This window comes from Ruania suaedae, assembly GCF_021049265.1.
Classification (GTDB): domain Bacteria; phylum Actinomycetota; class Actinomycetes; order Actinomycetales; family Beutenbergiaceae; genus Ruania; species Ruania suaedae.
Window position 1 is genome coordinate 2441061 of the sequence record NZ_CP088018.1, and the last position, 114550, is coordinate 2555610.

General features: G+C 71.4%; 101 protein-coding genes and 1 tRNA gene (2 of these 102 only partly in view). 36 read left to right on the plus strand and 66 right to left on the minus strand.

Features of this window, described 5'->3' with window-relative positions:
* Positions 1-996 carry the 3' portion of an ROK family transcriptional regulator gene (locus LQF12_RS11250; RefSeq protein ID WP_231053027.1) on the plus strand. 168 nt of this gene lie to the left of the window's left edge, so only the last 996 of its 1164 coding nucleotides appear in the window; its start codon lies off the left edge, out of view; the stop codon is at positions 994-996.
* 3 nt (positions 997-999) lie between these two features.
* Here the strand turns inward: LQF12_RS11250 and LQF12_RS11255 are convergent, their stop codons facing one another.
* The 4 genes from LQF12_RS11255 to ligA are packed head-to-tail and all read right to left on the minus strand — an operon-like array spanning position 1000 to position 5039.
* Positions 1000-1227: a hypothetical protein gene (locus LQF12_RS11255; RefSeq protein ID WP_231053028.1), complete on the minus strand. Its 228-nt coding sequence runs from the start codon at positions 1225-1227 to the stop codon at positions 1000-1002.
* Complete coding sequence (locus LQF12_RS11260; RefSeq protein ID WP_231053029.1) at positions 1224-2204, minus strand: S1 family peptidase; 981 nt, start codon at positions 2202-2204, stop codon at positions 1224-1226. The genes LQF12_RS11255 and LQF12_RS11260 overlap by 4 nt, the downstream gene beginning before the upstream one ends.
* A 12-nt stretch (positions 2205-2216) precedes the next feature.
* Complete coding sequence (locus LQF12_RS11265) at positions 2217-2627, minus strand: pilus assembly protein CpaE (RefSeq protein WP_231053030.1); 411 nt, start codon at positions 2625-2627, stop codon at positions 2217-2219.
* Between the two features lie 15 nt (positions 2628-2642).
* Entirely contained in the window at positions 2643-5039 is a 2397-nt protein-coding gene (gene ligA, locus LQF12_RS11270; protein ID WP_231055589.1) for an NAD-dependent DNA ligase LigA, read from the minus strand.
* A gap of 65 nt (positions 5040-5104) precedes the next feature.
* Here ligA and LQF12_RS11275 point away from each other — a divergent pair, with 65 nt between their 5' ends.
* The gene (locus LQF12_RS11275; protein ID WP_231053031.1) at positions 5105-6349 is read left to right on the plus strand and encodes a multidrug effflux MFS transporter; all 1245 of its coding nucleotides are present in this window, start codon (positions 5105-5107) and stop codon (positions 6347-6349) included.
* Positions 6350-6361: 12 nt separating this feature from the next.
* On the opposite strand, the gene LQF12_RS11280 is transcribed toward LQF12_RS11275, so the two are convergent.
* Complete coding sequence (locus LQF12_RS11280; RefSeq protein WP_231053032.1) at positions 6362-6826, minus strand: luciferase domain-containing protein; 465 nt, start codon at positions 6824-6826, stop codon at positions 6362-6364.
* 85 nt (positions 6827-6911) lie between these two features.
* On the opposite strand from LQF12_RS11280, the gene LQF12_RS11285 reads away from it, so the two are divergent.
* Positions 6912-8468: an HNH endonuclease gene (locus LQF12_RS11285; protein WP_231053033.1), complete on the plus strand. Its 1557-nt coding sequence runs from the start codon at positions 6912-6914 to the stop codon at positions 8466-8468.
* Positions 8469-8620: 152 nt separating this feature from the next.
* Here LQF12_RS11285 and mnmA read toward each other — a convergent pair whose 3' ends face one another.
* The 5 genes from mnmA to LQF12_RS11310 are packed head-to-tail and all read right to left on the minus strand — an operon-like array spanning position 8621 to position 13585.
* Complete coding sequence (mnmA, locus tag LQF12_RS11290) at positions 8621-9736, minus strand: tRNA 2-thiouridine(34) synthase MnmA (RefSeq protein WP_231053034.1); 1116 nt, start codon at positions 9734-9736, stop codon at positions 8621-8623.
* Positions 9736-10917: a cysteine desulfurase family protein gene (locus tag LQF12_RS11295; protein WP_231053035.1), complete on the minus strand. Its 1182-nt coding sequence runs from the start codon at positions 10915-10917 to the stop codon at positions 9736-9738. The genes mnmA and LQF12_RS11295 overlap by 1 nt, the downstream gene beginning before the upstream one ends.
* Before the next feature lie 25 nt (positions 10918-10942).
* Entirely contained in the window at positions 10943-11902 is a 960-nt protein-coding gene (locus LQF12_RS11300; protein WP_231053036.1) for a phosphotransferase family protein, read from the minus strand.
* Positions 11880-12839, minus strand: coding sequence for an electron transfer flavoprotein subunit alpha/FixB family protein (locus LQF12_RS11305; protein WP_231053037.1), 960 nt, complete (start codon positions 12837-12839; stop codon positions 11880-11882). Before LQF12_RS11305 ends, LQF12_RS11300 begins: the two co-directional genes overlap by 23 nt.
* Positions 12839-13585, minus strand: a complete 747-nt coding sequence (locus LQF12_RS11310) for an electron transfer flavoprotein subunit beta/FixA family protein (protein WP_354004670.1) — start codon at positions 13583-13585, stop codon at positions 12839-12841. Before LQF12_RS11310 ends, LQF12_RS11305 begins: the two co-directional genes overlap by 1 nt.
* Before the next feature lie 79 nt (positions 13586-13664).
* On the opposite strand from LQF12_RS11310, the gene glgX reads away from it, so the two are divergent.
* Genes glgX through trpS form a run of 3 tightly spaced genes read left to right on the plus strand, consistent with a single transcriptional unit; the run spans position 13665 to position 18561 of the window.
* The gene (glgX, locus tag LQF12_RS11315; protein WP_231053039.1) at positions 13665-15770 is read left to right on the plus strand and encodes a glycogen debranching protein GlgX; all 2106 of its coding nucleotides are present in this window, start codon (positions 13665-13667) and stop codon (positions 15768-15770) included.
* 9 nt (positions 15771-15779) lie between these two features.
* Positions 15780-17414 (plus strand): FAD-binding dehydrogenase, encoded by a 1635-nt coding sequence (locus LQF12_RS11320; RefSeq protein ID WP_231053040.1) that lies wholly within the window; start codon positions 15780-15782, stop codon positions 17412-17414.
* 58 nt (positions 17415-17472) lie between these two features.
* Positions 17473-18561: a tryptophan--tRNA ligase gene (trpS, locus tag LQF12_RS11325; protein WP_231055590.1), complete on the plus strand. Its 1089-nt coding sequence runs from the start codon at positions 17473-17475 to the stop codon at positions 18559-18561.
* Between the two features lie 3 nt (positions 18562-18564).
* Here the strand turns inward: trpS and glgP are convergent, their stop codons facing one another.
* Positions 18565-21159 carry an alpha-glucan family phosphorylase gene (glgP, locus tag LQF12_RS11330; RefSeq protein WP_231053041.1) on the minus strand — a complete coding sequence of 865 codons (2595 nt, stop codon included), beginning with the start codon at positions 21157-21159 and terminating at the stop codon, positions 18565-18567.
* Between the two features lie 64 nt (positions 21160-21223).
* Between glgP and LQF12_RS11335 the strand changes: the two genes are divergently transcribed.
* The 3 genes from LQF12_RS11335 to glgB are packed head-to-tail and all read left to right on the plus strand — an operon-like array spanning position 21224 to position 28484.
* Positions 21224-23251: an alpha-1,4-glucan--maltose-1-phosphate maltosyltransferase gene (locus tag LQF12_RS11335; protein WP_231053042.1), complete on the plus strand. Its 2028-nt coding sequence runs from the start codon at positions 21224-21226 to the stop codon at positions 23249-23251.
* On the plus strand, positions 23248-25008 hold the full coding sequence (gene treS, locus LQF12_RS11340) for a maltose alpha-D-glucosyltransferase (protein WP_231053043.1): 1761 nt from the start codon (positions 23248-23250) through the stop codon (positions 25006-25008). The genes LQF12_RS11335 and treS overlap by 4 nt, the downstream gene beginning before the upstream one ends.
* On the plus strand, positions 25005-28484 hold the full coding sequence (gene glgB / locus LQF12_RS11345; RefSeq protein WP_231053044.1) for a 1,4-alpha-glucan branching protein GlgB: 3480 nt from the start codon (positions 25005-25007) through the stop codon (positions 28482-28484). The genes treS and glgB overlap by 4 nt, the downstream gene beginning before the upstream one ends.
* Before the next feature lie 6 nt (positions 28485-28490).
* Here the strand turns inward: glgB and LQF12_RS11350 are convergent, their stop codons facing one another.
* The 3 genes from LQF12_RS11350 to LQF12_RS11360 are packed head-to-tail and all read right to left on the minus strand — an operon-like array spanning position 28491 to position 31754.
* Complete coding sequence (locus LQF12_RS11350) at positions 28491-29423, minus strand: tetratricopeptide repeat protein (RefSeq protein WP_231053045.1); 933 nt, start codon at positions 29421-29423, stop codon at positions 28491-28493.
* 10 nt (positions 29424-29433) lie between these two features.
* Positions 29434-30468 carry a DUF8094 domain-containing protein gene (locus LQF12_RS11355; protein WP_231053046.1) on the minus strand — a complete coding sequence of 345 codons (1035 nt, stop codon included), beginning with the start codon at positions 30466-30468 and terminating at the stop codon, positions 29434-29436.
* Positions 30468-31754: a hypothetical protein gene (locus LQF12_RS11360; RefSeq protein WP_231053047.1), complete on the minus strand. Its 1287-nt coding sequence runs from the start codon at positions 31752-31754 to the stop codon at positions 30468-30470. The genes LQF12_RS11355 and LQF12_RS11360 overlap by 1 nt, the downstream gene beginning before the upstream one ends.
* A gap of 171 nt (positions 31755-31925) precedes the next feature.
* Between LQF12_RS11360 and LQF12_RS11365 the strand changes: the two genes are divergently transcribed.
* Positions 31926-33248, plus strand: a complete 1323-nt coding sequence (locus LQF12_RS11365; RefSeq protein ID WP_231053048.1) for a coiled-coil domain-containing protein — start codon at positions 31926-31928, stop codon at positions 33246-33248.
* A gap of 6 nt (positions 33249-33254) precedes the next feature.
* On the opposite strand, the gene LQF12_RS11370 is transcribed toward LQF12_RS11365, so the two are convergent.
* Positions 33255-33722 (minus strand): GNAT family N-acetyltransferase, encoded by a 468-nt coding sequence (locus tag LQF12_RS11370; protein WP_231053049.1) that lies wholly within the window; start codon positions 33720-33722, stop codon positions 33255-33257.
* 51 nt (positions 33723-33773) lie between these two features.
* Between LQF12_RS11370 and LQF12_RS11375 the strand changes: the two genes are divergently transcribed.
* Positions 33774-34229 carry a hypothetical protein gene (locus LQF12_RS11375; protein WP_231053050.1) on the plus strand — a complete coding sequence of 152 codons (456 nt, stop codon included), beginning with the start codon at positions 33774-33776 and terminating at the stop codon, positions 34227-34229.
* On the opposite strand, the gene LQF12_RS11380 is transcribed toward LQF12_RS11375, so the two are convergent.
* From LQF12_RS11380 to LQF12_RS11400, 5 genes are all read right to left on the minus strand, one after another.
* Positions 34189-35859: a hypothetical protein gene (locus tag LQF12_RS11380; RefSeq protein ID WP_231053051.1), complete on the minus strand. Its 1671-nt coding sequence runs from the start codon at positions 35857-35859 to the stop codon at positions 34189-34191. The two genes, LQF12_RS11375 and LQF12_RS11380, sit on opposite strands and share 41 nt — an antisense overlap.
* A 4-nt stretch (positions 35860-35863) precedes the next feature.
* On the minus strand, positions 35864-36715 hold the full coding sequence (locus LQF12_RS11385; protein WP_231053052.1) for a carbohydrate ABC transporter permease: 852 nt from the start codon (positions 36713-36715) through the stop codon (positions 35864-35866).
* Positions 36712-37653, minus strand: coding sequence for a carbohydrate ABC transporter permease (locus tag LQF12_RS11390; protein ID WP_231053053.1), 942 nt, complete (start codon positions 37651-37653; stop codon positions 36712-36714). Before LQF12_RS11390 ends, LQF12_RS11385 begins: the two co-directional genes overlap by 4 nt.
* 59 nt (positions 37654-37712) lie before the next feature.
* Entirely contained in the window at positions 37713-38999 is a 1287-nt protein-coding gene (locus LQF12_RS11395) for an ABC transporter substrate-binding protein (protein WP_231053054.1), read from the minus strand.
* Positions 39000-39156: 157 nt separating this feature from the next.
* Entirely contained in the window at positions 39157-39915 is a 759-nt protein-coding gene (locus LQF12_RS11400) for an alpha/beta fold hydrolase (RefSeq protein ID WP_231053055.1), read from the minus strand.
* Between the two features lie 119 nt (positions 39916-40034).
* Here LQF12_RS11400 and LQF12_RS11405 point away from each other — a divergent pair, with 119 nt between their 5' ends.
* Positions 40035-41513 carry a glutamate-cysteine ligase family protein gene (locus LQF12_RS11405; protein WP_231053056.1) on the plus strand — a complete coding sequence of 493 codons (1479 nt, stop codon included), beginning with the start codon at positions 40035-40037 and terminating at the stop codon, positions 41511-41513.
* 19 nt (positions 41514-41532) lie between these two features.
* On the opposite strand, the gene LQF12_RS11410 is transcribed toward LQF12_RS11405, so the two are convergent.
* Positions 41533-41838, minus strand: coding sequence for an Rv1322 family protein (locus LQF12_RS11410; protein ID WP_231053057.1), 306 nt, complete (start codon positions 41836-41838; stop codon positions 41533-41535).
* 100 nt (positions 41839-41938) lie between these two features.
* Between LQF12_RS11410 and LQF12_RS11415 the strand changes: the two genes are divergently transcribed.
* Genes LQF12_RS11415 through LQF12_RS11425 form a run of 3 tightly spaced genes read left to right on the plus strand, consistent with a single transcriptional unit; the run spans position 41939 to position 45098 of the window.
* Positions 41939-43333: an extracellular solute-binding protein gene (locus LQF12_RS11415; protein ID WP_231053058.1), complete on the plus strand. Its 1395-nt coding sequence runs from the start codon at positions 41939-41941 to the stop codon at positions 43331-43333.
* Positions 43330-44241, plus strand: coding sequence for a carbohydrate ABC transporter permease (locus LQF12_RS11420; protein WP_231053059.1), 912 nt, complete (start codon positions 43330-43332; stop codon positions 44239-44241). The genes LQF12_RS11415 and LQF12_RS11420 overlap by 4 nt, the downstream gene beginning before the upstream one ends.
* Positions 44238-45098: a carbohydrate ABC transporter permease gene (locus LQF12_RS11425; RefSeq protein WP_435531184.1), complete on the plus strand. Its 861-nt coding sequence runs from the start codon at positions 44238-44240 to the stop codon at positions 45096-45098. The genes LQF12_RS11420 and LQF12_RS11425 overlap by 4 nt, the downstream gene beginning before the upstream one ends.
* Here LQF12_RS11425 and LQF12_RS11430 read toward each other — a convergent pair.
* Positions 45088-46485 carry a GH1 family beta-glucosidase gene (locus LQF12_RS11430; RefSeq protein WP_231053060.1) on the minus strand — a complete coding sequence of 466 codons (1398 nt, stop codon included), beginning with the start codon at positions 46483-46485 and terminating at the stop codon, positions 45088-45090. The genes LQF12_RS11425 and LQF12_RS11430 overlap by 11 nt on opposite strands.
* Before the next feature lie 5 nt (positions 46486-46490).
* Positions 46491-48761, minus strand: coding sequence for an alpha-xylosidase (gene yicI, locus LQF12_RS11435; RefSeq protein ID WP_231053061.1), 2271 nt, complete (start codon positions 48759-48761; stop codon positions 46491-46493).
* Between the two features lie 148 nt (positions 48762-48909).
* Between yicI and LQF12_RS11440 the strand changes: the two genes are divergently transcribed.
* The 5 genes from LQF12_RS11440 to LQF12_RS11460 all read left to right on the plus strand — a co-directional run bounded on the left by LQF12_RS11440 (position 48910) and on the right by LQF12_RS11460 (position 55300).
* A complete protein-coding gene (locus tag LQF12_RS11440; protein ID WP_231053062.1) occupies positions 48910-49941 on the plus strand; it encodes a LacI family DNA-binding transcriptional regulator in 1032 nt (343 codons plus the stop codon).
* Positions 49942-50110: 169 nt separating this feature from the next.
* On the plus strand, positions 50111-51415 hold the full coding sequence (locus tag LQF12_RS11445) for an extracellular solute-binding protein (RefSeq protein ID WP_231053063.1): 1305 nt from the start codon (positions 50111-50113) through the stop codon (positions 51413-51415).
* 4 nt (positions 51416-51419) lie between these two features.
* Positions 51420-52343 carry a carbohydrate ABC transporter permease gene (locus LQF12_RS11450; protein WP_231053064.1) on the plus strand — a complete coding sequence of 308 codons (924 nt, stop codon included), beginning with the start codon at positions 51420-51422 and terminating at the stop codon, positions 52341-52343.
* Positions 52343-53236, plus strand: a complete 894-nt coding sequence (locus tag LQF12_RS11455) for a carbohydrate ABC transporter permease (protein ID WP_231053065.1) — start codon at positions 52343-52345, stop codon at positions 53234-53236. The genes LQF12_RS11450 and LQF12_RS11455 overlap by 1 nt, the downstream gene beginning before the upstream one ends.
* A gap of 33 nt (positions 53237-53269) precedes the next feature.
* A complete protein-coding gene (locus LQF12_RS11460) occupies positions 53270-55300 on the plus strand; it encodes a beta-galactosidase (RefSeq protein ID WP_231053066.1) in 2031 nt (676 codons plus the stop codon).
* A gap of 11 nt (positions 55301-55311) precedes the next feature.
* Here the strand turns inward: LQF12_RS11460 and LQF12_RS11465 are convergent, their stop codons facing one another.
* The 14 genes from LQF12_RS11465 to LQF12_RS11530 all read right to left on the minus strand — a co-directional run bounded on the left by LQF12_RS11465 (position 55312) and on the right by LQF12_RS11530 (position 67144).
* Positions 55312-56502: an N-acetylglucosamine-6-phosphate deacetylase gene (locus LQF12_RS11465; protein WP_231053067.1), complete on the minus strand. Its 1191-nt coding sequence runs from the start codon at positions 56500-56502 to the stop codon at positions 55312-55314.
* 13 nt (positions 56503-56515) lie between these two features.
* Positions 56516-57208, minus strand: coding sequence for an endonuclease NucS (gene nucS, locus LQF12_RS11470; RefSeq protein ID WP_231053068.1), 693 nt, complete (start codon positions 57206-57208; stop codon positions 56516-56518).
* A 2-nt stretch (positions 57209-57210) separates the two neighbouring features.
* Entirely contained in the window at positions 57211-57624 is a 414-nt protein-coding gene (locus LQF12_RS11475; RefSeq protein WP_231053069.1) for a DUF2550 family protein, read from the minus strand.
* A 7-nt stretch (positions 57625-57631) separates the two neighbouring features.
* Entirely contained in the window at positions 57632-57913 is a 282-nt protein-coding gene (locus LQF12_RS11480; RefSeq protein WP_231053070.1) for a F0F1 ATP synthase subunit epsilon, read from the minus strand.
* Positions 57914-57942: 29 nt separating this feature from the next.
* Complete coding sequence (atpD, locus tag LQF12_RS11485) at positions 57943-59406, minus strand: F0F1 ATP synthase subunit beta (protein WP_231053071.1); 1464 nt, start codon at positions 59404-59406, stop codon at positions 57943-57945.
* A 30-nt stretch (positions 59407-59436) separates the two neighbouring features.
* Positions 59437-60330, minus strand: a complete 894-nt coding sequence (locus LQF12_RS11490) for a F0F1 ATP synthase subunit gamma (RefSeq protein ID WP_231053072.1) — start codon at positions 60328-60330, stop codon at positions 59437-59439.
* A gap of 2 nt (positions 60331-60332) precedes the next feature.
* Positions 60333-61964, minus strand: coding sequence for a F0F1 ATP synthase subunit alpha (gene atpA, locus LQF12_RS11495; protein ID WP_231053073.1), 1632 nt, complete (start codon positions 61962-61964; stop codon positions 60333-60335).
* A 67-nt stretch (positions 61965-62031) separates the two neighbouring features.
* Positions 62032-62847 (minus strand): F0F1 ATP synthase subunit delta, encoded by an 816-nt coding sequence (locus LQF12_RS11500; RefSeq protein ID WP_231053074.1) that lies wholly within the window; start codon positions 62845-62847, stop codon positions 62032-62034.
* Positions 62847-63428: a F0F1 ATP synthase subunit B gene (locus LQF12_RS11505; RefSeq protein WP_231053075.1), complete on the minus strand. Its 582-nt coding sequence runs from the start codon at positions 63426-63428 to the stop codon at positions 62847-62849. The genes LQF12_RS11500 and LQF12_RS11505 overlap by 1 nt, the downstream gene beginning before the upstream one ends.
* Before the next feature lie 32 nt (positions 63429-63460).
* A complete protein-coding gene (gene atpE / locus LQF12_RS11510; protein WP_231053076.1) occupies positions 63461-63664 on the minus strand; it encodes an ATP synthase F0 subunit C in 204 nt (67 codons plus the stop codon).
* Positions 63665-63755: 91 nt separating this feature from the next.
* Positions 63756-64640, minus strand: coding sequence for a F0F1 ATP synthase subunit A (atpB, locus tag LQF12_RS11515; protein WP_231053077.1), 885 nt, complete (start codon positions 64638-64640; stop codon positions 63756-63758).
* A 52-nt stretch (positions 64641-64692) separates the two neighbouring features.
* Positions 64693-65235 carry a Cg1360 family ATP-synthase-associated protein gene (locus tag LQF12_RS11520; RefSeq protein WP_231053078.1) on the minus strand — a complete coding sequence of 181 codons (543 nt, stop codon included), beginning with the start codon at positions 65233-65235 and terminating at the stop codon, positions 64693-64695.
* Positions 65236-65246: 11 nt separating this feature from the next.
* Positions 65247-66368, minus strand: coding sequence for an MraY family glycosyltransferase (locus LQF12_RS11525; RefSeq protein ID WP_231053079.1), 1122 nt, complete (start codon positions 66366-66368; stop codon positions 65247-65249).
* Entirely contained in the window at positions 66365-67144 is a 780-nt protein-coding gene (locus LQF12_RS11530; RefSeq protein ID WP_231053080.1) for an L-threonylcarbamoyladenylate synthase, read from the minus strand. Before LQF12_RS11530 ends, LQF12_RS11525 begins: the two co-directional genes overlap by 4 nt.
* A 55-nt stretch (positions 67145-67199) precedes the next feature.
* Between LQF12_RS11530 and LQF12_RS11535 the strand changes: the two genes are divergently transcribed.
* Complete coding sequence (locus LQF12_RS11535) at positions 67200-67610, plus strand: VanZ family protein (RefSeq protein WP_231053081.1); 411 nt, start codon at positions 67200-67202, stop codon at positions 67608-67610.
* Positions 67611-67619: 9 nt separating this feature from the next.
* Here the strand turns inward: LQF12_RS11535 and prmC are convergent, their stop codons facing one another.
* The 8 genes from prmC to LQF12_RS11575 all read right to left on the minus strand — a co-directional run bounded on the left by prmC (position 67620) and on the right by LQF12_RS11575 (position 77232).
* On the minus strand, positions 67620-68453 hold the full coding sequence (gene prmC, locus LQF12_RS11540) for a peptide chain release factor N(5)-glutamine methyltransferase (RefSeq protein WP_231053082.1): 834 nt from the start codon (positions 68451-68453) through the stop codon (positions 67620-67622).
* Positions 68454-68488: 35 nt separating this feature from the next.
* Positions 68489-69574, minus strand: a complete 1086-nt coding sequence (gene prfA, locus LQF12_RS11545) for a peptide chain release factor 1 (RefSeq protein ID WP_231053083.1) — start codon at positions 69572-69574, stop codon at positions 68489-68491.
* Positions 69575-69618: 44 nt separating this feature from the next.
* Positions 69619-71553, minus strand: a complete 1935-nt coding sequence (rho, locus tag LQF12_RS11550) for a transcription termination factor Rho (protein WP_231053084.1) — start codon at positions 71551-71553, stop codon at positions 69619-69621.
* 197 nt (positions 71554-71750) lie between these two features.
* Positions 71751-72677 (minus strand): homoserine kinase, encoded by a 927-nt coding sequence (gene thrB, locus LQF12_RS11555; RefSeq protein WP_231053085.1) that lies wholly within the window; start codon positions 72675-72677, stop codon positions 71751-71753.
* 1 nt (position 72678) lies between these two features.
* Positions 72679-73740, minus strand: coding sequence for a threonine synthase (gene thrC, locus LQF12_RS11560; RefSeq protein WP_231053086.1), 1062 nt, complete (start codon positions 73738-73740; stop codon positions 72679-72681).
* Positions 73740-75047: a homoserine dehydrogenase gene (locus LQF12_RS11565; RefSeq protein ID WP_231055592.1), complete on the minus strand. Its 1308-nt coding sequence runs from the start codon at positions 75045-75047 to the stop codon at positions 73740-73742. The genes thrC and LQF12_RS11565 overlap by 1 nt, the downstream gene beginning before the upstream one ends.
* Positions 75048-75151: 104 nt before the next feature.
* Positions 75152-76489 (minus strand): diaminopimelate decarboxylase, encoded by a 1338-nt coding sequence (gene lysA, locus LQF12_RS11570; protein ID WP_435531185.1) that lies wholly within the window; start codon positions 76487-76489, stop codon positions 75152-75154.
* Positions 76486-77232 (minus strand): DALR anticodon-binding domain-containing protein, encoded by a 747-nt coding sequence (locus tag LQF12_RS11575; protein ID WP_231053087.1) that lies wholly within the window; start codon positions 77230-77232, stop codon positions 76486-76488. The genes lysA and LQF12_RS11575 overlap by 4 nt, the downstream gene beginning before the upstream one ends.
* 116 nt (positions 77233-77348) lie before the next feature.
* Here LQF12_RS11575 and LQF12_RS11580 point away from each other — a divergent pair.
* Positions 77349-77421 (plus strand) — tRNA-Arg (locus LQF12_RS11580).
* Positions 77422-77589: 168 nt separating this feature from the next.
* Here the strand turns inward: LQF12_RS11580 and LQF12_RS11585 are convergent.
* Complete coding sequence (locus LQF12_RS11585) at positions 77590-78846, minus strand: hypothetical protein (protein WP_231053088.1); 1257 nt, start codon at positions 78844-78846, stop codon at positions 77590-77592.
* A 124-nt stretch (positions 78847-78970) separates the two neighbouring features.
* Between LQF12_RS11585 and LQF12_RS11590 the strand changes: the two genes are divergently transcribed.
* Positions 78971-79885 (plus strand): aldose 1-epimerase family protein, encoded by a 915-nt coding sequence (locus LQF12_RS11590; RefSeq protein WP_354004671.1) that lies wholly within the window; start codon positions 78971-78973, stop codon positions 79883-79885.
* Between the two features lie 14 nt (positions 79886-79899).
* Here the strand turns inward: LQF12_RS11590 and LQF12_RS11595 are convergent, their stop codons facing one another.
* Positions 79900-81072, minus strand: a complete 1173-nt coding sequence (locus tag LQF12_RS11595; RefSeq protein WP_231053090.1) for a M23 family metallopeptidase — start codon at positions 81070-81072, stop codon at positions 79900-79902.
* A gap of 213 nt (positions 81073-81285) precedes the next feature.
* On the opposite strand from LQF12_RS11595, the gene LQF12_RS11600 reads away from it, so the two are divergent.
* The 4 genes from LQF12_RS11600 (at position 81286) to LQF12_RS11615 (ending at position 87782) form a co-directional block, all read left to right on the plus strand.
* Positions 81286-82026, plus strand: a complete 741-nt coding sequence (locus tag LQF12_RS11600; RefSeq protein WP_231053091.1) for a response regulator transcription factor — start codon at positions 81286-81288, stop codon at positions 82024-82026.
* Positions 82027-82036: 10 nt separating this feature from the next.
* Positions 82037-83149 carry a sensor histidine kinase gene (locus tag LQF12_RS11605; protein ID WP_231053092.1) on the plus strand — a complete coding sequence of 371 codons (1113 nt, stop codon included), beginning with the start codon at positions 82037-82039 and terminating at the stop codon, positions 83147-83149.
* Positions 83150-83388: 239 nt separating this feature from the next.
* On the plus strand, positions 83389-87174 hold the full coding sequence (locus tag LQF12_RS11610) for a multifunctional oxoglutarate decarboxylase/oxoglutarate dehydrogenase thiamine pyrophosphate-binding subunit/dihydrolipoyllysine-residue succinyltransferase subunit (protein WP_435531239.1): 3786 nt from the start codon (positions 83389-83391) through the stop codon (positions 87172-87174).
* A complete protein-coding gene (locus LQF12_RS11615) occupies positions 87171-87782 on the plus strand; it encodes a GDSL-type esterase/lipase family protein (protein WP_290370685.1) in 612 nt (203 codons plus the stop codon). Before LQF12_RS11610 ends, LQF12_RS11615 begins: the two co-directional genes overlap by 4 nt.
* Positions 87783-87807: 25 nt before the next feature.
* Here the strand turns inward: LQF12_RS11615 and LQF12_RS11620 are convergent, their stop codons facing one another.
* Positions 87808-87966, minus strand: a complete 159-nt coding sequence (locus LQF12_RS11620; RefSeq protein WP_231053094.1) for a methionine/alanine import family NSS transporter small subunit — start codon at positions 87964-87966, stop codon at positions 87808-87810.
* Complete coding sequence (locus tag LQF12_RS11625) at positions 87963-89483, minus strand: sodium-dependent transporter (RefSeq protein ID WP_231053095.1); 1521 nt, start codon at positions 89481-89483, stop codon at positions 87963-87965. Before LQF12_RS11625 ends, LQF12_RS11620 begins: the two co-directional genes overlap by 4 nt.
* A 152-nt stretch (positions 89484-89635) precedes the next feature.
* Here LQF12_RS11625 and LQF12_RS16540 point away from each other — a divergent pair, with 152 nt between their 5' ends.
* Positions 89636-89710: a 50S ribosomal protein bL37 gene (locus LQF12_RS16540; RefSeq protein ID WP_420853348.1), complete on the plus strand. Its 75-nt coding sequence runs from the start codon at positions 89636-89638 to the stop codon at positions 89708-89710.
* 84 nt (positions 89711-89794) lie between these two features.
* Here the strand turns inward: LQF12_RS16540 and rsrA are convergent, their stop codons facing one another.
* The gene (rsrA, locus tag LQF12_RS11630; RefSeq protein WP_231053096.1) at positions 89795-90058 is read right to left on the minus strand and encodes a mycothiol system anti-sigma-R factor; all 264 of its coding nucleotides are present in this window, start codon (positions 90056-90058) and stop codon (positions 89795-89797) included.
* Complete coding sequence (locus LQF12_RS11635; RefSeq protein ID WP_435531240.1) at positions 90055-90804, minus strand: sigma-70 family RNA polymerase sigma factor; 750 nt, start codon at positions 90802-90804, stop codon at positions 90055-90057. Before LQF12_RS11635 ends, rsrA begins: the two co-directional genes overlap by 4 nt.
* Positions 90805-90922: 118 nt before the next feature.
* Here LQF12_RS11635 and LQF12_RS11640 point away from each other — a divergent pair, with 118 nt between their 5' ends.
* A complete protein-coding gene (locus LQF12_RS11640) occupies positions 90923-91492 on the plus strand; it encodes a DoxX family protein (protein WP_231053098.1) in 570 nt (189 codons plus the stop codon).
* A 28-nt stretch (positions 91493-91520) separates the two neighbouring features.
* Here the strand turns inward: LQF12_RS11640 and LQF12_RS11645 are convergent, their stop codons facing one another.
* Positions 91521-92141 (minus strand): thymidine kinase, encoded by a 621-nt coding sequence (locus tag LQF12_RS11645; protein WP_231053099.1) that lies wholly within the window; start codon positions 92139-92141, stop codon positions 91521-91523.
* 91 nt (positions 92142-92232) lie between these two features.
* Here LQF12_RS11645 and LQF12_RS11650 point away from each other — a divergent pair, with 91 nt between their 5' ends.
* The 3 genes from LQF12_RS11650 (at position 92233) to LQF12_RS11660 (ending at position 95634) form a co-directional block, all read left to right on the plus strand.
* On the plus strand, positions 92233-93579 hold the full coding sequence (locus LQF12_RS11650) for a 3-phosphoshikimate 1-carboxyvinyltransferase (RefSeq protein WP_231053100.1): 1347 nt from the start codon (positions 92233-92235) through the stop codon (positions 93577-93579).
* On the plus strand, positions 93576-94595 hold the full coding sequence (gene rsgA, locus LQF12_RS11655) for a ribosome small subunit-dependent GTPase A (RefSeq protein WP_231053101.1): 1020 nt from the start codon (positions 93576-93578) through the stop codon (positions 94593-94595). The genes LQF12_RS11650 and rsgA overlap by 4 nt, the downstream gene beginning before the upstream one ends.
* A 124-nt stretch (positions 94596-94719) precedes the next feature.
* The gene (locus tag LQF12_RS11660) at positions 94720-95634 is read left to right on the plus strand and encodes a putative endonuclease domain-containing protein (RefSeq protein ID WP_231053102.1); all 915 of its coding nucleotides are present in this window, start codon (positions 94720-94722) and stop codon (positions 95632-95634) included.
* A gap of 88 nt (positions 95635-95722) precedes the next feature.
* Here the strand turns inward: LQF12_RS11660 and LQF12_RS11665 are convergent, their stop codons facing one another.
* The 4 genes from LQF12_RS11665 to LQF12_RS11680 all read right to left on the minus strand — a co-directional run bounded on the left by LQF12_RS11665 (position 95723) and on the right by LQF12_RS11680 (position 100598).
* Positions 95723-96469, minus strand: a complete 747-nt coding sequence (locus LQF12_RS11665; RefSeq protein ID WP_231053103.1) for a succinate dehydrogenase/fumarate reductase iron-sulfur subunit — start codon at positions 96467-96469, stop codon at positions 95723-95725.
* Entirely contained in the window at positions 96466-98418 is a 1953-nt protein-coding gene (locus tag LQF12_RS11670) for a fumarate reductase/succinate dehydrogenase flavoprotein subunit (RefSeq protein ID WP_231053104.1), read from the minus strand. Before LQF12_RS11670 ends, LQF12_RS11665 begins: the two co-directional genes overlap by 4 nt.
* The gene (locus tag LQF12_RS11675; protein WP_231053105.1) at positions 98419-99120 is read right to left on the minus strand and encodes a succinate dehydrogenase cytochrome b subunit; all 702 of its coding nucleotides are present in this window, start codon (positions 99118-99120) and stop codon (positions 98419-98421) included. It lies immediately after the preceding gene.
* A gap of 158 nt (positions 99121-99278) precedes the next feature.
* Positions 99279-100598, minus strand: coding sequence for an outer membrane protein assembly factor BamB family protein (locus LQF12_RS11680; RefSeq protein ID WP_231053106.1), 1320 nt, complete (start codon positions 100596-100598; stop codon positions 99279-99281).
* A gap of 231 nt (positions 100599-100829) precedes the next feature.
* Here LQF12_RS11680 and hisN point away from each other — a divergent pair, with 231 nt between their 5' ends.
* The gene (gene hisN / locus LQF12_RS11685) at positions 100830-101633 is read left to right on the plus strand and encodes a histidinol-phosphatase (RefSeq protein ID WP_231053107.1); all 804 of its coding nucleotides are present in this window, start codon (positions 100830-100832) and stop codon (positions 101631-101633) included.
* Between the two features lie 3 nt (positions 101634-101636).
* Here hisN and LQF12_RS11690 read toward each other — a convergent pair whose 3' ends face one another.
* From LQF12_RS11690 to LQF12_RS11700, 3 genes are read right to left on the minus strand one after another with little or no spacing between them, the layout of a single operon-like run.
* Positions 101637-102083 carry a DUF6912 family protein gene (locus LQF12_RS11690; protein WP_231053108.1) on the minus strand — a complete coding sequence of 149 codons (447 nt, stop codon included), beginning with the start codon at positions 102081-102083 and terminating at the stop codon, positions 101637-101639.
* A gap of 4 nt (positions 102084-102087) precedes the next feature.
* Positions 102088-103383 carry a CpaE/TadZ family protein gene (locus tag LQF12_RS11695; RefSeq protein ID WP_231053109.1) on the minus strand — a complete coding sequence of 432 codons (1296 nt, stop codon included), beginning with the start codon at positions 103381-103383 and terminating at the stop codon, positions 102088-102090.
* Entirely contained in the window at positions 103380-104018 is a 639-nt protein-coding gene (locus LQF12_RS11700) for a CpaB family protein (protein ID WP_231053110.1), read from the minus strand. The genes LQF12_RS11695 and LQF12_RS11700 overlap by 4 nt, the downstream gene beginning before the upstream one ends.
* A 146-nt stretch (positions 104019-104164) precedes the next feature.
* Between LQF12_RS11700 and LQF12_RS11705 the strand changes: the two genes are divergently transcribed.
* Complete coding sequence (locus tag LQF12_RS11705; protein WP_231053111.1) at positions 104165-104383, plus strand: helix-turn-helix domain-containing protein; 219 nt, start codon at positions 104165-104167, stop codon at positions 104381-104383.
* A gap of 9 nt (positions 104384-104392) precedes the next feature.
* Here LQF12_RS11705 and LQF12_RS11710 read toward each other — a convergent pair whose 3' ends face one another.
* Positions 104393-104899 (minus strand): hypothetical protein, encoded by a 507-nt coding sequence (locus tag LQF12_RS11710; protein ID WP_231053112.1) that lies wholly within the window; start codon positions 104897-104899, stop codon positions 104393-104395.
* A gap of 121 nt (positions 104900-105020) precedes the next feature.
* Between LQF12_RS11710 and LQF12_RS11715 the strand changes: the two genes are divergently transcribed.
* Both LQF12_RS11715 and LQF12_RS11720 read left to right on the plus strand, forming a co-directional pair.
* A complete protein-coding gene (locus LQF12_RS11715) occupies positions 105021-105761 on the plus strand; it encodes a LysM peptidoglycan-binding domain-containing protein (RefSeq protein WP_231053113.1) in 741 nt (246 codons plus the stop codon).
* On the plus strand, positions 105758-106267 hold the full coding sequence (locus tag LQF12_RS11720; RefSeq protein ID WP_231053114.1) for an Rv3235 family protein: 510 nt from the start codon (positions 105758-105760) through the stop codon (positions 106265-106267). Before LQF12_RS11715 ends, LQF12_RS11720 begins: the two co-directional genes overlap by 4 nt.
* Before the next feature lie 42 nt (positions 106268-106309).
* Here the strand turns inward: LQF12_RS11720 and secA are convergent, their stop codons facing one another.
* From secA to mtrB, 6 genes are all read right to left on the minus strand, one after another.
* Positions 106310-109201, minus strand: coding sequence for a preprotein translocase subunit SecA (secA, locus tag LQF12_RS11725; RefSeq protein ID WP_231053115.1), 2892 nt, complete (start codon positions 109199-109201; stop codon positions 106310-106312).
* A gap of 121 nt (positions 109202-109322) precedes the next feature.
* Positions 109323-110549 carry a winged helix-turn-helix domain-containing protein gene (locus tag LQF12_RS11730; protein WP_231053116.1) on the minus strand — a complete coding sequence of 409 codons (1227 nt, stop codon included), beginning with the start codon at positions 110547-110549 and terminating at the stop codon, positions 109323-109325.
* Between the two features lie 68 nt (positions 110550-110617).
* Positions 110618-111313 (minus strand): ribosome hibernation-promoting factor, HPF/YfiA family, encoded by a 696-nt coding sequence (gene hpf / locus LQF12_RS11735; RefSeq protein WP_231053117.1) that lies wholly within the window; start codon positions 111311-111313, stop codon positions 110618-110620.
* Positions 111314-111504: 191 nt separating this feature from the next.
* Positions 111505-112278 (minus strand): ComF family protein, encoded by a 774-nt coding sequence (locus tag LQF12_RS11740; RefSeq protein WP_231053118.1) that lies wholly within the window; start codon positions 112276-112278, stop codon positions 111505-111507.
* A gap of 81 nt (positions 112279-112359) precedes the next feature.
* A complete protein-coding gene (locus tag LQF12_RS11745; RefSeq protein WP_231053119.1) occupies positions 112360-114021 on the minus strand; it encodes an LpqB family beta-propeller domain-containing protein in 1662 nt (553 codons plus the stop codon).
* Positions 114022-114053: 32 nt separating this feature from the next.
* Positions 114054-114550 carry the end of an MtrAB system histidine kinase MtrB gene (gene mtrB / locus LQF12_RS11750; protein ID WP_231053120.1) on the minus strand. It continues 1264 nt past the right edge of the window, so the window shows 497 of its 1761 coding nt (coding positions 1265-1761); its start codon lies off the right edge, out of view — the gene reads right to left on this strand; its stop codon occupies positions 114054-114056.

Below are 114550 nucleotides of genomic sequence, written 5' to 3' on the forward strand. Positions count from 1 at the left end.
CGGCCGCCGATCTTCGTCCGCTTCGATCCCGGCGCCCGGTCGGTCCTCGCGGTCGACCTCGGGGCGGCGCACGTGGCGGTTGCCGTCACCGACCTGGACGGGACCGTCCTGGCCGAGCACCGTGAGGATCTGGACATCGCCGCTGGGCCGGCGCCGGTGCTGGACCTGGCGGCGCGGCGCGGCCAGGACCTGCTGGACCAGGTGCAAGCCGGCGGCGCCGGGCCTCTCGCCGGGATCGGCATCGGCCTGCCCGGGCCGGTGGAGCAGGCGACCGGACGGCCGCGGACCCCGCCGATCATGCCCGGCTGGGACGGTGCGGACGTCGTCGGGGTGCTGGGGCGCCGGTTCGGGGTGCCGGTGCTGGTGGACAACGACGTCGACCTGATGGCCCTCGGGGAGCATGTCACCGTCTACCCGGACACGGCGCACCTGCTGTTCGTGAAGGTGGCCACCGGCGTCGGGGCCGGCATCGTGGCCGGCCACCGGCTGGTGCGCGGCGCCGACGGCACGGCCGGGGATCTGGGCCACGTGGCAGTTCCGGGCGGGGCGCCCGTGCGCTGCAGGTGCGGGAACACCGGTTGTCTGGAGGCGCTCGCCAGCGGGACCGCGATCGTGCGCTCGGTGCGCGGGCTCGGGCACGAGGTGCGGCGGCTGGAGGAGGTGCAGGGCCTGCTCGAGGATGACGGGGTGGCGGAGGTGGTGCGGCTGGCCGGGCAGAGCCTGGGCGCAGTGCTCGCGAGCTGCGTCAACCTGCTCAACCCGTCGGTGATCGTGATCGGCGGACCGCTCGCGCACGAGCCGAGCCCGCTGTTCGAGGGCATCGAGCAGATGGTGCGAGGGCGCTCGCTGCCGCTGGCCACCAGCCGGCTGCAGGTGGTGGCGAGCCGGACGCACGGCCGGGCCGGGCTGCTGGGCGGGGCCAGAGCGGTGATCGACCGGGTGCTCGATCCGGCTGCCATGGACGCACCGGCGGGCGCGGAGCCGGCGGGCGGGTAGGCCTCAGCGCATTCCGACCTGCCCCACCACCCGCACCCGCACCGGCACACCCTCGACCTCCTCGCCGAGGAGCGTCCGCACCGCCTGGGCGACCGGCTCGGAGGCGACGTTGACGCGGACCGCATAGCCGCCGTCGTCCTCGGCGTGCAGTCCGACGCTCGTGTCGTGGCCGGCGAGCCTGGTGGCCACCTGGGCCTTGGCAGCCGTGGCGCGGCTCCGGTCGGTACTCACGCCGGCTCCTGCCGGTAGAGCTGGACCCCGAGGCCGTCCAGGACCAGCTCGATCGGGTTGGCGTAGGTCAGCCCCGCCCCGCCCGGGCCGCCCGTCTCAGATCCCGCGAAGAGCAGCCCGAGCGCGACGCCGTCGGTGGTGTGGATCAGCGATCCGGAGTCACCGCCGGCGGAGAAGTCGCCGTTGTCACCTTCGACCTCGACCTGGTTGTCGAATCGCAGCTGACCCAGCTCCGGTCCGTAGTCGACGACCACCTCATCGAGCTCGATCGCACTGATCCGGCCGGTGGTCACGCCCGTCGTCCTACCGATCTTGGTGACGCGCTCGCCGCCCTGGGCGGTGGCACTGGTGGTGACCGTACCGCCGGGGTGGCGCGGCTCGACGGTCGTCTCCTCGAGCCGCGCCAGGGCGGCATCCACGGTGGCGACCTGACCGGGGCGCAGCGGGATCACGGCGTCCAGCACCCCGATCCGGTCGGCCGGTGTGCCGCCGTCGAGCGGGCCGGGCTGCAGCACCGGATCGCCCGCGCCGGCGCGCGGGGAGCCTGCCAGTACATGCCAGTTGGACAGCGCGAACAGGGCGCCGTCGATGTCGGTGACGAAGGCGCCGAGCGTTCCGGCGGTGAGGTCCCGGTGCGCGAGGGACAGGCCGGGGCGCAGCGGGCGCACGCGCTGCTGCAGCTCCTCCGGCGCCGGGTCAGCCGGCTGGCTCAGCGCGCGGATCGGCCCGGTGTGGCGCAGGTCCAGCTCGGCCTCGGCTTCCCGGCGTAGTGCGCTCAGCGCGGCGCGGCAGGGTTCCTCCTCCAGGTACCGGACGGCGATCGCGTAGTCGGGTTCGCCCGTGCTCTCCCGCGAGGCGAGCCCGAGTGCCAGCCCGCCCGGGCGCGCTCCCGCCACCCGCGCGTCCACATTCGTGAGTGCCTCGGCGGCGACGCCGACCAGGTGAGCCTTGTGTGCGCGGGCCTCCTGCAGGTGCATGGCTCGAGTGTGTCAGTGGGTGGCCTGGCGGACCAGAGCCAGCACGGCGTGGGCGTAGGCGTCCTCCACGACGGCGGCCGCGTGGGTGCGCGAGGTGCCGTCGGTATCCCGCGCGCTCACCTCGAACCCGGAGTCGGTGCGGCGCAACGTCTCGAAAGTGGTGCCCAGCAACTCGCGCAACTGGTCCTCGCGGGGAAGCCAGAGGGCTTCATCGGCGGCGACGTTGTCGAGGGCCCACTCGGTGGTGCCGTTGAAGTTGAGCACGGTGCCGGTGTCGTAGGTGCGCGGTTCGATCACCATGTGCGAGAGCGTGAACACCTCCTCGGACAGCGCCTCGGCCTCGATGCGGAACTGGTCACCCGGGGCCGGGTCCCAGCGCAGGCCGGAATCTCGAAGGGCGCGGGCGAGGTCGTCGCTGATCATCGTTCCAGTATGCGCTCACGTCTCACGGTCGGCGACGGCGTCCGGCCCTCCCTCCAGCAAAGCCTGGAAACCGGCTTCGTCCAGGATGGTCAACCCGAGATCTCGCGCCTTGGTCTCCTTCGAGCCGGCGCCCGGGCCGACCACCACGTAGTCGGTCTTCTTGGAGACCGATCCGGCGGCCTTGCCTCCGGCGGCGATGATGGCCTCCTTCGCGCCGTCGCGGGAGAAGTGCTCCATCGACCCGGTCACCACCACGGTCAGGCCGGTCAGCGGGCCCTCCTCCCGAGCGGCCCCGGGGCCGAGGTGGTCGGGGATCGCGAAGCGCACGCCGGCCGCGCGCCACTGGCTGAGCACCTGCTGATGCCAGTCCACCGTCAGCCACTCGGTGACGGCCGCGGCGATCGCGGGACCGACGCCCTCCACCTGCGCGAGCTCGTCCTCGCCGGCCTTCTCGATGGCGTCCAGGGATCCGAACCACTCGGCGAGCGCGCGGGCGGCGACCGGGCCCACGTGTCGGATGTTGAGGCTGACGAGCTGGCGCCACAGCTCCTTGGTCTTCGCCTTCTCCAGCTCGGCGATCAGCGTCTCGGCCTGGCTCGAGGGCACCACCTGCTCGATCTGGCGGAGGCCGGCCTGACGCCGCTCGGCCGCCGTCATCCCCTCCGCCTCCGGTGGGTACCTGCGGACGGTCTTCTGGAACGGACGGCGGACGGAGGGTTCGCCGTCGTCGTCGGTCTTGGGCTCGCCGGTCTCGGCGTCCCGGACGACCACCTCGATCGGCACGAGTTCATCGATCGCGAGGTCGAACAGCCGGGCCTCGGTCACCAGCGGCGGGGTCCGCGGCACGCGTGGCTGGGTGAGGGCGGCCGCCGTCACCTCCCCGAGCGCCTCGATGTCGAGGCCGCCGCGGGAGCCGATGTGCTCGACCCGGCCACGCACCTGCGCCGGGCAGGACTCGGCGTTGGGGCACCGCAGATCGATGTCCCCCTCCTTCATCGGCCGCAGCGCCGTCCCGCACTCGGGGCACTCGGCAGGCATGACGAACTCGCGCTCGCTCCCGTCCCGCAGCTCCACGACCGGCCCGAGGATCTCCGGGATCACATCCCCGGCCTTGCGCAGCACCACCGTGTCCCCGATGAGCACGCCCTTGGCACGCACCACGTCCTGGTTGTGCAGCGTCGCTTGCCGCACCACGCTGCCGGCCACGAGCACCGGTTCCATCACGCCGTACGGGGTGGCGCGCCCGGTACGCCCGACGCCCACGGCGATGTCGAGCAGCGTGGTGTGGACCTCCTCGGGCGGGTACTTGTAGGCGATCGCCCAGCGCGGGGCACGGCTGGTGGCGCCGAGCTCCTCGTGCAGCGCGAGCTCGTCGACCTTGACGACCACGCCGTCGATCTCGTGCTCGACGTCGTGCCGGTGAGCGCCATGGTGCTCGACGAACGCCGCCACCTCCTCGATGGTGCTGCAGACCTTCGAGTACGGGCTCACGGGTAGTCCCCACCCGGCGAGCAGGTCGTAGATCTCGCTCTGCGCGGCCACCGGGGGGCGAGGCCAGGCGCCGATGCCGTGGACATACAGCCGCAGCGCCGCCACCCGGGCGTCGCCGGCCTCACGTTCCAGGCCCGCCTTCTTCTCCAACTGCTGGCGCAGACCACCGCTGGCGGCGTTGCGCGGGTTGGCGAAGGCGGGGAATCGGCGGGCAGCGGCGGTCGCCTCACGCTGCTCGTCGAACTCGGCCTTGCTCGCAGCGCGCGCCTGCCATCGTTGCCGGGCCGCCTCCACCGCCCGCTCCTGGAGCTCGGCCTGGAGGTCGTTCAGCTGCGCGAACGACTGGGTGGGGATGAACACCTCGCCGCGCACCTCCACCAGCTCGGGGTGCCCGGTGCCCTCGAGCCGCTCCGGAATCCCGGCCACCCGGAGGGCGTTGATCGTCACGTCCTCCCCCGTGCGGCCGTCGCCGCGGGTGGCCGCACTGGTCAGACGCCCGCGTTCGTAGCGCAACGAGATCGCCAGGCCGTCGATCTTGAGCTCACACAGCCAGGCCGGGGCGCGCGCGGCCGCGGCGGCGGTCTTGGCGGCCCACTCGGTGAGCTCAACCACCGAGAAGACGTTGTCGAGGCTGAGCATCCGCTCGGCGTGCTCCACCGGGTCGAACAGCGCCGAACGCGAGCCTCCCACCATCTGGGTCGGCGAGTCGGGGTCGCGGAGCTCGGGGTGCTCGGCCTCGAGCGTCTCGAGCTCGTGGAACAATTCGTCGAACTCGGCGTCGGAGAGCAGCTGGCTGTCCTCGTTGTAATACGCCTCACGCGCGCGGCGCACCTGGGCCGCGAGCTCGTCCCAGCGCGAACGGACCGCAGGGTCGAGCGTGGCGTCGTCGGTGGGGGTCGATGCGTCGTTCACGGTCCCCATTGTGGCCCGAGGCACCGACATCGGCGGAGTGAGCAGCACGGTCTCCCCTGTGATGTGATGGAGGAGTGAGGAGCCGAAGACCCAGCGACAGCTCGCGGTCCGGCTCACCCGAAAAGGTCGGGCTCCTGTTCACGATCGTGCTCGCCGGCTTGGCCATGATCGGTCCCTTCACGATCGACACCGTGTTCCCGGCGTTCGAGCAGATGGGCGGCGACTTCCGCGCCGACACGGCCGCCATGCAACAGGTGACGAGCCTCTACCTGCTCTCGTTCGCCGTCATGAGCATCTTCCACGGCCCGATCTCGGACGCCATGGGCCGCAAGCCGGTGATGATCATCGGCTTGCTCGGTTTCACCGCGGCCACGATCCTGTGCGCCCTGGCGCCGTCGCTGCCGGTGATGCTGGTGGGGCGGCTGCTGCAGGGCGGTTTCGCCGGCGCCGCCACGATCGTCAGCCGGGTGGTGATCCGGGACCTGTTCTCCGGGTCGGCGGCGCAGCGCCTGATGTCGAACGTGATGATGATCTTCTCGGTCGCGCCAGCGATCGCGCCCGTGGTGGGCGGATGGTTGCTGAGTGTGGGGCCCTGGCAGTCGATCTTCTGGGCGATCGCGGGTTACGGCGTACTCATGGCCGTCACCGTGGCCGTGGTGCTCCCCGAAACCCTCCCGACGGCGGAGCGTCGCCCCCTCAACGCGCCGTCCGTCGTGCGGGCGGTGATCCGGGTGGCGACGCGGGGTTCGGTGGTACGGCTGGCCCTGGTCACTGCCTGCACCTTCGGCGCTCAGTTCACCTACATCGCTGCCGCGCCGATCATCGTGGTGGACCTCTTGGGGTTGGGCGAGCAGGACTTCTGGGTGCTGTTCGTGCCGCTGATCGGCGGGATCATGGCGGGAGCATTCATCTCCGGGCGCACCGCGGACAGGGTGCCTCGCCGGCAGCTGATCGACGTGGCGATGGCGACCGCACTGGTGGCTGTCACGGTGAACGTGTTCATCGTCGCGTGGCAGCCCTCGCTTCCGTGGATGATGCTCGCTCCCCCGCTGGCCGCGACGGCGATCGGCACCATGTTCCCGGTGCTGAACCTGGAGATCCTGGATCAGGCGCCGGACGATCGCGGTGCCGCGGCCTCGCTGGGGGCGTTCGGAACGCTGTTCGGCAATGCCGTGCTCGCCGGGGTGATCGTGCCGGTGGTCTCGGACTCGCTGCTGCACCTGGCGCTCACGAGCCTCGTGTATGCCGTGCTCGCGATGGTGCTCTGGCGGTGGCACCGGTCCAGGCCGGAGGTGCTGGCGGCCGAGGATGCGCAGTAAGGGAGTGACGAGTCAGGTCGAGCGGCCCGGGTAGGCGAAACTCAGGCTCTCGTCGATCACGGTGACAACGGCCTCGAGTTCGCTCGCATCGCGCGGGCCGTAGATCATGAACTCGGTGTCGTGGTCGGCGTACTGGTGCGGTTCGGCCCAGCCCAGCCGCACGAGGTCCGCTCCTCGGTTCGCCGGCAGGACCGCGTGCATACTGGTGTCGCCCACGCCGTGCAGATGCACCGGCTCGAGGCGTCCGCCCGGCGCCAACGAGGTCTCCGGAGCGCGCTCAACAGTCATCTCACTGAAGAAGACGGCCCGTGACGACGGGGGCGAGACCTGACTGATGCCCTCCACCACGCCATCGAGCTGGAAGACCCTGGCCACCAATTCGCCCCACAGGGCTGCGGGGGCGCGCTGCTCCAGCTGACGGTGCGGCCCCTCGTCGGAGGTCGTCGGACGCGTTCCAGGCCTCGGCTCGTTCAGCATCCCCGGATCGTAGGCGATTCGATGCGATGTGGGCTCTGAGCTGGGGTGATGGGGCGGTGTCGGTGGTCGGTGGGAGGCTTCTTTCATGACATCGACAGCCACGGTTTCCTCGTTCTCGGCTCCGGCCGAGAAGGAACTGTTGGCCGCGGTGCGGGCCAATGGGGTCGCGGCTCGGGCGGTGGAGGTCGAGCGGGCGGAGCTGGTGCTGGCGTGGGTGCGCGAGTCGGTCGTGGACCCGGAGGAGACAACCAGGACCGCGGTCTTCGACCCAGACCTCCACCCGGGGCTGCCGGGCACCGAGCAGCCGATGCGCCTGGCTGGGGACGGCGCCCCGTGGGTGTCGGATCTGGGGTTCACTCGCCTGGCCGCAGCGTTGGGGCAGTCGAACGAGGCCGCCATGAACTATGTCGGCGGGGTGGTCGAGCTCGCCTACCGGTTGCCGGTGCTGTGGTCCCGGGTGCGGGCCGGGCAGGTCAGTGTGCATCGGGCCAGGGCGGTGGCGCGGTTGAGCAAGAAGCTCCCCGCCGCTGGTGCCGCCTGGGTCGATGCCCAGGTCGCCTGGACGATCGGGACCTGCTCGATGGCTCAGATCGAACGCACCGTGGCTGCGGCGGTGGCGAGGTTCGACCCCGACCAGGCCGAGCGGGACCGCGAGGCGGCGTTGGAGGGGCGGCGGGTGAACATCCACCTCGGCCGCGCCGGTGACGGTCAAGAGCCCGGGTCGATGAGCGTGGTCAGCATCGACGGCGGCCTCGACCTCGCCGACGCACTGGACCTGGAAGCAGCCATCTCCGCCCGCGCAGCAGCGTTGAAAGCCCTCATGCCCGGTGCCAGCGAGGACGTACGCAGGTCCATCGCGTTGGGTGACCTCGCCCGCGGACACACCATGGCCCCGGCCACCCTGCCGCACACCACCGGGGTCAGTGCCGACCAGGCCGGTGGGACTGGGCAGACCGGTGCGACCGCGACCAGTGAGGGTAGCGAGCCCGGAGGGGCGAGCGGGCGCACGGTGCTGCTGTATCTGCACCTGCCGGCCGCCGACCTCGATGAGCAGTCTTCTGGTGTGGGGCGGTGTGAGAACACCCGCTCCCCGATCACCCCCGAACAGGTCCGCACGTGGTGCGCCACCGCCGGGCGGGTGCTGGTGCGGCCGGTGATCGACCTCAACGCCGAGTACGCGGCCACCACCTATCAAGCCAGCCCCAGGCTGCGCGAGCAGGTCATCCTGCGCGACGGGACGTGCCAGTTCCCCTACTGCCACCGCACCGCCCGATCAGCCGACCTGGACCACATCGAACCGTACGAGCACGGCGGACCCACCACCTCGACCAACCTCGCCGCCCTGTGCCGGCGCCACCACCGGGCCAAGACCCATGCCGGCTGGACCTACCAGGTGATCACCCCCGGCACCTACCACTGGGCCAGTCCCGACGGCGCGGCATATCTCGTCACCCCCGCCGGCACCTTCCCCCTGCCCGGCTCACCGGGGACCGCAGCGACCTCGACCGCACGGGTGCGCCAACGCGCCCTGGACTCGATGCGCACCGCCGCGAAGGCGATGCCGGCACGTCCTCCCCGCGGGCAGCCGCCAGCAGCGCGCGGTCCCGGCAGCACCGGCGGCACCGACCCGCCACCCTTCTGATCACCCCGCCCCGGACCCCGCCGACCACCACCGTCGACGGGGACACCGGCATGTCCAGGACGCTCAATGGCAGCCGATCAGGGCGCTGCGTGGAGCAGACGAGGCAGCGAACTGGTGCGCGGAACAGGTGCGGGCGAGGGGCCCACTCCGCGCTACACCCCGCTCAGCGCCGCCCCACGCCCGGCCTTGACGATGTTGCCCTGCCCGAGCACCCGTGAGCCCTGGTAGACCACGATCGACTGGCCCGGGGCAATGCCACGCAGCGGTGACCCGAGCTCGGTCAGCAGTTCACCGTCGCGCAGCATGACCCGCGAGTCGACCGGCTCCCCATGGGCACGGACCTGCACGCTCACGTCCGTCCACTCTGCCGCCGGCACGTCATCGGCCAGCCACACCACTTCGCCGGCAGAGATCTCGGTGACCGAAAGCAGTTCGCTCGGCCCAACCACCACGCGGTTCGCCTTAGGGTCCACCTCCAGCACATACCGCGGCTTGCCGTCGGCTGCCGGGCGGTTCAGGCCCAGCCCGCGCCGCTGCCCGACGGTGTAGGCATAGGCGCCGTCATGCTCTCCCACTACGGCACCGTCAGCATCCACGACCTCACCGGGCGCAGCCCCCAGCCGGTCACGCAGGAAGCCCTGAGTGTCGCCGTCGGCCACGAAGCAGATGTCATAGGAGTCCGGCTTCGCCGAGACACTCAGGCCACGCTCGGCGGCCTCGGCTCGCACCTGGTCCTTGCTGGCCACCTCACCGAGCGGGAACAACGACCGCGCGAGCCGGTCCGCCCCCATCACGGCCAGCACATAGGACTGATCCTTCTCGGCATCCCCCGCCCGATGCAGTTCGCGCCGCACCCCACCCGCGTGCGGAGCGTCGACGATCCGCGCGTAGTGTCCCGTGGCCACGGCGTCGAAGCCGAGCGCCAGCCCACGATCGAGCAGCGCGTCGAACTTGATGTGCTGGTTGCACCGCACGCAGGGGTTCGGCGTCCGTCCGGCTGCGTACTCGGACAGGAAGTCCGCGACCACCGTGTCCTCGAACTCCTCCGAGAGGTCCCACACGTAGTACGGGATGCCCAGCACATCCGCAGCTCGCCTCGCGTCCGAGGCGTCCTCGATCGAGCAGCATCCGCGCGAGCCGTTGCGGTGCTGGGCACGCGAGCGCGAGAGCGCCATGTGCACGCCCACCACGTCGTGACCGGCGTCGACCGCCCGGGCCGCCGCCACCGCCGAGTCCACTCCTCCGGAGAGTGCTGCCAGCACCCGCATCAGGCACCCACCTTCACATCACGCGTCCTGCGCGGCCGGTACGCCGCCCGCGCCTGCTCCACCACCCGCGGCAGCACCGCGAGCACCGTGTCCACATCCTGCTCGCTCGAGGTCCACCCCAGGGTGAGGCGCAGACCGGAGCGGGCTGCGCCGTCGTCGGCCCCCATGGCAGCCAGCACGTGCGAGGGCTGTTGCACCCCCGCCTGGCACGCCGACCCCGACGACGCACACACCCCGGCCGCGTCGAGCGCGAACAACAACGCATCGGCATCGGCGCCGTCGACCCGCACGTGCAGGTTCCCGGGCAGCCGGCCCTCCCCCTCGGGCCCGCTCAGGTGCACGTCCGGGATCGCCAGCACGCCCGCCATCATCCGGTCCCGCAGTCCGGCCAGGCGCGCGGCCTCGCTCTCACGTGCCGTCACCGCCTCGTGGAGCGCAACAGCGAACGCCCGGATGGCCGGCACCGGGATCGTCCCGGACCGCACCGACCGCTCCTGCCCGCCCCCGTGCAGCAGAGGCGTCAGCCCCAGCTCCCGGCGCGCGAGCAGCGCCCCGATCCCGATCGGGGCACCGAGCTTGTGGCCGGACACCGTCAGCGCATCGACACCGCTGGCAGCGAAGTCGACCGGCACCTGGCCGACGGCCTGCACCGCATCGGTGTGCACCGGCACAGCCCAACGACCGGCCGCCTCGACCACCTCCGAGATCGGCTGCAGCGTGCCCACCTCGTTGTTGGCCCACATCACCGACACGGCGGCGGTGCGCTCGGTCACCGCATCCGTCAGAGCGTCGAGGTCCAGGCGCCCCGCCTCGTCCACACCCACCTCGGTCAGGTCGGCCCGCTCATGGGCGGCGAGCCACTGCGCGCTCTCCTGCACCGCAGGATGCTCGACGGCGGAGCTCACCAGTCCGCGCCGGGTGTCCGTGGCGCGGGCACGCCAGATGCCCTGGACGGCGAGGTTGTCGGCCTCGGTTCCACCGGCAGTGACGATCACCTCTGTCGGGTGGGCGCCCAGGTCGGCCGCGATGGACTCCCGGGCCTCCTCAACCAGCCGGCGAGCCGAGCGCCCGGCCGCGTGCAAGGAGGAGGGGTTGCCCACCTGCTCCAGCGCCTCGGCATACGCAGCCGCCGCCCCCGGTCGCACCGGGGTCGTCGCCGCGTGGTCGAGGTAGGTGATCACAGCTAGTCAGTCTACGTTTCGATGCTCACCTGAGCCGCTCCTGCAACCACCGCACCCCCACCAGACCCTGGTCCCTCTGGAAGCCGCGCAGGTGCGGGATACCGGCCGGAGGCGGCTGCAGCGAGCGATGCAGGAACATCCCCGTCAGGGCGGCCACCGCCACGGTCACCGCGCCGGGATCGGCCGCCGCGCCCACGGGACGACCCGTGAACAACTCCTCCGGCTCGCCCCCACCCTCGAGCGCCACCGAGGGCAGCATCCCGAGCAGATCCAGCCACGGCACACCCCGCGAGGCGTACGGCCAGTCCACCGCCAGCAGGCGGCCACCCGAGCGCACCATGTTGTCCGCCCGCAGGTCGTGATGGACCAACGCCGTCCCCTCAGTCGCCTCCGGCCACTGCGCGGCCAGGCCGGCGAGCTGCTCCAGCCGGGGCGCGAGCCAGCCGGCTGCCTCGCCCACCGAGTCCAGCAGCGACGCCGGCGCGAGCTCCAGCGCGGCCCACTCCCCGAACTCCAGCGCACTGATCGACTCGATCGCCGGGTCCTCGGGCGCCGCCACCCGGCCCACCGCCGCCACCAGGTCCAGCGCCTCAGCCAGATCCCCTGGCTGCCAGGGAATCCCTGGCCCGGGCCCGTCGGCGGCATCGAAGGCCAGCATCACCCAGGTGTTCCCGCCGGTCTCCAGCTCCGCCGACCACCGGAACGCCGGCGCCGGCAACTGGCCGGCCACCGGGCGTAACGCCTCGTTGACGGCTGCCTCACGCCGGTACAACTCCGCACTGAACTCGTTCTGCACCCGGGAGGCGACCTTCACGAACACCCGGTCACCGCCCTCGGTCACCAGCGTGGCGGCCATCCCCGGGCTGTACCCGCCCTCGTGACTGGTCGCGGTGACCACAGGCCCAGTGCGCTCGGAGACCAGCGCCCGGACGCCGTCGGGAAGCTGGGCCCAGGTGGTGCGGCTACGCACCGCCTCGATGCTCACGGATCGCCTCGGCCGCGTCGGTGAGCACGGAGGCCAGGTCACCCACCACGGCGAAGTCGGCCATCTCCACCAGCGGCGCCTCGGCGTCGATGTTGATGGCCACGATCGTCTGGGAGGCCGACATCCCGCCGATGTGGTGCGGGGCGCCGGAGATCCCGGCACCGATGTACAGCCGCGGCGCCACCGTCACCCCGGTCTGGCCGACCTGCGCGTCGTGCGGCAGCCACCCCTCGTCCACGCAGTCGCGGGTGGTCCCCACCGCGGCACCCAGCGCGTCCGCGAGCTCGTGCACGGCGTCGAAGTCGCCGAACGTCCCGCGCCCGGCCGCCACCACGACGGCCGCCTCAGCCAACGGCGGACGACCGCCCTCGCCGGCGTGCTCCTGCCTGCCCACCAGCTCCAGCCCGGCCGGGACAGCCGCGGTCACGGTCAGGGCGCCGGTCTGCACCTCGGCCGGGGTCGCGACCGGCTCGGCCTGCACGGCGTTGGGACGCACCGTGGCCACGCCGCACTCGGTGGTGACGGCGCAGCTCGTGTCCCAGGTGCCGCCGAAGGCACGCTTGGATCCGGCCAGCCGCCCCTCGTGCACCCTCAGGTCGCCGACGTCGATCAGCAGCCCCGCGCGCAGGTGGTGCGCAGCGTGGGCGGCGATCTCCTTCGTGGCGAAGGTGGAGCCGAGCAGCACCGCCGTGGCGCCGAGCTGCGTGGCCGCGTCCGCGAGCGCCTGCCCGACGGCGGCCGGTGCGTCGAGCGCGACCCCGCCGGTCTCCAGATGGACCAGTCGCGCAACGCCGTAGCGCCCCAGGGTCCGCGCGGCGTCCTCACCGAGCGCCGCGGGCGTCACGGCGACGACCTCGCCCACCTGCCGGGCCAGCGTCACCGCCTCGAGTGCGCTCTCGCGCGGGTCGCCGTCGAGATAGACCAGTGCCGTCGCCATCAGATCAGCCCTTCGGAGATGAGGTACTCGGCCAGCTTGCGCCCGCCCTGACCGTCGTCGTCGGTCACCAGCTGCGGCCCGGGGCGGGGCGGACGCTGCGACGCCTCGAGCACCTGGGTGCGGGAGGCGACGTCGCCCACCTCGAGCGAGAGATCGGCCAGGGAGACGGTGGCGACCTCCTTGGTCCGGGCCGCGAGGATCTCCTTCATCTTCGGCAGCCGCGGGCTGTTCGCCACATCGGTCACCGAGAGCACCACCGGCAGCGGAGCGCGCCAGGTCTCGGTGGCACCGGCCACCTCCCGCTCGATCGTGACCACACCGTCGGCGTGGGTGACCTCGTGGGCGACCGTCAGCTGCGGCAGGTCGAGCTCGGCGGCCAGCAGCGAGGGCACCACCGCGCCGAGCCCGTCGAGCGCAGCCATCCCGGTCACCACGGCGTCCACCGGCCCGAGCGAACGCACGGCGGCCGCGAGCGCCGTGGCGGTGGCGGCGTAGTCGGCACCGGCGAGGGCGTCGTCGAGCACGTGCACACCGCGGTCGGCGCCCATCTGCAGGGCGCGGCGCACCGCATCGACGGCGGGCGCCGGGCCGACGGTCACGGCGATGACCTCATCGCCGCCCAGGGAGAGAGCGGCCTCGACGGCGTTCTCGTCCACCTCGTTCAGCGTGCCGTCCTCGGTGGAACGCACGGTCCGCCCCTCGGCCGAGAAGGCACGGGCGGACTCCAGCTCGGGCACATGCTTCACGCACACTACGATTCGCATACGCCCAGCCTGCCACCCCTGGCGGCATCACCGGCAACTTCTCCCGATCGTGGACCACATCATGACCACTTCCGCAGTGCTCGAGCACGCCGCCGCACCCACCGCTGCCCGCCGGTGCGCCGACGAACCGCACCGGTTCGGGGTGCACCTGTGCGCCGAGGGCGTCGAGGTGCTGGTGCACGCCCCGCGAGCCACCGCCGTCGACCTGTGCCTGCTCGAGGCGAACCCGGACGGCACCTGGCAGGAGCGGCGCGTGCGCCTGCACCGCGCGCGATGGGGCCGGTGGGCGGGCGTCGTCCCAGGGGTTCGGGCTGGGCAGGCGTACGGGCTGCGGGTGCACGGGCCGTGGGAACCGAGCCACGGCCTGTGGCACAACCCCGACAAGCTCCTGCTGGACCCGTATGCGCGCGGGGTCATCGGCCACGTCCCGCTCGGCGTGGTCCTCGACGATGCCGCCGACGACGCCGCCCACCACCCGCGCACGCCCTGGGAGACCACGGTGGTCTACGAGGCGCACGTGCGCGGGCTGACGCAGCGCCTGCCGGGTGTGCCCGAGCACCTGCGCGGCACCTACGCGGGCCTGGCCCACCCCGAGACCGTGGCCTACCTGAAGGACCTGGGTGTCACCGCCGTCGAACTGCTCCCCATCCACGCGAAGGTGAGCGAACCCGCGCTGACGCAGCGGGGCATGAGCAACTACTGGGGCTACAACACGCTGTCCTTCTTCGCCCCCGAGCCCTCCTACGCGACGGCGGCCGCCCAGGAGGCGGGGCCGGCAGCCGTGCTCGCGGAGGTCAAGGGGATGGTCTCGCTCCTGCACGAGGCGGGCCTGGAGGTCATCCTCGACGTCGTCTACAACCACACCTGCGAGAGCGGCCTGGACGGTCCGCTGGTGTCCTGGCGGGGCCTGGACGGCGCCGGCTACTACCTGCACGAGGGCATCGGCCACACCCGGTACCTCGATGTGACCGGGACCGGTAATTCCCTCGACTTCCGCAGCCCCGCGGTGGTGCGGATGGCACTGGACTCGCTGCGGTACTGGTCGCAGGAGGTCGGTGTGGACGGGTTCCGCTTCGACCTGGCCGTCACCCTCGGACGGCGACGGGAGCGGTTCGAGGCCGACCACCCCTTCCTCGTGGCCCTGGGCGCGGACCCGGAGCTCGCCCGTCTGAAACTGATCGCCGAACCGTGGGACATCGGGCCCGACGGATGGCGTACCGGGCAGTTCCCCGCCCCGATGGCCGAGTGGAACGACCGCTTCCGGGACGCGATCCGCACCTTCTGGATCGCCGACGCCGCCGCTGCGGTGCACGGGCACAGCGGCAACGACCTGCGCGATGTGGCCACCCGGCTGGCCGGTTCGGCCGACATGTTCTCCCACCACCCGGCGCCGGACGGGCGTGGGCCGGTCGCCTCCATCAACTACGTCACCGCCCACGACGGCTTCACCCTTGCCGACCTCGTCGCCTACGACCACAAGCACAACGAGGCCAACGGTGAGGAGAACCGGGACGGCAGTGATCACAACATCTCCTGGAACCACGGGGTCGAGGGCGTCACCGACGATGCCGAGATCCTCGCCCACCGGCGCCGCACCATGCGCAATGTGCTCGGCACGCTGCTGCTCGCCTCGGGCACCCCGATGCTCACCGCGGGGGACGAGCTGGGCCGCACCCAGCACGGCAACAACAACGCCTACTGCCTCGACGACGAGAGCGTCTGGGTGGACTGGGACCTGGCACCCTGGCAGGAGGAGCTGCTGGCCACGACGCGGCACCTGCTGACGCTGCGACGCGAGCACCCCGCGCTGCGACCGGGACGGTTCGAACGGCCCGACCCGGTGCACCCGGGACTGGCCTGGTACGACGAGCACGGCGCCTCGATGAGCGTCGAGCGGTGGCACGACGTGCACCGCCGGGTGCTGCAGATGTACCGGCGTCCGCAGCTGCCCGAGGTCGGTCGCGACGCCCTCGTGGTGATCAACGGCGCCGCGAACCCGGTGCGCGTCACGCTGACCAGCGCCGGCGGCGAGGAGTTCACCCTGGTGTGGGACTCCGCGCAGGAGACCCCACCCGGCGAGTGTGAGCGGGCCGATGCCGGCACCACGGTGACCGTGCCGGAGCTGAGCATGCGGGTGTACCTGAGCTCCCCGGACCACCCCGGGTAGGGTTCGGGCATGAGTGACACCGACGTCATCGTCGTCGGCGCCGGCCTCGCCGGGCTGGTGACCGCCACCGAGCTCACCAGGCGGGGTGAGCGGGTGCTGCTGCTGGACGCCGAGCCGGCCGCGTCGATGGGTGGTCAGGCGCACTGGAGCTTCGGTGGGCTGTTCCTGGTGGACTCCCCCGAACAGCGCCGGCTCGGGGTGCGGGACCGCGCCGACCTGGCGTTCGCGGACTGGCTCGATGCCGCCGATTTCGCGCCCGGCGCCGACCGCGGCGAGGGGCCCGACGCCGCCGGCTACTCCTGGGCGCAGATGTTCGTGGAATTCGCCGCCGGACCCATGCGCGCGTGGCTGCACGAGCTCGGGGTGCGGTGGTTCCCCCTGGTGCAGTGGGCCGAGCGCGGCACGAACTCCGTACCCCGGTTCCACGTGACCTGGGGCACCGGGCCCGGGGTGCTCGCCCCGTTCCTGGCCGAGGCCCGCGCAGCACGGGACGAGGGCCTGCTGGACGTGCGCTTCCGCCACCGCGTCACCTCCCTGGTCCTCACCGACGGCGCGGTCACCGGCGTGCGCGCGGACCAGCTCACGCCGGCGGCCACCGGCCGGGGCGCGCGCTCCTCCCGGGAGGTGACCGCCTCGGTCGAGCTCAGCGCCGGAGCGGTGGTGCTGGCCACCGGTGGCAACGGCGGCAACCACGACGCCGTCCGCTCCACCTGGCCGGATGAGGCCGGACGTCTGCCCGAGGTGCTGCTCTCCGGCGTCCCGGATGCCACCGACGGCAAAGGGCTCGACGCAGCCCGCGCCGCCGGCGCCGCCACCGTGCACGCCGGCCGGATGTGGCACTACCCCGAGGGCATCGCCATGCAGCACCCGGTCTGGAGCGGGCACGGCGTGCGCATCCTGCCCGGCCCGAGCTCGCTGTGGCTGGACTCCGCGGGCCACCGGCTGCCGGCACCGCTGTTCCCCGGCTTCGACGCGCTGGGGGCGCTGCAGCACCTGACCCGCCACGGGCACGAGCACAGCTGGTTCCTGCTCAACAAGGCCATCATGGAGACCGAGTTCGCCCTCTCCGGCTCGGACCAGAACCCGGACCTGACGGGCAAGGACCTGCGACTGCTCAGCCGCCGCCTGCTGCCCGGGTCGGTGGGCCCGGTGGCAGACATCGCCGACCACTCCCCCGACTTCGTGTGGGGCCGCACCCCGGCGGACCTGGCGGCCGGCATGAACGCCCTCGTGGGCGATGAGGCCATCGACCCGACCGAGCTGGCGCGGCTCGTCGAGGCCCGCGACGCCCAGGTGCGCAGCGGCCTGGGCCGGGACCCGCAGCTCACGGCCATCCACCACGCCCGCCGCTACGTGGTCGACAAGCGGATGCGGGTAGCGCCCCCGCGGCCGCTGACGGAGGCCAAGGACGGGCCGTTGCTCGCCGTCCGGCTGCGGGTGCTCACGCGCAAGAGCCTGGGAGGGGTGCACACCGACACCCAGACGAGGGTGCTGCGCAGTGACGGCAGCGTGCTGCCCGGGCTCTACGCCGTCGGGGAGGCCGCCGGCTTCGGAGGCGGAGGGGTGCACGGGCACCGGGCGCTGGAGGGCACCTTCCTCGGTGGATGCCTGCTCACCGGGAAGGTCGCCGGCGGGGCCATCTGAGGATCGCGCGTGCTCCTAGGATGGGCAGGTGAGTTCCGACGTCTCCCCCGCACCCGATATGCCGACCGACGAGTTGAGCACCGAGGCCACCATCGACCGGTCGCTGGCCGCCGCCGTGACGCGCAGCGCCGAGATCGAGGCGCAGCTGGCCACCGACCCCTCGGGGCTGCGGGTGCTCACGGGCGACCGACCCACCGGGCGGCTGCACCTGGGGCACTACCTGGGCACGCTGCGCAACCGGGTGCGCCTGCAGAACCTCGGCGTCGAGACGATGCTGCTGGTGGCCGACTACCAGGTGATCACCGACCGCGACGACGCCGGGCCGATCGCCGAGCGGGTGCGCGACCTCGTGACCGACTACCTGGCCATCGGGATCGATCCGGCGCGCACCACGGTGTTCGCGCACTCGGCGGTGCCGGCCCTGAACCAGCTGATGCTGCCGTTCCTCTCGCTCGTCACCGACTCCGAGCTGCGTCGCAACCCCACCGTGAAGGCCGAGTTCGAGGCCACCGGCGGGCGGCCGATGAGTGGGTTGCTGCTGACCTATCCGGTGCACCAGGCCGCCGACATCCTGTTCTGCAAGGGCAACCTGGTGCCGGTGGGCAAGGACCAGCTGCCCCACCTGGAGCTCACCCGGGTGATCGCGCGCCGGTTCAACGAGCGCTACGCCGGTGGTGAGACGGTGTTCCCCTCTCCCGACGCGCTCCTCACGCAGGCCACGAACGTGCTCGGCGTGGACGGGCAGAAGATGTCGAAGTCCCGGCGCAACACGATCGAGCTGGCGATGACCGAGGACGAGACCGCCAAGCAGCTCAAGCGTGCCGTCACCGACTCCGACCGGGTCATCACCTACGACCCCGAGGCGCGCCCCGAGGTCGCGAACCTGCTGCTCATCGCGGCCGAGATGACCGGGCGCGAGCCGGCGCAGATCGCCGCCGAGATCGGTGACGGCGGCGGCGGCGGGCTGAAGAAGCTGGTCACCGAGGCAGTGAACGAGCACCTGCGGCCCATCCGCGCGCGCCGCCGCGAGCTCGAGGCCGACCCCGGCGCCGTGGACGAGGTCCTGCGCCGGGGCAACGAGCGGGCGAACGAGATCGCGGGGGCCACGCTCGACGAGGTCCGCCGAGCGATGCAGATGGTCTACTGACGCTCAGCTCGCCGATGTCACCAGCCCCAGCTCGGTGTGCCCGGCCAGGTGCGGGTGCCGCGGCACGATCCGCACCGCGTACCCGAACGGCCCGGCCTGGGCGAGGGTGAAGACGCGGGAGAACTGGTGGCGCCCGCCCTCGTAGGAGTCGGTCAGCGGGAGCGCGGCGGTGCCGAAGTCGTCGATCTCGTCGTCCTCACCGACCCGGCCGTAGTTCACCTGGACCTCGACGTCCTCGGGCCGCAGGTCGCCGAGCGAGACGAAGGCCTTGACCGTCACATGGTCCCCGACCTTGACCGCCTCGTGCAGGCCCTCGGACTCGACGTGGTCGACCCGCACCCCGGACCAGGCCGCGCGCGCCCGGGCCTTCCAGTCCGCCAGCTCCACGGCCGCGGCCCGGTCACCACCGTTGAGCGCCCGCGAGAACTCCGCGGTCGGGGTGTACAGCTCGGTCACGTACTCACGCACCATCCGGGTGGCCTGCACCTTCGGGCCGAGGGTGGCCAGGGTGTGGCGCACGTTCTCCAGCCAGTGCACCGGCAGCCCGCCGGTGCGGTCGTAGAACCGCGGCGCCACCGTGTGCTCGAGCAGGTCGTAGAGCGCGGCGGCCTCCAGGTCGTCGCGGTGCTCCGGATCGTCCACGCCGTCGGCGGTGGGGATGGCCCAGCCGTTCTCGCCGTCGTACATCTCGTCCCACCACCCGTCGAGGATGGACAGGTTCAGCGAGCCGTTCAGCGCCGCCTTCATCCCGGAGGTCCCGCACGCCTCCAGCGGGCGCAGGGGGTTGTTCAACCAGACGTCACAGCCCGGGTACAGGGTCTGCGCCATCTCGATGTCGTAGTTGGGCAGGAACACGATGCGGTGGCGCACGTCCTCGGCGTCGGCGAACTGCACCAGCTTCTGGATCAGCCGGATCCCCTGCTCGTCGGCCGGGTGGGACTTGCCCGCCACCAGGATCTGCACCGGCCGCTCGGGGTCGGTCAGCAGCCGCCGCAGGCGCTCGGTGTCCCGCAGCATCAGCGTCAGCCGCTTGTAGGTCGGCACGCGGCGCGCGAACCCGATGGTCAGCACGTCCGGGTCTAGCACACCGTCCACCCAGCCCAGCTCCGCCGGGGAGGCGCCACGCTTCAGCCACGACTTACGCACCCGAGCCCGCGCATCCTCGACCAGCCGCGAGCGCATCTGCCGTCGCAGCTGCCACAGCGTGGCGTTGTCGATACCGCCCTCGGGCTTGTACCAACCCGTTCCGGTGGCGAGCTCGTCGGCGGTGAAGTACTCCGCCTGCGCGCGCGCGAACTCGGGATCGGTCCAGGTGCCGGCGTGCACCCCGTTGGTCACCGACGTGATCGGCACCTCGGAGACGTCGAATCCCGGCCACAGCGCGGCAAACATCCCCCGCGAGACGCGCCCGTGCAGCTGGGCCACGCCGTTGGCGCGCTTGGCCAGCCGCAGCCCCATGACGGCCATGTTGAACACCCCAGGGTCACCACCGGTGTAGGTCTCGCGGCCCAGGGCGAGCACGTCCTCGACGGCGATCCCGGCCAGCTCGTTGCCACCGCCGAAATGCTCGGCGATCAGGTCGGCGCCGAACCGGTCGATCCCCGCGGGCACGGGGGTGTGGGTGGTGAACGCCGTGCCGGCCCGCACCGCCTCGGCCGCCGCCGCGAAGGAGAGCCCCTCGCCGGCGATGAGCTCGCGGATCCGCTCGACGCCCAGGAAACCGGCGTGGCCCTCATTGCAGTGGTACACCTCCGGTTCGGGCGCCCCGGTGAGCCGGGAGTGCACCCGCAGCGCCTTCACCCCGCCCATGCCCAGCAGCAGCTCCTGGTGCAGCCGGTGCTCGCTGGTGCCGCCGTAGAGGCGGTCGGTCACCCGCCGCGCCAGATCGTCGTTCTCGGGCACGTTGGAGTCCAGCAGCAGCAGGGGCACGCGGCCCACGTCGGCGCGCCAGATCTGCGCGTGCAGGGTCCGCCCTCCGGGCAGTCCCAGGCTGATCTTCGACGGCGTCCGGTCCGCCTCCCGTACGAGCGTCAGCGGCAGGTTGTCGGGGTCGAGCAAGGGGTAGGTCTCGTGCTGCCAGCCCTCACGCGTCAAGGACTGCCGGAAGTAGCCGGCGCCGTAGAGCAGCCCGACGCCGACGATGGGCGCGCCCAGGTCGGAGGCGCTCTTGAGGTGGTCACCGGCGAGGATCCCCAGGCCGCCGGAGTACTGCGGCAGTGCTCCCGTGATCCCGAACTCGGCCGAGAAGTAGGCGATCGCGGCAGGCAGCGCCGCCTCCCCTGCCTCCGCCCGGCGGCGGACCTCCCCCTGGTACCACCGCTCCTGCTCGCGGTAGCGGCGGAGATCGTCGGCGAGCTCGCCCACCCGGGCCACGAAGGCGGGGTCGGCGGCGAGCTGCTCGAGCCGCTCCGGCGACAATCCGCCCAGCAGCGCGACGGGGTCGCCGTGCACGGCGGCCCAGCGTTCGCGGTCGAGACCGGCGAACAGCTCGCGCGTGGGTTCGTGCCAGGCCCATCGAAGGTTCAGGGCGAGCTCGTCCAGAGCTGCCAGTGCGTCGGGAAGTACCGTGCGGACGGTGAATCGTCGGATCGCTCTCACGCGGGCAGCATAAGGGTTAGCGCTACGGGGTGTGCCCGAGCGCTGTGGTCGGTAGGTTCGAGGGGTGAGCACTTCAGCAGCCGCCCCCCAGCCGACGCCCCGGGCTCCGATCGGACGGATCCCGGTGATCGAGGTCGCCCCGACCGTGGAGAACGGCCGCTGGCCCGCGAAAGCGGTCGTGGCCGAGGCCGTCCCCGTGCGTGCCACCGTCTTCCGCGAGGGCCACGACGCGGTCGCCGCCACCGCCGTCCTGGTCGCCCCGGACGGCAGTGACCACTCCTGGGCGCCGATGCGCGACGTCTCCCCCGGGCTGGACCGCTACGAGGCGCACCTGGTGCCGGACGCGCCCGGGGCCTGGGGCTTCCGGGTGGAGGGCTGGTCGGACCCCTACGCCACCTGGCACCACGACGCCACGGTGAAGGTCGATGCCGGCGTCGACGTCGAGCTGATGCTGACCGAGGGCGCGCTGGTGCTCGAACGTGCCCTGACCGAGGTGGCCCGCACCCCCGACGGCGCACGCACCCTGCGCGACGCCGTCACCGGGCTGCGGGACGTCAGCAGGCCGCCCCACGCCCGCCTGGCGGCGGGCACCGCACCCGAGGTGCAGGACGTGCTCGCGGCCGCCCCGCTGCGCGAGTACGTCTCCGCCTCGGCCACCTATCCGCTGACCGTGCACCGCGAGCGCGCCCTGTACGGCTCCTGGTACGAGCTGTTCCCGCGGTCGGAGGGCGCCTATCAGGATCCGGACACCGGCGCCTGGATCTCCGGCACGCTGCGCACGGCCGCCGAGCGGCTGCCCGCGATCGCGGAGATGGGCTTCGACGTCGTCTACCTCACCCCGATCCACCCGATCGGGACCACGAACCGCAAGGGCCGCAACAACACTCTCGAGGCACTGCCGGGCGACCCGGGCTCGCCCTACGGAATCGGCGGGCCGGAGGGCGGTCACGACGCGATCCACCCGGACCTGGGCGACTTCGCCGACTTCGACGCCTTCGTCGACCGTGCCCGCGCGCTCGGCATGGAGGTCGCGCTCGACCTGGCACTGCAGGCCTCCCCCGATCACCCGTGGGTGCGCAATCACCCGGAGTGGTTCACCACCCGGGCGGACGGCTCGATCGCCTACGCGGAGAACCCGCCCAAGAAGTACCAGGACATCTACCCGCTGAACTTCGACAACGACCCGGCCGGCATCTACACGGCCGTCCGGGAGATGGTGCAGGTCTGGATCGACCACGGCGTCACCGCGTTCCGGGTGGACAACCCGCACACCAAGCCGCTGCCGTTCTGGGAATGGCTGCTGGCCGACGTCGCCGCCCAGCGCCCGGACGTGCTGTTCCTCTCCGAGGCCTTCACCCGCCCGGCGATGATGCGCACGCTGGCCACGATCGGGTTCCACCAGTCCTACACCTACTTCACCTGGCGTCACACCAAGGAGGAGCTGACCGAGTACTTCACCGAGGTCAGTGGTGACGGTGCCGCCGTGATGCGCCCCAGCTTCTGGCCCACCACGCACGACATCCTCACGCCGTACATGCAGCAGGGCGGCGCGTCGGCGTTCGCGATCCGGGCGGTCCTCGCGGCCACCGGATCGCCCACCTGGGGGATCTACTCCGGCTACGAGCTGGCCGAGCACGTGGCCCGCCCCGGGGCGCAGGAGCAGATCGACAACGAGAAGTACGAGTACAAGCCCCGCGACTTCGAGGCGGCGGCCCGCCAGTACGGCCTGACCGACCTGCTGCGGAGCCTGAACCAGGCACGCCGGGAGCATCCTGCCCTGCAGCGGCTGCGCAACCTGACCGTGCACCCCACCACCGACGAGGCGATCTTCTGCTTCTCCCGCCGGGTGCCCGCCGAGCAGTCGCCATCGGGTCAGGAGGATGTGATCATCGTGGCGGTGACGCTGGATCCGTACACCACGAGGGAGTCACTCATCCATCTGGACATGCCCGCGCTCGGGCTCGAGCCCGGCGCCGAGTTCATCGCCCACGACCACCTCACCGGTGAGTCCTACGCCTGGGGCGCGACCCCGTTCGTGCGGCTCGATCCGTACGGCCGGTGCGCGCACGTGCTGCACGTGAGGACCTCATGAGCACCGCCCACCGCCGCGGCCAGCTCACCCTGACCGATCAGACGCGGCCCGGGCTGAGCGAGGACCCGCACTGGTACCGCACGGCCGTCTTCTACGAGGTGCTGCTGCGCGCGTTCTCCGACTCCGACGGCTCCGGCACCGGTGACCTGCGCGGACTGATCGACCGGCTCGACTACCTGCAGTGGCTCGGCGTGGACTGCCTGTGGCTGCCCCCCTTCTACCCCTCCCCCCTGCGCGACGGTGGCTACGACGTCTCCGACTACACCTCGGTGGCCGAGCAGTACGGCACGATCGAGGACTTCGCCGAGCTGGTCGAGGCCGCTCATGCCCGCGGGATCCGGCTGATCATCGACCTGGTGATGAACCACACCAGCGATCAGCACCCGTGGTTCCAGTCCTCCCGCTCCAACCCGAACGGGCCCTACGGCGACTTCTACGTCTGGGGTGACGACCCCGACCGTTACGGTGAGGCTCGCATCATCTTCGTCGACACCGAGGTCTCCAACTGGACCTTCGACCCGGTGCGCCGGCAGTACTTCTGGCACCGGTTCTTCTCCCACCAGCCGGACCTGAACTTCGAGAACCCGCGGGTGCAGGAGGCGATGTTCGACATCGTCCGTTTCTGGCTGCGCACCGGCGTGGACGGGTTCCGGCTGGATGCCGTGCCCTATCTGTTCGAGGAGGACGGCACCGACGGCGAGAACCTGCCCCGCACCCACGAGTTCCTCGCCGAGGTGCGCCGGCTGGTCGACACCGAGTTCCCCGGCCGGCTCATGCTGGCCGAGGCGAACCAGTGGCCGCACGACGTGGTCGAGTACTTCGGGTCCCCCGAGGACCCCGAGTGCCACATGTGCTTCCACTTCCCGGTCATGCCGCGGATCTTCTACGCCCTGAAGGAGCAGTCGGCGCGCAGCATCGTGCAGATCCTGGACGACACCCCCGCGATCCCGGCCGGGGCGCAGTGGGGCACGTTCCTGCGCAACCACGACGAGCTGACGCTGGAGATGGTCTCGACCGAGGAGCGGGCCGCGATGTACGGGTGGTACGCACCCGATCCGCGGATGCGGGCCAACGTCGGCATCCGCCGCCGGCTCGCGCCGCTGCTGGACAACTCACGCGCCGAGATCGAGCTCGCCCATGCGATGCTGCTCTCCCTGCCCGGCAGCCCGTGCCTGTACTACGGCGACGAGATCGGCATGGGGGACAACATCTGGCTGCCCGACCGGGATGCCGTGCGCACCCCGATGCAGTGGGATCCCGACCGCAACGCCGGCTTCTCGGCGGCCACCGATCCGGGCCGGATGTACCTGCCGGTGGTGCAGAACCTCACCAACAGCTACCACCAGCTGAACGTGGAGTCCCAGCTGGCCATCCCCACCTCGCTGCTGCACTGGGTGCGCGGCATCCTGGAGGTGCGCCGGCGCCACCCGGTCTTCGGGACCGGCGACTACGTCCCGCTGGAGGCCGACAACGAGGCCGTGCTGGCCTTCCTGCGCACCGAGGGCGGCCCCGACGGCGAGACGATCCTGTGCGTGGCCAACCTCGCGGCCACCCCACGGGCGACGCGTATCCGCCTGCCGGGGCTGGCGGGCCGCGGCCTGGTCGACCTCTTCGGCGGTGAGGCGTTCCCGCGCATCGCACCCGTCGCCGCCTCCACGGCGCAGGGCACCGAGGCCGAGGAGGAGCCCCTGGACGGCGAGGTCGAGCTCACGCTCGGCTCGCGCGACTTCTTCTGGCTGCAGGTGGTCACCTCATGACCGCTCAGGACTCCCCGTTGCTGCTCGAGCTCATCGATCCGTGGCTGCGGCAGGCGCGCTGGTTCCCCGCCAAGGACGATCCCGAGGCCGATCTCTCGGTGCTTGAGGTCATCGATCTGCCGGACCCGCTCGAGGAGGCGGCGTGCAGCATCGTGCTGCTGCGGCTGCAGGGCAGCACCGTCTCGGCCGTGCTGCAGGTGCCCCTGGTGGTCGTTCCGGCCGGCCCGGATGCGGACTCCCCCGGCCGGATCGCCGCCCTCGGCCGGGACTCGGTGCTCATCGACGGCCCCCACCACCCGGCCTTCCTGCGGGCGTGGCTCGCGGTGGCCCAGGCTCCCGAGGGTGCCGGTCTCGCCCTCGCCGACCTCGACCCGGCGAGCGGGACGGTGCACACCGGTGAGCAGTCCAACACCTCCGTCCGCCTGAGCACCCACGACGACGCCCGCTCGGCCATCCTGAAGATCTTCCGCGTCCCGGCGTCCGGGCCCAACCCCGAGATCGAGGTGGCGGCCGCCCTGGCCGCCGCCGGGTGGCGGCACGTGCCCGAACCGCTGGGATGGCTCACCTGCGGCTGGCCGGGCGCGGCCGATGAGCCCGCCCGGCCCGATGACACCGTGGACCTGGGGGTCATCTCCGCGTTCGTGCCGGGAGCCGAGGACGGCTTCGAGCTGGCCTGCGCCCATGCGCGCGAGGGCCGTGACTTCCGTGAGCCGGCGTTCGATCTGGGCCGGCGCACCGCGCAGATGCACACGGTGCTCGCCGACGCCCTCGGGGTCGGCCCGGGCGAGGTCACCACCGGGCTGCGCGAGCGGGCCCGCTGGGCGGTCTCCGCCGTGGCCGAGCTGCAGCCCTGGCGAGCCGCCGTGGAGGCGGCCACGGACGCCGTCGGGAATCTGCCGGCCCCGCCGGCCCAACGGATCCACGGTGACCTGCACCTGGGTCAGGTGCTGCGCCGTGGCGAGGACTGGTTCGTGCTCGACTTCGAGGGCGAACCGCTGCGCCCGCTCGCCGAGCGCAGCGCCCGGGACCAGCCGCTGCGCGACCTCGCGGGGCTGCTGCGCTCGGCCGACTACGCCGCCACCGTCGGTCAGGCCCCGCCGGGCTGGGCCGGGCAAGTCCGCCAGGCGCTCGTCGAGGGCTACCTGAGCGAACGCCCGCAGACCGACCTACGGTTGCTCGACGCGCTGGAGCTGGACAAGGCGTTGTACGAGGCCGTGTACGAGAAGCAGAACCGTCCGGACTGGCTGCCCATCCCGCTGGCTGCGATCCGCCGACTGATCGAGGAGCCCGCCATGACCGACCACCTCAGCCCCGCCCCCGTGCCCGAGGAGGTGCTCGACCGCGTCGCGGCCGGCACCCACCACGGCCCGCACGATGTGCTCGGGCCCCACCTCCACGACGGCGTCCTGACTATCCGCACGATGCGCCACCTGGCCACCGCGGTCACCATCCGCACCCCCGACGGCGAGGTCCCGGCCCGCCACGAGCGGGGCGGCATCTGGACCGTGGTCCTGCCGGCTCAGGAGGTCCCCGACTACCGGGTGCACGCCGTCTACGACGACGGTGCCGCCGTCACCGACGATCCCTACCGGTTCCTGCCGACCGTCGGAGAGATGGACCAGCACCTGATCTCCGAGGGGCGCCATGAGCAGCTGTGGACCGTGCTCGGCGCCCGGGTCCGGCGCTACCCCTCGGCCCTCGGCGAGGTGCACGGCACCTCGTTTGCGGTCTGGGCGCCGAACGCCCGCGCCGTGCGCGTGGTGGGCGACTTCAACCGCTGGGACGGGCGCGGCAACGCGATGCGAGCGCTCGGCTCCTCCGGCGTCTGGGAGATCTTCGTCCCCGGCGTGGCCGCGGGCGAGAGGTACAAGTTCGAGATCTGCCGCAGCGATGGCTCGTGGGAGATGAAGGCCGACCCGATGGCCCGCGCCACCGAGGTGCCACCCGCCACCGCCTCGGTGGTGGAGGAGACCGCCTACACCTGGGACGACGAGGCGTGGATGACCCGCCGCGCCGCGACCGACCCGCACACCGGGCCGATGAGCATCTACGAGGTCCACCTCGGGTCCTGGCGCCAGGGGCTGAGCTATCGCGACCTCGCCGACCAGCTGGTCGAGTACGTGCAGTGGATGGGCTTCACCCACGTCGAGCTGATGCCCGTGGCCGAGCACCCCTTCGGCGGCTCGTGGGGCTACCAGGTGACCTCCTACTACGCCCCGACCTCCCGCTTCGGCAGCCCGGACGAGTTCCGCCACCTCGTCGACCGGCTCCACCGGGCCGGGATCGGCGTGATCGTGGACTGGGTGCCCGCCCACTTCCCGAAGGATGCCTGGGCGCTGGCCCGGTTCGACGGCACCGCCCTGTACGAGGACCCGGACCCGCTGCGCGGGGAGCAGAAGGACTGGGGCACCTACGTCTTCAACTTCGGCCGCAACGAGGTGCGCAACTTCCTGGTGGCCAACGCCCTCTACTGGTTCACCGAGTTCCACATCGACGCGTTGCGGGTGGACGCCGTCGCCTCGATGCTCTACCTGGACTACTCCCGCGAGGCCGGGCAGTGGCGGCCCAATGCCCGGGGCGGGAGGGAGAACCTGGAGGCCATCCAGCTGCTGCAGGAGACCAACGCCACCGCCTACCGGGTGGCGCCGGGGATCATGATGATCGCCGAGGAGTCGACCGCATGGCCCGGCGTGACCACACCCACCGAGCACGGCGGGCTAGGCTTCGGCCTGAAGTGGAACATGGGCTGGATGAACGACACCCTGAGCTACCTGGCCGAGGAGCCGATCAACCGCCGCTACCACCACGGTGAGCTGACGTTCTCACTGGTGTACGCCTTCTCGGAGCGCTTCGTGCTCCCGCTCAGCCACGACGAGGTCGTGCACGGCAAGGGCTCGTTGTGGGAGCGGATGCCCGGGGATCTGTGGGCCAAGCTCGCCGGGGTGCGCCTGCTGCTCGCCTACCAGTGGACCCATCCGGGCAAGAACCTGATCTTCATGGGCGGTGAGTTCGCCCAGAACCGGGAGTGGGCCGAGTCGGGGTCGCTGGAGTGGGCCCTGAGCGACACCCCGTCCCACGCCGGTGTCCGGCAGATGCTGCGCCGGCTCAACCACCTGTACACCGAGAGCCCGGCGCTGTGGGCCGAGGACTTCTCCCACGAGGGCTTCGAGTGGATCGAGGCCAACGACGGTGACCACAACGTCATCGCCTATCTGCGCAAGGGCGGCGGCGAGCAGCTGCTGGTGGTCGCCAACTTCTCCGGCAGCACCCACGAGGACTACCGGGTGGCTGTGCCCGTCGCCGGCCGGTGGACCGAGGTGTTCACCACCGATCACGGCGACTTCGGAGGCAGCGGCGTCGTCAACGGCGAGCGCATCGCCGAGGAGGTGCCGTGGCACGGCCGGGCGCACTCCCTGGTGCTGCGGGTGCCGCCGATGGGCGTGAGCGTGCTGCGGCCCGAGCAGGCGTCGCAGTAGGTCGGCTCAGTAGAGGGCGACCGCCAGGCCACGGCGGGCCTTGACCACCTCGGGCGAGTCCTCCGGCGCCAGCTGGAACAGCTCGACCAGGCGCTTGTGCGCCGCCTCACGGTCAGGGCCCGCCGTCACCCGGATGGTGGCGAGCAGCCGCGAGAAGCCGTCGGCCAGCCGGCCCGAGGCCACCTCGACGTCGGCCGCGGGGAGCTGGGCCTCGACGTCACCGGGACCTGCCTGCTCGGCAGCGGCGAGGACCGCCTCGGGGTCCAGGCCGGTGAGACGGCGTAGCAGCTCCACCTGGGCCAGACCGGCGCTGGCTTCGGCATCGCGCGGGTTCTGGTTGAGCGCCTCGGTGAAGGCGGCGGCAGCGCCGTCGAGATCGTCGGCCTCGATGGCGTCGTAGGCGGCCTGGATGTGGGGCGGCAACGGGGGCTCGGCGGGTTCGGCAGCCTCGCCGGCCTCGGTGTCCTCGGCGGCGCCGGTCTCGACGCGGCCCGTCACGCCGTTCTCGGAGGCGGCCTGCATCACCTGGTCGAGCACGGACCGGATCTGCTCGGCCGGGTAGGCACCCTGGAACAGCGGCAACGGCTGGCCCTTGATGATCGCCACCACCGAGGGGACGGACTGGACGTTGAAGACCTGGGCCACGCGGGGGTTGGCGGCCACGTCGATCCGGGCCAGCAGGAACTGACCCTGGTACTCCACGGCCAGGGATTCCATCGTCGGCCCGAGCTGCAGACTGCTGCCCTCGCCCACCTGCCACAGCATCACCACGACCGGCACGCTCATCGACTGCTGGACGATGTCGTTGAGGCTGGCCTCGGTGACGTCGACGACCAGCCCGGCAGGGGTGTCCTGCGAGGGCGCGGGCGGCTTGGGGGCGGCGATCGCCGACAGGTCGACGGCTCCGTGCAGATTGACCGGGGTGTCTGGCTGGCTCATGCTCTCGATTCTAGTCGTCCTGGGAGCGGCTCACCTCGGTGAGCACCTCCTCGGCCCCGAGCACGCGCACCTGCGCGTCCTCGCCTTCCGGCGGGACGTACAGGGAGACCATCAGCCGGTAGTCGGCGTCGATGGAGGTGCCCACATCGGCGATCTCGCCCCCCTCGGAGTCGAGCAGGCCGATGGTCCCGCCGACGGTGAGCTCGGAGCCCTCGACGGTCTTGGTGTAGCTCTCCCGGGTGCGCAGCGCTCCGACCACGATGTAGCCGCCGTCGGCGGTGGCCAGGGTCGAGACCTCCTGCTCGGGCACGCTGGTGGAGAAGGCGAACTCCCCTGCTTCCTCGAACTCCGCGGCCTCCGACGCCGCACCCTGTCGCTCACCGACGAGGTCACGGAAGACGTCGTCGGCGAAGTCGGCCGCCTCGTCCGCCTCGGAGTCGCTCAGGACCTCGGCGTAGGCGGACAGCGCCCCGGTGGGCGTGTAGACGTACCCCTCGGCATCGTCGGGGACAGGCGCGCTGCCCTCACCCGGGATCGCGGTGCCGGGCATCTCCGCACCGGGCAGCAGCCGCACCCAGCTCTGCAGGAGGTACTGGCTGCGCGGGGCCTCCTGCCGCAACGTCAGCAGCAGTGGCCCGTTGGCCTCGTCCGGGATCTCGGTGACGACCATCACGGTGCGCGGCCAGGTGTCGGTCTGGGCCACGATGTCGACGTCCGAGGCAACGGTCAGCGGCTGCGGCGTGTAGGGGTTCTCCGCCTCGGCGGTGGCGTCGGCCAGGGCGTACTCGGCCGCCCGCACACTCAGCGCCGGATCCTCCACCCGGGGCTCGAGCAGTTCGGCGTCGCGGTCCTCGTCCGCCGCGGCGATCACCTCGCCGAGCTCGGCGAGGACGCGGTCCAGTCGGGGTTCGTCCAGCGCCGGGAGCGTCTCGGTCTGCTCCGGCGGCGCCTCTGGCTCCGGGACGGGGATCGCGCACGCCGCGAGCAGCGCGCCGGTGGCGAGTACAGCACCGGCACCGCTCAGCAGTCGGTGGGAGCGTCGCATCACCGCTCCTCCTCACTCTCGGGGGGATCTGCCGGGTCGGCAGGATCGCCGATACGCCGACTCAGACCCAGGCCCCACGTCTGGCGCCAGGAGGCACCCGAGGCCTGGGCGTTCGGGGAATCCGGGCCCGTGGGCCGGTCCGGCTCGTCGACCTGGTCCGGCTCGTGGGGAGTCCCGGACGCGCCGGCACCGATCGTCGGCGTGCCCCAGCTGGACGGGTCACGCAACGAAGCGCCGGCGCTCTCCTCGTCCGAGGAGGGCGTCGTCATCTCAGCTGGGCCTCGGCGCTGCCACCACCGACGGCGGGCGGTCTCGACCTGCGCAGGCTCGGCCGTATCGGGCGCACTGTCGGGCTGGTCGGGCTGCTCAGCCTCGTCGTCGGTGGGACGGCCGCTACGTACCCAGCTGTCCAGATCACCGGCCCCGTCCTGATCGGACTGCTCCGTCTCCGGCTGCTCCGAGTCGCTGTCGTCCTTCCGGATGACCTGGGTGCGCTCGGCCTCACGCAGCTGCCGCCGGGTGAGCGGGGCGCCGTCGGGGCCGGTCAGGCTCGCAGCGGGAAGCACGATCGTGGCGTCCTCGCCCTCGCCGGACTCCGCGCTGCGTGAGCGGGCACGCTTCTCCTCACGGGCCATCAGCAGCAGGACGGTCAGCCACACGGCGCCGATGAGGAAGAGCACCGAGCCGACCACGATCCCGGGCACCATCAGCGGCGTCGTGACCTCACGGTCCCAGGTGAGGGCGACCGACGGCGCCGGTGCGGTGCCGTCGGTGGCGACCATCATCGTCCAGTCGCCCTCGACCTGGCTCCACTCGTAGGTCAGTTCCCCGGTGCCGGTCAGCTCTTCGATCCACAGGTCCGAACCGGCCGGGTCGGGCACGGTGCTCGTGGCGTCCTCGGCGGCCTCCTCGTCGGCGGGCTCCTCACTTGGGCTCTCGCTCGGCTCGGCAGGCGCGGACTCCTCCACGCGGAGCGTCTCCCAGCTGCTCAGGCCGGTGATCTCGAGGGCGTCGGCCCCGTCCAGCCAGGCGCGCACCTCGGCGGTACGTCCCATGACGAGCACCAGCGGGGTATCCGCGTCGGCCCCGGTGAGCCTCACCTGGACGTCGGGGTTCACCGTGGCGAGCACATGGGTGCGTGCGAGCACCACCGGTGCCTCCGGCTCCTGCGGCAGGGTCGCCGTCACCGTCTCGTCGGGTCGCCACACGGTGCCCGAGCCGATTCCTGCTGCTGCGGTGCCCAGTCCGAGCACGATGAGCAGGATCGCGAAGATCCGTCCTAGCACGCGCGTTGTCGCCCTTCTGGAGGTGGAAGGCTGCCAGCCCCCCAGGGTACGTGACCCATCTGTGATCATCCACGTCCGGTGACCGGACCCACATCCGGCCCGGCTCGGCGCGCGCTCAGGCCACCCAGTACGCTGGCACGGAATCCATGCTCGATCACGGCAGGAGAACCCGTGGCAGACGAGACCTCGTCCTTTCCCGTTGTCATGCGCGGATACGACCGCGCCCAGGTCGACCAGCACATCCATACCCTCGAGCGCCGGGTCACCGACTCCGAGCGCAAGCTCACCGAGGCGCGCGCCCAGGTGGAGTCCCTCGACTCGCAGGTGATGCAGGTCTCGGGCGAGCTCGCGGACGTCCAGGCGCAGCTGCGTGAGGCCGACAAGCCGAGCTACGCCGGGCTGGGTGCGCGGATCGAGCACCTGCTCCGGTCCGCGGAGGAACAGTCCAGCGACGTCGTCACCCAGGCGGACCAGCACGCCCGGGAGATCCTGGAACGCGCGCAGGTCGCGGCCGACCAGCTCACCGAGCAGGCCGAGACCGAGTCGGCCGAACGACTCTCCGCCGCCCGCCGTGACGCCGAGAGCGCCGTCGAGCGGGCCACGTCCAAGGCCGAGGGGATCCTGCTGGCCGCCCAGAGCAAGGCCGAGGAGCTCGTCGGGTCCGCCGAGCGCGAAGCGGCCCGGATCGCGAGTGTGTCCACCACCGAGCAGAGCGAGCGCCGGGCCGGGCTCGAACGCGAGCTCGGCTCCCTGCGCGCGACCACCGAGCAGGAGGTCGCCGAACTGCGGGTCGGCGCGGAGCGATCGGCGCGCGAGCTCCGGGCGGCCAGCGAGACCGAGGCCACCGAGCTGCGCGAGCGCGCCCGGACCGAGGCGCTGAACCTGCGCGAGGACGCCGAGCGCACGGCGGGCGCCACGATCTCCGCCGCCGAGGAGCAGGCCACCGAGATCCTGCGCAGCGCGAACGCCGAGGCGGACCAGATCCGCAGTTCGGTGGCGCAGATGCGCGAGGACGCCGAGCTCGAGGTGGCCGCCCGCCGCGCGGCCTCGGAGGAGTCCGACGCCGCGATGCACGCCCAGGCCAAGGCCGACACCGACGCCCTGGTCGCCAGCGCGCAGGCGCACGCGCAGGAGGCCGAATCCCGGGTGGCGCAGGCCCTCGCCAAGGCCGAGGAACTGCGGACAGCCGCCGAGGAGCAGGCCGAACAGATCCTCGACGAGGCGCGCGCCAGCTCCGAGCGGCTGGTGCAGGAGGCCCGTGAGAACGCCGACCGCCTGCGCAGCGACACCGCGGCCCAGACCGACCGTGAGCGCCGCAGCGCCCAGCGGCACGTCGACGACCTCAACCACCAGCGCGAGTCGATCACCGGCTACCTGGACGAGCTGCGGGCGCTGCTGGGAGCCGGACAGGTGGTCGAGGCCGCCGAGCTGGTGGCGGAGTCCGACGACACCGAGACCGAGGAAGAGCCCGAGGACGCCCCCGTCAGGGACTGATCGAGGTCAGCGCACCATCCGGACGGCGACTCCGCTCCCCGCCGGCTCCTCGGTGCCGTCTGCCACGAATCCGTGGCTCTGCATGAGGGCGAGTCCGCGGCTCTCGCCGCCGGGTACCCAGAGCACGCAGGGCGCGTCGCCCACGGCCAGCTCGATCAGGTGCTCCGGGGTGGAGGGGTCCTCCTCGCTCGAGAGCACCATCAGCGAGGCGAGCTGCAACGAGCGCACGGCGCCCGGGCCCAGCGCCTGCACGCGGGCGCACCCCACCGCCTCGCCGTCCCGGTGGGCCAGCCACACGGTGGGCCCCGTCTCGAGGACGAGCAGCTGCTCCCACGCGGTCACGCTCGTGAGTTCCTGCGGGTGCTGACCGCGCGGGTCGAGCACCCACTCCTCGCGCGGGGTGTCCGGCGCGTGCAACCGGTGCAGCGCCGGGGCGTCGAGGGCGTGGGCGAGCCGGATCCGTGCGGAGGTCATCGGCACATGCTACGAGTGCGAGGCCCCTCGCCCCGCCCGTACGCTGGGCGGGTGGGAACGGAACAGAGCTGGGCGAGCCGGCGCAGGGAGGCAGCGGCCGAGCACGAGCGCCGGCTGGTGGCCCGGCAGGCCTCGGAGAACGCCCGGGCCCAGGAGTTGCTCGAGCGCTTCGCCCGCGTCGCCGGGCAGGCCGGCTTGCCGACGTCCGCGCTCGAGGTGCAGGGCTACGGGGGCCGCGGTAGCGCACGCACGCCCCTGCGCGGCTGGTACCTGCGCGTGGATCGCACGGCCGCCGTCGGCACGGACGGGTCGTTCTACGTCCTCACCGCGCCGCTGGGCATGTGGGACCGGCTGCGCGGGGTGGCGCCGGAGGCTAAGCCGCCACCGCTCGTGCTCGGCGCCGGTGGCAAGGACGGCGACTCCATCGACCTGCGGGACGCCCTCGAGCGCCTCCTGCCGGGCTGGGCTAGCGATCAGCCCGAGGAACCGTCCGCCCCCGGATCGTGAGAACCAGGTCGTCGCTGGTGCGGCCGGTCACGTAGACCCGCGGTCCGGTGACGGCGTCCGTCCCACCCAGGAAGGTGTAGGCCTCGCCCGGGTGATAGACCGGCGGTCGATCGGCACCGGTGCCGTTGCCGGGACCGACGACGATCTCCTCGTCGCCGACGCGATAGGTGGCCTCGCCCTCGACGAGCTCGACCGCTCCCCCGCCCAGGTCGCGGCCTCCGGTCAGCGTTCCCCCGGGGCGGAACGCCAGCTCGAGCGCGAACGGCACGTCCGCGCCGGAGAAGCCCACCTCGAGGCTCACGCCGTCGTCCTCCTCGCGCACCCGCACGCGGGTGGAGAGGCGGACCTCGTCGCTGTCACGCTGGGAGAAGGCCATCGCCGCGGCGAAGCGGCCTTCGAACTCCACCGGGTACGCGCCGTCGGGCCGGCGGTGCTGCTCGGCGAGGGGCTGGTAGTAGCCGGTGGCCAGGTCCTCGCCCAGCACCGCCGTGCCGTCCGGATCGGCGGCGAGCCGACCGCGGAAGGGGCCCAGGCCGAAGAAGTCGCGCGAGAGCCGGACCGAGTCCAGCAGCGCCGCGCCGTGGCGCATCCGCAGCAGGGTCGGGTTGCATGCCAGCCCCGAGGCCACCCGGCCGGCCGCGGGCACGTCGGAGCCGCCGTAGACGGTGAGCATCCGCTCCGCGTCCTGCCGCCGCCAGAGGCCGAGCTCGAACCGGCGGTCCACGGGCTCGATCACGCCCTCGGGGAGCTCGCCGGCGAGCGAAGGGTCGATCAGGACGTGCAGGAGCGCCTCGACCGGGTCGAAGCGCGGGGCCGTCTCGGCGGCCCGGGCGGCGGCGGCGCAGCGCGGGCACCCGGCCACGGCGAAGACGCGGAACTGCGTCGCGAACGGGCCGGTCGGGAACGCCTCGCGCTGGTCCTGGCGCCGGGAGAGGACGGTCTCGACCTCGCCGGCGTCGGTCAGGTCGATGACGGTGTGCAGGGCGCGATGGACGATCCCGCGCAGGTCCTCGCGGCCCAACGCCGAGGCCAGTGTCAGCAGACTCGGGTTGGAGACGTGGGCGGCGTAGTTGGCCGAGCGCTCCGAGTACACCCCGTCCCGGTCGACGTCGACGCCCTCCGCCAGCCACTGCCGGGCCCGTTCCAGGCCGCGCTGCTGCCCGGTGACCCGGGCCAGGCCCACCAGTGCCGAGGAGATCTCCCACCGGTGGTTGGGGGTGTGGACCCCACCGCCGACGACGGCGTCCATCGCCCGGGCGGCGATGTCACCGAGCCCCTGGCGCACCGGTGCCCAGCCGGTACTGCTGGTCCTGCCGTCGAGCAGCTCACACACGAGCACCAGGTCGTTGAGGGTGAAGCTGGAGTCGGGCGGCGAGTCCACGTTGTCGCCCGAGGTGAACAGACCGCTGGGGGCCTGCAGCCCGTGCAGCTGCTGCAGCCACTGCTGCGCGGCCAGGATCGGTTCCTCGCGACCGGACCAGCGCGAGCCCGGCGCGAGCGCACATGCCGCCGCCGTCCTGATCCGGCGCATCACCTCCCGGTGGGCGATGGCGGGGGCCGCGCCGTCCAGGAGCGCGGCGAGGGTCTCGTCCGCCGCCGCGGTGACCCGGGCGGTGTACGGCGTGGTCATCGGGTCAGTCCTTCAGGCCGGAGTTCATGTCGGCGCTCATGATCTGGCGCTGGAAGATCAGGAACAGGATGATCATCGGCAGCAGCGAGATCACCGAGGCCGCCAGCAGCACCGACCAGTCGATGTTGTCCGCGCCCACGATCGAGCGCAGTGCGATCTGCAGGGTGTACTGGTTCGGGTCGTTGAGCACCAGCAGCGGCCAGATGTAGTCGTTCCAGCGCCACTGGAAGGAGAAGATCGCGAGCGTCACGGCCATCGGCTTGGCCAGCGGGAGCATGATCGAGAAGAACGTGCGGATCTCGCCGACGCCGTCGATACGAGCGGCCTCCAGCAGCTCGTCCGGCACGGTGCGGAAGTACTGCCGGAACATGAACACACCGGTGGCGGTCACGATCGAGGGGATGATGATGCCGGGAAGGGAGTCGTACAGCCCGAGATCGCGGATCACCACGAAGGTCGAGGGCATGATGACCTCGGTGGGCAGCATGGTGGTGGCGAGGATGCACATGAAGAACACGTTCAGCCACCACGCCTTGTACTTGGCGAGCGCGTACCCGGTCATCGAGGACACGAGCACGGTCAGAGCCGTGGTCACCACGGCCACGATGCCGGTGTTGGCGAAGTAGCGGGCGAAGTTGAACCGGCTCCAGGCGGCCTCGTACCCGGAGACCGTCCAGGTCTCCGGCAGAATCGACAGCGGCAGGCTGAACAGCTCGCTGCCGGGCTTGAAGGAGCTGAGGATGAACCACAGCAGCGGGAAGGCGTAGACCGCGACGAGGACCCACAGCAGCACGGTGCCGGGAACGACCGAGGGCTTCTTGCCCCGCACGGGTGCGGCCGTGTGCGTCGAACTCACTGGACGTCCTTCCGGTCGAAGCGCATCTGGATCAGCGCGATCACGATGAGGATCCCCATCAGCACCATCGAGGCGGCGCTGGCGTAGCCGATGTCGCCCCGCTCGAAGCCGGTGCGGTAGATGTACTGCACCATCAGCACGTTCTCGGTGCCGGGTCCGCCGCCGTTGAGCGCCTGGATCATGGCGAACTCCTTCATGCCGCCGATGGTGGTCAGCAGCACCACCAGGAAGGTGGTCGGAGCCAGCAGCGGCAGGGTGATGGTCCGGAACCGCTTCCATCCCATCGCACCGTCGATCGCGGCGGCCTCCAGGTAGGACTGGGGGATGTTGCGCAGCGCCGCGATGAACAGCAGCATCGTGAACGCGGTGCCGCCCCAGGTGCCGGCGATCAGCACCACCACCAGGGCGAGCTCACCGTTGGTCTGCCACTGCACCGGTCCGATCCCGAAGATGGACAGGAAGTAGTTGAAGAACCCGAAGTTCTCTCCGAACAGCCACCGCCAGATCACCCCGTTGACGATCGGGGAGATCAACCAGGGGAAGAAGAACACCGCGCGCGCCACCGTCTGCCCGCGGGCGAGCCTCGTGGTCAGCAGCACTGCGAGGCCGAGCGGGATGACGTAGTGCAGCGGGACCGATAGCCCGACGAACAGGAAGGTGCGCGCGAGCGCACTGTAGAACTCGGGGTCGCCGAACAGCCGGGTGTAGTTGTCGAAGCCGATGATCTCCGGCGTCCCGAAGCCGCGGTAGTTCGAGAGCGAGTAGATGAACCCGAAGACGCCGGGCCAGACGAAGAAGAGCGCGAACAGCACGACGGCAGCCGCGATGAAGATCAGCGGCGCGAGCGTCTGGCCGCGGCGGATCGCGGGGCGTCGGCGGCGTGGGGGCCGGGGCGCCGGCGCAGCCTGCTCGACCGGCTCGGCGGTGGACGCTGTCATGGGACTCCTTCGAGGATCACGGGTGCGCCCGTCCCCAGGGGCCGGGCGCACCCCTGGGGTCAGCGGATCGAGGACAGCGACTGCGTGAGCTGATCCTTGATGTTCTGGATCGTGGCGTCCACATCCTGCTCGTCGTTGAGGTACTTCACGACCTCATCGCGCAACGGGTCCCCTTCGAGCTGCAGGCCCTCGGCCTGGAACTCCAGCTCCTGCGCCTTGACCTCACCGGCGATCGGGTCGCATGCGGCAATCTCGTCGTTGTAGAGCTGGAAGAACTCCTGGTTGTTCTCGTAGGTGATCTCCAGGCCCTCCACGGCCGGCAGGAAGCCAGAGGTCTCACTCAGCTCGGTGTAGTTCTCCGGCTGGTAGAGCCAGCTGACGAAGTCGTAGGCGGCGTCGGACTGGTCACCCTCGAAGACCACGATGTTCGCGGCGTTGCCGAAGTTGGTGGCGCGCACCGGCTGCATGGGCAGGTAGACCGAGACCCACTCGAAGTCGGCGATGTTCTCCTCGAAGTCGGCGATCTGCCACGAGCCCGAGAGGTAGGAGACCACGTCGCCGCTCTTGAACAGCGCGTTGGGGTCGCCGTCGGAGAGCCACACCGAGCGCGGCATGAAGGAGTCGTCGTTCAGGCTGTAGAAGTACTCCAGCGCCGGCTTGGTGTTCTCGTTGGTCTGGTACTCGTCCCCCTCCGCGATGAAGGAGTTCGAGCCGAACTCGTACAGGAACGCCTTCAGGCGGTGCGAGGTGCGGTCCATGACCATGCCGTAGCTGGTCTCGGTGGCCTCCTGCACGCGCTGGACGGTGGCCACGAACTCGTCCCAGGTCCAGATCTCGTCCTCGGACTGCGGGAAGCTTTCACCTGCCTCGTCGAACAGCGTCTTGTTGAGGAACAGTCCCACCGCGGTGACGTCACTGGGCAGCGAGAGCACCGCGCCCGACTCGTCGATCACCGACAGGTCGGTCATGGCGCCCGAGGCCTCGGCGATTTCACTCAGATCGCGGCAGGCGTCCTTCCACTGCGGGTCGAACCCACCGGGTCGGGCCAGCGCGGGCAGGTCGTTGGCGAGGGCGGCGTTGCGCAGCCGGGTCTGGAGATCATCGTTGGCGACATCGACGATCTCGATGCGCACGCCGGTCTCCTCTTCGTACTTGGTGGCCATGTGCTGGTAGCCACCACCCTGGTTGGCGTCACCGGAGAGGTAGAACTGCAGCGTCGTGCCCTCGGCACTGCCGCTGCTCTCGCCACCGGAGCAGGCGGAGAGGCCGACGGCTGCGGCACCGCCGGCGAGACCGCCGACGATGAGCTGGCGGCGGCCCAGGACTGGCTTGAGTACAGGGTTCATGAGTGCACCTCTCGTCCTTGAGTGCGTCAGGTGGCGTCGAAGCCGACACCGGGCGCGTGGGGAAGCGTTGTCCACGACAGGTTAGGACAACGTGGTCAGATTCTCAAGGTTTGTCCGGACAAACCAGGTCACAAGTCGGACACATGTGACAACCGCCTCAGCCGGCTGACCCGGCTGAGCGAGCGAGATCGGCCAGCGCACGCGCCACCGGTGCGGGAGCCTCAACGGCGCTGAGGTGTCCTGCGCCGGCGAGCTCCACCGTCTCGGTGCCCAGCGTGGCGGCCATCCGCTCATGGTCCTCGCGCGAGGCCGGCGCGTCCTCCTCGCCCCGCAGCACGAGCGCCGGGATCCGGAGCCGCTCGAGTGCGGCCAGCCGGTCGGGCCGGGCTGCCATCGCCCGCTGCGCCCAGGCAATGCCAGACGGCGGAGCCTGGGAGAGCCATTCACCGACCTGCGTCCGGGTCGCCTCGGAGGCGGAGGCGGCAAGCAGGGTGTCGATCATCGGAGCGACCACCGAGGCACCCTCCCGGGGCGCGGCCTCGGCCATCTCCAGGCGCGCGTGGCGAGCATGCTCGGGGTCGACGCCGGCCTTGGTGTCGAGCAGTCCGATCCCGGCGAGCACGTGCGGATGGCGTTCGGCGAACGCCAGCGCGGCGTATCCCCCCATCGAGAGGCCGGCCACGACGGCGCGCTCGATCCCTCGATGGGCCAGCGTCTCGGCGAGGGAATCGGCGTAGGCCTCCAGGCCGCCCTCCACCGGGGGCGAGGCACCGAAGCCGGGGGCATCGACGGTGAGGACCGGCAGATCCCGTAGCTCTGCCAGGACCGGCCCCCACATCCGTGAGTCCAGCGGGAAGGCGTGCAGCAGGACCAGCGGCGTGCGGCCGGCTGGGCCATGGGTATCGACGGAGAGCATGGGGTCCTTCCTCGTGCGGGTGCGCCCCTGAGGGTACTGAACCACTCGCGCGCCGCGCCCGGGGATGGTGGGATGGGAGCACGCCGGACGGCGTTCGGGCGGGCGTGAAGGAGAGCGCGATGGGCGAGGACATCAGCACCACGTCGTTCTCACGGGAGCACCGGCAGCGCTATCGGGAGAAGGTCCGGCGCTGCCTGGACGTCTTCGAGGAGATGCTCACCTCGCACCACTTCGAGCATGCTCCCTCGCGCACCGGGATGGAGATCGAGCTGAACCTGGTCGGTGCCGACCAGCAGCCCACGATGAAGAACGCCGAGGTGCTCGCCGAGATCGCCGATCCCGCGTTCCAGACCGAGCTCGGGCGCTACAACATCGAGCTGAACGTCCCGCCGGCCGAGCTCTCCGGTGAGGCCGTCCTGGAGCTGGAGCACAAGCTGCGCCAGGATCTCAACCACGCGGAGCAGCGTGCGGCGCGCCACGGGGCCGCCATCGCCATGATCGGCATCCTGCCCACCCTGCGCCCGGAGCACCTGGCCGGCAGCTGGATGAGCGCCAGTCCGCGGTACCGGGCGTTGGAGGAGGCGATCTTCGCCGCGCGCAGAGAAGATCTGGATCTCGACATCGATGGGCCGGAGCCCTTGCAGATGAGCACCGGGACGATCGCGCCCGAGTCGGCGTGCACCTCGGTGCAGCTGCACCTGCAGGTCGCCCCCACCGACTTCGCCGCGCACTGGAACGCCGCCCAGCTCCTCGCCGGACCGCAGCTGGCGCTGGCGGCGAACTCGCCGTATCTGTTCGGCCACCAGCTCTGGCCCGAGACCCGCACCGAGTTGTTCCTGCAGGCCACCGACACCCGCTCGCCCGAGCTGCGCAACCAGGGGGTACGTCCACCGGTCCACTTCGGTGACGGGTGGATCACCTCGATCTTCGACCTGTTCGAGGAGAACGTGCGCTACTTCCCCGCGCTGTTGCCCGAGTGCACCGAGGAGGACCCGGAGGCCGTCCTGGCCGGCGGGCACACCCCGCAGCTGCACGAGCTCCGGCTGCACAACGGCACGGTGTACCGCTGGAACCGCCCGGTCTACGACGTCGTCGACGACGCCCCGCACCTGCGCGTCGAGAACCGGGTGCTGCCGGCCGGTCCGACGGTGGTGGACACGCTGGCCAACGCCGCCTTCTACTACGGCGCCATGGAGATGCTCGCCCGGGAGGAGCGCCCCACCTGGACGCGGATGTCCTTCGCCGCCGCCCGCGCCAACTTCACCGCCGGTGCCCGCGCGGGGGTCGAGGCCGAGCTCTACTGGCCCGGCTTCGGACAGGTGCCCTGGGACGAGCTGGTGCTGCGTCACCTGCTACCGATGGCAGCCGAGGGACTGGCCCAGCGCGGCGTCGCCGCCAGCGTGATCGACCGCTACCTGCCGATCATCGAGGCGCGGTGCACGTGGCGGCGCAACGGCGCGTCGTGGCAGACCGGGACCGTCGCGGCGCTGGAGCGCCGCGGGCTCGACCGGCCGGCGGCGCTGCGGCAGATGCTCCGGCTCTACCTGACCGGGATGCACGCCAACGAGCCGGTCCACACCTGGGAGACGCCGTCCTGAGCGCGTGGCGGCCCGCCGCTCAGCGTGGGCCGCGACGGTGCCGGGCGCGCCAGCACCCCGAGTGCCAGTGCCGCCGCTCGGCCAGCGCCGCCTCCGCGCCGAAGAGGTGGTCCTCGCCCCAGGCCACCACGTGGGCCACCCCGGGTGGGATCTCCTGATCGCAGCCCGGGCACCGGTAGGCCTTGTCCGAGCCGGCGACCGGCCGGACGTTCCAGCGGCCACCGCCCGGACCGGGCTCGACCCGCGGTCGCCCGCGCAGCACGGCCTCCGCGTCGAGCTCGGGATGCGGCTCGGCGTAGCGGCGCTTGCGGGATCGGCGGACCACACCCCCAGTATCCCTGCCCACGGCAGCGTCGGGTCGCGGATCCGGGCGGAGTGGGTGAGAGTGGTGCCCGGGGCACCGTCACCGTGGATGGGGAGAATCGATGCACAGTCGCACACCCGGACCAGCCGCGTCCGCACGGGGGCCGGACCGCCGCACCGTGCTCAAGATCGCCGGCGGGAGCGTCCTTGCGCTCCCGATCGCCGCCTGCGCCGGCAATTCGGCGGACCCGAACACCGTGCGCATCAGCTACCAGCAGTTCGGATCGGGCACGATCATGCGTGACTACCTCACCGGGGTGATCCAGACCTATACCAGCGACCACCCCGAGGTGACTGTGGAGCTGGTTCCGCTGGTGGCCGCCGAGGAGGACTACTTCACCAAGTCCGAGCTGATGATGTCCTCCGCCCGCACCACCCCGGACCTGGTCTACGAGGACACATTCATCCTGCAGTCCGACGTCGCCGCCGGGTACCTGCGGCCGGTGGGCGACTACATCGAGGGCTGGGACCTGTGGCAGCACTTCTACCAGCCGGCCAAGGATGCGGTGACGGCCGAGAACGGCGATCTCTACGCCGTTCCCACCCATACCGACACCCGGGCGCTCTGGTACAACCGGCGCCTGCTCGAGGAGGCCGGTTTCCCCCATCCGTGGGAGCCCGGCTCCTGGCAGGAGCTGCTGGAGGCGCTGCGCGCCGTCCAGTCCACGCACCCCGACGTCGTCCCGATCAATGTCTACTCGGGCAAGCCGCAGGGTGAGAAGGCCAGCATGCAGGGGTTCGAGATGTTGCTCTACGGCACTCCGGACCGGCTCTACGACCAGGAGGAGAAGGCCTGGATCGTCGGTAGCCAGGGCTTCATCGACTCCCTGGAGATGATCCGGACGCTGTTCACCGAGGAGCTCGCCCCGGCTCTGAACCGGGCGCTGGATCCCAATCTCTCCGAGCTCGTGGCCAACACCTGGATGCCGGAGGAACAGATCGCGGTGGTCCTCGACGGCAGCTGGATCAGCGCGCCGTGGGCCTCCGGCGGCGCCTCCCCCTGGCCGGAGTGGGAGGAGGTGCTAGACGTGGCACCGATGCCCACCCAGGAGGGCCAGGACCCCGGCGTGGTCACGCTCGCCGGCGGCTGGTCCTGGGCAATCCCGGACCTGTCACCCCGGCCCGACCTCGCCTGGTCCTTCCTGACCGAGATGCTCACCACCGAGAACATGGCGGCGCTGGCGGCCACGGACAACCAGGTGACGATCCGGGAGGACGTCGCCCAGCACCCCGACTACCAGGGGTACTCCCCCACGATCGACTTCTTCACCGACCTGGTCGAGGACGCGGAGTACCGGCCGGCCTATGCCGCCTACCCGCAGATCTCGGCGCAGATCCAGGCGGCGATGGAGACGGTGATGACCGGTCAGGGCACGCCCGAGCAGGCGGCCCAGAGCTACGACGCGGCGGTCCGGGAGATCGTCGGGGCGGAGAACACGATCGAGGCACAGCGATGACCGCGACCACCGCCGCCCAGGCGCCCGCCAAGCCCGACCTGCGCCGCACCGCCACCCGCGGGCTGCCGCTGGCCCCGGCGGTGGTGCTGCTGGTGCTGTTCCTGGCGGGCCCGATCGTCTACGCCGTCTACCTGGCGTTCACCAACCGCGCGCTGCGCGGGGAGGGCGCCGACACCACCGACTTCGTGGGCCTGGCGAACTTCACCGATGCGCTGAGCAACCCGGAGTTCTGGAACTCGGTGGTGCTCACGCTCGTCTTCACGATCGTCTCGGCCATCATCGGCCAGAACATCCTCGGGATGGTGCTGGCGCTGCTGATGCGGCGCGCGGCCAAGATCGTGGCCGGGATCACCGGGGCCATCGTCGTCTGCGCGTGGATCCTGCCCGAGGTGGTCGCCGCCTACCTGTGGACCACATTCCTCGGCGACGAGGGCTCCCTGAACCGCATCCTCGGCACGCTCGGCCTGCCGGACCAGAACTGGCTGTTCGCGCTGCCGATCCTGGCGGTCTCCTTCGCCAACATCTGGCGCGGGGCCGCGTTCACCATGCTGATGTACACCGCGGCGCTGTCGGAGGTCTCCACCGATGTGGTCGAGGCCGCGCAGATCGACGGTGCCGGCGCGGTGCGCCGGTTCGTCTCGATCACGGTGCCCATCATCCGGCGCACGATCATGACCAACCTGATGCTGATCACGCTGCAGACGCTGAGCGTGTTCGGGCTCATCTTCATCATGACCGGGGGCGGGCCGGGAACCTCGAGCCAGACCCTGCCGCTGTACATGTACGAGCAGGCCTTCTCCTTCGGCCAGCTCGGTTACGGCACGGCGGTGGCTCTGCTGCTGCTGCTGATCGGAGCGCTGGCCTCGATCGCCTATCTCCGTATGCTCCCGCGAGAGGAGAAGATGTGAGCGCCGTGGCCACCGCTCCCGCCAGCGGTCGACCGACCCGCGCCCGTGTCGCCGACGGGATCTCCAACACCCTGCTGGTGCTGATCGCCGCCCTGTTCTCGGTGCCGCTGCTGTGGGTCATCTTCGCCTCGATCCACCCCGACGCCACCCTGGCCGTGCAGTTCCCCACGAGTCCGACGCTGGGCAACTACGACGCCGTGCTGAACGAGGAGACCACGTACCGGCCGATGTGGAACTCGCTCGTGCTGTGTGGCGGCGGCACCCTGATCACCGTGGTGTGCTCGGCCCTGGCGGCCTATCCGCTCTCGCGGTACAGCTCCCGGGCCAAGCGGCCGTTCCTGCTGACGATCATCTTCGCCACCGGACTGCCCATCACCGCGGTGATGATCCCGGTGTACGCGATGTTCGTCCAGGTCAACCTGGTGGACTCGATGCTCGGCGCGACAGTGTTCCTCGGGACCTCCGCACTGCCCTACGGCATCTTCCTCACCAAGAACTTCATGGACGGGGTGCCCAAGGAGCTGGAGGAGAGCGCCTGGACCGAGGGGGCGACGATGATGCAGACGCTGCGCAAGATCGTGCTCCCGCTGATGCGCCCGGGCACGGCTGTGGTCACCATCTTCACCTTCGTGCAGATGTGGGGGAACTTCTTCGTGCCGTTCATGCTGCTGCTCTCGCCCGAGAAGCTGCCGGCGGCGGTGAGCCTGTACACCTTCTCCAGCCAGTACGGGCAGGTCGCCTACGGCCAGCTCGCCGCCTTCTCGATCCTGTACTCGCTGCCGGTGGTGGTGCTGTACCTGCTGCTCGGACGGCGCCTGGGCGCCGGCTTCGCGATGGCGGGCGGGGTCAAGGGGTGAGCGGGTCCAGCTCACCGGTCGCGACGAGACGGGCGTACCAGCGCGCCGAGTCCTTCGGGGTGCGCGCCTGGGTGTCGTAGTCCACCCGGACGATCCCGAACCGGCGCTCGTAGCCGTAGGCCCATTCGAAGTTGTCGAACAGCGACCACACGAAGTAGCCACGCACATCCGCGCCGGCCTCACGTGCGCGACGGACGGCATCGATGTGCCCGCGCAGGTAGCCGATGCGGTGGGCGTCGTGGACGATGCCGTCGGCACCCACCTCGTCCTCGAACGCGGCGCCGTTCTCGGTCACCATCATCGGGACGCGGTACTCGTGGTGCAGGCGCACGAGCAGCTCCACCAGGCCGTCGGGATCGATGTTCCACCCCATGGCCGTGTGCGGGCCGGGTACCGGTGGCAGCTCCACATCGTCGGCCCCGACCCACGGGCTGTGAGGAGAGTCGCCGTGCGTGGTCGAGCTCTCGCGCGCGCCCCCGCGATGTGCCCGGGCGATCCCGGTGCAGTAGTAGTTCACGCCGAGCACGTCGACCGGCTGGTGGATCAGCGCCGTGTCCCCCTCGTGCACGAAGGAGAAATCGGTGAGGTGGGCGACGTCGTCGAGCAGATCCTGCGGGTAGTACCCGCGCAGCATCGGGTCGAGGAAGATCCGGTTCCCGACGGCGTCCACTCGCCTCACCGCGTCCACGTCACCCGGGTCGCCGGGGTCAGCCGGGCGATTGACGTGGGTGTTGAGCGTGACCGCGAGGGTCACGTCCGAACCCAGCTCATCGCGGATGGCCGCCACGGCGAGGCCGTGGGCGAGGTTCAGGTGGTGGGCCGCCTGCAGGGCCGCGACGGGATCGGTGATCCCCGGGGCATGCACACCGGAGGCATAGCCGAGGAAGGCGGCGCACCAGGGTTCGTTCAGGGTGGTCCACATCCTCACCCTGCCCCCGAGCTCGCCGGCCATGAGGCGGGCGTACTCGGCGAAGGCATGGGCGGTGTCCCGGTTCGTCCAGCCGCCCGCGTCCTGCAGCTCGGCCGGCAGATCCCAGTGATAGAGCGTGACCACGGGGGTGATGCCGGCTTCGAGGAGCGCGTCGACCAGGCCGGAGTAGAACGCGACGCCCTCGGGGTTGAGCTGCCCGCCTCCCCCGGGCTGCACGCGCGGCCAGGAGATGGAGAAGCGGTAGGCACCCAGGCCGAGGTCAGCCATCAGCGCGACGTCCTCACGCATCCGGTGATAGTGGTCGATCGCCACATCGCCGGTGTCACCGTTGAACGTCCTGCCCGGAGTATGGGAGAAGACGTCCCAGATCGAGGGGCCGCGCCCGCCCTCGGTGGCGGCACCCTCCACCTGGTAGGCGGCGGTGGCCGAGCCCCAGACGAAGTCGGGTCCGAACATGCGCCTCACTCCTCGATCGTGACGGTGAGGCTGCTCCCGGCAGCCTCCTGCCGCCGCCCCCGGTGCACCAGCGCCCACCCGGGCGCCTGGCCCCGCACGAGCGCGGTCTCCAGCCGGCCACCGGACCGGCGCACGGTGAACTCGGCGGCGCACCCTCCGCCGTCGGGGGTGGGCACCTGCACGGACACCTCGGCGCCCTCGGCCGGCTCGAAGACGTGCAGCTCGACGCCCTCGGCGTAGGGATAGTCCGGGCGATCGGTGCGGGATCCGAAGGCGATCACGCTGCCCGGGCGTGCGAGGAGTGGGACGGAGTCGAAGCCGTGCCGCTCGCGCACCCACCGGCCGCCGCTCACGCGCTCGCCAGTGAGCACGTGCGTCCAGGTGCCCTCGGGCAGGTAGTACTCGACCTCGCGCGGATCGAAGACGGGTGCCACGAGCAGATCCGAGCCCAGCATGTACTGCGTGTCGGCAGCCGAGGCGGAGCGGTCCGCGGGGAAATCCATCATCATCGGGCGCATCACCGGCACGCCCTCGGTGGTGGCGACCTGCCCGGCGCGGGCGAGATAGGGCATCAGCCGGTGCTTGAGGTGGGTGAAGGTGCGGGTGACCCTCACCGACTCCTCGTCGAAGGCCCACGGCACCCGGTAGGAGCTCGAACCGTGCAGCCGGCTGTGGGAGGAGAGCAGGCCGAAGGCCACCCAGCGCTTGAAGACCTCCGGGGCCGGCGTGCCCTCGAAACCGCCGATGTCATGACTCCAGAAGCCGAAACCGGAGGCCGCCAGGGAGAGCCCGCCGCGCAGCGATTCGGCCATCGCGAGAAAGGTGGACTCGCAGTCCCCACCCCAGTGCACCGGGAACTGCTGCCCACCTGCGGTGGCCGCGCGGGCGAAGACGACAGCCTCGCCCCGACCCCGCTCGTCCTCCAGCACCTCGAAGACGCACTGGTTGTACAGCTGGGCGTAGTAGTTGTGCATCCGTTGCGGATCCGAGCCGTCGTGCCAGCGGACGTCAGTGGGGATGCGCTCCCCGAAGTCGGTCTTGAAGGCGTCCACCCCCTGGCGCAGCAGCGTGCGCAGATGCCCCTGGTACCAGGCCCACGCCTCGGGGTTGGTGAAGTCCACCAGTGCCATTCCCGCCTGCCACATGTCCCACTGCCAGACGTCGCCCTCGGCGGTGGTGACCAGGTACCCCTTCTCGGCGCCCTCGGCGAAGAGGCGGGAGCGCTGGGCGATGTAGGGGTTGATCCACACGCACACCTTCAGGCCACGCTCGTGCAGGCGCCGCAGCATGCCCTCCGGGTCGGCGAAGGTCGCCGGATCCCAGACGAAGTCGGACCAGTGGAACTGCCGCATCCAGAAGCAGTCGAAGTGGAAGACCGACAGCGGCAGGTCGCGCTCGGCCATGCCGTCGATGAAGGAGGTGACGGTGGCCTCGTCGTAGTCGGTGGTGAACGAGGTGGACAGCCACAGCCCGTAGGACCAGGTGGGCACCTGCGCGGGGCGGCCCGTCAGCGCGGTGTAGCGGCGCAGCACGTCCTTCGGGTCCGGGCCGTCGATCACGTAGTACTGCAGGTGCTGACCGGCGACGGAGAACTGGGTGCGGGAGGCCACCTCGGAGGCGATCTCGTAGGAGACCCGCTCGGGGTGATCGACGAAGACGCCGTACCCGCGGTCGGAGAGGTGGAAGGGCACGTTCTTGTAGGCCTGTTCCGAGGAGGTACCGCCATCGGCGTTCCAGACGTCGATGCTCTGCCCGTTCTTGACGAGCGGACCGAATCGCTCGCCGAGGCCGTACAGGTGCTCACCGATCGCCAGGTCGTGCTGCTCTCGCACGTAGGACCCGTCCGGGGCGTCGATGACAGCGGTTCCCTCGGCGCTCGCGGTGGTCAGGATCGTACCGTCGCCGCGGACCAGGTCGAGCCGCCAGGGACCGGCAGCGGCGACGCGCGCGGTCAGATCGCCCGTGGTGAGGGTGGCCGGGCCGTCCGCAGGCACCTCGGTGGACACCGGTGCGCTCCCGGTGGCGAGAGCGAAGTGGGGACCGCGCGGGCGGCGACCGGCGAAGTGCTCGATCCGGACACCGATCACGCCCTCTGCCGGTGAGTCGATCCGGATGGTGATCATCGGCCGGTTCAGCGTGTCCCCCCGACGGCGCAGCGGCGCGGTGGCCGCATGCACGAGGAGGTGGTCGCCGCCGTCCTCGACGCTCTCGACCTCCCGGGGGCGCAGGATCTGCACTCCCTCGCGCGGGAGCCAGTAGCCGTCGGTGAACTTCATGCTCGTCTCCTCGCGGGCCACGTGCCCGGACATGGTGTTGGCGCAGCTGGACTTCGACTCTCGTTGTCGAAGCGCTTCAACACGGTACCGTCGGCACTGTACGGGCCGGTGGAGCTCCGGCGCAAAAGTGAGGACGAGGAGGACGACGGTGGCCACGATCGACGATGTCGCCCGCCACGCGGGTGTCGCCGCCTCGACCGTCTCCTACGTGCTCTCGGGTAAGCGTTCGATCTCCGCCGCGACGCGCACACGGGTCGAGGCCGCGATCAGCGAACTGGGCTATCACCCGCATGCCGGGGCCCGCGCCCTCGCCTCGGCGCGCACTCAGGTGATGGCGTTGATGGTGCCGCTCCCGCTCACTCCTGGGACCTCGATGCTGCGACCGGAGGTGGATGTCAATGTGCTCATGCAGTTCGTGGCCGGCATCGCTCCCCGGGCCCGGGTCCAGGGCTATGACGTCCTGCTGGTGACAGACGACGATCCGGCGGCCGGCCAGCGCCTGTGGGCGGGCTCGACCGCAGACGCGATCATCGCGATGAGCGTGCAGACCGATGACCCCCGCATCGATCACCTGGCGCGGGCGAAGGTGCCCGCGATCCTGATCGGGCTCCCGGCGGATCCGCACGGGCTGAGCTGCGTCGACTTCGACTTCGAGGATGCGGGTCGCCTGGCCGTCCGGCACCTGGCAGGCCGAGGCCACCGCCGGATCGCACTCGTCGGTCCGCCTCCGACGACCTTCGAGCGGCGGATGTCCTTCGTCGAACGCATGGTGCGGGGGCTCGCGCAGACCGCTTCCGCATGCGACGTCCGCCTCGATGTCATCCCGACGGCCGCTCGGCGTGATGCGGTGGCCGCCTCGATGAGCGAGGTCCTCGACGTGGCGGACCGCCCGACGGCGCTCGTGGTTCATCACGAGGCCGCCCTCCCGAGCGTGCTCGACGTGCTTCGCGACCGCAACTGGCGCATCCCCGAGGACATCTCGGTGATCGCCGTGGCGCCGCCGAGCATCGCCGAGCAGCAGGCCGCGCCGCTGAGCTCGATCGAAGTGCCTGCGCACGCCATCGGCGCGACGGCCGTGGACATGGCGGTCGCGGCACTGAGCGGTGCCGGCGTCCCGGAGACCAGGCTCGTCCGCGCCGGACTCACCGACCGCGCCAGCACGGCGGCGCCCCCCGCCTGAGGTCGGCGCCGCACGAGGGGAACAAGCGCTTCGACGCGGACCGGCCGCTCTGTTTCACGTACTGCCGTTGACACCGCCGCCCGGAGCGGGTCATGATCATGCGGTTCAGTCGAAGCGCTTCACCAATGTCGGTCGGGCGTGCTTCACAACGTCGAAGGAGATGTCACACATGCGCAGACGCCTCATGGCCGCAGCAACGGCGACCGCGACGGGCCTCACCCTCGTCGCCTGTTCCCCGGACGAGGGGTCCGCGGCCGACGAGGGCGACTCCCCGGAGGGCCCGATCACCATCGACTACTGGGCGTGGGGCACCGCCCAGCAGCCCATGGTGGACGCGTGGAACGAGGCCAACCCGGACATCCAGGTGGTACACACCGATGCCGGTGGTGGCGGGGACTCGTCCGCGAAGCTGGTCACCGCGACCCGCGCGGAGAACGCCCCGGATGTGGCACTCGTGGAGTACAACACGCTGCCCGCGATGATCGTGGCCGGCGTGGCCGCTGACATCAGCGAGTACACGGGCGACCTGGAGGGCGAGTACGCCCCGGGGGTCTGGAGCCAAGCCACCTTCGACGGTGCCAGCTATGGCGTGCCGCAGGACGCCGGGCCGATGGCGATGACCTACAACCAGGCCCGCTTCGATGAGCTCGGGGTCGAGGTCCCGACTACCTGGGAGGAGTTCGCGGTGGCGGCCGAACAGGTCCGCGACGCCGATCCGGACACCTACATCGCCACCTTCGCCCCGGGCGAGTTCGGCGGATTCGCCGGCTTCGCCCAGCAGGCCGGGGCCGAGTGGTGGAGCGTGGACGGCGATGCCTGGACCGTCGGCATCGATAGCGAGGCCTCGCTCGAGGTCGCCGACTACTGGCAGGACCTGATCGACCGTGACCTCGTGCTCGCCGAGCCGCTGCTCACCCCGGAGTGGAACGCCGCGCTCAACGCCGGCGAGATCCTCGCCTGGCCCGCGGGACTGTGGGCGGCCGGAGTGCTCTACGGGATCGCCGAGCCGATGGCCGGCGAGTGGGCCATGGCCCCGCTGCCCCAGTGGGAGGAGGGTGACCCGTCGGTGGCCTTCCAGGGTGGGTCCGCCGTGGTGGTGACCACCTCGGCCGAGCAGGCCGAAGCCGCGTCCGAGTTCGCCGCGTGGATGGCGAGCGAGGAAGCAGCCGCGATCCAGATCGAGCAGGGGCAGTACCCCGCCTCGCTCAGCGGTCAGCAGCTCACCCTCGACTCCGAGCCGCCGTTGCTCATGCCCCAGCAGGAGGACTACTGGCAGGTCGCCGCCGAGATCGCCGCGAACACCGTCCCGGACATCAGCTGGGGGCCGAACGTGAACGTGGCCTCGAGCGCCTTCCAGGACGCGATGGCCTCCGCCATCGAGAACGACACGCCACTGAGCGAGGCGCTGGCCACGACGCAGGACGTCGTGGTCGAGGACATGGAGACCGCCGGCTTCACGGTCACCTCCGACTGACCCGATGAGCACCGTCACCGAACAGACACCGCGCCGCCGGCGGCGCTGGGTGGCCCCGTACGGCTTCCTGCTGCCGGCGGGTCTGCTGTACCTCGCCTTCCTCGCCATCCCGATCGGCTACGCGGTCTACCTCAGCTTCCGTGGACTGCGGGTCAGCGGCGGCGGGCCCTTCGGGGTGCAGGAGGAGACCTGGGTCGGCTTCCAGAACTACGTGGCCACCTTCACCGACCCGGAGTTCCTCGCGGGATTCGGGCGGCTCGCCATCTACGGCATCATCGCCGTCCCGGTGACACTCGGCCTGGCGTTGACCTTCGCGCTGCTGCTCGACCTCCCCCGGGTGGCCGGCGCCAGGTTCGCCCGCACCGCGATCTTCATCCCGTACGCCGTCCCCGGTGTGATCGCCTCGCTGCTCTGGGGCTTCCTCTACCTGCCCTCGACCAGCCCGCTCAACTACCTGCTGCGCCGGCTCGGCCTGGACCCGGTTGCGGTGGTGGAGGGGGGCATGCTGTTCCCCTCGGTGGCGAACATCGCGATCTGGACCGGTGTCGGCTTCAACATGATCATCCTCTACACCTCGCTGCGGGGGATCCCCGGCGAGGTCTACGAGGCGGCCCGCCTCGACGGTGCCAACGAGTGGCACATCGCCTACCGGATCAAGATCCCGCTGGTCGGCCCCGCACTCGTCCTGACCGGCCTCTTTGCCCTCATCGGCACCCTGCAGGTGTACGGCGAACCCACCACGCTGCGGCCGATGACCAACTCGATCTCCCAGACCTGGGTGCCGCTGATGAAGATCTACCGCGACGCCTTCGTCCGGGACGACCTGTCCCTCGCGGCCGCGTCCTCGGTGGTCCTCGCCCTCGGCACGCTGGTCGTGTCCGTCGTGCTGCTGCGCCTGACCCAGCGGCGCAGCCTGGGAGTGTCCTGATGACTGCCACCACCACGCTCGCACGGCCCGTCTCCGCTGCCGCAGCACCCGCAGCTCGCTCACGACGCCGCGGTCATGTGCTCCCGACGCTGGTGCTGATGCTCGGCGCCCTGTACTGCCTCGTACCGGTCGCCTGGGTGGTGATCGCCTCGACCAAGTCCAACTCGGAGCTGTTCACCACCTTCACCTTCGCCCCGGGAACGGGACTGGTGGAGAACGTGCGCGATCTGCTCGCCTACGGCGGCGGACAGTACGGGCAGTGGGTCCTCAACAGTCTCCTCTTCGCCGGCTTCGGTGCCTTCGCCTGCACACTGATCTCCACCATGGCCGGCTTCGCCCTCGCCAAGTACAGCTTCCCGGGCCGCCAGCTCGTCTTCTACGCGATCCTCGGTGGAGTGCTGCTGCCCGGGATCACCCTGGCCATCCCGCAGTACCTGCTGATGTCCGAGATCGGGCTGGCCGGCTCCTACTGGTCGGTCCTGCTCCCCTCGCTGATCTCACCGTTCGCCATCTACCTGGCCCGCGTCTTCGCCGGATCGTCGGTGCCGAGTGACACCATCGAGGCGGCCAGGATCGACGGCGCGAACGACGCCCGGATCTTCACCGCCATCGCCCTGCCGATGATGATCCCTGGGATGGTCACGATCTTCCTGCTGCAGTTCGTGAGCATCTGGAACAATTTCCTGCTGCCGTTCATCATGCTCTCCGACGAGCGGATGTACCCCCTCACCGTGGGCCTGTACACACTGCTGTCGAAGGGTTCGGGCACCCCATCGCTGTACAGCCTGGCGATCATCGGCGCCGCCGTGGCGATCATCCCGCTGGTGGTGATGATGCTGGTACTGCAGCGCTACTGGAGGGTGGACCTGCTCAGTGGCGGGATCAAGGGCTGACCGCCCGCACGAGACGATCGAGAGGCACCCATCATGACCACGCACGCCTTCCCCACCTCGTCCTTCCTGTTCGGCGGCGACTACAACCCCGAGCAGTGGCCCCGCGAGGTGTGGGCTGAGGACATGGAGCTGATGCGCCGCGCCGGTGTGAACACCACCACCATCGGGGTGTTCTCCTGGGCTCTGCTCGAGCCCCGCGAGGGCGAGTACGACACCGGCTGGCTGGACGAGGTCATCGACGCCCTCGACGCGGCCGGCGTCTCGTTCTTCCTCGCCACCCCGACGGCGTCCCCTCCCCCGTGGCTGACCCGCGCCCATCCCGACGCCCTGCCGGTGCGCCCGGACGGCAGCCGGGTGCTGCACGGTTCGCGGGACACCTACGCCATCAGCTCCCCGGCCTACCGGGACGCTGCCCGGCGCGTGGCGCGGATGCTCGCCGATCGGTACGGCCACCACCCTCGGCTGCGCGGCTGGCACGTGCACAACGAGTACGGCACCATCGACCATGGCCCGCACGCCGCCGCCGCGTTCCGCCGCTGGCTGCAGCAACGCTACGGAAACCTCGAGGCGCTGAACGACGCGTGGTACACCGCCTTCTGGTCCCAGCACTACGGCGAGTGGGAGGACATCCTGCCGCCGATGCAGACCCAGTACCTCCACAACCCGGCGCAGGTGGTCGACTTCAAGCGGTTCTGCTCGGACGAGATGCTCGCCGCCTACTCCGAGCAGGTGGCCGAGATCCGCGACGCCGGATCGGCAGCCCCGGTGACCACGAACCTCATGCTGCCCACGTGGAACCACCTGGACCAGTGGAGGTGGGCCGAGCAGCAGGACCTGATCTCGATCGACCACTATCTCGACACCACCGGTCCCGACGGCGAGACGCACGTGGCCTACGCCGGTGACCTGACCCGCTCGTGGGCCGGCGGACCGTGGCTGCTGATGGAGCAGAACGCCGTCGGCATCCGCGAGGGCGACCGCACCTACGTCAAGGATCCCGATCGGATGATCCGCAACTCCCTCGGGTACATCGCCCGCGGCTCCCAAGGGTCGCTGTTCTTCCAGTGGCGTGCCTCGGCCGCCGGTGCCGAGTCCTGGCACGGAGCGCTGGTGCCGCACGCAGGTCCCGAGAGCCGCGGATTCGAGGCCACCGTCGCCCTCGGGCGCATGCTCGAGCAGATCGCCGAGGTGGCCGAGCCGCCGGCCGAGGGCCCGCTGATCGAGACCGAGGTCGGCATCGTCTGGGATGCGAACGGCTGGTGGTCGCTGGAGACGCCCCATCTTCCGAACGAATCCCTCGACTACTCGGCCGAGGTCCGCGCCACGCACCGCTCGCTGTGGCGGGCGGGCATCGCGGCCGAGTTCGTCCGGCCGGACGCCGATGCCTCCCGGTACCGGGTGCTGGCCGTCCCCAGCCTGTTCGCCATGGATGACGCCACCGTCGCCTGGCTGGAGGACTACGTGAGGAGCGGAGGGCACCTGGTGGTCGGCGCCTTCAGTGGAATCGCCGACGAGCACCAGCGGGTCGTCCTCGGCGGCTATCCGGGCCGGATCCGGGAGCTGCTCGGGGTGCGCGTCGAGGAGATCTGGCCACTCGCGCCCGGTGAGACCGTCACACTGTCGGACGGTTCCACGGTCGAGGAGTGGACCGAACGCATGACACTGACAGGCGCTCAGGAGCTCGCCGCCTACGCGAGTGGCGACCTGGCGGGCCTGCCGGCGATCGCACGCCACGCCGTCGGGACGGGCCGTAGCACCTACCTCTCGGCTCGCCTACGGCAGGACGCGCGCGATGACTTCTGGTCACGGCTGTGCGCCGCGGAGGGCATCACGCCCGAGGTGCCGGACGCCGTCGGGACGGGCCTGGAGGTGGTGCGCCGGCGCGGCGCGAACGGCGACTACGTGTTCTGCCTGCACCACGGCGACCAGGTGCTCACCGTGACCGGTCCCGGTCATGACCTGCTCACCGACCGGCCCACGGACGGCGGCCTGGTGATCCAGCCCGGCGGGGTCGCCGTCGTCCGCACGTCCCCGGGCACCACCTGGCGTGTTCACGCCGGTTGAGCGGGGCCGGACTATCCCTGCCGGACCTCGGCGCCATCGCGGACCACCCGTCGGACCTGCAGGTCGGCATCGGTGATCAGCACGTCCGCCCGGTAGCCGGCGCGCAGGGCACCGACGGGGGCCTCGGCGGTGCCGGCCAGCACCCCGGCCGGGGTCAGTGAGGCGGCCCGGACGGCGTCCACGAGCGGGACTCCCCCGGCCACGGTGAGGCGTACGACGTCGATCAGGTGCGCCGTCCCGCCGGCGATGGATCCGCCGTGGACCAGTCGCGCCACGCCGTCGGCGACCTGCACGTCCAGGCTGCCGAGCACGTAGTCGCCGTCCGCCATCCCGGCGGCGGCCATCGCATCGGTGACCAGCGCGACGTTCTCGGCACCGGCCGTGGCGACGATGTCACGCACCAGCTCGGGGTCCAGGTGCACGCCGTCGCCGATCAGCTCCAGCACGACCTCCCCCCGGCGGGCGGCGGCCAGCACCACCGGGATCGGCCCGGGTTCGCGGTGGTGCAGCGGGCGCATGCCGTTGAACAGGTGCGTGACCGTGGCACGGCGCCCCGTGCCTGCGAGGCGGCCCACGATGCGCTCGACGGCGGCGCGCGTGTCCGCGGCCGAGGCGTCGGTGTGCCCGATCGAGGGCAGCACGCCGGCCTCCAGCAGCGCCGCCAGCACCTCGTCGGCGCCGGGGACCTCGGGGGCCACGGTCATGGTGCGCAGGTGACCACGGGCGGCCGCGGCCATCCGCCTCACCAGGGCGGGGTCGCCGTCGCTCAGGAACGCGGGGTCCTGCGCGCCACAGCGCGCCGACGCCAGGAACGGGCCCTCGGAGTGGATGCCCTCGATCTCACCGGACTCGGCCAGCTCGGCGAGCACGGCCGTGCGGGCCAGGAGGACCTCCGGGGAGGCCGTCACCAGCGACGCCAGCATCCGGGTGGTCCCGTGACGGCGGTGCTCGAGCACCGCACCCATCGCCTCCGCGCCGCTCTCGACCGCGGGGATGCTCACCCCGCCACCGCCGTGGTTGTGCACGTCCACGAGCCCGGGCAGCACGAGCTGATCCGGCGCGGGATCGAGGTGGGCGGCCACATCGGTGGGCGCCTGCTCGGCGGCCCCGACGAAGGTGAGCCGCTCCCCCTCCCAGCACACGACGCCGTCGCCGATCTCCTGCTCGGGCGTGAGCACACGCCCGCGTACTGCCTGCACCATGGCGGGTTCCCTTTCAGAACAGGCGGGAGTCGACGTCGTCGATCCCGCGCATCGCGTCGTAGTCGAGCACCAGGCACCGGATCCCCCGGTCGGTGGCCAGCACCCGGGCCTGAGGCTTGATCTCCTGTGCGGCGAACACGCCCGCCACCGGGGCCAGCAGCGGGTCACGGTTGAGCAGCTCGAGGTACCTGGTCAGCTGCTCGACCCCGTCGATGTCCCCCCGGCGCTTGATCTCCACCGCCACGTGCCCACCGGCACCCCGGGCGAGGATGTCGACCGGCCCGATCGCGGTCGGGTACTCGCGCCGCACCAGCGCGTGCCCGTCGCCGAGCAGCGCGATCTGCTCGGCGAGCAGCTTCTGCAGGTGCGCCTCGACCCCGTCCTTGACCAGGCCCGGGTCCACACCCAGCTCGAACTGGTGGTCGGCCTCGACCTGGTGCAGGGAGATGACCAGCCGGTCGTCGGACTTGCTGTTCTGCACCGTCCAGACCGCGCTAACACCCTCCTCGCGCTGGTCCGGGGTCGGCTCGGACTCGGTGACACTGCAGGGCGGGGTCATCCAGTTCAGCGGCTTGTAGGAGCCGCCGTCGGAGTGGACCAGGACCGAGCCGTCGGCCTTGATCATCAGCACCCGAGGCGCCAGCGGTAGATGCGCGGTCAGCCGGCCGGAGTAGTCCACCGAGCAGGCGGCAACGACGATCCTCACGCCTACACGATACGGGACGTCGTGTGGTCCGGAGGTGCAGCCTCCAGCCAGGAACGCAGCCCGTCGAGGGCTCCGTCCGGGGCCGAGAGCACGAACTCCTCACCGCGATAGGAGCACCGCGCCTCACTGACCGGTTCGGGGTGGCCGTGCACCTGCCGGCGGCGCCTGGCGATCATGTCCAGCTCACGCCGCGCCCAGCGCCGGGAGGGGCGCAACGACAACGAGACCACCTCGTAGAAGTCGAGGTGGTCCCGTGTGTAGTCGGCGATCCCGGACACCCAGCGGGAACCGCCGTGCACCGAGCACTCGAAGGAGCCGACACGACGGCCGAGCGCGTGCAGGCGCCAGAAGAACAGGGCGGCGAGCACGAGGGCAGCAATCATCACCACGACGACGGCGATGACGGCCACCCTCATGCGGCCCTCAGCTCTCGCCTACGCCGGCAGCGTCCTCCGACGTGCTGGGGTCCACGACGATCGTGACGTCGTCGGAGTCCACCGAGAGGAAGCCCCCGCTGACGTCCATGGTCACGGGCTCGCCCTCGGCCGGGCGTACCCGCACCGTGCCGGCACGCAAGACCGCCAGCACCGGCTGGTGGCCCGGGAGGATCCCCAGGTCACCGTCGGCGGCGGGTGCGCCGACGCTCTGCGCCTCGCCCGACCACCAGGTGCGGTCGGCCGAGACCATCTCCACCTTCAGCGGCACGCCGCCTCCTTCGTTCGTCGTGAGTGGTCTCAGCCCTCGTCGCTGAGCCTCTGCGCGTTGCGCTCGAGGTCCTCGAGCCCACCGATGTTGAAGAAGGCCTGCTCGGGCACGTGGTCGAACTCGCCGCCGGCGATCTTGCTGAAGGCCTCGATGGTCTCGCTCAGCGGCACCGTCGATCCCTTCACGCCGGTGAACTTCTCGGCCATGTAGGTGTTCTGCGAGAGGAACTGCTCGATCCGGCGGGCCCGGTTCACGGTGACCTTGTCCTCTTCGGACAGCTCATCGATACCGAGGATCGCGATGATGTCCTGCAGTTCCTTGTTCTTCTGCAGGATCGCCTTGACCTGGTTCGCCACCCGGTAGTGCTCCTCCCCCACGTACTGCGGGTCCAGGATCCGGGAGGTGGAGGCCAGCGGGTCGATCGCCGGGTACAGACCACGCGAGGCGATCTCACGGGAGAGCTCGGTCGTGGCGTCGAGGTGGGCGAACGTCGTTGCCGGGGCCGGGTCGGTGTAGTCGTCCGCCGGCACATAGATCGCCTGCAGCGAGGTGATCGAGTGACCGCGCGTGGAAGTGATGCGCTCCTGCAGCAGACCCATCTCGTCGGCCAGCGTGGGCTGGTAGCCCACGGCCGAGGGCATGCGGCCCAGCAGCGTGGAGACCTCCTGGCCGGCCTGGGTGAAGCGGAAGATGTTGTCGATGAACAGCAGCACGTCCTGCTTCTGCACGTCACGGAAGTACTCCGCCATCGTCAGCGCCGACAGCGCCACCCGCAAACGCGTGCCCGGCGGCTCGTCCATCTGACCGAAGACGAGGGCGGTCTTGTCGAAGACCCCGGCCTCGTCCATCTCGTCGATGAGGTCGCCGCCCTCACGGGTGCGCTCACCCACGCCTGCGAACACCGACACACCACCGTGGTCGGCGGCCACGCGGTAGATCATCTCCTGGATGAGCACCGTCTTGCCCACACCGGCGCCACCGAAGAGACCGATCTTGCCACCCTGCACGTACGGGGTGAGCAGGTCGATCGACTTGATGCCGGTCTCGAACATCTGCGTCTTGGACTCGAGCTGGTCGAACTTCGGCGGGGTGCGGTGGATCGGCCAGCGCTCGGTCACCTCGAGGGTCTCGCCCTCGGCGAGGTTGAGAGCGTCACCGGTCACGTTGAAGACCTTGCCCTTGGTGACGTCCCCGACCGGCACCGAGATCGGCGCACCGGTGTCCTTCACCTCACCGCCACGCACGAGCCCGTCGGTGGGCTTGAGCGCGATGGCACGCACCATGTTGTCACCCAGGTGCTGGGCGACCTCAAGCGTCATGTCATAGGCGTCCTGCCCGGGCAGGTCCACCCGGGTGGTGAGGGCGTTGTACATCTCCGGGATGGCGTCCGGCGGGAACTCGATGTCCAGCACGGGGCCGATCACGCGGGCGATCCGGCCCACGCCCGGCTCGCCGGCGCCGCTGGCCGGTGCCTCGGATGCGGTAGCAGTCATGTGAGTGCGTTCCTTCGTGTGGGTGGGTGCTCAGCTGGCGGCCAGGGCGTCGGAACCCGAGACGATCTCGCTGATCTCCTGGGTGATCTCGGCCTGCCGCGCCTGGTTGGCAAGCCGCGTGTACTTTCTGATGATGTCCTCGGCGTTCTTGGTCGCCGTGTTCATCGCCCGCTGCCGCGCCGCCAGCTCGGAGGCGGCGGCCTGCAGCAGCGCATTGAAGAGCCTGCTGCGGATGTAGCGCGGCAGGAGCGCATCGAGCACGGCCTCCGGGGAGGGCTCGAACTCGTACAGCGGCAACGTCTTCTCCCCGGCAGGGGCGACGCCGTCGACCACCTCGAGCGGGAGCAACCGGATGACCTGCGGCTCCTGGGAGACCATCGACCTGAACTGCGTGAACACCACGTGCAGCTCGGCCACCCCGCCCTGATCGGCCGGCGCCTGGAACGCCTCGAGCAGCGTGGTGCCGATCTCCTCGGCTGTCTCCAGATCCGGGCTGTCGGAGTTGCCGGTCCAGCTCCTGACGATCTCCCGGCGGCGGAACTGGTAGAAGCTCACGCCCCGGCGTCCGGTGACGTAGAGGGCGACCTCCTTGCCCTCCTCCTCCAGCTGCATCCGCAACCGCTCGGCCTCGCGCAGCACCGACGCCGAGTACGCACCGGCCTGGCCACGGTCGGCCGTCACCACGAGCACTGCCGCGCGGTTGGTGTCGGTGCGCTCGGAGGTGAGCGGGTGCTCGATGTCGGTGTGGGTGGCCACGGCCGAGACCGCCCGCGTGATGGCCCGCGCATAGGGGCTCGCCTTGACGGCGCGGTCGCGCGCCTTGCCGATCCGGGAGGCGGCGATGAGCTCCATGGCGCGGAACATCTTCTTGAGGGTCTGGGTGGACCTGATCCTCTGCTTGTAGATCCGCTGCTGGGCGCCCATGCTCAGCCCCGCTTCTGCCGGACGATCTGCTCCTGGTCGATGTCCACGTCCTCGGAGTCGTCCACCTCGTCGCCCACGGGGGCGGAGGGCTCGGACCCGAGGAAGCTCTCGCGGAACTTCTCGACGGCGGTGCGCAGCTCGTCGGCGGTCTCGTCCTCGAACTTGCCGGTCGAGCGGATCGTGTCCAGCACGCCGGTGTGGCGCCGGACGTGATCGAGCAGCTCGGACTCGAACCGGCGCACGTCACTGAGCTCGACGTCGTCGAAGTAGCCGTTGGTGCCGGCCCAGATCGAGACGACCTGGTCCTCGGCATCCATCGGGGAGTACTGCGGCTGCTTGAGCAGCTCCATCAGCCGTGCACCACGGGTGAGCTGACGGCGCGAGGCCGGGTCCAGGTCGGAGGCGAACATCGCGAACGCCTCGAGCGAGCGGTACTGCGCGAGGTCGATCTTCAGCGTTCCGGCGACCTTCTTCATCGCCTTGATCTGCGCGTCACCACCCACGCGGGAGACCGATATACCCACGTCGACGGCGGGGCGCTGGCCCGAGTTGAACAGATCGGACTGGAGGAAGATCTGCCCGTCGGTGATCGAGATGACGTTCGTCGGGATGTAGGCCGAGACGTCGTTGGCCTTGGTCTCGATGAGCGGAAGGCCGGTCATCGAGCCGGCACCGAGCTCGTCGGAGAGCTTCGCGCAACGCTCGAGCAGACGGGAGTGCAGGTAGAACACGTCACCCGGGTAGGCCTCACGGCCCGGCGGGCGGCGCAGCAGCAGCGAGACCGCACGGTAGGCCTCGGCCTGCTTGGACAGGTCGTCGAAGACGATGAGCACGTGCTTGCCCTGGTACATCCAGTGCTGGCCGATGGCCGAGCCGGTGTAGGGGGCGATGTACTTGAAGCCGGCCGCGTCCGAGGCGGGAGCGGCCACGATCGTGGTGTAGTCCAGCGCCCCGGCCTCCTCCAGCGCCCCGCGCACGGAGGCGATGGTCGAGCCCTTCTGACCGATGGCCACATAGATGCAGCGGACCTGCTTGTCCGGGTCCCCGCTCTCCCAGTTGGCCTTCTGGTTGATGATCGCGTCGAGCGCGATCGCGGTCTTGCCGGTCTGGCGGTCACCGATGATCAGCTGACGCTGACCGCGGCCCACCGGGATCATCGCGTCGATGCTCTTCAGACCGGTCTGCAGCGGCTCGTGGACGCTCTTGCGCTCCATCACGCCGGCGGCCTGGAGCTCGAGGGCGCGCCGGCCCTCGGTCGCGATCTCGCCGAGCCCGTCGATGGGGCTGCCGAGCGGGTCCACGACGCGGCCGAGGTAACCGTCACCGACGGCGACCGAGAGCACCTCGCCGGTACGGCGCACGCTCTGGCCCTGCTCGATTCCCTGGAACTCACCCAGCACCACGACACCGATCGAGCGCACGTCGAGGTTCAGGGCCAGGCCCAGCGTGCCGTCCTCGAACGTGAGCAGCTCATTCGCCATCACGCCGGGCAGACCTTCGACCTCCGCGATACCGTCGGCCGCCAGGGTGACGGTGCCGACCTCCTCCGCCGCGCTCGCGGACGGCTCGTAGGAGTTCACGAAGCTGTCCAGCGCAGCCCGGATCTCCTCGGGCTTGATCGTCAGTTCAGCCATCTTGTGCGTCCTTCTCCTTAGACCGCCGAACGGTGGCGATCGGTTCGTTCTTCAGCGATGGGGCGGGTCAGCCGACGAGACGCCGGCGGGCCTCGTCGAGGCGGGTGAGCGTGGTCGAGTCCACGACCTGGTCGCCGATCTGGATCCGGACGCCGCCTACGACGTCGGGCTCCACGGCCACGTTCAACTGGACGGCGCGCCCGTAGGCACGCTCGAGGATGCCACTCAGCTTCTCGCGCTGCGCGGCGGTGAGCGGCACGGCCGCAGTGACCGTGGCCACGAGCTGCTGCCGACGGGCCGCCGCCGCCTCGTTGAGCCGGACCAGTCCGGCCGTGAGCGTCGTGGACCGGCGGTTACCGATCGCGCGCGAGAGCAGCGCGGCAGTCTGCGGCTCGACCTTGCCCCGGACGAGGGAGGAGAGCAGTGCGGTGCGCTCGGCCAGGGTTCGTGACTTGTCCGACAGCGCCAGGCGCAGCTCGCGGTTGTCCGCGAGCAGGCGGATGACCGAGAACAGCTGGGTCTCCACCTCGAGCAACGTCCCGGCCGCCTCCGCACTGGCCAGGACGGCGTCGGTACCGACGATCTCGGTGGCGTCGGAGATGTCGGCGTCGGCCGACCAGCGCCCACGGGCCAGACCCGCGAGCAGGTCGCTGACCTGTTCACTGACCTTGCCGCCGAAGACATCGGTCATCACCGCGGCCTTGTCCGAACCCTCGCGGGAGGGATCGGTCACCGCACGGCGCAGACCTGCCGCCGAGTCGAGCACGTCCACGACGGCGAACAACTCACTGCCGTACTGGTCCGCCCCCGCACCAGCCGCACGCAGCACGGGCTCGAAACGCTCACGAGCGGCATCGGTGGTGGCCTGGCTGTTCGCCCGCATCACGCCTCCGACTGCGGCGAGGACGCGTTCGGCGTGGCCGGTGAACCAGCCGCGACGGGCTCGTCGACGGTGCTGTCGAGCTCGGCGAGGAAGCGGTCGATGACGCGCGACTGCCGGGCGTCATCGGCGAGGGACTCCCCGACGATGCGTGAGGCGAGCTCGGTGGCCAGCTCCCCCACCTCCGAACGCAAGGACACGATCGCCGACTGGCGCTCGGCCTCGATCTGGCGCTGAGCGTTCTCCGCGATGCGGTTCGCCTCCGCCTGGGCCTTGCTCTTGGCCTCGGCGACGATCTGGGCGCCGTCCGCCGTGGCTTCCTCCCGGATACCGGCCGCCTGCTTGCGGGCGGCGACGAGCTCGCGCTCGACCTCGGCCCGCGACTCGGCGGCCTCGGCCTTGGCCTGCTCAGCCAGCTGCAGCCCACCCTCGATCTTCGCGGCACGCTCGTCGAGGATCGCGTTCAGCTTCGGCAGCAGGTACCGGAAGAAGAAGAACGCGATGATGACCGTGACGACGAGCGACCAGATGATGTCGTAGCCGGCCGGCAGCAGCGGCATGGGCGTCTCGCTTGCGGTGAACATGATGGCTCCCAACGCCGAGTGTCAGGGGTCGATCAGAACATGAGCCCGGCGACGAGGCCGAGCAGACCGAGCACCTCGATGAGGGCCGCACCGATCATCATGTTCGTGAACAGACGCCCGGCAACCTCGGGCTGACGAGCCGTGGCGGCCTGGGTCTGGCCGATCATCAGGCCGAGGCCGACGCCCGGGCCGAGAGTGGCGAGACCGTAACCGATGGTCGCGATGTTACCTTCCACGATGTTTCCTTCCTTTGGCGCTCACGTCGAGCGTCGGGTGATGGGTGCTACGGGTGAGTGTGTGGTCCGCGGGCCTGCCCCCGTGCGGGGGTCAGTGCTCCTCTTCGAGGGCGAAGTTCAGGTAGATCGCGGAGAGCAGGGTGAAGATGTAGGCCTGGAGGACGGAGACGAAGACCTCGAACAGGGTGATGAACAGGCCGCCGCCGAGAGCCAGCAGCCCGGTGACCTTGATGAGCCCGCCGCCCTCGAGCAGCAGGAAGTGCGTGGCGGAGAAGCACAGCACGAGCATCAGGTGGCCGGCCATCATGTTGGCCAGCAGACGCAGGGTGAGCGTGGCCGGGCGCAGGACGAAGACCTGCAGGATCTCGATCGGGGTGATCAGGAAGTATGCCGGCCACGGCACGCCCGCGGGGAAGAGCTGGGACTTCAGGTACTTGCCGATCCCGTGCGCACGGACACCGGCGGCCAGGTAGGCGATGAACACCCACAGCGCCAGCACCAGCGGCAGACCCACGCGGGAGGTGCCGCCGATGTTCAGGAACGGGACGACGCCGGCGAGATTCATCGCCAGCACCGTGAAGAAGATCGTGGTGAGCATCGCCAGGTGCGGCCGGGCGCGCTCCTTGCCCATGATCTGCTCGGCGATCTGGTGACGCACGAAGCCGACACCCAGCTCGACCAGGCTCTGGCCGCGACCAGGGATCAGGGACGCGCGCCGCGTGGCCAGCCACAGCAGGAGCAACAGCACGACCACGACGACGAGCCGGACCAGCATGATCCGGTCGAAACCGAAGAACGAGCTCAGCTCGGTGCTACCGAAGATGGCACCGGGGAAGAACTCCTCCATGCCGGGGGCGTGGAAGCCGCCGTCGTCTTCGCCCTCGGCACGGATGGGCACGGCGATCGCTGCGGTGGACAGGGTGAACTCCCCAGGAACATCGAGCTCGACGTGGTGCTGACCGGCTCCGGGCAACACCGCAGAAATCGAACTCAGGTGGGCTGGAAGTGACTGCGGTCAGCCTACCTGATCACGCACGTGGATCGTGACGCTCCTGTGAAGGCTGGTCCGCCTCGCCGCGGTCGGGTGAGTCGCCCTCGGGGCCATCGCCCGGCTCGGGCGTGACCTGGGTCTGCGGGGTGACATAGGGCACCTTCGAGGAGGCGATCGTGATCAGCTCGACGAGCACGGCGGCGATGACCGCGACGAACAGGGTGCCGAGGAAGACGCCACGGTGGTAGAAGTCCTGGTCACGCAGCCACAACAGCGCGACGGCCAGCAGTGCCATCTTCACCAGCCACCCGCCCAGCAGCACGATCTGGAGCAGTTCCGGGCCCCGCCCGGCCACCAGGTGGAGCCCCAGGACCGTGGTGGCGGTGAACACCAGCGAGATCCCGGCGGCGAGAAGGCCCGCCCACACCCCGGGCAGACCGGCCACGAGCAGACCGACGAGCACGGACAGCACGGCGATGGCGGCGGAGGCGAGCAGCAGTCGCCGCAGCACGGTCCGGATCAGCGCGAGCACCGCATCGGTGCGGATGTAGCGGTCGTTGAGGAACGCAGGTTCGGGCACGGTGGTGTCCTTCAGCTCGAGCGGCGGCCGACCGTACGCTGTTTCATGAACGACGGCGTCGGGATGGGCACCACCGTAATCACCGTGGCGAGCGCCGCACCAATCACGGCCCCGATCAGCACCTGCCGGACCGGGAAGACGACCAGCGCGGCCGCGGAGAAGGAGACCACCGTGGTCCAGGCGTACATGATCGCCACTGCCCGGCGGTGGGAGTGCCCGAGGTCGAGCAGCTTGTGGTGCAGGTGGGTGCGGTCGGCGTGGAAGGGCGACTTGCCCTTGAGCAACCGCCGCACACTCGTGATCGCCACATCGAGCAGCGGCAGCAGCAGCACTGCGACCGGGAGCACGATCGGCACGAACGCCGGCAGAGCCTGCCGGGACTCGAGCACGGCCGGGTCGATCTGGCCGGTCACCACGATGGCGGCCGCCGCGATCGTCATCCCCAGCGGCATGGCGCCGGAGTCACCCATGAAGATGCGGGCCGGGTGGAAGTTGTGGGGAAGGAACCCGAGGCAGGCCCCCACGAGGGCCGCGATCACCACGGTGGCCAGGTCGGAGTAGTCCGTCGGATTGTTGTTCCTGGTCAGCAGGTAGGTGTAGACGAAGAACGCGCTGCCACCGATGGCGATCACCCCGGCAGCGAGCCCATCGAGCCCGTCGACCCAGTTGACGGCGTTGATGGCCACCACCACCACCAGCACCGTGGCGAACAGGATCAGCCGGCCGGACCCGATCGTCAGGCCGAAGATCGGCAGCGTCACCAGCGCCACCCCCTGCCAGGCGAGCACACCGGCCACCAGCACCTGCCCGATGAGCTTGGTGATCCAGTCCAGGTCCCAGATGTCGTCCGCCACGCCGAGCAGGCACAGCGCGGCCGCGCACACGAGGATGGCCCAGGGCAACGTGTCGTCGAAGACCGGGCCGAGGAACTCGGTGCGCGAGGCGAACAGCAGCGCGCAGCCGAGCCCACCGACCATCGCCACACCGCCGAGCCGGGGCGTGGGCACCGTGTGCACGTCGCGGGCCCGTACTGCCGTGACCGCACCGACCCGCTGCGCCAGCCGGCGGGCCAGCGGCGTGGTCAGGTAGGTGACGACCGCCGCGACGGCGAGCACCAGCAGGTAGACCCTCACGGCTGGGCAGCACCACCGCGCTCGTCGTCGGCGCTGCCACTGACACCGTCGCCGGCCTCGTCCGGGGCGGAGTCGTGCTCAGCCGTGCCGGCCTCCGGCTCGGCCTCGACCTCGTCGTGTGGCTGGTTCTCCGGCAGCAGCTCGGGAGCGATCGAGCCGAGCTCCTCGGCGGTGAGCGCCCCCTCGCGCACGATCCGCAACTGCGCCCCGGTCGCGTCAACGATGGTGGACGGCACCGGACCAGGGGTCGCTCCGCCGTCGAGGTAGACCTTCACGGACCGGCCGAGCTGCTGGGCGGCGACGGCACAGGTGGTGGCCGAGTCCTGGCCCGTCTTGTTCGCGCTGGAGACCGCGAGCGGACCGGTGCGTCGCAGCAGCGCCAGCGCCACCTCGTCGTCGGGCATGCGCAGTGCCACGGTGCCGTGGGTCTCCCCCAGGTCCCAGTGCAGGCTCGGTTGCGCGGTGAGGATGATCGTCAACGGTCCGGGCCAGAACTCGGCGACCAGGTCCCGCACGGCCGGCGGGATCTCGGTCGCCAGCCCGTCCAGCGTGCGGACGTCCCCGATCAGCACCGGCGGAGGCATCTGCCGGCCCCGGCCCTTCGCGCGCAGCAGCGACGCGACCGCCTTCGGCGTGAAGGCGTCGGCAGCGACGCCGTAGACCGTGTCGGTCGGCAGCACGACGAGCTGGCCGCTCGCCAGCGTGGAGACGGCGGCATCGAGATGGCCGGCTCGCGAACCGGCGTCTGAACAGTCCCTCAGGTGTACCTCGCTCACGAGGTCAGAGTCTGTCACGCCCCGGCACGGGACACGCACATGGCAGGCTGTCGCCGTGCCCGAATCCCCCCACTCCCGCCGCGAGGCGCCGGACCCGACCCCGAGGCAGCCGGCCTCCGCGAGCACCTGGGTGCTGCGCCTGGCCTTCGCCGGCGCGGTCGGGATCCACCTCGTAGCCCTCTACCTGCCGACCACCCCCGGCGGACCATCCGGCCCGCCCGGCGCGGACAAGGCAGTCCACGTGCTCGTGTTCGCCCTGGTGATGCTCACCGGACGGCTGCTGCGGCTGCCGGGCGTCCCGCTCGCGGCCGTCCTGGCCGTGCACGCGGGCGTCAGCGAGCTCGTCCAGCACCTGGTGCTGCCCGGGCGCACCGGGGACGTGGCCGATGTCGTGGCCGACCTCGCCGGTGTCGGGCTGGGCTGGTACGTGGCGACGATGATCACCCGGCACCGCCTGCAGCGCTGAGGAGCGAACCTACCGGCGCCGCGCCACCAGCATCCGGTCACGGCCGGTCAGATCGACCCCGGTGCTGATCTCCTCGAGCGCGCCACTCTCGCGGGCCAGAGCCCGGACGGCGGCCGCCTGCACCTCCGCGTGCTCCATCACCAGCAGTCCACCCGAGCGCAGCAGTGCGATCCCGCGGCCGAGCACTCCGCGCGGGATCTCGAGACCGTCGCTCCCACCGCCGTAGAGGGCCAGGTCGGGATCGTGGTCGCGCACCTCGGGATCGACCGGCACGGCGTCGGGCGGGATGTAGGGCGGATTCGCCACGACGACGTCGACCCTCCCGTCGAGCTCGCGCAGCGTGCCAGGTTCGGTGGCATCGGCGCGGACCACCCGCACCGACAGACCGAGCCGCCGCGCGTTCGCCTCGATCGTGGCGACGGGCTCGGCTCCCAGCTCGACGGCGGTGACCACCGCCGCGTGCACCTCCCGGGCGACGCTCAGTGCGATCGCACCGCTGCCCGCGCACAGGTCCACCACCACGGGCCGGGCCCGCGTGCACGCCTCCTCGATCGCCGCGCCGGCCACCACCTCGGTCTCGGGCCGGGGGACGAAGACACCGGGCCCGACCTCCAGCCGCAGGTAGCGGAAGTGCGCCGCGCCGGTGATGTGCTGCAGCGGCACGCGTCGCCGGCGGCGGTCCACCGCCTGCGCGTACCGCCCCGGGAAGTCGGCGGGAGGCTCGGGGGCCGTCGCCAGGACCAGTCGCTCCAGGCCCAGCACGTGCTCGGCGAGGGCGAGCGCATCGGCCTGCGGGGACGCGACGCCGGCCTCCGCGAGCACGGCGGTGGCGGCTCGGACCAAGTCAGCCAGCGCAGGCGCAGGTCCCGGTCGCGGGCTCACACCTCACCGGCGCCGGCGAGCCGCTCCGCCTCGTCCATCGCGATTGCGGATCCGATCACCGGGCCGAGCTCGCCGGCGAGGACCTGGTCGAGGTTGTAGGCCTTGTATCCGGTGCGGTGGTCGGCGATGCGGTTCTCGGGGAAGTTGTAGGTCCGGATGCGCTCGGAGCGGTCCACGGTGCGCACCTGGGAGCGGCGCAGCTCGGCGGCCTCGGCGTCGGCGGCCTCCTGCTGGGCGGCGAGCAGCCGGGCGCGCAGCACGCGCATGGCCTGCTCCCGGTTCTGCAGCTGTGACTTCTCGTTCTGCATCGAGACCACGATGCCGGTGGGCAGGTGCGTGATCCGCACGGCCGAGTCGGTGGTGTTGACGCTCTGCCCACCCGGCCCGGAGGACCGGAAGACGTCGATGCGCAGGTCGTTCTGGTCGATCTCGACCTCGCCGGCGTCCTCCACCTCGGGGAAGACCAGCACGCCGGCCGCCGAGGTGTGGATGCGCCCCTGTGACTCCGTCACCGGCACACGCTGGACCCGGTGTACCCCGCCCTCGTACTTCAACGATGCCCACACGCCCTCGGCCGGGTCGTTCGAGCGTGACTTCACCGCGAGCGAGACGTCCTTGTACCCACCCAGATCGGACTGGGTGTGGTCGAGCAGCTGGGTCGTCCAGCCCTGCCGCTCGGCGAACCGCTGGTACATGCGCACCAGGTCGGCGGCGAACAGCGCGGACTCCTCGCCGCCTTCGCCGGCCTTCACCTGCAGGATCACGTCGCGTCCGTCGTCGGGGTCGCGCGGCACCAGGACTCGGCGCAGCGTCTCGGACGCCGCAGCCGCAGCCTCGCGCAACGGCTCGATCTCGGCGGCGAAGGCCGGGTCGTCAGCGGCCAGCTCGGCCGCGGCCTCCGCGTCCTCGCACGCAGCCCGCCAGGCCCGGTAGGCGCCCACCACCCGGCCGAGCTCGGCGTAGCGGCGCCCCAGGGTGCGGGCGCGCGCCTGGTCGGCGTGCACCTGCGGGTCCGCCAGGGCAGCCTCGATCTCGGTGTACTCCGCGAGCAGCGGATCCACCGCGACGAACTCCTCGCTCATCTGTGACCTTCCCTCGACGCCGATCGTGATCCTGCGCCGGACCGCTAGTCGTGCGTGGGCGTGGTCTTGTTGACCGTGAGCAGGAACTCGGCGTTCGAGGCGGTGCTGCGCAGCTTGGACTGGATCAGTTCGATCGCCTGCTGCTGGTCGAGCGAGCCCAGCAGCCGCCGCAGCTTGAAGATGATCGCCAGCTCCTCGGCCGAGGCCAGCAGCTCCTCACGGCGGGTCCCGGACATGTTGACGTCCACGGCGGGGAAGATGCGCTTGTCGGCCAGGTGACGCGAGAGCCGCAACTCCATGTTCCCCGTGCCCTTGAACTCCTCGAAGATCACCTCGTCCATCTTGGAGCCGGTCTCCACCAGCGCCGAGGCGAGGATGGTCAGCGACCCGCCGTGCTCGATGTTGCGCGCCGCGCCGAAGAACTTCTTCGGCGGGTACAGCGCCGAGGCGTCCACCCCACCGGAGAGGATCCGGCCCGAGGCCGGCGCCGCGAGGTTGTAGGCCCGGGAGAGCCGGGTGAGCGAGTCCAGCAGCACCACCACGTCCTGACCGAGCTCGACGAGGCGCTTGGCGCGCTCAATCGCCAACTCGGCCACGATGGTGTGATCGGAGGCGGGGCGGTCGAAGGTCGAGGCGATCACCTCACCGGAGACCGTGCGCTCCATGTCGGTGACCTCTTCGGGCCGTTCGTCCACGAGGACGACCATCAGGTGCACATCGGGGTTGTTGGCGGTGATGGCGTTCGCGATGTGCTGCATCACGATCGTCTTCCCTGCCTTCGGCGGGGCGACGATCAGGCCGCGCTGCCCCTTGCCGATCGGGGCGACGAGATCGACGATCCGGGTGGTGAGGTCCTTGCTGTCGCGCTCCAGCCGCAGCCGCTCCTGCGGGTAGAGCGGCGTCAGCTTCGAGAAGTCCGGACGGGTCCCGACCTCCTCCAGCGGCACGCCGTTGACCTGGTCCAGACGCACCAGCGCGTTGTACTTCTGGCGCTGGTTGTTCTCACCCTCCTGGGGCTGGCGGACGGCGCCGAGGATCGCGTCACCGCGGCGCAGCCCGTACTTCTTGACCTGTCCCAGGGAGACGTAGACGTCGTTGGATCCGGGCAGGTACCCGCTGGTGCGGACGAAGGCGTAGTTGTCGAGCACGTCGAGGATGCCGCCCACGGGGAGCAGCACGTCGTCCTCGTTGACCTCGACGTCCTCCTCGACCGGCTCCGGGCCACGCCCCCGGCGCTTGCGGTCGCGGTAGCGGTCGCGCCCCCGCCGACGGCGCCCGGAGCGGTCGTCCTCGGCATCGTTACGGTCGTTACGGTCACTGCGGTCACTGCGGTCACTGCGCTGGGAGTCCCGACCGGCCGAGCCCTGCGCCGGGGAGTTCTGCTCCTCCTGGCCGTCGGGCCGCCGGCCCTCCGGCAGGCGGATGTCGTCCAGGGACGGCGTGCGGGAGGACTCGCCGCCGGACCGGTTCGACTCGGGCAGCTCGAGCTGCTCCTGACGACCGGACGAACGAGCGCGCCGGTTCCGGCGTTGCCCGCCGTCCTGACCGCCCGCGTCCTGCCCGCCCGCGTCCTGCCCGGCGACGTCCTGGCCGCCCGCCGGCTGATCGCTCGCACCCCGGGTCTGCTGCGTCCGGTCCGGTCGCCCCTGGTCCTTGCGGCGCTGGCTCCGCGGCGCCTGCTCCTTGGGTGCCTGCTCCTTGGCGGCCTGCTCCTTCGGTGCCTGCTCCTTGACGGCCTGCTCCTTCGGTGCCTGCTCCTTGACGGCCTGCTCCTTCGGTGCCTGCTCCTTGGGGGCCCGGTCCACGGCGGCGCGCGCGCCACCGCGCGCCTCCCGGATGGCCGCGACCAGGTCGCTCTTGCGCATCCGGCCGGTACCGGCGATGCCCATCTCGGCCGCGAGCGCCTGCAGCTCGGCCAGCCGCAGCGTGGACAGCGCGCCGCTGCGGCCGCCGGTGGACGTGGGGGTGGGGTCTGACACGAGATTCCTTCTCTCGACGCGTACCCGATCAGAGGTGTCCGGTGCGCCGGATGACATCGGCCACGACGGGCCGGTACGGATGGGGGGCCACGCCCGCGGCAACGCCGCACGTGGACGGGCACGACCGACCGGGCCGGGGCCCAGACTCGGTATGCCCGCTCAGCCTAGCACCGCGGCTGCGACGAGGACGTGGCCCGTCAGTGCTGCCCGCTCGCCCGCTGTGCCTCGGCGTGGGTCGGGATCGTGCGGGCTCCGTCGGCATCGATCGCCGGACGGCGCACGGTCCACTCCGGCCCCAGGCCGGCGACCACCTCACCGCCGAGGTCGGCGAGCACGAGCACCGTCGGACCCGCGCCCGAGACGACGGCCGGATGGCCCGCCTCACGCAACCGGCCCACCAGGGCGATGCTGGCCATCATCGCGTCGGCGCGCTGTGCCTGGTGCAGCCGATCGGCCGTCGCCGGCAGCAGCAGATCCGGGCGGGAGCTCAGGGCAAGCGTGAGCAGTCCGGCGCGACCGGCATTGAAGGCGGCATCGGCGTGGGCCACGGTGGCCGGTAGCGCGGCACGGGCCCGGCTCGTCGGCAGGCGTTCGGTGGGAATCAGCACGGTGACGGCGATGCGGGGATCGACCTCGATCCGGGCCGCGTGCGCCTCGCGCCCGTTCATCCAGGCGACGGTCGCCCCACCGAGCAGCGCCGGAGCCGCGTTGTCGGGATGTCCCTCGAACTCCGTCGCGAGCTGGAGCAGGACATGATCGTCCAGGGCCTCGGGCTCGCTGATCAGTCCGCGCGCCGCCACCAGACCGGCTACGACAGCGGCGGCGCTGGAGCCGAGTCCGCGCCCGTGCGGGATCGCGTTCTCGCAGTCCAGCGAGAACCCGGCCTGCGGGGCCCCGGCGTGGTCCAGGCCTGCGCGCAGGGCGCGCACGACGAGGTGATCGTCGCCGCCGGGCACCTCCCCCGCTCCCTCACCGAAGACGCGAACCTCCGTACGGCCGGCGGTGGCGCGCACGCGCACCCGGTCGTGGAGGGCGTGCGCCAGGCCGAAGGAGTCGAAGCCGGGCCCCAGGTTGGCGCTGGTGGCCGGCACCTGCACCCGGACCTCGTCGCGGACCAGTCGCATGTCAGTGCAGGCCGAGCGCGCGGGCCGCGTCCGCGACGTCGGTTCCGATCACCTGGGGATCGACCGAGCGCTCCCCCAGCGCCGTGGCGGTGTCCTTGAGGCCGTTGCCGGTGACGGTGCAGACGATGGTGGCTCCCTCGGGTACCTCCCCGGCCTCGGCCCGGGCCAGCAGACCGGCGACCCCGGCGGCGGAGGCCGGCTCCACGAAGACCCCCACCTGCGAGGCGATCATGGCCTGGGCATCGAGGATCTGTGCGTCGGTGACGGCGTCGATCCGGCCCCCGGAGTCGTCCCGGGCGGCCACGGCCAGCTGCCAGGAGGCGGGGTTGCCGATCCGGATCGCCGTGGCCACGGTCTCGGGGAACTCCACCGGCTCTCCCTTCACCAGCGGGGCGGCGCCATCGGCCTGCACCCCCCACATCTGGGGTGTGCGGGTGGCGAGGCCGTCCGCGGCATACTCCCGGTAGCCCATCCAGTAGGCCGCGATGTTGCCGGCGTTGCCGACGGGCAGCACGTGGATCGCCGGTGCGTCACCGAGGGCGTCGACCACCTCGAAGGCGGCCGTCTTCTGCCCCTGCAGCCGGTACGGGTTGACCGAGTTCACCAGCGCGACCGGGTAGGCCTCGGCGAGCTCGCGCACGATCCGCAGGCAGTCGTCGAAGTTGCCGTCCACGGCGAGCAGGGTGGCGCCGTGCACGATCGCCTGGGCGATCTTGCCGGCGGCGATCTTGCCCTGCGGGAGCACCACCGCGCATCCCAGGCCCGCCCGGACGGCGTACGCCGCGGCCGAGGCGGAGGTGTTGCCGGTCGAGGCGCACACGACCACCTCGGTGCCGGTCCCGGCCACCTTGCTCATGGCCATCGTCATTCCCCGGTCCTTGAAGGACCCGGTGGGGTTGGCCCCCTCGACCTTGAGGTAGACCTGCGCTCCGGTGGCGGCCGAGAGGGACGGCGCCGGGACGAGCGGTGTCCCTCCCTCGCCCAGCGTCACGACGGGATCGCCGTCCTCGATCGGGAGCTTGTCGGCGTACTCGGCGATCACGCCGCGCCACGGCTTGGCCATCAGGTTCCTTCCACACGCAGGATCGAGGTGATCCGTTCGACGACGTCGAGGGTATCCAGGTCGGCCACGGTGGCGGCCAGGGCCGATTCGCTGGCCGAGTGCGTGACGATCACGAGCGCGGCCCCCTCCTCGGGGTCGCGCATCCCCTGGCGCACGGTCTCGATCGAGACCCCGTGCGCGGCGACCACCGCGGCGATCTCGGCGAGCACACCGGGCACGTCGAGCACGTCCAGGCGCATCTGGTACCGGGTGGTGACCGCCTGGGCGGGCATCGGCGGCAGTGCCGCGTGCGCGGACTCCGAGGGCGCCTTGCCCCCGTTCACGCGATGACGCGCCGCGGCGACGACGTCCCCCAGCACCGCACTCGAAGTCGCCTCTCCCCCGGCACCGGCCCCGTAGAACATCAGCGTGCCGGCGGCCTCGGCCTCCACGAACACGGCGTTGTAGGGGCCGCGCACGCTCGCCAGCGGGTGATCGACCGGGACCAGCGCGGGGTGCACGCGCACGGCCAGGCCGCCCACGCCGTCGTAGCTGCCCTGCTCGGCGATCGCGAGGAGCTTGATCACGTGCCCGGTCTGGGCGGCCGAGGCGATGTCCTCCGGGCTGATGGAGGTGATGCCCTGGACGGGAACGTCCTCGAGCCGGGTGCGGGAGTGGAACGCGAGCGAGGCGAGGATGGTGGCCTTCGCCGCGGCGTCCAGGCCCTCGACGTCGGCCGTCGGGTCCGCCTCGGCGTAGCCGAGCTCCTGCGCCTGGGCCAGGGCCTTCCCGAAGTCCAGCCCGCCGGAGGTCATCTCGTCCAGGATGTAGTTCGTGGTGCCGTTGACGATGCCGAGCACGCGGGTGATGCGGTCCCCGGCGAGGGACTCGCGCACTCCGCGCACCACCGGGACCGCACCGGCGACGGCGGCCTCGTAGAAGAGGTCGACGCGGGCGGCATCGGCGGCTTCGTACAGCTCCGAACCGTGCTGGGCGAGCAGGGCTTTGTTGGCCGTCACCACGCTCGCTCCGGCAGCGAGTGCCTCGCGGATCAGGGCCCGGGCGGGTTCGATGCCACCCAGCAACTCGATCACGATATCGGCGCCGGTGACCAGGGCGTGCAGATCCTCGGTGAGCAGGTGGGCCGGGACGACCTCGGCGCGCGGTGTGGCGGTCGAGCGCACGCCGATACCCACCAGGTCCAGCCGGGTGCCGGTGCGTGCGTGGAGCTCGGGGGCACTCGTCACGAGGCGGCGGACCACCTCGGTCCCGACCACTCCGCATCCGAGCACGGCCACCCGGAGGGTGGCGGGGGCGCCGTCGTTCATGGTCTCCTTCACGAGATCTTCAGTCACAGTCGTGTCAACAATAGAGGTCCGGCGCGCGCGGGCGCCGGGCGTCCCACGCACCGGTCGGTCCCCGCGCCGGGGCGTCAGCCGAGGTCGAGCGCGAGCAGGTCGTCCACCGTCTCGCGCCGCACGATCTCGCGCGGCTGCCCCTCGCCCACGGCGACCACCGGCGGGCGCGGGACCAGGTTGTACTGGGAGGCCATCGAGCGGCCGTAGGCGCCGGTGGCGGGCACGGCGAGCAGGTCGCCGGTGCGGATGTCGGCGGGCAGGTCGACGTCACGCACCACGATGTCACCGCTCTCGCAGTGTTTGCCGACCACCCGGGCTGGCACCGGGCCGGCGGACGAGCTCCGTCCGGCGATCTCGGCGTGGTAGTCCGCCCCGTACAGGGCGGGGCGGATGTTATCGCTCATCCCGCCGTCCACCGAGACGTACAGCCGCGATCCGCCGCCGTCCAGCCGGACCGGCTTGACGGTGCCGACGCGGTAGAGGGTGAGCATGTTCGGGCCGACGATCGCCCGGCCCGGCTCGAAGGAGTAGGACGGCTGCGCGGTGCCGAGCCGCTCACACTCCGCCCGGCACGCCGCGGCGAGCGAGCGCGCAAGCGCGTCGATGTCCACCGCCTGCTCCTGGGGGGTGTAGGCGATGCCGTACCCGCCACCCAGATCCAGCTCGCCCGCCAGGTGGCCCGTGCGCTGCACCAGCGTGGCGCGCAGGCCGAGGAGAGCGGCGGCCGCGGCGGCGAAGCCCTCGGGGTCGAGGATCTGGGAGCCGATGTGGGAGTGCAGACCGACCAGGTCGAGATGCTCGTGGGCGACGATCCGCTCCAGCGCCTCCAGCGCGGCGCCACTGGCGAGGGAGAGCCCGAACTTCTGGTCCTCGTGCGCCGTCGCGATGAAGTCGTGCCCGCCGGCGTGCACGCCGGTGGTCACCCGCACCATGACCGGAGCGCGCCGTCCGAGGGCGGCGGCCCGGGCCGCGACCAGGTCGATCTCCGGCAGGGAGTCGATGACCAGGCGACCGACGCCTCGCTCGAGCGCGAGATCGATCTCCTCGACGGACTTGTTGTTGCCGTGCAGGCCGATCGCGGCGCCCTCGACCCCGGCGGCCAGCGCGGTGGCGAGCTCACCGGCGGAGGCCGTGTCGATGCCCAGGCCCTCGGCCTGTACCCAGCGGGCGACGGCGGTGCTCAGGAACGCCTTGCCGGCGTAGTAGACGCTCACCTCGGCCGGGGCGAACGCCTCGGTGAAGGCGCGCCGGTAGTCGGCGGCGCGCCGGCGCAGGCCCGGTACGTCCAGCAGGTAGGCGGGGGTCCCGAAGGTCTGCGCCAGCCATGGCGCCGAGAGCCCGCCCAGGTGCAGCACGCCGTCGACGACGGTGGTGCTCTCGGGCCACAGGTCGGGGCTGGTCGGGTGGGTCACAGGTGCTCCGGGGCGTCGAGGCCGACGGCGTTCAGCTCCGCTGCGAGAGCGAGCGCGACGGCGTCGTTGATGGCCAGGCGGGTGCGGTGTGTCGAGGTTATCGCCTCCTGTCCACGGGGCGAGGCGCGCGTGGAGGTGAACCAGCGCTGGTGCGCCGCGGCCAGGGCGCGCGCGTGTGCCTGGACGGCTCGCTCGCGTCCGCTGCGCAGCACCCCGGGCGCACCCGCGAGAGTGGTGAGCAGCCTACGGTCGCTGACCGTGGCATCGTCGAGGCTGCCGTGGGCGGTATCCGGACCGACTCCGTGCGCACGCGCCGAGCGGGAGATCGAGCGCGCCCGAGCGTGGCACAGGCGCACCTCGGCGAGCTGCTCCGCCAGCGCAGGCCCGGCAGCCGCCGCCGGCCCGTCCGGCGGGGTGGGGAGGCCACCGAGCAGGATCTCCGGCACCACGCGCATCAGGCTCGCGATCGTCAGGGTGATGCTGACCGCGGGCCCCTCGGCGCGGCACGCGCGGACATCGGGATGGCGCTGCAACGCCTGCGCCAGCGTCGCGGCGGCCCGGTCGGCCTCACCGGGCAGGGTGCGCGCGACGTCGGTTCGCCAGTCCGCGTCCCCGGTGGTGACGGCGCGCAGCGGCACGTTCACCCGGCCACCCAGATCGAGCGCCTCGACGATCGCCCGCGCCAGGTCCTCCGGCCAGACGAGCGGTCGGGGCTGCGGCGAGGAGCGTTGCGGATCGGTCACGTGGCGATCCTCCCCCCGAGGTGGCCCCTCGACCAACACCGGCGTGATTTCTCGCACCGGCCGATGCCCTGATAGGCTCCCGTGCGGCGTCAGCCCCTGCGAATCAGCAGGAGTCCGCCCCCGTAGCTCAGTGGATAGAGCGTCTGCCTCCGGAGCAGAAGGTCGTGGGTTCGAATCCCGCCGGGGGCACCGAGGCGCTCGCGCCGTCGTGCTCCGGCTGGATTCGGGAGGAGCGAAGCGACGGCTCCCGCCGGGGGCACCGAGGCGCTTGCGCCGTCGTGCTCCGGCTGGATTCGGGAGGAGCGAAGCGACGGCTCCCGCCGGGGGCACCGAGGCGCTCGCGCCGTCAGGTCCCCGTCAGGGGGACCCGAGCAGCCCGTCGAGTAGGTCGTCGATGATGTCGACCACTCCGCCGACGAGGCCGGGCGAGTTCTCGTCCTCGTCGGGCTCCGGCTCGGCGGGCGTGGTCGGGTTCGGCGTCGTCGGGCTCGGTGCGGGCGTCGTCGGGCTGGGCGCGGGCGGCGTGGTCGGCTCCGGCGGCTGCGTGGGGCTGGGAGCGGGCGACGTCGGCTCCGACGGCTGCGGCGCGGGCGTGGTCGGGCTCGGCGTCGGGCTCGGGCCGCTCGGCTGGGTGGGCTGCGTCGGCTCCGGCCCGCTGGGCTGCGAGGGGCTCGGGCTGCTCGGAGTGGTGGCGCCGCCGGAGGAACCGGTGGACGGCCCCGCATCGCCCGGCGGGACGGTCGATCCACCGGCGGCCGGAGCCGGGCCACCGGCGGTGCCCGGGGCCTGGTCCGCGGTGCTGCTCGAAGCGTCGGCTGTCTCACCGGAGGTGCCGCTCGGCGCGTCGGCCGCCTCACGGCCCTGCTGCTGGTCGAGCTGCTCGTCCTGTTCCTTGCCGGGGTCGGTGACGATTCCGTCGGACTCGCGCAACCCACCGGACTCGCGCGCCAGTCCGGTGCCGGCGTCGTCACCTCCGTCATCGGCACCAGGAGCTGCCGGCTGCTGTGCCTGCTGCTCCGACTGCTGGGCGCCGGAGGCCAGCGGACCGAAGGCCGAGGGCAGCACGAGCACGAGCAGGCCCAGCAGCAGGAATGCCACGCCGACCGGGATGCGCCACGGCACCGTCCGACGGCGGCTGTGCCGCTCGTCGGCCTGGTCCTCGAGGTCCACCGCACCGGGAGCGAGGAACATCGTGGCGGCCAAGGGGGCGAGGAATGCGTCCAGCTGAGCACCCGCCGTCGCGAGCGCACCGGTCTGGGCGCGGCATGGCGCACAGGTGCGGCCGTGCCGGGCGTCGGGTAGCTCCTTGCCCGCAACCGCCGCAGCGACCAGCCGCCTGCGGTACCTGTCGCAGATGACCCCGTCCGCAGCCGTGATGAGCGGCGCGAGGTGCGCGCGGCGGAACTGCCGATCGGCGTGGACGGCACGCGCGGCCATCGTCGTCACGTCCAGATCGAGCTCACGGGCGACGTCCTCCAGGGAGCGACCCTGCTGGCACATCCGGGCGATGAGCAGGTGGGACTGCCGGCCAAGACCGGCCAGGGTCTCCTCGATGGGCGCCGCCGTCCGCGTCGAGGGCGGCTCCCCGCTCTCACCAGGCGTGGTCGTGCGCATCGTCTCCCCCGATGGTCGGCCGTTGATCGAGCGTCCAGTATGCCCGCTCGGCCCCCGTCGGCGCGAGGGGCACTCGGGCACACCGGCCGCGAGCGACCCGCCCAGGGCCAGTAGGGTGAGTTCCGTGTCTTCCACCTCTCCCACCGGACAACAGTTCCGCATCACCCATGGCCAGGCGGTCGCGACCGTGACCGAGGTCGGCGCCCATCTGCGCGAGTTCCACGTCGGAGGCCGTGACGTCGTCGTCCCCTTCGCAGCGGACGAGCTCCCACCGGCCTCCAACGGCGCGGTCCTGACACCGTGGCCGAACCGCATCCGGGACGGTCGCTACACCTGGGACGCGGTCGACTACCAGCTGCCGCTGACCGAGCCCGCACGAGGGACGGCACTGCACGGTCTGACGAGTTGGCAGCGGTGGCGGGTCGAGACGCACACCGACTCGAGCGTTGCGCTCGCGATCGACCTTCCCCCCACGCCGGGCTACCCGTTTGCGCTGACCGTGGCCGTGCGCTACCTGCTCGACGCCGAGGGGCTCCGCATCACCACCACGGCCACCAACACAGGCACGGCCGATGCCCCCTACGGGGTCGGCTTCCACCCGTGGCTCTCCCCCGGCCCGGGGTCCCTCGACGAGGCCGTCCTGCAGCTGGACGCCACCCGGTGGGTCCCCACGGACGAGCGCCTCCTGCCCACCGGCGTGAGCGAGCTACCCACTGACCTCGACTTCCGGGAGCCGCGTGCTCTGGGTAGCACCGAGCTCGACGACGCATTCCTCGGGGCCACCTATGACGCCGACGGCCGCTCCTGGCTGCGCCTGCAGGGCACTGACGGTCGTACGGCCGCGGTGTGGATGGACCGGTCGATGAGTTGCTGGCAGATGTGCACCGGCGACCACGTCGCTGCAGTGGCAGCCCAGCGCACGGGCCTCGCCGCGGAGCCGATGAGTTGCATCGCCGATGCCTTCCGCACCGGTGAGGACCTGGTGCGACTGACCCCCGGCTCCAGCCACACCGTCACCTGGGGGATGACGCTGGCCTGAGCAGGACGCTCAGGTCAGCCCTGGGTGCACTGGAGCGTCTCGGCGGTCAGCGGCACCGCGTTCTCGGCCAGCCACACCGCCGGGTCGACGGTGGTGAGTTCCTCGTCGACGTGGACCTCGAGGTGCAGGTGCGGCCCGGTGGAGTTGCCATAGGAGCCGACCGCGCCGATGCTCTCACCAGCGCTGACCTCCTGACCCGCCTGCACGTACACGCCGTTCGGGTACATGTGGACGTACCAGGTCCAGAACTTCTCGCCGTCGACCTCGTGCTCGATGATCACCAGCATGCTGGAGCGCCCGTCCCGGCCGACACCGGCATAGGTGACGGTACCGTCCGCCACCGCGTGGATCGGGGTCCCGGCGGCGGCGGACATGTCCAGTCCGGTGTGCTGGCCGTAGCTGCCCCAGATCGGGTGCACGCGGTTGCCGTAGCGGGAGGTGAGCTGATAGGTCCCCTCGACCATCGGCTGCACGATCTCGGGGGCGACGACCTCGACCTCCGAGGCGAGCACCCCGTTGGCCTGCACCGGCGCACTGCCGCACGAGCTGGGCACGCGCTCGGCACCGCTGCGGCTGGCCGAGACCAGCGAACGCAGGGAGGCGAGCGGGTCGGCCGCGAGCGCCGCAGGAGCGGCGGAGTAGACGGGCGTCCCGCCGGTGGTCAGGAGCTCGTAGCCGCTACTCTCGGCGACCGGGTGACCGGTAGCCAGGTCCGTGGAGGTCGACTGCGTGGCCGCGCCGCTGAGCGGGACCACCGTGGTCAGCGCACCGAGGGCGCCGAGCACCGCAAGCCGGGGAAGCCAGCGGTAGGACGCGCCGCCGGGTGTACGGGCGGCGGAGGTCCCCGCGCGGCGGGCTGCCCGCCGCTGCGCCCGGTTGACCGGCGGCGTCGCCGTCTCCCGGCGGGACGCGGCGGCGGTGGCCATCGAACGCGCGAGGACGAGCGGCTTGGCGGTCACGTCGGCGACGGTGACGGGGCCTTCCTCGGCCACGGGGACCTCGGAGTTCGGCTGGTCGTCGGCCGGTGCCGGCTCGGCCGCTCGCTCGCGGGCCCGGAGCTCGCGGCGGGTCAGCGGGCGCGGCTGAGCATGCTCGCTCACCTGGTCGGCCCGCTGCTGCTGTGCGGCCAGGCGGAGCTGGCGTCGGGTCGGGAGCGCGTCAGCGGAGGACACACGCTGGGGACTCACACAACCTCCGAGGACAGGGGAGATGAAACCGTTCCGGGTGCGCGCTGCACCCGGAGTTGAGATGGGGGAAGGTCTCCAGTTTACGACGCGTTCCTCGGGGAACGCGACGACCGAACCAGATCACGAAAGCGTAACGGAAAGCGCCATCACCCGTCCACACCCTCCCCCGGCGGTGCGAGCGACCTCACAGCGCCGGTGTGCCAGAGTTTGCCCATGACTGCCGACGCCGGGGTGACCGAGACCATCGCCGTCCTCATCGTGGAGGACGAGCCGGAGATCGCCACGCAGATCGCGCGCCGCCTCGAGACCGAGGGCTGGCGGCCCCACATCGCCGGGACCGGCCCCGACGGGGTGCGCTCCGCCGAGGAACTCGAGCCGGACCTTATCGTGCTCGATGTGATGCTGCCCGGGATCGACGGGCTGGAGGTGTGCCGCCGGATCCAGGCAGGCCACGCCGGCGCCGGCACCACGGCCCCGCCGATCCTCATGCTGACCGCGCGAGACGACGAGACCGACATGATCATCGGCCTCGGCGTCGGCGCGGACGACTACCTGACCAAGCCGTTCTCGATGCGCGAGCTGCTCGCCCGCCTCAAGGTGCTGCTGCGCCGGGTCGACCGCGCCCGGCAGATCCCCGCCACCGCTCCGGCCGAGGGCACGAGCGCCGCCCTCACGCTCGGCGATCTGGTGATCGACCAGGGCGCGCGCCGCGTCACCCGCAACGGCAACGAGGCCCACCTCACGCCCACGGAGTTCGACCTGCTCCTCTGCCTCGCCCGGAGCCCCCGCACCGTGCTCTCACGCGAGCGACTGCTCGCCGAGGTGTGGGACTGGGTCGACGCCTCGGGGACCAGGACCGTGGACTCCCACGTCAAGGCGCTGCGCCGCAAGCTCGGGTCGGACCTCATCCGCACCGTGCACGGGGTGGGGTACGCGCTCGAACCGACCGCATGAGCACGCACGCATGAGCCGCCGGACGCGAGTGCGGCACGCCCGGGGCGCGGTGGGCTGGCGCGAGCGGTTGGACGGGCTCTACGGCGACCTGCGCCCGTTGGACCCCGTGCGCTCGATCAAGATGAAGCTCATCGTGATCATCGGGGCCACGGTCGCCCTGTTCACCGTGGTGACATGGATCGGGGACCGGTTCGAGTTCGGCGTGCTGCGCACCTTCCCCGTGGCGCTGGTCTGTTCGCTCGTGCTCACCCAGATCCTGGCCCGCGGGATGACCCGCCCGCTGCGCGAGATGACGGCGGCGGCCGGGGCGATGGCACGCGGGGACTACAGCCAGCGGGTGCACACCGACAGCCAGGACGAGGTGGGCCAGCTCGCCACCGCCTTCAACTCCATGGCCCAGGACCTGGACACCCTCGACGCCCAGCGCCGGGAGATGGTCGCCAATGTCTCGCACGAGCTGCGCACGCCGGTGGCAGCGCTGCGCGCCCAGCTGGAGAACCTCGCCGACGGCGTGGTCGCGCCCGAGCCACAGGCGCTGGAGTCCGCACTGACCCAGGTCGAGCGGCTCTCCCGGCTCATCTCCTACCTGCTCGATCTGTCCCGGCTCGAGGCCGGCGCAGCCGACCTGGACCTGAGCGATCTCGAGGTGGGCCCGTTCCTGGAGGACGCCGTCACCCAGGCCCGGCCGGCCGCCGGGACGGGACTGCACTGGCAGGTCGAGGTGGAACCACCGGGCCTGCGGCTGCGGGCTGATGCCGAACGCCTGCGGCAGGTGATCTTCAACCTGCTGCAGAACGCCTCCCGGCACTCCCCGCCCGGGGGGACCATCTGGGTGTCGGCCCGCGCGGAGCGGGCGAGCTCCGCCGTCGTGATCGAGGTCCTGGACGAAGGACAGGGCATCCCGGAGGCGGACCGCCAGAAGGTGTTCGAGCGGTTCGAACGCGGCAACACGCCCGCGCAGCGGGGCGGGCAGAGCACCGGCGGGACCGGCCTGGGGCTGGCCATCGCCCGGTGGGCGGTGACATTGCACGGAGGCACCATTGCGGTGGCCGACCCGCCGCGCGGCTCGGGGGCGATGCTGCGGGTGACCCTGCCCGCCGAGGGTGTGCGAGCGCGCCCGTGACCCGCCGTTGACGAACGGTTGGCACCGGCCGTGCGGGTGATGTCACGATCCGGGACTGATCACCTCGAACCACCGCTATCTTGTGCCCTCACCACGCTCGTTCGCCTAGGCTGGAGGCCAACACATCCACATCGCGATCCAGCGTGAAAGAGGGCGATCCCCGAGTGTCCCAGCAGGCACCCCACGACGACACGTCAGCATCTGCGGCCTTCGGCGGCAACGAGTGGCTCATCGAGGAGATGTATGCCCAGTTCCGCGAGGACAAGTCACAGGTGGACCCGGCCTGGTGGGACTTCTTCGAGTCCTATTCACCACGCGAGGTGAGTCCGGCCTCCTACGGTGAGGGCGAGGGCGCCTCGAGTTCCGCGAACTCCGCCGGCGCTGCCGCTGCCCGGCCGGTCCGGGACGGTCGTCAGGGCGATACCCCGACGCCCCCGAGCGCACCCGCCACCCCGGCCCCGAGCACGCCCCCCGTGCTGCCGGAGAAGCCCGTCGAGCCGGCCCCGGCCAGCACCGCGCAGGCCGACGACAACACTCCCCCGTCCCTGGATGTTCAGGGCGACGTGCCGCCCGAGCCGCCGCTGGCCACGGCCGAGGCACCCACGGCGGCCTACACCCGGTCGATGACCGGCGGTGGGCCACGCGACGCCGGCGGCGACGACGAGGTCTCCAAGCTGCGGGGGCCGGCCGCCCGCGTCGTCACCAACATGGAGGCGAGCCTGGCCGTCCCGACGGCGACCAGCGTGCGGACCGTCCCGGCGAAGCTGCTGGTGGACAACCGCATCGTGCTCAACAACCATCTTGCCCGCAGCCGGGGCGGGAAGGTCTCCTTCACCCACCTCATCGGCTTCGCGGTGGTCGAGGCGCTCGGGGACATGCCGGAGATGAATGCCGGTTACCGCGAGATCGACGGCAAGCCCGGTCTGGTCCGCCCCGCGCACGTCAACTTCGGCCTAGCCATCGACATGGCCAAGCCCGATGGCAGCCGCCAGCTGCTGGTGCCCTCGATCAAGGGTGCGGAGTCGATGGACTTCGCGGCGTTCTGGCGGGGCTACGAGGATATCGTCGCCAAGGCACGCGGCAGCAAGCTGACGGTCGAGGACTTCGCCGGCACCACCATCACGCTGACCAACCCGGGCACCATCGGGACCGTGCACTCGGTACCGCGCCTGATGGAGGGTCAGGGCACCATCGTCGGCGTCGGGGCGATGAACTACCCGGCCGAGTACCAGGGTGCCTCGCCGGAGACGATCGCCAAGCTCGGCATCTCCAAGATCCTCACGATCACCTCCACCTACGACCACAGGATCATCCAGGGCGCCCAGTCCGGTGACTTCCTGCGGATCGTGCACAGCAAGCTGATCGGCGAGGACGGGTTCTACGACCGGGTCTTCGCCTCGCTGCGGGTGCCCTACGAGCCCGTGCGATGGACCACCGACGTCTCCGCGGACTCCGTGGACGACCTGGGCAAGCCGGCGCGCATCGCCGAGCTGATCCACGCCTACCGCTCGCGCGGGCACCTGCTCGCCGACACCGACCCGCTCGCCTACCGCCAGCGCAAGCACCCCGACCTGGACGTGCAGAACCACCAGCTGACGCTGTGGGACCTGGATCGTACGTTCCCCACCGGCGGCTTCGGGGGCAAGCCCCGGATGCCGCTGCGCGACATCCTCGGGCTGCTGCGCAACTCCTACTGCCGCACCGTGGGCGCGGAGTACATGCACCTGCACGACGGCGCCCAGCGGCGCTGGTTCCAGCAGCGGCTGGAGTCCGGGTGGGCCAAGCCCGAGGTCGAGGACCAGCGGCGCATCCTGCGCACCCTCAACGCCGCCGAGGCGTTCGAGACCTTCCTGCAGACCAAGTTCGTGGGGCAGAAGCGCTTCAGCCTCGAAGGCGGGGAGTCCCTGATCCCGCTGCTGGACCGGATCCTCGAGCGCGCGGCCGAGGAGTCCCTCGACGAGGTCGGCATCGGGATGCCCCACCGCGGGCGCCTGAACGTGCTCGCCAACATCGCGGGCAAGTCCTACGCCCAGATCTTCGCCGAGTTCGAGGGCAACCAGGACCCCCGCACCGTGCAGGGCTCGGGCGACGTGAAGTACCACCTGGGCACCGAGGGGACCTTCACCGCCTCCTCCGGGGCCACCACGAAGGTCTACCTCGCCGCCAACCCCTCCCACCTGGAGGCGGTCGACGGTGTGCTCGAGGGTGTGGTCCGGGCCAAGCAGGACCGTATCGACCTCGGGGGTGCCGGCTTCTCCGTGCTGCCGATCCTCATCCACGGCGACGCGGCGTTCGCCGGTCAGGGTGTGGTGACCGAGACGCTCCAGCTGTCCCAGCTGCGCGGTTACCGCACCGGCGGCACCGTGCACATCCTGATCAACAACCAGGTCGGGTTCACCACCGGCGCCTCGGCCTCGCGCTCGACCCTGTACGCCACCGACGTGGCCAAGGGCCTGCAGATCCCGATCTTCCACGTCAACGGCGACGACCCCGAGGCCGTCGCGCACGTGGCCGAGCTCGCCTTCGACTACCGGCAGCAGTTCAACAAGGACGTCATCATCGACATGGTGTGCTACCGCCGCCGCGGTCACAACGAGGGTGACGACCCCTCGATGACGCAGCCGGTCATGTACTCCCTGATCGAGAAGAAGCGCAGCGTCCGCAAGCTCTACACCGAGGCGCTCGTGGGCCGCGGCGACATCACCGCCGAGGAGGCCGAGGAGTTCCTGCAGCACTACAAGGGCGAGCTGGAGCGCGTCTTCACCGAGGCCCGCGACGGCAGCCAGCGCTCGAGCGGGGACCAGGTGGCCGGGCTGGAGCCGCCGGAGTCCCAGCTCGAGGACGCGGGAGTGATGGTCGGCTGGCAGACCGCCGTACCGGAGAAGGTCCTCGCCCATATCGGCGCGGCCCACACCCGTCCGCCCGAGGGCTTCGACGTCCATCCCAAGCTCAACCAGCTGCTCGAGAAGCGCGAGGCGATGTCCACCAGCGGCGCCGTCGACTGGGGCTTCGGCGAGATCCTCGCCTTCGGCAGCCTGCTGATCGAGGGCACGCCGGTGCGGCTGACCGGGCAGGACTCGCGCCGCGGCACGTTCGTGCAGCGCCACGCGGTCATGCACGACCGCCTCAACGGCGCCGAGTGGACGCCGTTGATGTACCTCACGCCCGAGCAGGCGAAGTTCTGGGTGTACGACTCCTCGCTCAGCGAGTTCGCGGCCGTCGCCTTCGAGTACGGGTACTCCGTGGAGCGCCCGGACGCCCTGGTGCTGTGGGAGGCGCAGTTCGGTGACTTCGTCAACGGCGCGCAGGTGGTGATCGACGAGTTCATCACCTCCGCCGAGCAGAAGTGGGCGCAGACCTCCTCGGTGGTGCTGCTGCTGCCGCACGGGTACGAGGGCCAGGGGCCAGATCACTCCTCGGCGCGCAAGGAACGGTTCCTGCAGCTGTCGGCCGAGGACAACATGATCGTGGCCGAGCCCTCCACGCCGGCCAACTACTTCCACCTGCTGCGGCGCCAGGCCTACCAGCGTCCGCGCCGGCCGCTGGTGGTGTTCACCCCGAAGCAGCTGCTGCGGCTGAAGGCAGCCACGTCCTCGCTGGAGGACTTCACCACCGGCACGTTCCAGCCCGTGATCGGGGACTCCGCCGTCGAGGCCTCCACGGTGCGCCGGGTGCTGCTGTGCAGCGGCCGGGTCTACTACGACCTGCTGGCCGAGCGGGCCAAGCGCGAGGACGACTCGGTCGCCCTCGTGCGCATCGAGCAGCTCTACCCCCTCGATGCCGCGGCGATCCAGGCCGAGCTGGAGCGCTACCCGAACGCCGAGTTCGTCTGGGTGCAGGACGAGCCGCGGAACCAGGGCGCCTGGACCTACCTGGTCACCCGGCTGCCGGGTTACGCCCCGGTCGTGGCCGATCGCGGGATCCGGGTCGTCTCCCGGCCGGCGTCCGCCGCTCCCGCAGCAGGCACCGCCAAGAAGCACCAGGCCGAGCAGGCAACCCTGCTGGAGGAGGCGTTCGCCCAGTGAGCGCCCACGCCGCGGCGGGCTCGGACCGGCGGCGGATCTGCGTGGTCGGTGACGAGCTCGTCGCGGGCGTCGGTGACGCCCGCGGTATGGGCTGGACCGGCCGCGTGGCTGCCCGCACGCGCGCCGAGGAGCCGATCGAGCTGTACTGCCTGCCGGTGCCGGACGAGACCACCACGGCACTGTCGGGGCGCTGGGAGAGCGAGTGCAACCGGCGCTTCGGCCACGGTGAGAACCGCCTGGTGGTGGCGCCCGGGTCGGCCGACCTGCGCCAGGGCGTCTCGCTCGCGCGCAGCCGGCTGAACCTGGCCAACGTGCTCGACGATGCCTCCAACCGGAACGTGCCGGTCTTCGTACTCGGCCCACCACCGCGCAGCGACGTGGATCCGGGCGCGCTCGGCGAGCTCTCGACGGCGTTCGCCGACGTCTGCTCCCGGCGCCGGGTGCCGTACGTGGAGACCTACCAGCCGCTGCGCGACCACGAGCAGTGGCACTCCGACCTGGCCACCACCGGCGGCCGCCACCCCGAGCAGGCCGGTTACGGCCTGCTCGCCTGGCTGGTGCTGCACAACGGCTGGCACGAGTGGCTGGGCCTGCCCCAGGACGGGTGAGGCCCAGCCCTCCCTTCCCGGAGGTTCAGGTCGACGGCGGCGAGTCGGGCCTGCCGTCACCGTCGATGTCGTAGGCCTCGGGCTCGTCCGGGTGGCCCCGCAGGTGGAGCAGTGCCGCCACGAGCCCTCCCCAGATCAGCAGCAGGGTCACCACCATCATGATCAGTGCACCGGTGTCCATCATCGGTCTCCTTTCGCGCGGACGGGCTCGTCGTGGAGGGCACCGGAGCGCCACGGGATCAACGACAGCACCACCGCGAGGGCGATCAGCAGGAGGGCCAGACCCCAGCCGTAGATGTTGACGTAGCCGGCGGGTACGTCGCCGTACCCCTCGGTGATCCGCGTGATCAGCCACTGGATGAACATCACCCCGATCACGATCGGACTGACGACCCCGAGCATCACCCGCCACGGCGCACCGACCCGGAACGAGGAGATCTCGTTCAGGTGATCACCCAGGCTGCGCAGCCGCCGCAGGCCCCAGGCGACCGTGATCACCGAGACCAGGCCGGCACCGACGATGCCGAAGTTGTTGGCCCACTGGTCCACCACGTCGAGCAGGTTCAGGCCGGTCGTGGTCGGGAAGAGCAGCAGCGAGATCACGGCCATGCCACCGCCGACCGCGACGACGGACGTGGTGCGGGAGATGCCGGTCTTGTCCTCGACGGCGGTCAGCACGACCTCGACGATGCTCACCAGGGACGTGATCCCGGCCAGGACGAGGGCCGCGAAGAACAGCACCCCGAACACGGCGCCCAGCCCACCGCCGATGCTGGAGATGATCGAGGGGAAGGCCACGAACGCCAGGCCCGGCCCGGAGGTGGCCACCTCGGCGATGGCGACCCCCTGGGACTGGGCGAGGAAGCCCAGAGCGGAGAAGACGGCGATGCCGGCGAGGATCTCGAAGCCGGAGTTGGAGAACGCCACCACCAGGCCCGACCCCGTCAGGTTGGTCTTGCGCTTGAGGTGGGCGGCGTAGGTGATCATGATGCCGAAGGCGATCGAGAGCGAGAAGAAGATCTGACCGTAGGCCGCGATCCACACCTCCGCGTCACCGAGCGCGGCCCAGTTCGGGGTGAAGAAGGCGTTCAGGCCCTCGATCGCTCCCGGTAGCCGGACCGCCTGGATCACCAGCGCGATGAAGATCACCACGAGCAGCGGGATGAAGACCTGGGCGATCCGGGCGATGCCGTTCTGCATCCCGGCGCGGTGGACCAGGAGCGCGAACAGCCAGACGGCGGCCAGCGGGATGAGCACTCCCGGGACCCATTCGATCCCGACGGCGAACTCCCCGCTCTGCTGCAGGAACGTCCGGCCGAAGAAGCCCTCGGGGTCATCGCCCCACTCCTCGGTGGCCGAGAAGCCGACGTAGCGGATGGCCCAGGCGATGACCACCGCATAGTAGACGGCGATCACGAACGAGATGCCGACCTGCCACCACCCGATCGCCTCGGCCGGCCGGCCCAGCAGCCGCCAGCTCTTCGGAGCCGAGCCTCGGTACTTGTGCCCGATGGCGTAGTCCATGAACAGGATCGGGATCCCGGCCGTGAGCAGCGCGACGAGATAGGGAATGATGAAAGCCCCGCCGCCACCTTCGTAGGCGACGTAGGGGAAGCGCCAGATGTTGCCGAGCCCGACGGCGGACCCGATCGCGGCGAAGATGAACGCCCGCCGCCCCTTGAACTGCTGTCTCTCGCTCATCCAGTCCTCCGTCGCACCGAGTTCAGCGGCCTCGCCACGCGACGAGGCTGCGGACACCGTACCGGCTCAGCGGCCGGCGGGCATACGCATCGCCGTCGGCGGATGTGGGATCATGTCTCCTGGCCCTGACCCCCGAGACCCGAGGAGCTGCGATGAGCAAGCGCGGACGCAAGCGCAAGGCACGCCGTCACGGCGCCGCCAACCACGGCAAGCGCCCCAACTCCTGACGCCAGGACGACGAGCGCAGAAGGCCCAGGCACCTCCACGAGGTGCCTGGGCCTTTCGCCTGTCGACGGCGCCGCGTGAGGGTCTCAGCGGCGCTGGCGCAGCAGCGTCAGCTGCGTGCGCACCCGCAACCGCAACTCATCAGGTGCCACCTCGACGCAGGACTTGCGCAGGATCACCCGCACCTCCTGCTCCCGGCTGACGGCGTCCAGACACGTCTCGCACTCGGCGATGTGAGCCTTGAGGCGCTCCAGGTCACCGTCCGACATCTCGCGGTCGATGTACTCGTAGAGGTGCTCCAGCGCTTCCTCGCAGTGGCACGCACCATTCTGCTCTCGGGGCGAACTCACGATGTCTCTCCCACCTTCATGCCCAGCGACCGCGCGTGCTCGGCGAGCATCTGGCGCAACTGGCCTCGACCACGGTGCAACCGGGACATCACCGTCCCGATCGGGGTGTCCATGATCTCGGCGATCTCCTTGTACGCGAACCCTTCGACGTCGGCGAGGTAGACGGCCAGGCGGAAGTCCTCCGGCAGCGCGGCCAGGGCCTCCTTGACCTCCGAGCTGCCGAGGGAGTCGAGCGCCTCGGCCTCCGCCGAGCGCAGCCCCGTGGAGGTGTGCGAGGCGGCGCGCGCGATCTGCCAGTCCTCGATCTGATCGGCGTCGGACTGCTGCGGGGTGCGCTGCTTCTTGCGGTAGGTGTTGATGAACGTGTTGGTCAGGATCCGGTACAGCCACGCCTTGAGGTTGGTCCCGGGCTTGTACTGGGCGAAGGCGGCGTACGCCTTCGCGAACGTCTCCTGCACCAGGTCCTCGGCGTCGGCCGGGTTGCGGGTCATCCGCAGGGCTGCGCCGTAGAGCTGGTCGAGGTAGGGCATGGCGTCGGCCTCGAACCGGCGGTCACGGTCGCTCGCCGTCTCGCTCTCCGGTGCCCGTTCGCTCTCGTCGCTCATCACCCCTGAGCCTAGTGCGCCCAGCGTTGTCGCGGAGACCGGAAGGCTGCGACGGCGCGACCGGGGCCGGCTCGCCGGGGTCGGTCGGGTCGGCGGGGGCCGCAGGCGGGCGCGGCCCGGCGTCCCCCGCGGTGCGGTCATCGCTGCTGCAGTCACGTTCGGCACAACACGCCACCGCGGCCACACATTCCGACGAACTACCGGACGACATGTGCCCATCCGGTTCGCACACGGGCCCGATCTGCGGTAGCAATGAGGTATGGATCCTGTGCGCGCACTCGCCCGCCCTCTGCTCGCCTCCGTCTTCGTGGTCGATGGCGTCGACGCCATCCGCCATGCCGAGGAGCACGCCGTGCTGCTCGAGCCCTGGGAGCCCGTGCTGGCCAAGGCCGCCGAGAAGGTCCCGGGCATGCCCACCAAGCGCACCACGCTGGTACGGGTGATGGGCGGCACGAGCGTCGCGGCCGGCCTGCTCCTGGCCTCCGGCAGGGCGCCGCGGCTCGCTGCCGGTGTGCTCGCCGTCGTCGCGTTGAAGCAGACGGTGGTGCGCTATCCGTTCTGGAGCGCGAAGGGCGCCGAGCGCCGCGAGAAGCTCAACGGCTTCGTGCGCAACGCCGCCCTCGTGGCCGGGCTCGTCTTCGCCGCCAACGACCGCCAGGGCAAGCCGTCGCTGGCGTGGCAGGTGGAGAACTGGCGCGAGCACCGCAGCGACCTCGGGGACGTCAAGTCCAGCCTGGAGGACCAGCTGCGGATCGCCAAGGCCGAGATCAAGGCCGGGAAGGCCGAGCTGAAGTCCGGTCTGCGCGGGGTGCAGGCGAAGATCTCCTGACCCTGGGGCTGAGGACCGGTGAGGTCCGTCAGCCGATCCGGTCCCCGGTGACCTCCAGGTAGCAGAGCCCGCACCGTGCCTCGTAGGCCACCTGCCGGCCGTCGATAGCGACCTGGTCGCCGTCGAGGACCACCTGCCCGTCCACCGTCCGGGTGGTCAGCACCGCCTTGCGCCCGCAGCGGCAGATCGTCTTGAGCTCCTCGAGCGTGTGCGCCAGCTCCAGCAGCCGTGCCGAGCCCGCGAAGGCGCGGGTGCGGAAGTCAGTGCGGATCCCGTAGGCGAGCACCGGCACCCCGTCCGTGACGGCGATCCGGAACAGGTCCTCGACCTGTGCCCCGGTCAGGAACTGGGCCTCGTCCACGAGCAGACAGGCGACCGGGGGCATGTCGACCGCCTGCAGCGAGCCCGGGTCCTGTCCCGCGGCATGCGTGGCGAACAGTTCGCGCACGTCGTCGGCCGGCCTGATCAGCACGTCGACCTGCCGGGTGACGCCGAGGCGGGAGACGATGTCGGCGTCACCCTTGGTGTCGAGCGCGGGTTTGGCGAGCAGCACCCGCTGCCCCCGCTCCTCGTAGTTGAAGGCCGCCTGCAGCAGTCCCGTGGACTTGCCGGAGTTCATCGCCCCGTACCGGAAGTAGAGCTTGGCCACGCACCGTCCTTTCGCCGCCCGTACTCTACCGACGGCGCCCGCACCCCTCCCCCGGCTGCCTGCGGCCCAGGTGCGCCAGTAGGCTGGAGCCGTGGTGAACTCTCCCGGCCTGTGGCCCGCTCCGCTCGCGACCGGACCGCTCGAGGCGAGCGTGACGGTCCCCGGCTCGAAGTCGCTGACCAACCGCGCCCTGCCGCTGGCAGCGCTGGCCAACGCTCCCACCACCATCCGTGGTGCTCTGCGCTCGCGCGACGCCGAGCTGATGATCGGCGCACTGCGCGCGCTGGGCGCCCAGGTGGAGAGCTCCGACGGCGGAGCATCCGTGCGCGTGGTTCCGGCGCCCCTGCGCGGGGGCACGCCGATCGACTGCGGGCTGGCGGGCACCGTGATGCGGTTCGTCCCGCCGCTCGCGGCGCTCGCCGACGGGCCGGTGCTGCTCGACGGCGACCCGGGAGCCCGGGTGCGGCCCATGGGGCCGGTGCTGCGGGCGCTCGCGGCGCTCGGGGTGGCGGTGACCGCGCCGGGCGAGGCGCCGCGTGCCGGCGGCCCGCTCGATCCTGGGAGCTCGCCCGCGGCCGGCGACGTCCCCCAGTTCCTTCCGGTGGTGGTGCACGGCACCGGCCTGGTGCGCGGTGGCGAGATCGAGGTGGATGCGTCCACCTCCTCCCAGTTCGTCTCGGGGTTGCTGCTGGCCGCCCCCCGGTTCGAACACGGCCTGACGCTGCACCACGTGGGCGAGGTGCTGCCCAGCCAGCCGCACATCGACATGACGATCGCCGTGCTGCGCGAGCGGGGCGTCGAGGTCGACGACATCGCACCCGGGAAGTGGCGCGTCGAGCCCGGGGAGATCGCCGGCGGCGAGGTGGTGATCGAGCCGGATCTGTCGAACGCGGGGCCGTTCCTGGCCGCGGCACTGGCGGCGGGAGGCCGGGTGAGTGTGCCGCACTGGCCGGCCTCGACCACGCAGCCGGGTGCGTTGCTTCCGGAGATCCTCACCACCCTGGGTGGCTCGGTCACACTCGAGGGGGGCGTGCTGACGGTCACCGGATCGGGCCAGGTGCAGGCGGCGGACCTGGACCTGACCGCGGCCGGGGAGCTCGCGCCGACGATCGCCGCCCTGCTGGCCCTGGCACCTGGTGAGTCCCGGTTGACGGGGATCGCGCACCTGCGAGGTCACGAGACGGACCGGCTGGCGGCGCTGGTCACCGAGATCACCCGGCTCGGCGGCCACGCCGAGGAACTGGCCGACGGGCTGCTGATCCGCGGCGGCGGCCTGCACGGGGCCGACGTGGCGACCTATCACGACCATCGGATGGCGACCTTCGCCGCGATCGTCGGGCTCGCCGTCGACGGGGTGCAGGTGGAGGACGTGGGCACCACGGCCAAGACGTTGCCCGACTTCCCGACGATGTGGCACGCGATGCTCGGCCGGCGATGAGTCAGAGCCGGCACTCCTGGAGCGAGGCCGACGTCCGCGTGCGGCCGAACCGCAAGGGGTCGCGCCCACGGAGCAAGCAGCGCCCTGAGCACGCCGACGCCGTGCCCGCGCTGGTGACCGCGGTCGATCGCGGCCGGTACCAGGTGCTCACCGACGCCGGCACACCGGTGGTCGCGATCAAGGCGCGGGAGCTGCGGCGTGGCGCCGTGGTGGTCGGGGACCGGGTGGACGTGGTGGGCGACGTCTCCGGCGCGGAGGGCTCGCTCGCGCGCGTGGTGCGGGTGCAGCAGCGGCGTACGCTGCTGCGTCGCAGCGCCGATGACACCGATCCCACCGAGCGCGGCATCGTCGCCAACGCCGACCAGCTGGTGATCGTGACGGCCCTCGCCGATCCCGAACCCCGCCCCCGGATGGTGGACCGTTTCCTGGTGGCCGCCTTCGATGCGGGGATGGACACGTTGCTGGTGCTGACCAAGGCCGACCTGGTGAGCGCGGCCGATGCTGCCGGGTTCGCGGAGCGCTATGCGGCCCTGGACGTCCGCGCCGTGGCCACCCGCCATGCCCGGGGCAGCACGGACTGGGTGGAGGCGGTCGGTGAGCACCTCGACGGGCGGGTCTCGGTGCTGGTCGGTCACTCCGGCGTCGGGAAGTCCACGCTCGTGAATGCCCTCGTCCCGGACGCCCACCGCGCGACCGGCGGTGTGAACGAGGTGACCGGCCGGGGCCGGCACACCAGCTCCTCCGCGGTGGCGCTGCCACTGCCCGCGGGCGGATGGATCATCGACACCCCCGGCGTGCGCTCCTTCGGGCTGGCCCACGTGGACCCGGCGCGTTTCGTGGCCGCCTTCGAGGACCTGGCCCAGGTGGCGGCTGAGTGCCCCCGCGGCTGCACACACATGGCCTCCGCGCCCGACTGCGCCCTGGACCCGTGGGCCGAGGCCGGTACCGAGGCCGACCGCGCGCGGCTGGACTCCTTCCGGCGCCTGCTGACGAGCCGGCAGGCCGCGGACGCCTGAGCGCCGGCCACCCAGGGGCCGAATATTTGACCCCTTCTCGGGTTGCACCCTGACTTTCGGACCCATGGAACGGCGGCTGTGGATAGCGAGCACACCGGTCGGCAATCCCGTGGACCCTGGTCCGATGCAGCGTGCTCCCCTACCGCCCGACCTGGCGGCCCGCCCGTTCCTTGTCCGCGAGGCCCGCAGGCGCGGGGTCGGGCAGAGCCGGCTCTACGACTCCGGCCTCTACCGCCCGACGCACGGCGTGCGCACCGTGAGAGAGCCGGCGAGCGTCGTCGAACTCGCTCGAGCCACGGCACACGCCCTCCCTGACGACGCCGCCTTCTCCGGCGTGACGGCAGCCGAGATCCACCAGCTGCGCCTACCCGTCAGACCCGAGCTGACCGACGATCTCGAGGTGATGCGGGAGACCGACCGAGCGCGAGTCCGCCGCCGGGGGTGCGCACATCAGAAGGGACTGGAGTTGCGTGAGGTGGTTGTCGTCGCAGGCGTCCGCGTCACGGGCCTGGTCGATACGTGGTGCGACCTGGCCAGCAGAATGTCCATCATCGATCTCGTGGTCCTCGGCGATTCCATCGCCAATCGCCTGGGATCGCTGGATCCGCTCCTGGAGCGGGTCAGTCGTCGGCGGGCCCGTGAGATCGGCCGGGTACGGCGAGCGGCACGATGGGTCAGAGTCGGCTCACGCTCGCACATGGAGTCACGCGTCCGCCTGGCGGTCGCATGGGCACGGCTACCGGACCCCGAACTCAACGTGGCACTCGACGACGTCATCGGAGGCTGGATCGGTGAAGGCGACCTGGTCTGGCAGGATAGGCGGGTCGTCGTCGAGTACCAGGGCAAGGACCACTTCACCCCCGACCGCGGCCCCGCCGACATCACCCGACGGGCCGCTGCTGAGGCCAACGGCTGGACCTACATCGAGATCGTCGCGGCCGACTACTACAACAGCGCACGTCGTCACCAGTTCCTCACGCGGCTGGGACACGCTCTCGGTTGCCGCGTCGATACCGACGACTCCTACCGTGAGCGCTGATCACCGCTCCGCGGGCCCGAAACTCAGGGTGCAACCCGAGAATGGGTCACACATTCGGCCCGGGGAGCCGGGCCGGGGACCGGCCGGTTCAGCGACGGTGGGCCAGCGCCCCGAGCACGTCGCGCTGCATCCGGGAGATCAGGTCGATCTGGATGCCCTTGGGGCAGGCGGCGGTGCATTCACCGATCTGGGTGCAGCCACCGAAGCCCTCGTGGTCGTGCTGGGCGACCATGTCCAGGGCGCGGGAGTCGCGCTCGGGCTGGCCCTGCGGGAGCAGACCCAGGTGCGCCACCTTGGCCGCGACGAACAACGACGCCGACCCGTTCGGGCAGGCCGCCACGCACGCACCGCAGCCGATGCAGGTGGCCGCGTCGAAGGCGGCGTCCGCGTCGGCCTTGGGGATCGGCACGGCGTGCGCGTCCGGCGCGGTGCCCGTCGGGGCGCTGATGTAGCCGCCGGCCTGGATGATCCGATCGAACGAGGACCGGTCCACCACCAGGTCCTTGATGACGGTGAACGGCTCGGCCCGCCACGGCTCGATGTCGATGACGTCGCCGTCGGAGAAGCTGCGCATGTGCAGCTGGCAGGTCGTCACCAGGCTGTTCGGCCCGTGCGCAAGTCCGTTGATGACGAGCCCGCACGCTCCGCAGATGCCCTCACGGCAGTCGCTGTCGAAGGCGATCGGGTCGTCCCCGGCCATCGTGAGCTGCTCGTTGAGCACGTCGAGCATCTCCAGGAACGACATATCCGGCGAGACGTCGGCCACCTGGTAGGTCTGCATCGCGCCGGGCACGTCGGAGTTCTGCTGCCGCCAGATGCGAAGGGTGATGTTCACTTGTAGCTCCGCTGCTTCATCTCGATGTCCTGGTAGACCAGGTCCTCCTTGTGCAGGACGGGCCCGCCGCCGTCGCCGCCGAACTCCCACGCCGCCACGTAGGCGAAGTTCTCGTCGTCGCGCAGCGCCTCGCCGTCCTCGGTCTGGTGCTCGGCGCGGAAGTGCCCACCGCAGGACTCCTCGCGGTGCAACGCGTCGATGCACATGAGCTCGCCGAGCTCGATGAAGTCGGCCACCCGGCCGGCCCGCTCGAGCGTCTGGTTGAGCTCCTCGTTCACACCGGTGACCTTGACGTCGGTCCAGAACTGCTCGCGCAGCTCCCGGATGAGCCCGATCGCCTTGGTCAGCCCTTCCGCGGTCCGCTCCATCCCGCAGTACTCCCACATGATGTGGCCGAGCTCGCGGTGGAAGGAGTCGACGGTGCGGGAGCCGTTGATGGAGAGGAACTTCTCGATCCGCGCCTGCACGGCCTGCGCCGTGGCCACGGCCTCGGGGTGGTCGGCGTCCACGCCGCCGGTGGGCGCGTCGGCCAGGTAGTTGCTGATCATCGGCGGGAGCACGAAGTAGCCGTCGGCGAGGCCCTGCATCAGGGCGCTGGCGCCGAGCCGGTTGGCGCCGTGGTCGGAGAAGTTGGCCTCCCCGATCACGAACAGCCCCGGGATCGAGCTCTGCAGGTCGTAGTCCACCCAGAGCCCACCCATGGTGTAGTGCACTGCGGGGTAGATCCGCATCGGGGTCTCGTACGGGTTCTCGCCGGTGATCTGGGCGTACATGTCGAAGAGGTTGCCGTACTTGGCCTCGACGGTCTTCAGACCCATCCGCCCGATCGCGTCGGCGAAGTCCAGGTAGACGCCGAGACCGCCCGGCCCCACGCCACGGCCTTCGTCGCACACCGCCTTGGCTGCGCGGGAGGCGACGTCGCGGGGCACCAGGTTCCCGAACGCGGGGTAGCGACGCTCGAGGTAGTAGTCCCGGTCCTCCTCGGGAATCTGCCGGGGGTCGCGCTTGTCGTCCCCGCTCTTGGGCACCCAGATGCGACCGTCGTTGCGCAGCGACTCGCTCATCAGCGTCAGCTTGGACTGGTGATCACCGGAGACGGGGATGCAGGTCGGGTGGATCTGGGTGTAGCAGGGGTTGGCGAAGTAGGCGCCCTTGCGGTGCGCACGCCAGGAAGCGGTGACGTTGCAGCCCATGGCGTTGGTGGACAGGAAGAACACGTTCCCGTATCCGCCGGAGCCGAGCACGACGGCGTCGGCCATGTGGGTCTCGATCTCGCCGCTGACCATGTCACGCGCCACGATCCCCCGGGCGCGACCGTCGATGACGATCACATCGAGCATCTCGTGCCGGGCATACATCTCGACGTTGCCGAGCGCGATCTGCCGCTCCTGTGCCTGGTAGGCACCGATGAGCAGCTGCTGGCCCGTCTGGCCACGTGCGTAGAACGTCCGCGAGACCTGCACGCCACCGAAGGAGCGGTTGTCGAGCAGCCCGCCGTACTCGCGTGCGAACGGCACACCCTGCGCGACGCACTGGTCGATGATCTCCACACTGGTCTGCGCCAGCCGGTAGACGTTCGACTCGCGCGAGCGGTAGTCGCCACCCTTGACGGTGTCGTAGAACAGTCGGCGGATGCTGTCGCCGTCGTTGCGGTAGTTCTTCGCGGCGTTGATCCCGCCCTGGGCGGCGATCGAGTGGGCGCGGCGCGGGGAGTCCTGGTAGCAGAAGCTCTTCACCTGGAAGCCGGCCTCGCCGAGGGTGGCGGCGGCAGCACCGCCCGCCAGCCCGGTGCCGACGATGATGACTGAGCGCTTGCGCCGGTTCGCGGGGTTGACCAGCTTGGCAGCGAAGCGGCGTTCGTCCCACTGCTGGCTCACAGGCACCTGCGGCGCCTTGGTGTCGGCGATCGGGTCGCCGTCGGTGTAGTAGGTGCTCGAGGTGACGCTCACTTAGCCGACCAATCCGAAGAGAACCGCGTACGGCGGGATCAGGAACCCGACCGTGATGACGAGGGCGACGATCGTCGCCAGGACGTTCAGGTGCCGCCGGCGCCGCTGGCTGGTGTTGGCGCCGAGGCTGGCCAGGGCCGCCCAGGTGCCGTGCCAGAGGTGGAAGCCCACGGCCAGCAGCGCGATGGTGTAGGTGAGCACCACCCACCAGATCTCGAAGCCGTTGACCAGCCGCTCGTAGGGGCTGTCCGAGGCCCCGCCCGGGGAGATCGTGTTCCAGGTGAAGTGCATCAGGTGGTAGATCACGAACAGCGCGATCGTCAGCCCGCCCCAGCGCATCGTGAACGAGGCGTAGCCCCGCTGGCTGCCACGCCGCGAGCGGGAGCTCACGTACCGCAGGCTGCCCTTGCCGCCGGTGGCCGCGCGGGCGCGCCGCCACAGCGTCACGGCCGCGAAGATGTGGGCCCCGACGGCGGCCAGCAGCGCGATCCGGATGATCCACAGGGCGCCGCCGTAGGGCAGCAGGGGTTCACCCAGCTCTCGCAGGTGGTGGGAGTAGTCGTCGAACGCCTCCTGGCCCGAGAAGACCTTCAGGTTCCCGTACATGTGGGCGACGAGGAAGCCCACCATCACGAGACCGCTGAGGGCCATCACGACCTTCAGGACGACGGTCGACCGCCACACCGGGGTCCGAGGGGTCATTGATCGCGTTGCCACAACCCCTAACTTAACGCCTCCGCAGGGTTGTTCACGCATCGAGCGGGTGGTAGCGCGCACACCGATGCAACACCGAGATATGAACGTTTCCCGTCACGAAAACGTGCGCCACGCTCGGCCTCGGACCGATGGGCGGAGCGACGTCAGCTGGGATCGGACACCAGGACCAACCGCTCGTGCTGCTCACCGACCGCATCCCGGTACGGCAAGGAGACCAGCGTGCCCGACGGCGTGACCCCGCTCACCCTCGGATCCTCGCCATACGGGCCGTCCACTTCTCTCAGCTCGCCGGTCCTGGAGTCGAGGAGGCCATACCCGAGCACGCCGCCGTCGGAACCGCGATCGACCACGAGCAGCGTGCGCGTGCCGTCGACGTTCACATGCGCGTGCCGGGGGATCGTCCACCCGGCCGGTGGTTCCACGGTGGTCAGTTCCCCGCTGGCGCTGTCTAGCCACTGCACACGCGTCGAGGTCGCGATCCTCAGATCGGTGCCGACCGGCTCGTAGAAGACGCTCGTGGTGAAGTTGTCGACCTCCGTCTGCCACCCCTCGCCCCCTCGCAACGCAGTCCCGACCGCGACGCGCTGCTGGTCGTCGAAGGCGAAGGTGATGAGGGTGTCGCCGGCGATCGCCCAGTCGAAGACCGAGAACTCCTCGGGGTTCAGGTCCGCCGCAGGGACACCCGTGCGTGCGTCGAGGACTTGGTACTGGTTCCTCTCGCGATCCCCGACCACGATCCAGTCCGCGTGTGCGGTCCAGCGGAACGCATCGTGGTGGCCCGAGCCCTCCGTGCTCGCGGCGATATCGCCGGCCATCTCCCATCGCTGGTCCCCGGAGTCCCGGTCCACGGCACGTACGCGCTCGCGATCGGCGAGCACGATGACGTCCTCGTTGGCGGCCACGGGGATCGCTTCGCCGAGCTCGACCGACCACTGCGTCTGGCCCGTCGCCGTCGAGAGGGAGACCACCGGTCCGCCCCCTCCTCCCCCCGCGGGGTAGGTGAGGACCGAGTCGCCCGCGTGCACCGCGTACCGGAAACCGCCGGCGTACCCGTCCTCGCTCGACCACGTGAGCTCACCGTCGAGCGAGTAACCGATGACCGCTGATCGCTCGGAATCCATGATGACCAGGAGGTCGTCATCGCGACCGATCTCGGTGACGTCGTCGCGGTCCTCGGTCGGTGGCATGAAGGCAGGAAGCGCGTGGGTGCCCGGTGGGAGCGCAGGCGGGACACCGACGACGAGGACTCCAGCGGCGACGAGCCCGCCCGCAGCGACGAATCCGATCACCGTGGAGATCCGGGTGCCACTCAACGCGCACACGAGGGCGAGCCCGCTCGCAGCGAGCGCCAGGATCCACAGGCCCCAGCCGAGGTCGGCCACGATGCTCGCGACACCGATCGCCGGCCCCAGGACGCCGAGGATCAGACCCGTGATGAGCCAGTGGATCCTCGGTATCGCCAAGATCGACCGTCGACCCTGCTCTCGCACCGGCTCCGTCACGACGCCCCCTCGTCTCGGCACTGACCACCCCTGTCGTTCCGACCGATCGCAGCGTAGCGGTGTGACCACCGACCGTGGCTCACGCCGCCGATCCCGCGAGCCCTGCGCCGGCTGCGGTGGGCCGGCGGGCAGGGTCCCGTCGTCCCGTGCGCCTGCGCCGCCTGCCCACCACCCCGCGATACGTTGGCGGTCATGGTCTCCATCAACAACGCGCCCCGGTACGACGACGACCTCCGGCTGGCGCACGTGATCGCCGATCAGGTGGACGCCCAGACGATGTCGCGGTTCAAGGCCCTCGACCTGCACGTGGAGGCCAAGCCGGACACCACCCCGGTCACCGACGCCGACCGCTCCGCCGAGGAGATCGTGCGCGCCCAGCTCGCCCGTGCCCGGCCGCGGGACGCCGTCCTCGGCGAGGAGTTCGGCAGCACCGGCCACGGAGCGCGCCAGTGGGTGATCGATCCGATCGACGGCACCAAGAACTTCGTGCGCGGAGTCCCGGTGTGGGCCACCCTCATCTCGTTGATCGACGAGGGCCGGCCGGTCCTGGGGGTGGTGAGCGCGCCGGCGCTGAGCCGGCGCTGGTGGGCCGCGCTCGGCTCGGGCGCCTGGACGGGCCGCTCCCTGTCGAAGGCGTCGCGCATGCACGTCTCGGGCGTGGGTGAGATCACCGATGCCTCGTTGTCCTACTCGAGCCTGAGCGGCTGGGAGGCGCTGGACCTGCTGGACGAGTTCCTGATGCTGGAGGCCAGCTGCTGGCGCAGCCGCGCCTACGGGGACTTCTGGTCGTACATGCTGGTGGCCGAGGGCGCGGTCGACATCGCGTGCGAACCCGAGCTCGCGCTCCACGACATGGCCGCGCTCGTGCCGATCGTCACCGAGGCCGGTGGGCGCTTCACCTCACTGGCGGGCGAGGACGGGCCGTTCGGCGGGAACGCGCTGGCCACCAACGGGCTGCTGCACGAGGAGTCACTGACCCAGCTCACCCGGCACTGAGTCTCACCGCTGGGAGACGAGCAGGCTCCGTTCGGTCACGTCGTACCAGAGCAGGTCTTCCTCCCCGACGGCGGAGATCGCGTCCGCCTCGCCGGCGGCCGCCCGCTCGAGCAGGGCGTGCATGGAGGGGTTGTCGGCGTCGACGTGGAAACTGACCACGTCCTCCCAGGCACTGGCCGGTACGTGCACCCGCGCGAGCTGCTCGCCGGGCGTCACCTCGGCGTCGGCGACGTCGGCCGCGACCACGACCCGGCACCATCCCGACTCCGGGCCGAGCAGACCGAGGGAGTCCTCGGCGGCCAGGACCAGGGCGGCGTACTCGGCCATCTCCTCGTCGGTGTCGGCGCCGAGCGCCTGCTGTAGGGAGGCCGTGACCGCACGGGCCGGACGGGCGGAGAGCCCGTCGTCGCTGTCGAGATCGCCGAGGGTGGCACCGAGGTAGACGCGCATGCGCTCAGTCTGCCGTACGGCGCCGACGTCGCAGCCCACGGGCCTCCCGGCGTGCCCGACGACGGCCCGCGTCCGCGGCCGGTTCGCCCGCCTCGTCCGTGAGCCGCCGCGCCAGGTCGCGCACGGCGAGCCGGGCCGGGGACATCGGTCCGGCGCTGCGCCACGTGCTCGCGGTGAGCAGCGCGCGATCGGCCAGGGCCCGGTCGTCGGGAATCAGCACCGGCTCCCCCACTCCGGCGAAGCGATGCAGCGCCTCGGCCACCGACAGATCCGGGTGCGGCCCGGCCGCCGACAGCCGCAGCCGGTTGACCACGGTGCGCCGGGCGGGCAGGCCGGGGACGTCGTCGAGGTCGAGCAGTGTCTGCACCAGGCGCTCCAGACCGATCGGCTCGGCGGCGCCCACGACGACGAGCTCATCGGCCTCGGCGAGGAGCGTGTGCGCCACCGCGTTCCGGCAGGGCCCGAGATCGAACCCGGGCTCGTCCTCGGGCACCAGCACCGGCGCCTCGACCACCAGCCAGTCGGCACCCGCGCGGGCGCGGGTGAGGACCGCCTCCAGGCTCTCCGGGCCGACCTCGCGCCACCGGGAGGCCCGCGCCAACCCGGTGAGAACCCGCAGCCGGTCCGAGACCGGGACGAGCAGTCGGCTGAGGGCGGCATCGTCCAGCACCCCCTTGTCGGCGGCGCGGATCGCCGCCGAGAGGCCGGCGGTGTCGGCCACCAGGCCGAGGGTCTGCGCCACCGATCCGCCCCACAGGTCGGCGTCGATGAGCACGACCTGCCCCCCGGCGGCGGCCAGCTCGTCGGCCAGGGCCACCGCGAGCGTGGTCCGCCCCGGGGCACCCGCGGCGCCGGTGAGCACCACCAGGCGCGCCGGGCCCCGCGCGGGCGAGGGGACGCCGTCGTGGGCCTGGGGCGCAAGCCCGTCGGGGACGTCGGGCACGGTGTCCGGCACCGGCCGCGATGCCAGCCCTGCCGCCAGCGCCTCCACCGCAGGCAGCGGGTCGGTGCCGCGCGCCACCGCCATCGCCCCCATGTCGGCGTAGGCGTCCTGCTCGCCCTCCTCGCACAGCACGACGGCGGAGGCTCCCGCCGCGTGCAACCTCGCCACCAGCCGGCGATCGACGGGGTCATCGGCGTCGAGCACCGCCACGGTCCCGAGTCCGGCCACCGCGGCCGCCACCAGTTCGGTCAGGTCGGCGCACCGGCGGACCACGGTCAGATCCGGGCGCGCCTCGATGCGGCTCAGCAGGTCCGACTCGGCGGCGCCGGAGAGGGCCAGGAGCACCCCGGTGCTCACGCGGCGCCACTCCCGGGCAGCGGCACCACCGCGATCGGTGCCTCCGCCGTGGTGGCCGCCAGCACGGCCGGTAGGTCGTCGACGTCGACCAGCAGGTGCGCCTGCATCGTTCCCGGACCTGCGAACAGCGAGGTGTCCTCGGCGATGTCGGCGACCTCGACGGCGCCGACCAGCAGTTCGGGTTCGGTGGCCGCCGTGGCCCCCTCGGCCGCCGGCATGCTGACCCACAGATCCACGCGTGAGCCCGACCCGATCGTGGCCGCCAACGCGGCCGAGACCGGCACGGCCACGGCCCGCACATCGACATCGGCGGCCTCACCGACGGAGGCAACCGGCACGATCTCACCGGCCTGCACCGTGCGGACCACGACCAGCCCGCCCTCGGCCGCCCCCGGGGTCAGGTACAGATCGTGCGCCTGCGCGAGGCCGACCTCGATCACATCGAGCCGGTCGACGTCGATCGTCTCCCCTGGCGTGAGCACATCCGGCGCGGCGTAGACCTGGACCGTCCGGCTCGCCTCGCCGACCACCCAGGAGCCGAGCGCGACCGAGCCCGCCACGAGCAGCACGCCCAGGCCCAGGCGCGGGTCACGCCAGCTCGGTCGCCGCAGCCCCGTCGTCGTGGACGTTGTCATCGTTCCCCCTCGAGTCGGCCAACGCGCACCATCGTGCCAAAGACGACCCGACGGCGTGGGCCGATCCCGACTTGTCCACAGGACGGGCTGTCCACAGGCCGCGCGAAGGGCGGGTCCCGCGGCGACTCTGGTGGGACACTGGATGCATGGACCAGCGGTTCCTCTCCCTCGCCGACGTCACCGAGATCCTGCAGATCACGATGTCGCAGGCGCGCGCCCTCGTGCGCAGCGGGGAGCTGCGCGGGATCCAGATCGGCGGTAAGGGCGTGTGGCGGGTGGAGAACGCCGAGCTCGAGGCCTACATCGAGCGCATGTACCGGCAGACGGCACAGCGCCTGCGCTCGGGCGAGACGACCCTGGACTGAGGCGGCGGCTCAGGTCGACTCGACGCTGAGCAGACCGCTCCAGGTCAGCGTGAGCTGCGCCCGGGCCGTGGCGAGGTCGAGGTGATCGGCACCGACCCGCACGAGCCGGCCGCGGTGGTCGCCGGCCAGACTGCGCACCATCACCTCCGCTCCCGCGGCCGCGAGCGCCCGTAGCGCGTGGCCCAGGCCGAGCCGGGCTTCGACCCGGCCGGGCTCTGGCGCGCGTGACCCGAGCGGCCAGGCAGCCACGACGGCGTGGGCCGGCACGAGGCAACGGCGCTCCCCCATGGCCAGGCGCACCCAGCTGCGGGTGGCCTGCAGGACCTCGCCGGAGCGATCCGAGCCGTCCGTGAGCCGCAGCGTGAGCTGCTCGCCTCGCCGTGCCCGGCACCGGTCGATCCACGCGATGCCGGCCACCTCGGCCTGCACCAGCTCCACGAGCTCGGCGTCGGAGCCGGCCTGCAGCGCGGCCTCGAACTCGGCCTGAAGCTCGGAGAAGACGTCGTCCCAGCGCATCCGCCCAGCGTACGGACCTGTCCACAACCGGGCGGGAAGGCTCGACAACCCGCCACCACCCATGTACACCTAGTCTCACGTAATGTCACGTACCGACACGAACTGATATGCAATGAGACCAATGAAACCGAACCTGCGTCTCCTCGGCGCCGGTGTCGCCGGACTGCTGACCGCGACCCTGTCCGGCGGCGCGGCGTGGCTGCTGTGGCTACGCCTGTCCTCGACGCTGCGCCGCTCCCCGGTGCTGGAGGTCGAGCAGGCCACTGCTGCCGGACTGCTGGCAGTGGGTGCTCTCGTGGCGGCCTGGTACACGCTCAGTGCCGCAGCGGGCACCGCCTGCCTGGTGGTTCGCGCGCTCGGGGGGATCTGGACGGCAGGCGAGCGCTCGATCCGCAGACTCGGCGCGCCCGGGATGGGTCGGCTGCTCGGCGCCGGCGCCGGCGCGGTGCTCTCGGCTGCACTCCTGGCGGGGCCGGCGCACGCGAGCCCCGGCCCGGTTCCCGACGATCTCGCCTGGGGCGCCACCGTCAGCGCACCGGATGACGAGGAACCCGCGGCGGAGCCGGCAGCACCAGAGGAGCCCGCCGGTGGGATCCACCAGCAAGGCAGGCTCTCGCCCCCGGCACCCGGTGGCCCGAGCCGCGCGGCCCCCGATCGAGCGCCCGGCGGCCACCAGGTCGCCCCGGGCGAGTCCCTCTGGTCGATCGCGGCCGACGCGCTCGGCCCCGGGGCCACGACGGCCGACATCGCCGAGGCGTGGCCGCGGTGGTACGCCGCCAACCGCGACGTGCTGGGACCCGACCCCGACCTCATCCACCCCGGTGACCACCTGGTCGCCCCGTCCGAGGAGAGCACCCGATGAGCATCGCACCCCAGGCCCTCACCGCGCGGCCGGCGCCCGCCGGCACGAGCACCCAGCGCCGGTCCGGCTGGGACAGGCTGCGTTTCGACGCTGCCGCCGAGGCGGCCGGCGGCGAGGACGAGGCACCTGTGCCCGCCCGTCCCCGTCTGGTGTGGTCTCACGGCCGCGCCACTGAGCGGGCCGACCCCGACCAGTGGGCCGGGGTACTGGTGCGGGCCTGCGCCGAGTCGCTGCTGGGGATGCGCCCACCCGCTCAGCTGGGGCGATGGCTGGACCCGGCGGTGTGGACCGCCCTGAAGCGGCGCAGCGCGCTGGCGCTGGACCTGCACGGACGGCCACGCAGCCCACGGCCGATCACGGTGCGCCGCGTCATCGGCGCGGTGGTGAGCGAGGGGGCCTGGGAGGGTTCGGTCGTCCTCGACGACGGCGTCCGGGTGCGTGGGGCGGCCGTCCGGCTGGAGGAACATCGTGGACGCTGGCGCGGGACCGCCGTACGGATCGGTTGAGGTGGGCCGACCCGATCGGCGTCGCGCCGGGACCTGCGCCCCTCAGGACTGCTTCTTGGCCGCCTTCGCCGCCCGCCGGCGCGCTTCGCGGTTGCCTCCGCCGCCCGCGGGTGCCGGGCGCTCCGCGCCACTCTCACCACGGACGACGGTACTGCCGTCCTCGCTGGGCGCGGAGTACTGCAGCGCCTGCGCGCGCTCGGGCGCACCGAGGCCGAGCGGGTCCTCCAGAGTGGCCGAGGGCGCCCCACTCGACGCCGAGCCCGAGGGGACCGCCTTGGGTCCGGCGCGGCGACCCGAGGCAGCCGGCGCATTCGCGCTGCTGGTGGAGCCCACGCGTGCGGTGGACGCGGCCGCGGCCGCACTGGTGGCGGTGAGCGGCCCGGAGCCGTCCTCGGCCGCGCCCTCACCGGACTCGGACCCGGATTCGGCCTGGGGGTCGTTGCGCTTGACCTCGAGGTTGAACAGGTAGCCGACGACCTCCTCCTTGATGGCCTCGTTCATCGCCTGGAAGAGCTGGTAACCCTCACGCTGGTACTCGACCAACGGGTCACGCTGGGCCATCGCGCGCAGCCCGATGCCCTCCTTGAGGTAGTCCATCTCGTAGAGGTGCTCGCGCCACTTGCGGTCCAGCACCGAGAGCACCACGCGGCGCTCCAGCTGGCGCATGATGTCGCTGCCGAGCTCCTCCTCGCGGGCCGCGTAGGCCACCTTCGCGTCGGAGACGAGCTCGGTGACCAGCTGCTCGGTGGTCAGCCGGGTGACGGTGCCGACCTCCTCGATCAGGTCCTCCGCGGTCACCGAGACCGGGTAGACCGTGCCGAGGTCGGTCCAGAGCTGTTCCAGGTCCCACTGCTCGGGGTGCGGGTTCGCCGTCGCCTGCGTGACCACGCCGGTGATGACGTCCTCGATGAAGGAGTGCGTCTGCTCCTCCAGGTCGCCACCCTCGAGCAGCTCCCGGCGCTTGCTGTAGACGGCCTCGCGCTGACGGGAGAGGACGTCGTCGTACTTGAGGACGTTCTTGCGGATCTCCTGGTTGCGCCGCTCCACCTGCCCCTGGGCGCTCTCGATGCCGCGGCTGACCATCTTCGACTCCAGCGGCACATCCTCGGGGAAGGTCGAGGTCATGAATCTCTCGGCCAGCCCGGAGTTGAACAACCGCATCAGGTCGTCCTCGAGGGAGAGGTAGAAACGGGACTCCCCCGGGTCGCCCTGACGACCGGAGCGGCCGCGCAGCTGATTGTCGATCCGGCGGGACTCGTGCCGCTCGGTGCCCAGCACGTAGAGGCCGCCGAGCTCGGAGACCTCATCGTGCTCGGCCGCGACCGACTCCTGAGCCTCCTCCAGCGCCGCCGGCCAGGCCTCCTCGTACTCCTCGGGCGTGTCCTGCGGGGTGAGGCCGCGCGCGGCGAGGGCGTCGATGGCGATGTGCTCGGCGTTGCCGCCGAGCATGATGTCGGTCCCACGCCCGGCCATGTTGGTGGCGACCGTGACCGCGCCCTTGCGACCGGCCATGGCCACGATCGGCGCCTCCCGGTCGTGCTGCTTGGCGTTGAGCACCTCGTGCGGCACGCGCTGCTTCTTCAGCATCGTCGAGAGCAGCTCGGACTTCTCCACGCTGGTGGTCCCCACCAGCACCGGCTGACCGACGGCGTGGCGTTCGACGATGTCCTCCACGACCGCCTCGAACTTGCCCAGCTCGGTCTTGTAGACCAGGTCGGACTTGTCGAGCCGGGCCATGGGGCGGTTCGGCGGGATGGGCACCACGCCGATCGTGTACGTGCCCTGGAACTCCCCCGCCTCGGTCATCGCGGTACCGGTCATGCCGGAGAGCTTGTCGTAGCGGCGGAAGTAGTTCTGCAAGGTGATCGTGGCCAGGGTCTGGTTCTCGGCCTTGATCGTCACCCCTTCCTTCGCCTCCAACGCCTGGTGCATGCCCTCGTTGTAGCGCCGGCCCGGCAGGATCCGGCCGGTGTGCTGGTCGACGATGAGCAGCTCGCCCTTCATCACCACGTAATCCTTGTCGCGGGTGAACAGCTCCTTCGCCTTCACGGCGTTGTTGAGGAAGCCGATCAGCGGGGTGTTGAGGGACTCGTAGAGGTTGTCGATGCCGAGGTAGTCCTCGACCTTCTCGATCCCGGGTTCGAGGATGCCGACGGTGCGCTTCTTCTCATCGACCTCGTAGTCCTCGTCGAGGCTCATGGTGCGCACCAGCCGCGCGAACTCCACGTACCACTTGTTCACGTCCCCCGAGGTGGGCCCGGAGATGATCAGCGGGGTGCGTGCCTCGTCGATGAGGATCGAGTCCACCTCGTCGACGATGGCCATGTTGTGACCGCGCTGGACCAGCTCGGCGGTGGACCAGGCCATGTTGTCGCGCAGGAAGTCGAAGCCGAACTCGTTGTTCGTGCCGTAGGTGATGTCCGCGGCGTACATCTCGCGCCGCTCATCGGGCTTCTGCCCGGACAGGATCACCCCTGTGGTCAGGCCGAGGAAGCGGAAGACCCGCCCCATCAGCTCACTCTGGTAGCGGGCGAGGTAGTCGTTGACCGTGACGATGTGCACGCCCTTGCCCGACAGCGCGTTGAGGTAGGCGGGCAGGGTGGCGACGAGGGTCTTGCCCTCACCGGTCTTCATCTCGGCGATGTTGCCCAGGTGCAGGGCGGCACCACCCATGATCTGGACGTCGAAGTGCCGCTGGCCGAGGGTGCGCACCGCGGCCTCTCGGACCACCGCAAAGGCCTCCGGCAGCAGGGCGTCGAGGGTCTCCCCCTCGGCGATGCGCTCCTTGAAGGCGTCGGTCTCGGCGCGCAGCTCGTCGTCGGTGAGGTCGGCGGTCGCCTCCTCCAGCGCGTTGACCTGAGCCGTCAGTCCCTGCAGTCGCTTGAGGATCTTGCCCTCACCCATCCGCAGGACTTTGTCGAGGATCGAAGGCACGCACTACTCCCGGGTCGGTCCGATCAGCGCCAGGCGGCACCGATGCACCCTCCATGGTATGCGAGAGCGTCCACGGCGTGGCACCGCCGATCGCTGCCGGCAGAACCGGCGGTCGGGCACCTCACGCCGTCAGCTCCCGGGCGAGCGCACCCGTGAGGTCGCCGCGGGCCCCGTCCTCGAGCGCCACCCGCTCCAGATCCAGCCAGGCCGCCAGCTCCCGCAGCTCCGCCACCAGCTCCGCGGCAGTCTCCGCCGGCGCGGCCGGCTCGGCGAACGCAGTCCGCACCCGCAGCACTCCGCGATCGCGCTCGGCCTTGAGGTCCACCCGCGCCACCAGCTGTTCCCCGAGCAGGAAGGGCAGCACGTAGTACCCGTGCGTGCGCTGGGTGGCCGGCGTGTAGATCCCGATCCGGTAGTGCATCCCGAACAGTTCGAGCAGGCGGCGACGCTCGAACACGAGCGGGTCGAAGGGGGCGAGTAGCGCTCGGGCGCGGGTGCGCCGGGGCACCCTGGCTGCAGTGTGCAGCACCAGCGAGCGATCCCATCCCCGCACCGCCACCTCCTCGAGCACCCCCTCCGCCGTCAGGTCGGCGGCGGCCACGGCGGTCTCGGCCACCGGCAGGCGGAAGTAGTCCGCCAGGCAGCGCACGGACCCGAGGCCGTGCGCCCGGGCAGCGGTCTCGACGAGGGTGCGCACCGCCGTCGGGCGATCAGGCACGGGCTCGGCGAGCACCGCCGCCGGAAGCACCCGCTCGGGAAGGTCGTAGGCCCGCTCGAACTGAGCGGTGCGGTGGGCAGCCATCACCCGGCCGCGGGCGAAGTGGGCCTCGAGCGCCTCCTTCGCGACGGTCCAGTTCCATCCCCAGTGCTCACGCCGGCCACTGTGGTGGCCCAGGCGCTCGTGCACCTGGGCGGCGGTGAGCGCACCCTCGGCACCGATGATCTCCAGCACGGCCGCCATGGTCTGAGGGTGCTCGCGCCACAGCCGCTCGTCCCGGCGCTGCATCCGTGGCGAGTCCATCCGCCACCGCAGCGCCTGGTAGGTCCGCGGCGAGATGTAGGAGGCCTCGTGCGCCCAGTACTCGACCAGTCGCCGCGGGCGCGCCGGCGTGCCACGCGTGGCCCGCTCCAGCAGCGCCGTGTCGTAGCCACCCAGGCGCGCCTGCAGCGGTAGCAGGTGCGCACGGGCCAGCACGTTCACCGAGTCGATCTGCACCACCCCGAGCCGATCGATCGTGCGCTGCAGGTGCGCCATCGTGGGCCGCGACGGCCGCGGCGCGGACCGGTCCAGCAGCTGGGCCGCGACCGCGATGCGCCGCGCCTGACCGAGGGTGAGGGGGCGGGACATGACAGCCACAGTAGATCGCCGCACCGACACGGTCCCGGCGCCGCTGTCTCGACGTGCTCACGCAGAGGTCAGGCAGTGGCCTCCGCCGGCGGTTCGTCGCTGCCGGCCTCGGTGGCGGTGTAATTCAGGCGGATCACCCCGTAGGTCCACCCGCGGCGGTTGTAGACCACGCACGGCTGCATCGTCTCGGAGTCCACGAACAGGAAGAACGGGTGACCGACGAGCTCCATCTCCGCCAGCGCCTGGTCCACCGTCATCGGCGCGGTCTCGTGGACCTTCTGCCGGATGATCACCGGGGAGTCGCCCAGCTGGGCCTCCACCGCCACGCCCGGCTCAGTGGGAGCCTGCGGGGTGAACCCGTCGTCGGGGTCCTCCTGCGGGGCGGGGTCCTCGTGCACCTGCTGCGTCAACGCCTCCAGGTCCGGCGCCGGAACGGGTGGGGAGTCGGGCCTGCGGCCGTGGTGGGACTTGCGCCGGTCCCGCGCGCGCCGCAACCGCTCGATCAGTTTCGCCGTGGCCAGGTCGAGCGCGCCGTACCGGTCCGACGCCGCCGCCTCCGCCCGCACGACCGGCCCCTTGGCGCGGACGGTGAGCTCCACACGTTCGGCCCGCTCCGCCATCCGCGGGTTGTTCTCGTGGGACACCTCGACGTCGACGCGCTGGGCGTAGGGAGACAGCTGTGGCACTTTGGCCAGCTTCTCCTCGGCGTGGCGACGGAAACGCTCCGGCACCTCGGTGTGACGGCTGACCACGATGATCTCCATGAGGACCTCCACAGGTCGTTCCGGCTGGTCCCTCGGGCTGCTCCACCCGGGGATTGCTGTGCGCCGCGCCAAGAGTGCGCGGCGTCCTACGAGGCGATATCACCTCCCCGGCCCCGGCACGGGCGGCGCGGGGCGCCGAACGCGGTGACGGGGTGAAGCTCCATGACATGACGCTAGTCCACCTCGGGCGGTTACGACAGCCTGGGCGGCGCCGTGTCCTGACCCGGGGCCGGCGTGGCCGCCAGCACCACGGCGCCGAGCACTCGCGCCCCGGCCCGTTCCAGGCTGGTCCGGGCGGCGTCGAGCGTGGCGCCGGTGGTGACGACGTCGTCGACGAGCAGGCAGGGCGTGCCGGGCGGAACCGGCCCCAGGCACCGCACCGCCTCACCGGTCGCGCGCCGGCGCCCCCGTGCGCCCAGGGCATGCCCCGATCCGCCCCGCCGGCGCAGCAGGTCGGCCACCCAGACCGGCCGCCCGGACGCGCGCGCGAGCGAGTCACCCACGGCGCGCGCCAGCGTGAGTGCGACCAGGCGACGTCGCCACCGGCGGCGCCACCCGGACGGGGCGGGCACCACCACCAGCGCCGGCTCTGCGGCAGCCGCGCCCACCAGCTCCTCGGCCAGCCCGGTCACGCCGCGCGCGACCAGCGCCGCCAGCGGCCGGTCGAGATCGGGCCGGCCGCCGGACTTCCAGGCGAGCACCACCCGCTGCACCGGCCCGGCGTAGGGGCCCAGTGACCACACCGGCAATCCCAGCGCCGGCATCTGCTCGTCCACGGCGAGGAACACGGTCAATTCCTCACACCGCTGCGCCGGCCCCGTCAGCATCGACGCGCAACGCCGGCACAGGCTCACGTCCGGGGCCTCACAGCCGGGGCAGGTGCGGGGCAGCACGAGGGCGAGCAGGTCCCGCATCGCTTCGAGCAGCACCGCGAAGGGTGGCATACCGGCGCCGGAGGTGGCCATCGGCCCAGGATGGCGCCCGACGGCGCAGCCCGCCGGGGCGTGACCGGCGCCTGTGGACACGGGCACCACCGCCCGCCCCGGTCAGCCGGCGAAGGTGGGGTCCGAGGCTCCGGTGGCCAGCTGGGCCCACCCGTTCCCGGACCGGCCGTAGAGGAGGCCCTCCTCGGTGGTGAGGAAGAGGTCGCGCTCCCCGCTACCGGCCGCGATCGCCTCGGCGTCGGCCACGCTCGGCAGGCGCGTCACCGGGCCTCCGAGAGGTACCAGGTGCACGGTCTCGGTGCCCCGGGTGATGCCCAGCACCGCCACGGTGACCGGGTCGACCCACACCAGATCGGTGATCCCGTCGATGCCGCGAGAGGGTGCCAGGGAGTCGCCGAGCGACTCCGGGACGCCATCGGCCGTGCGCACCACGGAGAAGACCAGCAGCTGCGTGGCACCGTCCTGCTCGACCACCACCGCGAGGCGGGCACCGTCACGGCTCGCTCGCAGCGCGCGCACCTGCTGCCCCTCCAGCGCCGGCGCCGTCACGGTCGCCAGGCCGGTCCCGGGGCGCGCCACGACGAGCTCGCCCGGGTTCTCCTGTTCGCCGGTCCAGGCCCAGCCACGCGGGTCGTAGGAGGGCGCGAGCAGGTCGCTTCCCAGGTGCAGGCGCTCCGCTCCCCCGCCGGCGGTCGGCACCGTCACCAGAGCCGAACCGCCGGACAGTGCCACGGCCGGGCCGTCGTCGTAGGGCAGAGCGGGATCGCTCAGCTCGAGCCCACCCACGTCGGCCGCGTCCTCGAGGGGAACCAGCTCGGAACCGTTGAAGGTGGCCAGCACGTTGTCCTCGGTGAGCACGGTCGGGACGCGGCCGGCGGGCCGGTCCACGACCAGGTCGGTGCGCGGGCGGGCATCGAGCGTGACCCCGTCCACCGTCACCTCGGCCGACTGCACCTGCGGCAGCGCCGTCAGGGTCTGGCTGATCTGGGCCAGCAGCAGCTCGCGGTCGTCGGAGCCGGCCGAGCGGACCTCCGCCGTCAACGGCACGGTCGCCACACCTGCCGAGACGGTGACCGAGCCGATGGACAGCGCCGTCCCGGCCGGGATCGCCGAGACCACGGCGGGCCGCAGCCACTCCGAGGCCCCGGCGAGGAGGCTGCGCATCACGTAGGTGGCGGCATTGCGTTGCGGGAACCAGCGCACGTCCGGCACCAGCGCCGTCTGGTCGGAGGAGACGAAGTACAGCGGCGTCTGGGTGTACAGGGTGCTGAAGTTGACTTCCGAGATCAGGATGCCGTCCGGGAGGGCGCCGATGCGCCACTCGCCCTGGGAGGTCTGGTCGAGCTCGTAGGTCAGGGTGGTGGTGGCGCCGGGACTGGCCGGGGTGTAGACCCCGACGGCGTCCACGGTGGCCGCCACCGTGGCGGTCACCTCGACCACGCCCTCGCTCGGTTCGGCGAACCGCAACGGCGCCGACCCGTCGTAGATGAGGACCTGTTCGGCCGGCGCCCACGCGCCGGCCGCGGCGGAGGTGAGGTACTCGCGGGCCTGCACGTAGTCGTCGGAGCTGCCGGCCACCGACGCGGAGTGGAATCCGCGCACGATGCTCGCCGGGCCGTCGCCGGGGTTGGGGGCCTCGCCGGCGACGTAGCCCACGCCCTCGTCCAGGCCCGCCTCCACCCCTTCCTCCACCGGCCCGGAGGTCGGCACCCGGGAGCAGCCGGCCACGGCGAGCAGCGCGGCGCACACGAGCAGTGCGAGCACTTGACGTGCTCGGCGCGTTCTGGTGACGGCGGTCATCGTGATCCCTCCGGCGAACGGCCGGGGCGCTCACCGGTGTCCCAGGGGCCGAGGAGCTCACCGAAGGCGGGCGTCATCAGCGGTGGCAGCGCCGCGGGTCCGGCCGGGTCCGCCTCGGGCACGGGTGGCTCCCCGACACTGCGGGGGGCCAGCGCCAGCGGCGGGGTGCCGATCTCCAGCCCGGCACGCCGGGGCAGCAGCAGCCGGAACGCGGCACCGTCCCCCGGACGGCCCCAGGCGTCCAAGGTGCCCCCGTGCAGCCGAGCGTCCTCGAGGGCGATCGCCAGCCCCAGCCCCGTCCCCCCGAGCGTGCGGGTCCGAGCGGGGTCGGCACGCCAGAAGCGGTCGAAGACCCGCTCGGCCTCCGGCAGAGTCATCCCGATCCCGTGATCGCGGACGAGCACCGCCAGGGCTGTCTCGTGCATCGCGACCCGGACCTCGATGGGCTCGCCCTCGCCGTGCTCGACGGCGTTGACCAGCAGGTTGCGCAGGA

What these genes read in the sequence shown, in the direction of transcription:
- LQF12_RS11730 (WP_231053116.1), bottom strand. Translation starts at nt 110,549, where the DNA reads ATGTCCCGCCCCCTCACCCTCGGTCAGGCGCGGCGCATCGCGGTCGCG.
- LQF12_RS11660 (WP_231053102.1), top strand. Translation starts at nt 94,720, where the DNA reads ATGCAGCGTGCTCCCCTACCGCCCGACCTGGCGGCCCGCCCGTTCCTT.
- LQF12_RS11420 (WP_231053059.1), top strand. Translation starts at nt 43,330, where the DNA reads ATGACCGCGACCACCGCCGCCCAGGCGCCCGCCAAGCCCGACCTGCGC.
- LQF12_RS11565 (WP_231055592.1), bottom strand. Translation starts at nt 75,047, where the DNA reads ATGAACGACGGCGCCCCCGCCACCCTCCGGGTGGCCGTGCTCGGATGC.
- LQF12_RS11305 (WP_231053037.1), bottom strand. Translation starts at nt 12,839, where the DNA reads ATGGCGACGGCACTGGTCTATCTCGACGGCGACCCGCGCGAGAGCGCA.
- LQF12_RS11320 (WP_231053040.1), top strand. Translation starts at nt 15,780, where the DNA reads ATGAGTGACACCGACGTCATCGTCGTCGGCGCCGGCCTCGCCGGGCTG.
- LQF12_RS11285 (WP_231053033.1), top strand. Translation starts at nt 6,912, where the DNA reads ATGACATCGACAGCCACGGTTTCCTCGTTCTCGGCTCCGGCCGAGAAG.
- LQF12_RS11585 (WP_231053088.1), bottom strand. Translation starts at nt 78,846, where the DNA reads ATGCGCACGACCACGCCTGGTGAGAGCGGGGAGCCGCCCTCGACGCGG.
- LQF12_RS11455 (WP_231053065.1), top strand. Translation starts at nt 52,343, where the DNA reads ATGACTGCCACCACCACGCTCGCACGGCCCGTCTCCGCTGCCGCAGCA.
- LQF12_RS11280 (WP_231053032.1), bottom strand. Translation starts at nt 6,826, where the DNA reads ATGCTGAACGAGCCGAGGCCTGGAACGCGTCCGACGACCTCCGACGAG.
- mnmA (WP_231053034.1), bottom strand. Translation starts at nt 9,736, where the DNA reads ATGCGGGTGCTGGCAGCACTCTCCGGAGGAGTGGACTCGGCGGTGGCG.
- LQF12_RS11625 (WP_231053095.1), bottom strand. Translation starts at nt 89,483, where the DNA reads ATGAGCGAGAGACAGCAGTTCAAGGGGCGGCGGGCGTTCATCTTCGCC.
- yicI (WP_231053061.1), bottom strand. Translation starts at nt 48,761, where the DNA reads ATGAAGTTCACCGACGGCTACTGGCTCCCGCGCGAGGGAGTGCAGATC.
- hisN (WP_231053107.1), top strand. Translation starts at nt 100,830, where the DNA reads ATGGTCTCCATCAACAACGCGCCCCGGTACGACGACGACCTCCGGCTG.
- LQF12_RS11475 (WP_231053069.1), bottom strand. Translation starts at nt 57,624, where the DNA reads ATGAGGGTGGCCGTCATCGCCGTCGTCGTGGTGATGATTGCTGCCCTC.
- thrB (WP_231053085.1), bottom strand. Translation starts at nt 72,677, where the DNA reads ATGCGACTGGTCCGCGACGAGGTCCGGGTGCAGGTGCCGGCCACCAGC.
- glgX (WP_231053039.1), top strand. Translation starts at nt 13,665, where the DNA reads ATGACCACTTCCGCAGTGCTCGAGCACGCCGCCGCACCCACCGCTGCC.
- LQF12_RS11405 (WP_231053056.1), top strand. Translation starts at nt 40,035, where the DNA reads ATGGGCGAGGACATCAGCACCACGTCGTTCTCACGGGAGCACCGGCAG.
- LQF12_RS11710 (WP_231053112.1), bottom strand. Translation starts at nt 104,899, where the DNA reads ATGCGCTGGGACGACGTCTTCTCCGAGCTTCAGGCCGAGTTCGAGGCC.
- LQF12_RS11460 (WP_231053066.1), top strand. Translation starts at nt 53,270, where the DNA reads ATGACCACGCACGCCTTCCCCACCTCGTCCTTCCTGTTCGGCGGCGAC.
- atpD (WP_231053071.1), bottom strand. Translation starts at nt 59,406, where the DNA reads ATGACTGCTACCGCATCCGAGGCACCGGCCAGCGGCGCCGGCGAGCCG.
- LQF12_RS11620 (WP_231053094.1), bottom strand. Translation starts at nt 87,966, where the DNA reads ATGATGGACACCGGTGCACTGATCATGATGGTGGTGACCCTGCTGCTG.
- prfA (WP_231053083.1), bottom strand. Translation starts at nt 69,574, where the DNA reads ATGAGCGAGGAGTTCGTCGCGGTGGATCCGCTGCTCGCGGAGTACACC.
- LQF12_RS11380 (WP_231053051.1), bottom strand. Translation starts at nt 35,859, where the DNA reads ATGACCACGCCGTACACCGCCCGGGTCACCGCGGCGGCGGACGAGACC.
- LQF12_RS11450 (WP_231053064.1), top strand. Translation starts at nt 51,420, where the DNA reads ATGAGCACCGTCACCGAACAGACACCGCGCCGCCGGCGGCGCTGGGTG.
- LQF12_RS11605 (WP_231053092.1), top strand. Translation starts at nt 82,037, where the DNA reads ATGAGCCGCCGGACGCGAGTGCGGCACGCCCGGGGCGCGGTGGGCTGG.
- hpf (WP_231053117.1), bottom strand. Translation starts at nt 111,313, where the DNA reads ATGGAGATCATCGTGGTCAGCCGTCACACCGAGGTGCCGGAGCGTTTC.
- LQF12_RS11445 (WP_231053063.1), top strand. Translation starts at nt 50,111, where the DNA reads ATGCGCAGACGCCTCATGGCCGCAGCAACGGCGACCGCGACGGGCCTC.
- LQF12_RS11400 (WP_231053055.1), bottom strand. Translation starts at nt 39,915, where the DNA reads ATGCTCTCCGTCGATACCCATGGCCCAGCCGGCCGCACGCCGCTGGTC.
- treS (WP_231053043.1), top strand. Translation starts at nt 23,248, where the DNA reads ATGAGCACCGCCCACCGCCGCGGCCAGCTCACCCTGACCGATCAGACG.
- LQF12_RS11640 (WP_231053098.1), top strand. Translation starts at nt 90,923, where the DNA reads ATGGATCCTGTGCGCGCACTCGCCCGCCCTCTGCTCGCCTCCGTCTTC.
- glgB (WP_231053044.1), top strand. Translation starts at nt 25,005, where the DNA reads ATGACCGCTCAGGACTCCCCGTTGCTGCTCGAGCTCATCGATCCGTGG.
- LQF12_RS11430 (WP_231053060.1), bottom strand. Translation starts at nt 46,485, where the DNA reads ATGTTCGGACCCGACTTCGTCTGGGGCTCGGCCACCGCCGCCTACCAG.
- LQF12_RS11740 (WP_231053118.1), bottom strand. Translation starts at nt 112,278, where the DNA reads ATGGCCACCTCCGGCGCCGGTATGCCACCCTTCGCGGTGCTGCTCGAA.
- LQF12_RS11700 (WP_231053110.1), bottom strand. Translation starts at nt 104,018, where the DNA reads ATGACAACGTCCACGACGACGGGGCTGCGGCGACCGAGCTGGCGTGAC.
- LQF12_RS11490 (WP_231053072.1), bottom strand. Translation starts at nt 60,330, where the DNA reads ATGGGCGCCCAGCAGCGGATCTACAAGCAGAGGATCAGGTCCACCCAG.
- LQF12_RS11690 (WP_231053108.1), bottom strand. Translation starts at nt 102,083, where the DNA reads ATGCGCGTCTACCTCGGTGCCACCCTCGGCGATCTCGACAGCGACGAC.
- LQF12_RS11395 (WP_231053054.1), bottom strand. Translation starts at nt 38,999, where the DNA reads ATGAACCCTGTACTCAAGCCAGTCCTGGGCCGCCGCCAGCTCATCGTC.
- atpA (WP_231053073.1), bottom strand. Translation starts at nt 61,964, where the DNA reads ATGGCTGAACTGACGATCAAGCCCGAGGAGATCCGGGCTGCGCTGGAC.
- LQF12_RS11505 (WP_231053075.1), bottom strand. Translation starts at nt 63,428, where the DNA reads ATGTTCACCGCAAGCGAGACGCCCATGCCGCTGCTGCCGGCCGGCTAC.
- LQF12_RS11610 (WP_435531239.1), top strand. Translation starts at nt 83,389, where the DNA reads ATGTATGCCCAGTTCCGCGAGGACAAGTCACAGGTGGACCCGGCCTGG.
- LQF12_RS11465 (WP_231053067.1), bottom strand. Translation starts at nt 56,502, where the DNA reads ATGGTGCAGGCAGTACGCGGGCGTGTGCTCACGCCCGAGCAGGAGATC.
- ligA (WP_231055589.1), bottom strand. Translation starts at nt 5,039, where the DNA reads ATGGGGACCGTGAACGACGCATCGACCCCCACCGACGACGCCACGCTC.
- LQF12_RS11370 (WP_231053049.1), bottom strand. Translation starts at nt 33,722, where the DNA reads ATGACCTCCGCACGGATCCGGCTCGCCCACGCCCTCGACGCCCCGGCG.
- LQF12_RS11390 (WP_231053053.1), bottom strand. Translation starts at nt 37,653, where the DNA reads ATGACAGCGTCCACCGCCGAGCCGGTCGAGCAGGCTGCGCCGGCGCCC.
- LQF12_RS11715 (WP_231053113.1), top strand. Translation starts at nt 105,021, where the DNA reads ATGAAACCGAACCTGCGTCTCCTCGGCGCCGGTGTCGCCGGACTGCTG.
- LQF12_RS11500 (WP_231053074.1), bottom strand. Translation starts at nt 62,847, where the DNA reads ATGCGGGCGAACAGCCAGGCCACCACCGATGCCGCTCGTGAGCGTTTC.
- LQF12_RS11265 (WP_231053030.1), bottom strand. Translation starts at nt 2,627, where the DNA reads ATGATCAGCGACGACCTCGCCCGCGCCCTTCGAGATTCCGGCCTGCGC.
- LQF12_RS11350 (WP_231053045.1), bottom strand. Translation starts at nt 29,423, where the DNA reads ATGAGCCAGCCAGACACCCCGGTCAATCTGCACGGAGCCGTCGACCTG.
- LQF12_RS11635 (WP_435531240.1), bottom strand. Translation starts at nt 90,804, where the DNA reads ATGACCGCACCGCGGGGGACGCCGGGCCGCGCCCGCCTGCGGCCCCCG.
- LQF12_RS11415 (WP_231053058.1), top strand. Translation starts at nt 41,939, where the DNA reads ATGCACAGTCGCACACCCGGACCAGCCGCGTCCGCACGGGGGCCGGAC.
- LQF12_RS11720 (WP_231053114.1), top strand. Translation starts at nt 105,758, where the DNA reads ATGAGCATCGCACCCCAGGCCCTCACCGCGCGGCCGGCGCCCGCCGGC.
- thrC (WP_231053086.1), bottom strand. Translation starts at nt 73,740, where the DNA reads ATGGCCAAGCCGTGGCGCGGCGTGATCGCCGAGTACGCCGACAAGCTC.
- rsgA (WP_231053101.1), top strand. Translation starts at nt 93,576, where the DNA reads ATGAGTCAGAGCCGGCACTCCTGGAGCGAGGCCGACGTCCGCGTGCGG.
- LQF12_RS11260 (WP_231053029.1), bottom strand. Translation starts at nt 2,204, where the DNA reads ATGCACCTGCAGGAGGCCCGCGCACACAAGGCTCACCTGGTCGGCGTC.
- LQF12_RS11675 (WP_231053105.1), bottom strand. Translation starts at nt 99,120, where the DNA reads ATGACCCCTCGGACCCCGGTGTGGCGGTCGACCGTCGTCCTGAAGGTC.
- LQF12_RS11600 (WP_231053091.1), top strand. Translation starts at nt 81,286, where the DNA reads ATGACTGCCGACGCCGGGGTGACCGAGACCATCGCCGTCCTCATCGTG.
- LQF12_RS11705 (WP_231053111.1), top strand. Translation starts at nt 104,165, where the DNA reads ATGGACCAGCGGTTCCTCTCCCTCGCCGACGTCACCGAGATCCTGCAG.
- LQF12_RS11355 (WP_231053046.1), bottom strand. Translation starts at nt 30,468, where the DNA reads ATGCGACGCTCCCACCGACTGCTGAGCGGTGCCGGTGCTGTACTCGCC.
- trpS (WP_231055590.1), top strand. Translation starts at nt 17,473, where the DNA reads ATGCCGACCGACGAGTTGAGCACCGAGGCCACCATCGACCGGTCGCTG.